Origin of the sequence: Streptomyces sp. NPDC020731 (assembly GCF_044334705.1) — a bacterium.
Taxonomy (GTDB): domain Bacteria; phylum Actinomycetota; class Actinomycetes; order Streptomycetales; family Streptomycetaceae; genus Streptomyces.
Genome location: NZ_JBIRTN010000018.1, coordinates 1 through 113,107, shown reverse-complemented (window position 1 = coordinate 113,107; position 113,107 = coordinate 1). Strand labels below are relative to the sequence as shown.

100 protein-coding genes, 3 pseudogenes and 1 riboswitch are annotated in these 113,107 nt (G+C 71.5%); of the genes and pseudogenes, 65 read left to right on the top strand and 38 right to left on the bottom strand.

The features are described from left to right. Nucleotides 1–27 precede the first annotated feature (27 nt). Nucleotides 28–1,245: a trypsin-like serine peptidase gene (locus ACH4VX_RS26330; protein WP_398370610.1), complete on the bottom strand. Its 1,218-nt coding sequence runs from the start codon at nucleotides 1,243–1,245 to the stop codon at nucleotides 28–30. Between the two features lie 494 nt (nucleotides 1,246–1,739). Here ACH4VX_RS26330 and ACH4VX_RS26325 point away from each other — a divergent pair, with 494 nt between their 5' ends. From ACH4VX_RS26325 to ACH4VX_RS26315, 3 genes are all read left to right on the top strand, one after another. After that, on the top strand, nucleotides 1,740–3,638 hold the full coding sequence (locus ACH4VX_RS26325) for an IucA/IucC family protein (protein WP_398370725.1): 1,899 nt from the start codon (nucleotides 1,740–1,742) through the stop codon (nucleotides 3,636–3,638). Continuing rightward, the gene (locus ACH4VX_RS26320; protein WP_398370723.1) at nucleotides 3,533–4,204 is read left to right on the top strand and encodes a GNAT family N-acetyltransferase; all 672 of its coding nucleotides are present in this window, start codon (nucleotides 3,533–3,535) and stop codon (nucleotides 4,202–4,204) included. Before ACH4VX_RS26325 ends, ACH4VX_RS26320 begins: the two co-directional genes overlap by 106 nt. A gap of 148 nt (nucleotides 4,205–4,352) precedes the next feature. After that, a complete protein-coding gene (locus tag ACH4VX_RS26315) occupies nucleotides 4,353–6,326 on the top strand; it encodes an ATP-dependent DNA helicase (RefSeq protein ID WP_398370608.1) in 1,974 nt (657 codons plus the stop codon). Between the two features lie 170 nt (nucleotides 6,327–6,496). Here ACH4VX_RS26315 and lexA read toward each other — a convergent pair whose 3' ends face one another. Further along, nucleotides 6,497–7,276 carry a transcriptional repressor LexA gene (lexA, locus tag ACH4VX_RS26310; RefSeq protein WP_030227721.1) on the bottom strand — a complete coding sequence of 260 codons (780 nt, stop codon included), beginning with the start codon at nucleotides 7,274–7,276 and terminating at the stop codon, nucleotides 6,497–6,499. 528 nt (nucleotides 7,277–7,804) lie between these two features. Between lexA and nrdR the strand changes: the two genes are divergently transcribed. After that, complete coding sequence (nrdR, locus tag ACH4VX_RS26305; protein WP_398370606.1) at nucleotides 7,805–8,362, top strand: transcriptional regulator NrdR; 558 nt, start codon at nucleotides 7,805–7,807, stop codon at nucleotides 8,360–8,362. A gap of 165 nt (nucleotides 8,363–8,527) precedes the next feature. Beyond that, nucleotides 8,528–11,428, top strand: a complete 2,901-nt coding sequence (locus ACH4VX_RS26300; protein WP_398370604.1) for a vitamin B12-dependent ribonucleotide reductase — start codon at nucleotides 8,528–8,530, stop codon at nucleotides 11,426–11,428. Between the two features lie 88 nt (nucleotides 11,429–11,516). Here the strand turns inward: ACH4VX_RS26300 and ACH4VX_RS26295 are convergent, their stop codons facing one another. Next, nucleotides 11,517–12,050 (bottom strand): TerD family protein, encoded by a 534-nt coding sequence (locus ACH4VX_RS26295; RefSeq protein WP_398370602.1) that lies wholly within the window; start codon nucleotides 12,048–12,050, stop codon nucleotides 11,517–11,519. Nucleotides 12,051–12,207: 157 nt separating this feature from the next. Between ACH4VX_RS26295 and ACH4VX_RS26290 the strand changes: the two genes are divergently transcribed. The 3 genes from ACH4VX_RS26290 to ACH4VX_RS26280 all read left to right on the top strand — a co-directional run bounded on the left by ACH4VX_RS26290 (nucleotide 12,208) and on the right by ACH4VX_RS26280 (nucleotide 14,531). Next, the gene (locus ACH4VX_RS26290; RefSeq protein ID WP_398370601.1) at nucleotides 12,208–12,813 is read left to right on the top strand and encodes a YdbC family protein; all 606 of its coding nucleotides are present in this window, start codon (nucleotides 12,208–12,210) and stop codon (nucleotides 12,811–12,813) included. Between the two features lie 118 nt (nucleotides 12,814–12,931). Then, nucleotides 12,932–13,591 (top strand): histidine phosphatase family protein, encoded by a 660-nt coding sequence (locus ACH4VX_RS26285; RefSeq protein WP_398370599.1) that lies wholly within the window; start codon nucleotides 12,932–12,934, stop codon nucleotides 13,589–13,591. A gap of 31 nt (nucleotides 13,592–13,622) precedes the next feature. Beyond that, on the top strand, nucleotides 13,623–14,531 hold the full coding sequence (locus tag ACH4VX_RS26280) for an ADP-ribosylglycohydrolase family protein (protein ID WP_398370597.1): 909 nt from the start codon (nucleotides 13,623–13,625) through the stop codon (nucleotides 14,529–14,531). 306 nt (nucleotides 14,532–14,837) lie between these two features. Here ACH4VX_RS26280 and ACH4VX_RS26275 read toward each other — a convergent pair whose 3' ends face one another. Then, on the bottom strand, nucleotides 14,838–16,385 hold the full coding sequence (locus ACH4VX_RS26275; protein WP_398370596.1) for an MFS transporter: 1,548 nt from the start codon (nucleotides 16,383–16,385) through the stop codon (nucleotides 14,838–14,840). A gap of 183 nt (nucleotides 16,386–16,568) precedes the next feature. Here ACH4VX_RS26275 and ACH4VX_RS26270 point away from each other — a divergent pair, with 183 nt between their 5' ends. From ACH4VX_RS26270 to ACH4VX_RS26260, 3 genes are all read left to right on the top strand, one after another. Further along, nucleotides 16,569–17,192: a TetR/AcrR family transcriptional regulator gene (locus ACH4VX_RS26270; protein WP_398370594.1), complete on the top strand. Its 624-nt coding sequence runs from the start codon at nucleotides 16,569–16,571 to the stop codon at nucleotides 17,190–17,192. A gap of 81 nt (nucleotides 17,193–17,273) precedes the next feature. Next, nucleotides 17,274–17,975, top strand: a complete 702-nt coding sequence (locus tag ACH4VX_RS26265; protein ID WP_398370593.1) for a ribonuclease HII — start codon at nucleotides 17,274–17,276, stop codon at nucleotides 17,973–17,975. 67 nt (nucleotides 17,976–18,042) lie between these two features. After that, nucleotides 18,043–18,642 (top strand): hypothetical protein, encoded by a 600-nt coding sequence (locus tag ACH4VX_RS26260; RefSeq protein ID WP_398370591.1) that lies wholly within the window; start codon nucleotides 18,043–18,045, stop codon nucleotides 18,640–18,642. Between the two features lie 224 nt (nucleotides 18,643–18,866). On the opposite strand, the gene ACH4VX_RS26255 is transcribed toward ACH4VX_RS26260, so the two are convergent. After that, on the bottom strand, nucleotides 18,867–19,481 hold the full coding sequence (locus ACH4VX_RS26255; protein ID WP_398370589.1) for a hypothetical protein: 615 nt from the start codon (nucleotides 19,479–19,481) through the stop codon (nucleotides 18,867–18,869). Between the two features lie 213 nt (nucleotides 19,482–19,694). Then, nucleotides 19,695–21,860 carry a RecQ family ATP-dependent DNA helicase gene (locus ACH4VX_RS26250; protein ID WP_398370587.1) on the bottom strand — a complete coding sequence of 722 codons (2,166 nt, stop codon included), beginning with the start codon at nucleotides 21,858–21,860 and terminating at the stop codon, nucleotides 19,695–19,697. Nucleotides 21,861–22,001: 141 nt separating this feature from the next. Between ACH4VX_RS26250 and ACH4VX_RS26245 the strand changes: the two genes are divergently transcribed. From ACH4VX_RS26245 to ACH4VX_RS26220, 6 genes are all read left to right on the top strand, one after another. Then, nucleotides 22,002–23,633, top strand: coding sequence for a DUF4192 domain-containing protein (locus ACH4VX_RS26245; RefSeq protein ID WP_398370585.1), 1,632 nt, complete (start codon nucleotides 22,002–22,004; stop codon nucleotides 23,631–23,633). A gap of 362 nt (nucleotides 23,634–23,995) precedes the next feature. Further along, a complete protein-coding gene (locus ACH4VX_RS26240) occupies nucleotides 23,996–24,754 on the top strand; it encodes an NUDIX domain-containing protein (protein ID WP_398370584.1) in 759 nt (252 codons plus the stop codon). A gap of 111 nt (nucleotides 24,755–24,865) precedes the next feature. After that, a complete protein-coding gene (locus ACH4VX_RS26235) occupies nucleotides 24,866–26,827 on the top strand; it encodes an ATP-binding cassette domain-containing protein (RefSeq protein WP_398370583.1) in 1,962 nt (653 codons plus the stop codon). A 163-nt stretch (nucleotides 26,828–26,990) separates the two neighbouring features. Then, nucleotides 26,991–27,878: a FadR/GntR family transcriptional regulator gene (locus ACH4VX_RS26230; RefSeq protein WP_398370582.1), complete on the top strand. Its 888-nt coding sequence runs from the start codon at nucleotides 26,991–26,993 to the stop codon at nucleotides 27,876–27,878. Nucleotides 27,879–28,306: 428 nt separating this feature from the next. Continuing rightward, nucleotides 28,307–29,836 carry an RNA polymerase sigma factor gene (locus ACH4VX_RS26225; RefSeq protein ID WP_398370581.1) on the top strand — a complete coding sequence of 510 codons (1,530 nt, stop codon included), beginning with the start codon at nucleotides 28,307–28,309 and terminating at the stop codon, nucleotides 29,834–29,836. Between the two features lie 154 nt (nucleotides 29,837–29,990). After that, a complete protein-coding gene (locus ACH4VX_RS26220) occupies nucleotides 29,991–30,827 on the top strand; it encodes a S1 family peptidase (protein WP_398370580.1) in 837 nt (278 codons plus the stop codon). A gap of 149 nt (nucleotides 30,828–30,976) precedes the next feature. Here ACH4VX_RS26220 and ACH4VX_RS26215 read toward each other — a convergent pair whose 3' ends face one another. Then, entirely contained in the window at nucleotides 30,977–31,207 is a 231-nt protein-coding gene (locus tag ACH4VX_RS26215) for a hypothetical protein (RefSeq protein ID WP_398370579.1), read from the bottom strand. Nucleotides 31,208–31,648: 441 nt separating this feature from the next. Here ACH4VX_RS26215 and ACH4VX_RS26210 point away from each other — a divergent pair, with 441 nt between their 5' ends. From ACH4VX_RS26210 to ACH4VX_RS26200, 3 genes are all read left to right on the top strand, one after another. Next, nucleotides 31,649–33,772: a type IIA DNA topoisomerase subunit B gene (locus ACH4VX_RS26210; RefSeq protein WP_398370578.1), complete on the top strand. Its 2,124-nt coding sequence runs from the start codon at nucleotides 31,649–31,651 to the stop codon at nucleotides 33,770–33,772. A 95-nt stretch (nucleotides 33,773–33,867) separates the two neighbouring features. Then, entirely contained in the window at nucleotides 33,868–34,317 is a 450-nt protein-coding gene (locus ACH4VX_RS26205; protein ID WP_398370577.1) for a DUF485 domain-containing protein, read from the top strand. Next, entirely contained in the window at nucleotides 34,314–35,906 is a 1,593-nt protein-coding gene (locus tag ACH4VX_RS26200; protein ID WP_398370576.1) for a cation acetate symporter, read from the top strand. The genes ACH4VX_RS26205 and ACH4VX_RS26200 overlap by 4 nt, the downstream gene beginning before the upstream one ends. 82 nt (nucleotides 35,907–35,988) lie before the next feature. Here the strand turns inward: ACH4VX_RS26200 and ACH4VX_RS26195 are convergent, their stop codons facing one another. The 3 genes from ACH4VX_RS26195 to ACH4VX_RS26185 all read right to left on the bottom strand — a co-directional run bounded on the left by ACH4VX_RS26195 (nucleotide 35,989) and on the right by ACH4VX_RS26185 (nucleotide 39,359). Next, nucleotides 35,989–36,669, bottom strand: coding sequence for a response regulator (locus tag ACH4VX_RS26195; protein WP_398370575.1), 681 nt, complete (start codon nucleotides 36,667–36,669; stop codon nucleotides 35,989–35,991). Next, nucleotides 36,666–38,339, bottom strand: a complete 1,674-nt coding sequence (locus ACH4VX_RS26190) for an ATP-binding protein (RefSeq protein WP_398370574.1) — start codon at nucleotides 38,337–38,339, stop codon at nucleotides 36,666–36,668. The genes ACH4VX_RS26195 and ACH4VX_RS26190 overlap by 4 nt, the downstream gene beginning before the upstream one ends. A 78-nt stretch (nucleotides 38,340–38,417) precedes the next feature. Beyond that, a complete protein-coding gene (locus ACH4VX_RS26185) occupies nucleotides 38,418–39,359 on the bottom strand; it encodes a sucrase ferredoxin (RefSeq protein ID WP_398370573.1) in 942 nt (313 codons plus the stop codon). Nucleotides 39,360–39,713: 354 nt separating this feature from the next. Between ACH4VX_RS26185 and ACH4VX_RS26180 the strand changes: the two genes are divergently transcribed. Next, nucleotides 39,714–39,953: a hypothetical protein gene (locus tag ACH4VX_RS26180; protein WP_398370572.1), complete on the top strand. Its 240-nt coding sequence runs from the start codon at nucleotides 39,714–39,716 to the stop codon at nucleotides 39,951–39,953. A 58-nt stretch (nucleotides 39,954–40,011) separates the two neighbouring features. Here the strand turns inward: ACH4VX_RS26180 and ACH4VX_RS26175 are convergent, their stop codons facing one another. Then, nucleotides 40,012–40,569 (bottom strand): DUF6082 family protein, encoded by a 558-nt coding sequence (locus ACH4VX_RS26175; RefSeq protein WP_398370571.1) that lies wholly within the window; start codon nucleotides 40,567–40,569, stop codon nucleotides 40,012–40,014. 319 nt (nucleotides 40,570–40,888) lie between these two features. Here ACH4VX_RS26175 and ACH4VX_RS26170 point away from each other — a divergent pair, with 319 nt between their 5' ends. Beyond that, nucleotides 40,889–41,932, top strand: a complete 1,044-nt coding sequence (locus tag ACH4VX_RS26170; RefSeq protein ID WP_398370570.1) for a CobW family GTP-binding protein — start codon at nucleotides 40,889–40,891, stop codon at nucleotides 41,930–41,932. Nucleotides 41,933–42,114: 182 nt separating this feature from the next. Here ACH4VX_RS26170 and ACH4VX_RS26165 read toward each other — a convergent pair whose 3' ends face one another. Beyond that, a complete protein-coding gene (locus ACH4VX_RS26165; RefSeq protein WP_398370569.1) occupies nucleotides 42,115–44,565 on the bottom strand; it encodes a DNA topoisomerase (ATP-hydrolyzing) subunit A in 2,451 nt (816 codons plus the stop codon). 428 nt (nucleotides 44,566–44,993) lie between these two features. On the opposite strand from ACH4VX_RS26165, the gene ACH4VX_RS26160 reads away from it, so the two are divergent. From ACH4VX_RS26160 to ACH4VX_RS26145, 4 genes are all read left to right on the top strand, one after another. After that, nucleotides 44,994–46,367 carry a M16 family metallopeptidase gene (locus ACH4VX_RS26160; RefSeq protein ID WP_398370568.1) on the top strand — a complete coding sequence of 458 codons (1,374 nt, stop codon included), beginning with the start codon at nucleotides 44,994–44,996 and terminating at the stop codon, nucleotides 46,365–46,367. Next, on the top strand, nucleotides 46,364–47,752 hold the full coding sequence (locus ACH4VX_RS26155; RefSeq protein ID WP_398370567.1) for a M16 family metallopeptidase: 1,389 nt from the start codon (nucleotides 46,364–46,366) through the stop codon (nucleotides 47,750–47,752). Before ACH4VX_RS26160 ends, ACH4VX_RS26155 begins: the two co-directional genes overlap by 4 nt. A 199-nt stretch (nucleotides 47,753–47,951) precedes the next feature. Then, a riboswitch (cyclic di-AMP (ydaO/yuaA leader) is annotated at nucleotides 47,952–48,117 on the top strand. Nucleotides 48,118–48,129: 12 nt separating this feature from the next. Then, nucleotides 48,130–48,903 carry a M23 family metallopeptidase gene (locus ACH4VX_RS26150; RefSeq protein WP_398370566.1) on the top strand — a complete coding sequence of 258 codons (774 nt, stop codon included), beginning with the start codon at nucleotides 48,130–48,132 and terminating at the stop codon, nucleotides 48,901–48,903. Nucleotides 48,904–49,083: 180 nt separating this feature from the next. Continuing rightward, nucleotides 49,084–49,779 (top strand): GntR family transcriptional regulator, encoded by a 696-nt coding sequence (locus ACH4VX_RS26145; RefSeq protein ID WP_398370565.1) that lies wholly within the window; start codon nucleotides 49,084–49,086, stop codon nucleotides 49,777–49,779. Between the two features lie 150 nt (nucleotides 49,780–49,929). Here the strand turns inward: ACH4VX_RS26145 and ACH4VX_RS26140 are convergent, their stop codons facing one another. Then, complete coding sequence (locus ACH4VX_RS26140) at nucleotides 49,930–50,211, bottom strand: HPr family phosphocarrier protein (protein ID WP_398370564.1); 282 nt, start codon at nucleotides 50,209–50,211, stop codon at nucleotides 49,930–49,932. A 177-nt stretch (nucleotides 50,212–50,388) separates the two neighbouring features. Here ACH4VX_RS26140 and ACH4VX_RS26135 point away from each other — a divergent pair, with 177 nt between their 5' ends. The 8 genes from ACH4VX_RS26135 to ACH4VX_RS26100 all read left to right on the top strand — a co-directional run bounded on the left by ACH4VX_RS26135 (nucleotide 50,389) and on the right by ACH4VX_RS26100 (nucleotide 61,683). After that, entirely contained in the window at nucleotides 50,389–53,205 is a 2,817-nt protein-coding gene (locus tag ACH4VX_RS26135; protein ID WP_398370563.1) for a GNAT family N-acetyltransferase, read from the top strand. A gap of 41 nt (nucleotides 53,206–53,246) precedes the next feature. Further along, nucleotides 53,247–53,834, top strand: a complete 588-nt coding sequence (locus ACH4VX_RS26130; RefSeq protein ID WP_398370561.1) for a DUF5998 family protein — start codon at nucleotides 53,247–53,249, stop codon at nucleotides 53,832–53,834. 479 nt (nucleotides 53,835–54,313) lie between these two features. Further along, nucleotides 54,314–55,390: an alkaline phosphatase family protein gene (locus ACH4VX_RS26125; RefSeq protein ID WP_398370559.1), complete on the top strand. Its 1,077-nt coding sequence runs from the start codon at nucleotides 54,314–54,316 to the stop codon at nucleotides 55,388–55,390. A gap of 54 nt (nucleotides 55,391–55,444) precedes the next feature. Beyond that, the gene (locus tag ACH4VX_RS26120; protein WP_398370557.1) at nucleotides 55,445–56,095 is read left to right on the top strand and encodes a thymidine kinase; all 651 of its coding nucleotides are present in this window, start codon (nucleotides 55,445–55,447) and stop codon (nucleotides 56,093–56,095) included. 278 nt (nucleotides 56,096–56,373) lie between these two features. After that, entirely contained in the window at nucleotides 56,374–57,510 is a 1,137-nt protein-coding gene (locus ACH4VX_RS26115) for a gala protein (protein WP_398370555.1), read from the top strand. Beyond that, on the top strand, nucleotides 57,507–59,303 hold the full coding sequence (locus tag ACH4VX_RS26110) for an ankyrin repeat domain-containing protein (protein ID WP_398370554.1): 1,797 nt from the start codon (nucleotides 57,507–57,509) through the stop codon (nucleotides 59,301–59,303). Before ACH4VX_RS26115 ends, ACH4VX_RS26110 begins: the two co-directional genes overlap by 4 nt. Then, nucleotides 59,300–60,487 carry an AAA family ATPase gene (locus ACH4VX_RS26105; protein WP_398370552.1) on the top strand — a complete coding sequence of 396 codons (1,188 nt, stop codon included), beginning with the start codon at nucleotides 59,300–59,302 and terminating at the stop codon, nucleotides 60,485–60,487. The genes ACH4VX_RS26110 and ACH4VX_RS26105 overlap by 4 nt, the downstream gene beginning before the upstream one ends. Nucleotides 60,488–60,498: 11 nt before the next feature. Next, nucleotides 60,499–61,683: a VWA-like domain-containing protein gene (locus ACH4VX_RS26100; RefSeq protein WP_398370551.1), complete on the top strand. Its 1,185-nt coding sequence runs from the start codon at nucleotides 60,499–60,501 to the stop codon at nucleotides 61,681–61,683. A 25-nt stretch (nucleotides 61,684–61,708) separates the two neighbouring features. Here ACH4VX_RS26100 and ACH4VX_RS26095 read toward each other — a convergent pair whose 3' ends face one another. Both ACH4VX_RS26095 and ACH4VX_RS26090 read right to left on the bottom strand, forming a co-directional pair. Continuing rightward, a complete protein-coding gene (locus ACH4VX_RS26095) occupies nucleotides 61,709–61,987 on the bottom strand; it encodes an NADPH-dependent F420 reductase (protein ID WP_398370549.1) in 279 nt (92 codons plus the stop codon). Then, a complete protein-coding gene (locus ACH4VX_RS26090) occupies nucleotides 61,966–62,349 on the bottom strand; it encodes an NAD(P)-binding domain-containing protein (protein ID WP_398370547.1) in 384 nt (127 codons plus the stop codon). Before ACH4VX_RS26090 ends, ACH4VX_RS26095 begins: the two co-directional genes overlap by 22 nt. A gap of 201 nt (nucleotides 62,350–62,550) precedes the next feature. Between ACH4VX_RS26090 and ACH4VX_RS26085 the strand changes: the two are divergent. Further along, a pseudogene (locus tag ACH4VX_RS26085) lies at nucleotides 62,551–62,943 on the top strand (GNAT family N-acetyltransferase); the annotation flags it as partial. A gap of 20 nt (nucleotides 62,944–62,963) precedes the next feature. Here the strand turns inward: ACH4VX_RS26085 and ACH4VX_RS26080 are convergent. From ACH4VX_RS26080 to ACH4VX_RS26070, 3 genes are read right to left on the bottom strand one after another with little or no spacing between them, the layout of a single operon-like run. After that, nucleotides 62,964–63,281 (bottom strand): hypothetical protein, encoded by a 318-nt coding sequence (locus ACH4VX_RS26080; RefSeq protein ID WP_398370545.1) that lies wholly within the window; start codon nucleotides 63,279–63,281, stop codon nucleotides 62,964–62,966. Between the two features lie 16 nt (nucleotides 63,282–63,297). Continuing rightward, the gene (locus ACH4VX_RS26075; protein WP_398370543.1) at nucleotides 63,298–63,510 is read right to left on the bottom strand and encodes a DUF397 domain-containing protein; all 213 of its coding nucleotides are present in this window, start codon (nucleotides 63,508–63,510) and stop codon (nucleotides 63,298–63,300) included. After that, the gene (locus tag ACH4VX_RS26070) at nucleotides 63,507–64,454 is read right to left on the bottom strand and encodes a helix-turn-helix domain-containing protein (RefSeq protein ID WP_398370542.1); all 948 of its coding nucleotides are present in this window, start codon (nucleotides 64,452–64,454) and stop codon (nucleotides 63,507–63,509) included. Before ACH4VX_RS26070 ends, ACH4VX_RS26075 begins: the two co-directional genes overlap by 4 nt. Before the next feature lie 149 nt (nucleotides 64,455–64,603). Between ACH4VX_RS26070 and ACH4VX_RS26065 the strand changes: the two genes are divergently transcribed. Together ACH4VX_RS26065 and ACH4VX_RS26060 are read left to right on the top strand one after the other, a co-directional pair. Continuing rightward, nucleotides 64,604–65,206, top strand: coding sequence for an ATP-binding protein (locus tag ACH4VX_RS26065; RefSeq protein ID WP_398370540.1), 603 nt, complete (start codon nucleotides 64,604–64,606; stop codon nucleotides 65,204–65,206). Between the two features lie 387 nt (nucleotides 65,207–65,593). Then, the gene (locus ACH4VX_RS26060; RefSeq protein WP_398370538.1) at nucleotides 65,594–65,860 is read left to right on the top strand and encodes a hypothetical protein; all 267 of its coding nucleotides are present in this window, start codon (nucleotides 65,594–65,596) and stop codon (nucleotides 65,858–65,860) included. Between the two features lie 117 nt (nucleotides 65,861–65,977). Here the strand turns inward: ACH4VX_RS26060 and ACH4VX_RS26055 are convergent, their stop codons facing one another. Beyond that, nucleotides 65,978–66,604 (bottom strand): TetR/AcrR family transcriptional regulator, encoded by a 627-nt coding sequence (locus tag ACH4VX_RS26055; protein ID WP_398370536.1) that lies wholly within the window; start codon nucleotides 66,602–66,604, stop codon nucleotides 65,978–65,980. Between the two features lie 148 nt (nucleotides 66,605–66,752). Here ACH4VX_RS26055 and ACH4VX_RS26050 point away from each other — a divergent pair, with 148 nt between their 5' ends. After that, nucleotides 66,753–67,886: an FAD-dependent oxidoreductase gene (locus tag ACH4VX_RS26050; RefSeq protein WP_398370535.1), complete on the top strand. Its 1,134-nt coding sequence runs from the start codon at nucleotides 66,753–66,755 to the stop codon at nucleotides 67,884–67,886. A gap of 81 nt (nucleotides 67,887–67,967) precedes the next feature. Here ACH4VX_RS26050 and ACH4VX_RS26045 read toward each other — a convergent pair whose 3' ends face one another. Beyond that, the gene (locus ACH4VX_RS26045) at nucleotides 67,968–68,771 is read right to left on the bottom strand and encodes a VOC family protein (protein WP_398370534.1); all 804 of its coding nucleotides are present in this window, start codon (nucleotides 68,769–68,771) and stop codon (nucleotides 67,968–67,970) included. A gap of 184 nt (nucleotides 68,772–68,955) precedes the next feature. On the opposite strand from ACH4VX_RS26045, the gene ACH4VX_RS26040 reads away from it, so the two are divergent. After that, nucleotides 68,956–69,807 carry a sulfurtransferase gene (locus tag ACH4VX_RS26040; RefSeq protein WP_398370532.1) on the top strand — a complete coding sequence of 284 codons (852 nt, stop codon included), beginning with the start codon at nucleotides 68,956–68,958 and terminating at the stop codon, nucleotides 69,805–69,807. 102 nt (nucleotides 69,808–69,909) lie between these two features. On the opposite strand, the gene sepH is transcribed toward ACH4VX_RS26040, so the two are convergent. The 3 genes from sepH to ACH4VX_RS26025 all read right to left on the bottom strand — a co-directional run bounded on the left by sepH (nucleotide 69,910) and on the right by ACH4VX_RS26025 (nucleotide 73,790). Continuing rightward, the gene (gene sepH / locus ACH4VX_RS26035) at nucleotides 69,910–70,959 is read right to left on the bottom strand and encodes a septation protein SepH (RefSeq protein WP_398370531.1); all 1,050 of its coding nucleotides are present in this window, start codon (nucleotides 70,957–70,959) and stop codon (nucleotides 69,910–69,912) included. A 313-nt stretch (nucleotides 70,960–71,272) separates the two neighbouring features. Continuing rightward, a complete protein-coding gene (locus tag ACH4VX_RS26030) occupies nucleotides 71,273–72,592 on the bottom strand; it encodes a D-arabinono-1,4-lactone oxidase (protein WP_398370529.1) in 1,320 nt (439 codons plus the stop codon). Next, the gene (locus ACH4VX_RS26025) at nucleotides 72,552–73,790 is read right to left on the bottom strand and encodes an MFS transporter (RefSeq protein ID WP_398370527.1); all 1,239 of its coding nucleotides are present in this window, start codon (nucleotides 73,788–73,790) and stop codon (nucleotides 72,552–72,554) included. Before ACH4VX_RS26025 ends, ACH4VX_RS26030 begins: the two co-directional genes overlap by 41 nt. Nucleotides 73,791–73,990: 200 nt before the next feature. Between ACH4VX_RS26025 and ACH4VX_RS26020 the strand changes: the two genes are divergently transcribed. Both ACH4VX_RS26020 and ACH4VX_RS26015 read left to right on the top strand, forming a co-directional pair. Further along, on the top strand, nucleotides 73,991–75,118 hold the full coding sequence (locus ACH4VX_RS26020) for a ferrochelatase (protein ID WP_398370526.1): 1,128 nt from the start codon (nucleotides 73,991–73,993) through the stop codon (nucleotides 75,116–75,118). 8 nt (nucleotides 75,119–75,126) lie between these two features. Then, the gene (locus tag ACH4VX_RS26015) at nucleotides 75,127–75,942 is read left to right on the top strand and encodes an inositol monophosphatase family protein (RefSeq protein WP_398370524.1); all 816 of its coding nucleotides are present in this window, start codon (nucleotides 75,127–75,129) and stop codon (nucleotides 75,940–75,942) included. 275 nt (nucleotides 75,943–76,217) lie between these two features. On the opposite strand, the gene ACH4VX_RS26010 is transcribed toward ACH4VX_RS26015, so the two are convergent. Continuing rightward, entirely contained in the window at nucleotides 76,218–76,391 is a 174-nt protein-coding gene (locus ACH4VX_RS26010; RefSeq protein ID WP_167748545.1) for a hypothetical protein, read from the bottom strand. A 426-nt stretch (nucleotides 76,392–76,817) separates the two neighbouring features. Between ACH4VX_RS26010 and ACH4VX_RS26005 the strand changes: the two genes are divergently transcribed. The 4 genes from ACH4VX_RS26005 (at nucleotide 76,818) to ACH4VX_RS25990 (ending at nucleotide 80,369) form a co-directional block, all read left to right on the top strand. Then, the gene (locus ACH4VX_RS26005; protein WP_094216398.1) at nucleotides 76,818–77,471 is read left to right on the top strand and encodes a response regulator transcription factor; all 654 of its coding nucleotides are present in this window, start codon (nucleotides 76,818–76,820) and stop codon (nucleotides 77,469–77,471) included. A 6-nt stretch (nucleotides 77,472–77,477) separates the two neighbouring features. After that, nucleotides 77,478–78,722 (top strand): sensor histidine kinase, encoded by a 1,245-nt coding sequence (locus ACH4VX_RS26000; RefSeq protein ID WP_398370523.1) that lies wholly within the window; start codon nucleotides 77,478–77,480, stop codon nucleotides 78,720–78,722. Nucleotides 78,723–79,114: 392 nt separating this feature from the next. Beyond that, nucleotides 79,115–79,411, top strand: coding sequence for a DUF4193 domain-containing protein (locus tag ACH4VX_RS25995; RefSeq protein WP_003993510.1), 297 nt, complete (start codon nucleotides 79,115–79,117; stop codon nucleotides 79,409–79,411). A gap of 13 nt (nucleotides 79,412–79,424) precedes the next feature. Beyond that, on the top strand, nucleotides 79,425–80,369 hold the full coding sequence (locus ACH4VX_RS25990) for a hypothetical protein (protein WP_398370522.1): 945 nt from the start codon (nucleotides 79,425–79,427) through the stop codon (nucleotides 80,367–80,369). A gap of 42 nt (nucleotides 80,370–80,411) precedes the next feature. Here ACH4VX_RS25990 and ACH4VX_RS25985 read toward each other — a convergent pair whose 3' ends face one another. After that, a complete protein-coding gene (locus ACH4VX_RS25985) occupies nucleotides 80,412–80,882 on the bottom strand; it encodes a DUF3093 domain-containing protein (protein ID WP_398370520.1) in 471 nt (156 codons plus the stop codon). A gap of 58 nt (nucleotides 80,883–80,940) precedes the next feature. Here ACH4VX_RS25985 and ACH4VX_RS25980 point away from each other — a divergent pair, with 58 nt between their 5' ends. The 9 genes from ACH4VX_RS25980 (at nucleotide 80,941) to ACH4VX_RS25940 (ending at nucleotide 89,510) form a co-directional block, all read left to right on the top strand. Further along, nucleotides 80,941–81,525: a PaaI family thioesterase gene (locus ACH4VX_RS25980; protein WP_398370519.1), complete on the top strand. Its 585-nt coding sequence runs from the start codon at nucleotides 80,941–80,943 to the stop codon at nucleotides 81,523–81,525. After that, the gene (gene dut / locus ACH4VX_RS25975) at nucleotides 81,522–82,082 is read left to right on the top strand and encodes a dUTP diphosphatase (RefSeq protein ID WP_398370517.1); all 561 of its coding nucleotides are present in this window, start codon (nucleotides 81,522–81,524) and stop codon (nucleotides 82,080–82,082) included. The genes ACH4VX_RS25980 and dut overlap by 4 nt, the downstream gene beginning before the upstream one ends. Nucleotide 82,083: 1 nt before the next feature. Continuing rightward, nucleotides 82,084–82,830, top strand: a complete 747-nt coding sequence (locus tag ACH4VX_RS25970; protein WP_398370516.1) for a DUF3710 domain-containing protein — start codon at nucleotides 82,084–82,086, stop codon at nucleotides 82,828–82,830. A 156-nt stretch (nucleotides 82,831–82,986) separates the two neighbouring features. Beyond that, on the top strand, nucleotides 82,987–84,204 hold the full coding sequence (locus tag ACH4VX_RS25965; protein WP_398370514.1) for an alginate lyase family protein: 1,218 nt from the start codon (nucleotides 82,987–82,989) through the stop codon (nucleotides 84,202–84,204). 64 nt (nucleotides 84,205–84,268) lie between these two features. Beyond that, entirely contained in the window at nucleotides 84,269–84,961 is a 693-nt protein-coding gene (locus ACH4VX_RS25960) for an ABC transporter ATP-binding protein (RefSeq protein WP_398370512.1), read from the top strand. 53 nt (nucleotides 84,962–85,014) lie between these two features. Next, nucleotides 85,015–87,567 (top strand): ATP-binding protein, encoded by a 2,553-nt coding sequence (locus ACH4VX_RS25955; RefSeq protein WP_398370511.1) that lies wholly within the window; start codon nucleotides 85,015–85,017, stop codon nucleotides 87,565–87,567. Continuing rightward, nucleotides 87,564–88,244: a response regulator gene (locus ACH4VX_RS25950; protein WP_398370509.1), complete on the top strand. Its 681-nt coding sequence runs from the start codon at nucleotides 87,564–87,566 to the stop codon at nucleotides 88,242–88,244. The genes ACH4VX_RS25955 and ACH4VX_RS25950 overlap by 4 nt, the downstream gene beginning before the upstream one ends. A gap of 99 nt (nucleotides 88,245–88,343) precedes the next feature. Next, complete coding sequence (locus tag ACH4VX_RS25945) at nucleotides 88,344–88,742, top strand: OB-fold nucleic acid binding domain-containing protein (RefSeq protein ID WP_073930701.1); 399 nt, start codon at nucleotides 88,344–88,346, stop codon at nucleotides 88,740–88,742. Nucleotides 88,743–88,745: 3 nt separating this feature from the next. Beyond that, entirely contained in the window at nucleotides 88,746–89,510 is a 765-nt protein-coding gene (locus ACH4VX_RS25940) for a DUF3159 domain-containing protein (RefSeq protein WP_398370508.1), read from the top strand. Between the two features lie 76 nt (nucleotides 89,511–89,586). On the opposite strand, the gene ACH4VX_RS25935 is transcribed toward ACH4VX_RS25940, so the two are convergent. Next, the gene (locus tag ACH4VX_RS25935) at nucleotides 89,587–90,255 is read right to left on the bottom strand and encodes a potassium channel family protein (RefSeq protein ID WP_398370506.1); all 669 of its coding nucleotides are present in this window, start codon (nucleotides 90,253–90,255) and stop codon (nucleotides 89,587–89,589) included. Further along, nucleotides 90,255–90,926, bottom strand: coding sequence for a TrkA family potassium uptake protein (locus ACH4VX_RS25930; RefSeq protein ID WP_085572081.1), 672 nt, complete (start codon nucleotides 90,924–90,926; stop codon nucleotides 90,255–90,257). The genes ACH4VX_RS25935 and ACH4VX_RS25930 overlap by 1 nt, the downstream gene beginning before the upstream one ends. A gap of 236 nt (nucleotides 90,927–91,162) precedes the next feature. On the opposite strand from ACH4VX_RS25930, the gene ACH4VX_RS25925 reads away from it, so the two are divergent. The 5 genes and pseudogenes from ACH4VX_RS25925 to ACH4VX_RS25905 all read left to right on the top strand — a co-directional run. Beyond that, nucleotides 91,163–92,089, top strand: a complete 927-nt coding sequence (locus ACH4VX_RS25925) for an adenosine kinase (protein WP_398370504.1) — start codon at nucleotides 91,163–91,165, stop codon at nucleotides 92,087–92,089. A 269-nt stretch (nucleotides 92,090–92,358) separates the two neighbouring features. After that, complete coding sequence (locus tag ACH4VX_RS25920; protein ID WP_398370502.1) at nucleotides 92,359–94,404, top strand: APC family permease; 2,046 nt, start codon at nucleotides 92,359–92,361, stop codon at nucleotides 94,402–94,404. 67 nt (nucleotides 94,405–94,471) lie between these two features. Then, nucleotides 94,472–95,800: a class I SAM-dependent RNA methyltransferase gene (locus ACH4VX_RS25915; protein WP_398370501.1), complete on the top strand. Its 1,329-nt coding sequence runs from the start codon at nucleotides 94,472–94,474 to the stop codon at nucleotides 95,798–95,800. Between the two features lie 406 nt (nucleotides 95,801–96,206). Beyond that, complete coding sequence (locus tag ACH4VX_RS25910; protein WP_398370500.1) at nucleotides 96,207–96,401, top strand: hypothetical protein; 195 nt, start codon at nucleotides 96,207–96,209, stop codon at nucleotides 96,399–96,401. Beyond that, a pseudogene (locus ACH4VX_RS25905) lies at nucleotides 96,398–96,640 on the top strand (type II toxin-antitoxin system death-on-curing family toxin); the annotation flags it as partial. The gene ACH4VX_RS25910 and the pseudogene ACH4VX_RS25905, both read left to right, overlap by 4 nt. Before the next feature lies 1 nt (nucleotide 96,641). Here the strand turns inward: ACH4VX_RS25905 and ACH4VX_RS25900 are convergent. After that, nucleotides 96,642–97,214, bottom strand: coding sequence for an FAD-dependent monooxygenase (locus tag ACH4VX_RS25900; protein ID WP_398370498.1), 573 nt, complete (start codon nucleotides 97,212–97,214; stop codon nucleotides 96,642–96,644). 79 nt (nucleotides 97,215–97,293) lie between these two features. Beyond that, on the bottom strand, nucleotides 97,294–98,172 hold the full coding sequence (locus ACH4VX_RS25895) for an SDR family oxidoreductase (protein WP_398370497.1): 879 nt from the start codon (nucleotides 98,170–98,172) through the stop codon (nucleotides 97,294–97,296). Nucleotides 98,173–98,256: 84 nt separating this feature from the next. Here ACH4VX_RS25895 and ACH4VX_RS25890 point away from each other — a divergent pair, with 84 nt between their 5' ends. Further along, nucleotides 98,257–98,829 (top strand): TetR/AcrR family transcriptional regulator, encoded by a 573-nt coding sequence (locus ACH4VX_RS25890; protein ID WP_398370495.1) that lies wholly within the window; start codon nucleotides 98,257–98,259, stop codon nucleotides 98,827–98,829. A 2-nt stretch (nucleotides 98,830–98,831) separates the two neighbouring features. On the opposite strand, the gene ACH4VX_RS25885 is transcribed toward ACH4VX_RS25890, so the two are convergent. The 3 genes from ACH4VX_RS25885 to ACH4VX_RS25875 form a co-directional block, all read right to left on the bottom strand. After that, nucleotides 98,832–98,987, bottom strand: a complete 156-nt coding sequence (locus ACH4VX_RS25885; protein ID WP_398370494.1) for a hypothetical protein — start codon at nucleotides 98,985–98,987, stop codon at nucleotides 98,832–98,834. Between the two features lie 998 nt (nucleotides 98,988–99,985). Then, nucleotides 99,986–100,921, bottom strand: coding sequence for an MBL fold metallo-hydrolase (locus ACH4VX_RS25880; protein WP_398370492.1), 936 nt, complete (start codon nucleotides 100,919–100,921; stop codon nucleotides 99,986–99,988). An 11-nt stretch (nucleotides 100,922–100,932) separates the two neighbouring features. Further along, nucleotides 100,933–102,258 carry an MFS transporter gene (locus ACH4VX_RS25875; RefSeq protein WP_398370491.1) on the bottom strand — a complete coding sequence of 442 codons (1,326 nt, stop codon included), beginning with the start codon at nucleotides 102,256–102,258 and terminating at the stop codon, nucleotides 100,933–100,935. A 148-nt stretch (nucleotides 102,259–102,406) separates the two neighbouring features. Here ACH4VX_RS25875 and ACH4VX_RS25870 point away from each other — a divergent pair, with 148 nt between their 5' ends. From ACH4VX_RS25870 to ACH4VX_RS25860, 3 genes are all read left to right on the top strand, one after another. Then, nucleotides 102,407–102,613 (top strand): hypothetical protein, encoded by a 207-nt coding sequence (locus ACH4VX_RS25870; protein ID WP_398370489.1) that lies wholly within the window; start codon nucleotides 102,407–102,409, stop codon nucleotides 102,611–102,613. Continuing rightward, complete coding sequence (locus ACH4VX_RS25865) at nucleotides 102,600–103,991, top strand: amidase (RefSeq protein WP_398370487.1); 1,392 nt, start codon at nucleotides 102,600–102,602, stop codon at nucleotides 103,989–103,991. Before ACH4VX_RS25870 ends, ACH4VX_RS25865 begins: the two co-directional genes overlap by 14 nt. A gap of 142 nt (nucleotides 103,992–104,133) precedes the next feature. Continuing rightward, a complete protein-coding gene (locus ACH4VX_RS25860; protein ID WP_398370485.1) occupies nucleotides 104,134–104,763 on the top strand; it encodes a TetR/AcrR family transcriptional regulator in 630 nt (209 codons plus the stop codon). Between the two features lie 310 nt (nucleotides 104,764–105,073). Here the strand turns inward: ACH4VX_RS25860 and ACH4VX_RS25855 are convergent, their stop codons facing one another. From ACH4VX_RS25855 to ACH4VX_RS25830, 6 genes and pseudogenes are all read right to left on the bottom strand, one after another. Beyond that, nucleotides 105,074–105,664 carry a GTP-binding protein gene (locus ACH4VX_RS25855; RefSeq protein ID WP_398370483.1) on the bottom strand — a complete coding sequence of 197 codons (591 nt, stop codon included), beginning with the start codon at nucleotides 105,662–105,664 and terminating at the stop codon, nucleotides 105,074–105,076. Next, entirely contained in the window at nucleotides 105,651–106,022 is a 372-nt protein-coding gene (locus ACH4VX_RS25850) for a DUF742 domain-containing protein (protein ID WP_398370482.1), read from the bottom strand. The genes ACH4VX_RS25855 and ACH4VX_RS25850 overlap by 14 nt, the downstream gene beginning before the upstream one ends. Then, nucleotides 106,022–106,423: a roadblock/LC7 domain-containing protein gene (locus ACH4VX_RS25845; RefSeq protein WP_030826382.1), complete on the bottom strand. Its 402-nt coding sequence runs from the start codon at nucleotides 106,421–106,423 to the stop codon at nucleotides 106,022–106,024. The genes ACH4VX_RS25850 and ACH4VX_RS25845 overlap by 1 nt, the downstream gene beginning before the upstream one ends. After that, nucleotides 106,420–108,621: a nitrate- and nitrite sensing domain-containing protein gene (locus tag ACH4VX_RS25840; RefSeq protein ID WP_398370721.1), complete on the bottom strand. Its 2,202-nt coding sequence runs from the start codon at nucleotides 108,619–108,621 to the stop codon at nucleotides 106,420–106,422. Before ACH4VX_RS25840 ends, ACH4VX_RS25845 begins: the two co-directional genes overlap by 4 nt. Before the next feature lie 424 nt (nucleotides 108,622–109,045). Then, nucleotides 109,046–109,344: pseudogene (locus ACH4VX_RS25835) on the bottom strand (transposase); the annotation flags it as partial. A gap of 238 nt (nucleotides 109,345–109,582) precedes the next feature. Then, nucleotides 109,583–110,038 carry a MarR family winged helix-turn-helix transcriptional regulator gene (locus tag ACH4VX_RS25830; protein WP_398370480.1) on the bottom strand — a complete coding sequence of 152 codons (456 nt, stop codon included), beginning with the start codon at nucleotides 110,036–110,038 and terminating at the stop codon, nucleotides 109,583–109,585. Nucleotides 110,039–110,142: 104 nt separating this feature from the next. Here ACH4VX_RS25830 and ACH4VX_RS25825 point away from each other — a divergent pair, with 104 nt between their 5' ends. Then, nucleotides 110,143–111,174 (top strand): aldo/keto reductase, encoded by a 1,032-nt coding sequence (locus ACH4VX_RS25825; RefSeq protein WP_398370478.1) that lies wholly within the window; start codon nucleotides 110,143–110,145, stop codon nucleotides 111,172–111,174. Nucleotides 111,175–111,477: 303 nt separating this feature from the next. Continuing rightward, nucleotides 111,478–112,599: a Gfo/Idh/MocA family protein gene (locus ACH4VX_RS25820; protein ID WP_398370477.1), complete on the top strand. Its 1,122-nt coding sequence runs from the start codon at nucleotides 111,478–111,480 to the stop codon at nucleotides 112,597–112,599. The last annotated feature ends 508 nt before the right edge of the window (nucleotides 112,600–113,107 follow it).

The following is a 113,107-nucleotide window of genomic DNA, read 5'->3' as shown; positions in this document are numbered from 1 at the left end:
GGCGGCACGCGGGACCGGACACGCCGGTCACCGACCGGCGAACTTCTCGCTGACCGCGTCGTACACGCCCTTGGCCTCGTCGCCCAGTCGCGGGCCGGCCAGCCAGCCCGACGTCACCGGGCCGATGGAGGTGTTGGACACCAGGGCCGGCTTCCCGTCCGAACCCGTCGCGACCCAGCCGCCACCGGACGAACCGGCGGTCATGCTGCACCCGATGCGGTACATCGTCGGGTCCGACGCGCCGAGCGACAGCCGTCCGGGCCGGTCCTGGCAGCGGTGCAGCGTCTCGCCGTCGTACGGCGGGGCGGCCGGGTAACCGATCGCCGTGATCTCCTTCACCTTCGGCACCGCGGGGGCGCCGAAGTCCACCGGCAGCGCCGAACCGACCGTCTCCTCCAGCGACTTGCCGTCGCCACCCTCCTCCGGCGTCACATGGATGACCGCGAAGTCGTACGAGGCGCCGTCACCGCCCGTGGAGCCGCCCTGCTCGATCCACTGGTCCGAGGTCTGCGCCCAGTCACCCCACCAGACGCCGTACGGAGCGGTCTCCTCCTTCGTGGGGTTCTCGAGCTCCTTCGCCGGCTTGCCCGCGTCGTTGTACGACGGCACGAAGGCGATGTTGCGGTACCAGCCGCCCTTCTTGCCCGCGTGCACACAGTGGCCCGCCGTCCACACCATGTTGGACTTGCCCGGGTTGGCCGGGTCCTGCACCACCGTGGCCGAGCAGACCATCGTGCCCTCGGGGGAGTCGAAGAACACCTTGCCCGCCGTGGGGGCGTTGGCGTGGTACGGCGGGGCGATGGCCTCCGCCTGCACCGGTTCCGGAGTCGGGTCCGTCACGCCCTGGTCACCGGAGATGTCGCTCTCGTCGACCCCCTGGTCCGGCTCCTCGGCGTCCCGCATGCGGTCCGGGTCCCACAGGTCCTCGATGATCGGGTTGACGAAGTCGTTGGCCTCGCGCAGCCAGTCGTCCTTGCTCCAGTCCTTCCAGGCGCCGTCCTTCCACTTGTCGAGGTCGATCCCGTGCTCCTTGAGCCGGTCCTTGATGTCGTCCGGGATCTTGAGCTTGCCGTCGTCGGCAGCGGCGGTCGCGGAGGCCTCGGCGCTCGCGTCGGCGTCCCCCGACTCGCAGGCGGTGGCGGTGAGGGCGAGCGCCGAGACGAGTGCGACAGCGGCCAGGACGGGGGAGGTCCGGCGTGTCGGCCCCCCTCGGCGAGCGGTGGACGACGGCCGTATGGATCGCATGATCTGACTCCCCCTGGAATGAACGGATGTGGTGCTTCGGCCGTGGTCCCGCCCCTGACCCGCACGGAGTTCGGGGATGCTCCCAACGGCCTTCGGGAACGGCACCACACACTATGCGCTCGCCGTGGGGGACATCCGACGGAACGGCAACGGTTCGGCTACAAGCCGCCTGACCTGGACGATCGTCCGGGGATGCGCCGATTTGAGGCCGTCGGGCCCCCAGGCGCCGGCCCGGAGGGCCAAGGATCCCGGAGTAACCCGTAACCCGGTGGGCGGTCCGCGGTTGGTAGCGGTGGGGGGTCCGCTGCCCGCACGCGGATGCCCCGTGCCGTGGTTCGGCGGGAGCACGGAGGAGGACGGTGGCGGAATCCAACGATCACGGAGGGACAGGTGGCCGCGGTCCTGGACCGACTCGCCGACGCCCTCCACGCGGCGGCTCGTGACCACCCGCGCGGGAAGCCTCGCGTCTTTGGCCGCCGTCACGCACGGACGGGCTGACGGCACGACCCCCGCCCCCGTCACCGCACCACTTTCGAGGACCCACCTTGCACACGACCCCCACACCGGCCGACCGCACGAGCTCCGTGGTTCCCCACCAGGAGGGAACGCGGCCCCACGGCGAACAACCCGGGAGCACCGGAGCCGACCTCCTGGACCACCCCGACCCGCGCCGGGCGGCCCACGCGGCGGCCCTGGAGAACCTCCTGCGCTGCTGGGTACGCGAAACCGGCCTCCCCGCTCCGGACGGCGACACCCTGCGCCTCCCCCTGCCGGCCGGCGGCACGTCCCTGCTCGTCCCCGTTCTCCACTGGTCCCCGACCGGCTGGCACCGCTTCGGACCTCCCCGCCTGGCCGACGCCCCGGACTCCGCCCCACCGGTCGACGCCGTCCTGCTCGCCGCCCTCCTCGGCAGGGAGAACGCCGGCATCCCGGAACCGGCACGTCCCCCGGTGGGCGACGGCACCGACCTGGTCGCGCGCGTCGCCGACTCCGTACGACGTGTCGCCGCCTTCGTCAGCGGCCGACGGGCGGACCCGGACGACCGTCCCGACCTCTTCCTCGCCGCCGAACAGTCACTCGTCCTCGGCCATCCGCTGCACCCGGACCCGAAGAGCCGCGAGGGCCTCTCCGACGCCGAGGCGCAGCGGTACTCGCCCGAGTCGCGCGGTTCGTTCCCGCTGCACTGGATGGCTGTCGCCCCGTCGTTGCTCGCCACCGACTCCGCCTGGACCGAGCGTGGACGTCCCGTCACCGCGGCCCACCTCACCGCGCGTCTCGCCGGCCCCGGTCTGCCGCTGCCCGACGGCTACGCGGCCCTCCCCGTGCACCCCTGGCAACTGCGCCAGGCCGGCCACCGCCCCGAGGTCGCCGCGCTGCTGGACGCCGGACTGCTCCGCGACCTCGGCGGCCACGGCGCCCCCTGGCACCCCACCTCCTCCGTACGCACCGTCCACCGGACCGGCGCCCCGGCCATGCTCAAGCTGTCGCTGGGCCTGCGCATCACCAACTCCCGCCGGGAGAACCTCCGCAAGGAACTCCACCGGGGGGTCGAGGTCCACCGGCTGCTGCGCACCGGACTGTCCCAGCGGTGGCGGGCCGCGCACCCCGGCTTCGACATCGTCCGGGACCCGGCCTGGATCGCCGTGGACACACCGGCCGGTGACCCCGTGCCCGGACTCGACGCGGTGATCCGGCACAACCCGTTCCAGCCGCACGACGACGTCGCCTGCGTCGCCGGACTGCTCTCGCCGCGGCCCCGCCCCGGCGGCCGTACGGGATCCCGGCTGGCCGAGATCGTCACCCGCCTCGCCGCACGCACGGGACGGCCGTCCGGGGCCGTCGCCGCCGAGTGGTTCCTGCGGTACCTGGAACACGTGGTGCGGCCCGTGCTGTGGCTGGACGGAGAGGCCGGCATCGCCCTCGAGGCGCATCAGCAGAACACCCTGCTTCTGCTGGACGCCGACGGCTGGCCCGCGGGCGGACGCCACCGGGACAACCAGGGCTACTACTTCCGCGCGTCGCGACGCGCGGAACTCGACGCCCGGCTGCCCGGCATCGGTGAGCACAGCGACACCTTCGTCTCCGACGAGGTCACCGACGAACGCTTCGCCTACTACCTGGGCATCAACAACGTCCTCGGTCTCATCGGCGCCTTCGGCTCCCAGCGCCTGGCCGACGAACGGCTGCTGCTCGCCGCCCTCCGCCGGTTCCTCACCGGAGTCTGTGCCGGACCGGCCCGGACGCGCAGCACGCTGCCCGCCCGCCTGCTCGACTCACCCGTCCTGCGCTGCAAGGCGAACCTGCTGACCCGGCTGCACGGCCTCGACGAGCTCGTCGGCCCGGTCGACACCCAGTCCGTCTACGTCACCATCGCCAACCCCCTGCACCCGTGATGTCCGACCACATCGGCGCCTGGGGCCCGGCCCGCACTCCCGCGGGCCTGTTCCGGCTCGTCCCCGTCCGGGTCGAACGAGATCTGCCTCTCCTGGCACGGTGGATGAACGACCCGGCCGTCGCCGTGTTCTGGGAGCTCTCCGGACCGCCGGACGTGACGGCCGACCACCTGCGGGCCCAGCTCGCCGGTGACGGACGCAGCGTTCCGTGCGTCGGCGTCCTGGACGGTACGCCGATGAGCTACTGGGAGGTCTACCGCGCGGACCTCGACCCCCTGGCCCGCCACTACCCGGCCCGACCCCACGACACCGGACTCCATGTCCTCATCGGCGCCGCCGGCGACCGGGGGCGGGGCCTCGGCAGCGTCCTGCTCAGAGCGGTCGCCGACCTCGCCCTCGCCAGGCGGCCCGTCTCGCCGCGCGTCGTCGCGGAACCCGACCTGCGCAACGCCCCCTCCGTCACCGCCTTCCTCAACGCCGGCTTCCACTTCTCGGCCGAGGTCGATCTGCCCACCAAGCGGGCCGCCCTCATGGTCCGGGACCGCTCCCTGCGCCATCTGATGTAGTGCCCCGTCACCGCGCCGTCCCCGGCCGCTTCCGCCCGGCCGCTTCCGCCCGGCCCCTTCCGTCCCCCGAGGAGCCCGTCTTGATCGCGTCTCCAGCCCTCGCAGTGATCGCACGAATGTCAGTGCCGGGTCGTAGGGTGGTCGCGCTATGACGAAGCCCTCACTCCCCGAACTCCTGCACGCCGCCGTCACCGCCGTCGGCGGCACGGAGCGCCCCGGCCAGGTGACCATGGCCGAAGCCGTCGCCGAGGCGATCGACGACGGAGCCCATCTGCTGGTCCAGGCCGGCACCGGCACCGGAAAGTCGCTGGGCTATCTGGTGCCCGCGCTCGCGCAGGGGGAGCGGGTGGTGGTGGCGACGGCCACCCTGGCCCTGCAGCGCCAGCTGGTGGAGCGCGACCTGCCGCGCACGGTGGAGTCACTGCATCCGCTGCTGCGCCGCCGCCCGGAGTTCGCGATGCTCAAGGGCCGCTCCAACTACCTGTGCCTGCACCGGCTGCACGAGGGCGTGCCGCAGGACGAGGAGGAGGGCCTCTTCGACCAGTTCGAGGCGGCCGCGCCCACCAGCAAGCTGGGCCAGGACCTGCTGCGCCTGCGTGACTGGTCCGACGAGACGGAGACCGGCGACCGGGACGACCTCACGCCGGGCGTGTCCGACCGGGCCTGGTCCCAGGTGTCGGTGTCGTCACGGGAGTGCCTGGGCGCCACGAAGTGCGCCTACGGCGCCGAGTGCTTCGCCGAGACGGCCCGCGAGCGCGCCAAGCTGGCCGAGGTGGTCGTCACCAACCACGCCCTGCTCGCGATCGACGCCATCGAGGGCGCGCCGGTGCTCCCGCAGCACGAGGTGCTGATCGTCGACGAGGCCCATGAGCTGGTCTCCCGGGTCACCGGAGTGGCTACGGGGGAGCTCACCCCCGGGCAGGTCAACCGCGCGGTGCGGCGTGCCGCGAAGCTCGTCAACGAGAAGGCCGCCGACCAGCTCCAGACCGCCGCCGAAGGGTTCGAACGGCTGATGGAGCTGGCCCTTCCGGGCCGGCTGGAGGAGATCCCGGAGGACCTCGGATACGCGCTCATGGCGCTGCGCGACGCCTGTCGCACCGTCATCTCCGCCCTCGGCAGCACCCGCGACAAGTCCGTCCAGGACGAGGACGCGGTCCGCAAACAGGCGCTGGCCTCCGTGGAGGGCGTCCACGACGTGGCGGAGCGGATCACGCACGGCTCCGAGTGGGACGTCGTCTGGTACGAGCGCCATGACCGTTTCGGAGCATCCCTGCGCGTCGCGCCCATGTCCGTCTCGGGCCTGCTGCGGGAGAAGCTCTTCACCGACCGTTCCGTGATCCTGACGTCCGCGACGCTGAAGCTGGGCGGCGACTTCAACGGCGTGGGGGCGTCCCTGGGGCTCGGCCCCGAAGGCGCCGAAGGCGATGACCTCCCTCAGTGGAAGGGCGTCGACGTCGGTTCGCCGTTCGACTACCCCAGACAGGGCATCCTCTACGTCGCGAAGCATCTGGCGCGCCCGGCCCGTGACGGGGACCGCGGGGACATGCTGGACGAGCTCACCGAGCTGATCCAGGCGGCGGGCGGCCGCACCCTGGGGCTGTTCTCCTCGATGCGGGCCGCCCAGCTCGCCGCCGAGGAGCTGCGCTCCCGCATCCCGGAGTTCCCGATCCTCCTCCAGGGCGAGGAGACGCTCGGCGAACTGATCAAGAACTTCGCGGCCGACCCGAAGACCTGCCTCTTCGGCACGCTGTCGCTCTGGCAGGGTGTCGACGTACCGGGTCCGAGCTGCCAACTGGTGGTCATGGACAAGATCCCCTTCCCGCGCCCGGACGACCCCTTGATGAGCGCCCGCCAGAAGGCCGTGGAGGAAGCCGGCGGCAACGGCTTCATGGCGGTCGCCGCCACCCACGCGGCACTGCTCATGGCGCAGGGCGCCGGCCGTCTCGTACGGGCCTCGGGTGACCGGGGGGTGGTGGCCGTGCTGGACCAGCGGCTGGCCACCGCCCGGTACGGCAGCTATCTGAAGGCTTCGCTGCCCGACTTCTGGTACACCACGGACCGCAACCAGGTCAGGAAGTCGCTGGCCGCGATCGACGCGAAGGCACGCATTGACGCCCAGTAGACGCTGCGCCACACACCGCAACCGTCGATTGAGCGACCACGACGGTCATCGACCAGGTCCGTGAGAGCGGCGCCGGTTCAGGCGCAAAGGCAGGACCCCGGAACCGGCGCAGGGGTTCCGGGGCCCGGTCAGGGGCGGGGCGGCGGCGTCCGGGCCGCCCCGCGCCGTGCTCAGACGCGCCGCAGAACGGCCACGACCTTGCCCAGAATGGTCGCGTCGTCGCCCGGGATCGGCTCGTAGGCCGCGTTGTGCGGGAGCAACCAGACATGGCCGTCCTCCCGCTTGAAGCGCTTGACGGTCGCCTCGCCGTCGAGCATGGCCGCGACGATGTCCCCGTTCTCGGCGACCGGCTGGCGGCGGACCGTCACCCAGTCGCCGTCACAGATGGCGGCCTCGATCATGGAGTCACCCACGACCTTCAGCACGAACAGCTCACCGTCACCGACGAGCTGCCGGGGCAGGGGGAAGACGTCCTCGACGGACTCCTCGGCGAGGATCGGGCCACCGGCGGCGATACGGCCGACCAGCGGCACGTAGGACGCGGCCGGCTTGCCGGCGGTGTCCGTGGGCTGCACGGAGGCGGCCTGGTCGGAGCCGCGCACCTCGTAGGCGCGTGGGCGGTGCGGGTCGCGGCGCAGGAATCCCTTGCGCTCCAGGGCCATCAGCTGGTGGGCCACGGAGGACGTGCTGGAGAGACCGACCGCCTGGCCGATCTCGCGCATCGACGGCGGGTAGCCGCGGCGCTGCACCGAGTCCCTGATGACCTCGATCACCCGGCGCTGGCGGTCGGTGAGTCCGGAGCTGTCCGCCCGGATGCCGGGAGGTCGGCCCGGCAGGGAACGCTTGTGCCCCTCGGGATTCGTGGCTTCGTTCATCGCATGCACCGGCTCGATCCGGCCCTGGGGGCGGTCCTGGGCAGTGATGGCGGCACTGTCTGCGGTGGTGGTCACGTCGGCCCCTCTCGATGGTCTCCCTGCAGCACAACGGTAGTTGCTTTCGAAAGGTTGCGCCAAACACACGTTCGAGTGAAAAATTGCGAATTTCTGTACGCAATCTCTTGTCGAGGTGTATTGGTCGCCGCGCCCCCTGTCGGACAAACGGGCCAATTGTTGTACTCTTCACCGCCGAGGCGATGACCTCGCGGTCGTGGGCCTCAGTCTGCCATCGGGTGTCCCGTGGCGCGTGAAGCGGCCCTCCCTCTCTTCGGGAGTCGCACGCCCCCTCCCCGCCTCCGGCACGGCATCCCCCGTCGCGAGACCTCCGGCGTGTCCTGCCCGCCCTGACGTGCGCGACACGCGTGCAGGGCGTGGATGTGTGAGCCAATCCCCACATCTAGTGGTTGGATTGCGGCAGCAGCCCAGAAGTTGTGGTCCCCCGGGTCTTCGAGCCCTCCGTGATCGCCTATGCTGGTGCTGCTTCGTGAGGCCCGACAGGCCTCGTGAGGCTATTGAGTCTGCTGTGAGGAGGGTTGGGAGTTCATGCACTGCCCCTTCTGCAGGCACCCCGACAGCCGTGTCGTCGACAGCCGTACGACCGACGACGGCACGTCGATCCGCAGGCGCCGCCAGTGTCCGGACTGCTCCCGTCGTTTCACGACCGTGGAGACGTGTTCGCTCATGGTGGTCAAGCGGTCCGGAGTCACCGAGCCCTTCAGCCGCACCAAGGTCATCAACGGTGTGCGCAAGGCGTGCCAGGGGCGACCCGTCACCGAGGACGCCCTCGCCCAGCTCGGGCAGCGTGTCGAGGAGGCGGTGCGGGCCACCGGAAGCGCCGAGCTGACCACCCACGACGTGGGGCTGGCCATTCTCGGCCCGTTGCAGGAACTCGACCTCGTCGCCTATCTGCGGTTCGCGTCCGTCTACCGGGCGTTCGATTCGCTGGAGGACTTCGAGGCCGCGATCGCGGAACTCAGGCGGGCGGAGCGGTCCGCCGCGGACGACGGGGACGGCGAGGGAGCCGACCCGGGGGGCCAGGAAGACGACAGCGGGTCCGGCGGGACCGCCCAGGCCCCCGAACCCGCTCCCGCCGCCGGCTGACCGGCGGGCCGGCCCGGCACGCCAGATGCGGGGACCGGCCGGGCGCCGGCGACGAGAAGACCTGCTGCGGGCGGACGAGTGGGTGCCCGCAGCATCAGACAGAACACCGTGCCACGGGAACAATCGGGGCACTTCAGGGCGTTTTCGCCCGTACAGGGAGGCGGCATGACAGAGACGGCGAGCGGTCCGGCACGGAGTCCTCGAGCCAAGAGCAACAAGGCCGGAAAGGGACTGCGGGTGGAGCGCATCCACACCACTCCGGGAGTCCACCCGTACGACGAGGTGGCCTGGGAGCGCCGTGACGTCGTCATGACCAACTGGCGCGACGGCTCGGTCAACTTCGAGCAACGCGGCGTCGAGTTCCCCGACTTCTGGTCGGTGAACGCGGTCAACATCGTCACCAGCAAGTACTTCCGGGGCGCCGTGGGCACCCCGCAGCGCGAGACCGGCCTCAGGCAGCTGATCGACCGCATCGTGAGGACGTACCGGAAGGCCGGTGAGGACCACAAGTACTTCGCCTCGCCCGCCGACGCCGAGATCTTCGAGCACGAGCTGGCGTACGCCCTCCTGCACCAGATCTTCAGCTTCAACAGCCCCGTGTGGTTCAACGTGGGCACGCCCCAGCCGCAGCAGGTCTCCGCCTGCTTCATCCTGTCCGTCGACGACTCCATGGAGTCGATCCTCGACTGGTACAAGGAAGAGGGCATGATCTTCAAGGGCGGCTCCGGTGCCGGCCTGAACCTCTCCCGGATCCGCTCCTCCAAGGAACTGCTGTCCTCCGGCGGCAACGCCTCCGGCCCGGTCTCCTTCATGCGCGGAGCCGACGCCTCCGCCGGCACGATCAAGTCCGGTGGTGCCACCCGCCGCGCGGCCAAGATGGTCGTCCTCGACGTGGACCACCCGGACATCGAGGACTTCATCGAGACCAAGGTCAAGGAAGAGGAGAAGATCCGCGTCCTGCGCGACGCGGGCTTCGACATGGACCTGGGCGGCGACGACATCGCCTCCGTCCAGTACCAGAACGCCAACAACTCGGTCCGCGTCAACGACGAGTTCATGCAGGCGGTCGAGCAGGGCGGCAAGTTCGGCCTGCGCGCCCGGATGACCGGCGAGGTCATCGAGGAGGTCGACGCCAAGGCGCTCTTCCGCCGGCTCGCCGAGGCCGCGTGGGCCTGCGCCGACCCGGGCATCCAGTACGACGGTGTCATCAACAACTGGCACACCTGCCCCGAGTCCGGCCGGATCACCGCGTCGAACCCGTGCAGCGAGTACATGCACCTGGACAACACGTCCTGCAACCTGGCCTCGCTGAACCTGATGAAGTTCCTCAAGGACGACAGCCAGGGCAACCAGTCCTTCGAAGCCGACCGCTTCCAGAAGGTCGTCGAGCTGGTCATTACTGCGATGGACATCTCGATCTGCTTCGCGGACTTCCCGACCCAGAAGATCGGCGAGAACACCCGCGCCTTCCGCCAGCTCGGCATCGGCTACGCCAACCTCGGCGCCCTGCTGATGGCGACCGGCCACGCCTACGACTCCGACGGCGGCCGCGCCCTCGCCGGTGCCATCACCTCCCTGATGACGGGCACGGCGTACCGGCGCTCCGCCGAACTCGCCGCGATCGTCGGCCCCTACGACGGCTACGCCCGCAACGCCGACGCCCACAAGCGCGTCATGAAGCAGCACGCCGACGCCAACGGCACCGCCGTACGCATGGACGACCTGGACAGCCCGGTGTGGGCCGCCGCCACCGAGGCCTGGCAGGACGTGGTCCGCCTCGGCGACAGGAACGGCTTCCGCAACGCCCAGGCGTCCGTGCTCGCCCCGACCGGCACCATCGGTCTGGCGATGTCCTGCGACACCACCGGTGTCGAGCCCGACCTGGCGCTGGTGAAGTTCAAGAAGCTGGTCGGCGGCGGCTCGATGCAGATCGTCAACGGCACCGTCCCGCAGGCCCTGCGCCGCCTGGGCTACCAGGAGGAGCAGATCGAGGCGATCGTCGCCCACATCGCCGACCACGGCAATGTGATCGACGCCCCCGGTCTCAAGCAGGAGCACTACGAGGTGTTCGACTGCGCCATGGGCGAGCGCGCCATCTCCCCGATGGGCCACGTCCGCATGATGGCCGCGATCCAGCCGTGGATCTCCGGCGCCATCTCCAAGACGGTCAACATGCCGGAGACGGCGACCGTCGAGGAGGTCGAGGAGATCTACTTCGAGGCCTGGAAGCTCGGCGTCAAGGCGCTCGCGATCTACCGCGACAACTGCAAGGTCGGCCAGCCGCTCTCCGCGAAGACCAAGGAGAAGGAGAAGGCCGAGGTCACCGAGAAGGCCGAGGAGACGATCCGGGCCGCGGTCGAGAAGGTGGTCGAGTACCGCCCGGTCCGCAAGCGCCTCCCGAAGGGCCGTCCCGGCATCACCACCTCCTTCACGGTCGGCGGCGCCGAGGGCTACATGACCGCCAACTCCTACCCGGACGACGGTCTCGGCGAGGTCTTCCTGAAGATGTCGAAGCAGGGTTCGACGCTCGCGGGCATGATGGACGCCTTCTCCATCGCCGTCTCGGTGGGTCTCCAGTACGGCGTGCCGCTGGAGACGTACGTCTCGAAGTTCACCAACATGCGCTTCGAGCCGGCCGGTATGACGGACGACCCGGACGTGCGGATGGCGCAGTCGATCGTCGACTACATCTTCCGCCGCCTGGCGCTGGACTTCCTGCCCTTCGAGACGCGCTCCGCGCTCGGCATCCACTCCGCCGAGGAGCGTCAGCGTCACCTGGAGACCGGTTCGTACGAGCAGTCCATCGACGATGCCGAGGTCGACGTCGAGGGCCTGGCCCAGTCGGCGCCGCGGACCCAGGAGCTGAAGGCGGTCGCCACGCCGAAGGCCGAGGTCGAGGTGGCCGAGCCCGCCCCGAAGCAGGCTCACACCAGCGCCGAGCTGGTCGAGATGCAGCTGGGCATCCAGGCCGACGCTCCGCTGTGCTTCTCCTGCGGTACGAAGATGCAGCGCGCCGGTTCCTGCTACATCTGCGAGGGCTGCGGCTCGACCAGCGGTTGCAGCTGACGCGTCCGGGCGCTGCCCGGGTGTGAAGGAACGACCGAGGGCGGTGGTGCCGGAGTTCCGGCGCCACCGCCCTCGGTGCTCCCGTGGGTCAGGCCCGGCGCGACGTCCCCATCGCACGGGTGAAGGTCGCCGGGTCGCCCTCGAATCCCTGGACACCGGGACGGAACTCCCAGGCGCCCGACCCGTTCCGGACGAACTCCGCGACCGTCGCCGCCGTGGCTCCGAGGACACCGCCGAAGTCGTCCTCGGCCAGCACGGTGTAGCCCTCGCGGATGCGCAGACCGGGGCTGCCCACCCCGGAGAACGTCCGACGCCCCTGGTGCTGCTGTATGACGACGCCGACCACCACGCGCGCGTACCGCCGGTCGAGCCGGTCCAGCTCCAGCGTCATGACCTCGTCGTAGCCGAAGCCCTTGCCGTCCTGGCTGTCCCGGTTGAGCGTGATGGTGCCGTCGGGGGAGCGACTGTCGAAGTGCACGACGTAGGCGGGAGCGCCGTGCGTCTCGCCCGCCGGATAGGGCGCGGCGACGAGATCCAGGTCGGTGGTGGGCTGCCCCGACGGGCTGGGGTCCCACCTCAGCGCGATCTCGACCTTGCGGATGCCCTTGTTGAGGCCGTTCACCAGTCTTCCCCTTCCCCGTGACCGTCCTGCCGGCTCACCCCAACTGCCGGGCGTTCCCGACAGATTGTCCATCCTGCCACGCGCGTGGGGGCGGACGCCGGTAAGCAGTCACTCCGAGGGTGACCGGCGCCACCCTCCCTGGCCTTACGATGGCGCGGTGCTGGTCAAGTGGATTCGCTGCACCGTGGTGGACCGTCGCGGGTTCGAGCGGGGGCAGCGGAAGTGGGCGGGGCTTCTGGGGGAGCCGGGGTTTCGCGGACAGGGCGGAGGCTGGAGCCGGGGGCGGCCGGACATGGCGCACATCTTCTCCTTCTGGGAGAGCCGCGCCTTCTACGACTCGTTCATGGCCCGCTCACACGACCGGCTCGCCTCGGCCCAGTCGGGCACGTTCAAGGACGCCCGGGTCAGGCTCTTCGACCACCGCTTCGACGTGAAGACCGGCTTCGAACCGCGTTTCACGGACGCCGACCTGCTCAGGGTGGCGCTGTGCCGCGTACACGAGGAGCGGTCGGAGCACTTCGTGCTGATGCAGGAGAAGGTCTGGAACCCGGCGATGGCCGGCTCGCCCGGCATGGTCCGGGGACTGTTCGGAGAGGCGCCCGGGCACGAGTTCCTGGTGCTGTCGATGTGGCGGTCGGCCGCCGAGCACGGCAAGTACCGCACCGAACGGGTGGAGCGCCTCGCGCTGAGGGCGCAGACGGAGGCCGACGTCGCGGCCCTCGCGGGGGACATCGTGGAGATGGAACCGGCCTGGACGGTTTGATGTCCGGACGCGGAACGGTGCGCGCCGGCGTGACGTGGGGTGCGGGACCTGTGTGACCTACGCCGTATGGGGCCCGCGCGAGTGCTCGTCCGGCCGTCACTCGATCTAGGGTCTTGGCATGGCACGACCACGGCGCATCGTCCTTGTCCGACACGGCGAATCAACGGGCAATGTTGATGACTCCGTTTATGAGCGCGAACCCGATCACGCCCTGGCCCTGACCGGGCAGGGCAGACTGCAGGCGGAGGAGACGGGTGAGCGGTTGCGGGAACTCTTCGGCCGTGAGCGCGTCAGCGTCTACGTCTCCCCCTACCGCCGCACGCACCAGACGCTGAGCGCCTTCCGGCTCGACCCGGGGCGGATACGCGTGCGCGAGGAGCCGAGGCTGCGCGAGCAGGACTGGGGCAACTGGCAGGAGCGCGAGGACGTGCGACTGCAGAAGGCCTACCGGGACGCCTACGGGCACTTCTTCTACCGGTTCGCCCAGGGGGAGTCCGGAGCCGACGTCTACGACCGGGTCGGCGGCTTCCTGGAGAGCCTGTTCCGCAGCTTCGAGGCCCCGGACCACCCCCCGAACGTCCTGATCGTCACCCACGGGCTGGCCATGCGGCTGTTCTGCATGCGGTGGTTCCACTGGACCGTGGCGGAGTTCGAGTCGCTGTCGAACCCGGGGAACGCCGAGATGCGCATGCTCGTTCTGGGGGAGAACGGCAAGTACACCCTCGACCGGCCCTTCGGACGCTGGCGGAAGCCGGAACCCTACGGGATCACCGGATAGACAGAGGGTCACCGGATAGAGTGGCAGGGCGATGACCGCTGATTCCTCTCCCGCCGGGCGCCTGGACCGCGCCCTGGCCAGCCTGCGCGGCGTGTCCGTGGGGGACGCGCTCGGCTCCCAGTTCTTCGTGCCGGTGAACTACCCGCTGCTCAAGCGCCGCGAACTGCCGCCAGGACCCTGGCAGTGGACGGACGACACGGAGATGGCGTGCTCCGTCGTCTCCGTCCTGGCCACGCACCACCGGATCGACCAGGACGCCCTCGCCCTGTCCTTCGCCACGCACCACGATTTCGACCGGGGCTACGGGCCCGCTGTCAACCGGCTGCTGCGGTTGGTCCGCGAGGGCGGTGACTGGCGGGAACTCGCGGCCACGCTCTTCGACGGGCAGGGGTCGTGGGGCAACGGCGCCGCGATGCGGATCGCGCCGTTGGGCGCCTGGTACGCGGACGACCCGGAACAGGCCACCCATCAGGCCGAGATCTCCGCCTACCCCACACATCAGCATCGTGAGGCCGTGGTCGGTGCCATGGCCGTCGCGGCGGCGGCGGCGCTGGTCGCCTCGCCCGGCGGGCCGCCCGGCTCGGAAGCCCTCCTCGACGGGGTCGTCGCGCTGGTGCCCGCGAGGAGCGCGGTCGGCGCGGGACTGCGCCGGGCCCGGGACATGCTCGACTACGGCGACGCGGCCACCGTCGCGGCCGTGCTCGGCTGCGGACGGCGTACGACGGCGCATGACACCGTGCCCTTCGCGCTCTGGTCGGCGGCCCGGGCTCTGGGCGACTACGAGCGGGCGTTCTGGACGACCGCGCAGGTGGGCGGGGACGTCGACACGACCTGTGCGATCGTGGGCGGCGTGGTCGCCGCCGAGAAGGCGGGGGTACCGCCCGCCGAATGGGCCGACCGGGTCGAGCCCCTGCCGGACTGGATGCGGACCGAGGTCTGAGGGCGGGGACCGGCTGCTCCCTCGGCCCTGAGGGTGAAGTTCAGAACTCTCTGTACATCCCGGGAACTCTCCGTGACCGTCCGTCCGTTGTCGAGACATCCGCTGTGTGAGGCATGAGGCCTGACACGTGTAGATGCGCCTGTCGTGCGGCAGTGGTGTGTGGGAGGAGGGGCCGTGGTGGTGGTCATGAAGGCGTTGCTCGGGGTTCTGCTCGCCCTGACGGGTACGGGCCGGCCCGGCGTTCGCCGGCCGGGTCCGAAGACGTCGGCCGGCGAGCTGCCGGGCCGGACCCGCGGTGTCCCCTTCTCAGCCCACGCCCGGTCCGGCCGAGCCGGACAGTGCCTCCAGGTCGCTCTTGCGGACCCGGATGACGAACCATGCGGTGGCCAGGGCGAGTACGGCCATCGCGGCAGCCGGGACGAAGGCCGTGGAGATGCCCTCGGTGAGCACCTCGTGGCCCCAGGGAGCGGGCAGTTGGTGCGTCTGGGCGAACTCCGCCTTCTGCTCCGCCGTCCCTTCGGCGAGGAAGCCGGGGACCTGCTTCTCCGCCTCGTCCTTGCTGGCCGTGCCGAACACCGTCGTCAGGAGGGCCAGTCCCACCGACCCGCCCACCTGCTGGGTCGCGTTGAGCAGCCCGGACGCGGCGCCGGCCTCGTGCTGGGCCACCCCGGAGACCGCGGTGAGCGTCAGCGTCACGAAGTTCAGTCCCATGCCGAAGCCGAAGACCAGCATGGGGCCGAGGATGCCGCTGACATACGAGCTGTCGGAGCTGATCAGCGTCTGCCAGGCCAGTCCGATCGCGGCGAGCGCCGACCCGACGAGCATGAACGGCTTGGGACCGAACACGGGAAGGAACCGCTGCGACAGACCGGCCCCGAGCGCGATCACGACCGTCACCGGCAGGAAGGCGAGACCGGCCTCGATCGGGGTGTATCCGAGCACGTTCTGCACGAAGAGGACGATGTAGAAGAACATGCCGAACATCGCCGCGGCCAGGCTGAGCATGATCACATATGTGCCCGCGCGGTTGCGGTCGGTGAACATCCGCAGCGGGGTGATCGGCTCCTTGGCCCGGGACTCGATCAGCACGAAGGCCACCAGCAGGACCGCGGCGGCCACGAAGGAGCCGATGGTCAGACCGTCCCGCCAGCCTTCCTCCGCCGCGCGGATGAAGCCGTAGACGAGAGAGGCCATACCGGCCGTCGAGGTCGCCGCGCCCGCTATGTCGAAACGGCCGGTGTGCCGCTCGGACTCGTTGATGTACATCGGTGTGAGGACGACGATCAGCAGGCCGATCGGCACATTGACGAAGAGCACCCACCGCCAGTCGAGCCACTCGGTGAGCATGCCGCCCGCGAGCAGGCCGATGGCGCCGCCGCCCGCGGAGACCGCGGCGAAGATGCCGAAGGCCCGATTGCGTTCGGGTCCTTCCGGGAACGTGGTGGTGATGAGCGCCAGCGAGGTGGGCGAGGCGATGGCGCCGCCCACACCCTGCAGGACGCGCGCGGCCAGCAGCTGCCACGGTTCCTGGGCGAATCCGCCGAGCAGCGAGGCGAAGGTGAACAGCAGGATGCCGGTCATGAAGACACGGCGCCGGCCGAGGATGTCGCCGGCCCGGCCGCCGAGAAGCAGCAGGCCGCCGAAGGTCAGGGTGTAGGCGCTGATCACCCAGGTGAGGTCGGTGGTGCTGAACTCGAGAGCATTCTGGATGTGCGGCAGCGCGATGTTCACAATCGTCGAGTCGAGTACCACCATGAGCTGGCAGGCCGCGATGACGGTGAGCGCGATGCCGGGACGTCCGTCCCGGCGGGCCGCACCTGGCTTCTGGTTCCGGATCAAAGGAGAGGTTGTCACTATGGGTCCCCCACGAGTGCGTCAGTGAACGCTCGCGTTCACTGTTGCGCCAACCGTATGAGTCCCCGACAGTGAACGCAAGCGTTCACTTAATGCGTTGCCACTCGGCGTGTCCCCCTCAGTCGCCGTGCGGCACGCGCTTCATCCCCGAATGTCCGCTTCCTCTGCTCGCTGGAGAGTCAGATGGTTTCTTCGAGCTGGGTGGCCGCCCAGGACCGGACGGCCGCCTCCCGCCGCCGTGGTGCCGTACTGGAACGCGCGATCCTCGATGCCGCCCTGGAGCAGCTCAGTACGGTCGGCTGGAACGGCCTGACGATGGAGGGCGTCGCCGCGGGCGCCCAGACCGGAAAGGCCGCCGTCTACCGGCGCTGGCCGTCCAAGGAGGATCTGGTCGCGGACGCGCTGCGGGCCGGGCTGCCGCAGTTCGACGCCGCACCGGACCTGGGCGGCGTGCGCGAGGACCTGCTGCACCTGTGCCTGCGAGCGCGCGACGCGATGTTCTCCCAACCGGGTTGCGCTCTGCGCTCGGTCATTCACGAATGCGACACGCTCCAGGCCGAGCGCTTCCACGCCGTCATCCTCGACGGGGTCGTGGAACCCACCATCAAGATGCTGCGCGCCGTGATCGAACGTGGAATAGAGCGGGGAGAGGTGCGTGCCGACGCGGCGAACGGATATGTCTTCGACGCCGTTCCGGCGATGATGATGTATCGCTCGAAGATGTGCGGCAGTGAATGGCCGGACGCCGATCTGGAGGAGATGATCGACCAGTTGATGGTTCCGCTGCTGCGGCCGGACGGCTCCTGACCGCGGTTTCGGCGAGCCGCCGGCGCCGCTCGGGGACCGGGGTGTCGCGGGCCGTTGCGGGCGGCGTACGCTAAGGGCGCCATGCCGTACGAACCACCTACTCACACCGTCGAGCGCTCTCTGCGCGCCACGACCGGGGCGAAGATCGTTGCAGGTGTCGACGAGGTGGGGCGCGGCGCGTGGGCCGGCCCTGTCACCGTCTGCGCGGCGATCACCGGACTCCGCCGGCCCCCGGAGGGCCTCACCGACTCCAAGCTCCTCACCGTCAGGCGGCGCACCGAGCTCGCCGGGACACTGCGGAGCTGGGTGACGTCGTACGCCCTGGGGCACGCCTCCCCCGAGGAGATCGACGCCCTGGGGATGACGGCCGCGCTGCGGCTGGCGGCAGGGCGTGCGCTGGGCGAGCTTCCGGTCCGGCCGGACGCGGTGATCCTCGACGGCAAGCACGACTATCTCGGCGCGCCCTGGAAGGTCCGTACGGTCATCAAGGGCGACCAGTCGTGCGTGGCCGTCGCGGCGGCCTCGGTGATCGCCAAGGTTCAGCGCGACAAAATGATGGCCGAACTGGGCGTCGACCATGCAGACTTCGGTTTCGCGGACAACGCCGGGTATCCGTCGCCCGTGCACAAGGCCGCACTGGAGGTTCGGGGACCCACCCCGTACCACCGGTTGTCGTGGGCGTATCTTGATGCGCTGCCCCAGTGGCGGCACCTCAAGAAGGTCCGCAGCTGGACGGAAGGGCGCGTTCCGGAAATCGAGGGTCAGCTCGGCTTCGACTTCTGACGGACCGCTCGCACTCATGTGCCACCCGGCGGCGCGAGCCGTACCAATGTTTGATAAAAATCAGCTCATGCCTCTCATTCCCGAGGAGCCTCAGATTCACGAGAGTGCCCAGGGTCCCCGCATCGCGCCGACCCCCCGCCCCGTACCCGGTCCCCGCCCCGCGGCTCCGTCGCGTCCCGGTCGTCCCGGCCCGCCGCGGCCCGCGCCGCCGGTGCAACGCGCGTCGCGCGACGCGGCCACGCCCGTCCCCCCGGGCCCGCCCGCGCCCGCGGCGGCCACCCCGCAGCTCCAGCTGATCCCGGCCTCGGTCCAGGGGGCGCTCGACGCCGCCGAAGAGGCCGTGGACCTGCTGCTGGACTCGGGCCGCGCCCCCGGCGACGTGCTGGTGATCACCACCGGTGACCCGCACCCGTGGGCCACCCACGAACTGTCCTTCGGTGAAGCCTCCTACTGGGCCCAGCACGACACCGGTGACGACGTCTTCTACGCGGACGCCAAGGTCGCCGAGCGTGCCGGTGCGCGCCCCGTCGTCGTGGTCGCCGTCAACGGAGGCCCGGAATCCGTGGCCGTTTCCGCCCTGTCGGTGGCGCGCGCCCGGGCCGGCGCCCTGCTGATCGTCTGCGGCGACCCGCAGCGCATCAACTCGGTGCTGGGCGCGGGCGTCTGAGCCGGCACCTCGGCGTCCTGCCGGACGCCGAGGTGCCGCGGTCGCGGCGTCCGCACGATCGGGGACTCGGCGTGCCCGGGACCGGAGGGGCCGATGCTCTTGCGCCTCTGCCGCCTCGGTACCGGGCCGGGCCCGGCGTCGTGCGGACGTGCCGTGCCCGTTGTGCGGACCGCCTCCCACGCCACCCTGTGATGCCCGGACACCCGGGCGGCGTCTCCGTGACGTCAGCGTGCCGCCGCGCGGCGCAGAACCTCCGAAGCGGCCCCACCCGTGCGCGGTATCCGGGGCGGTGCCGCGGACGTGGCGAACGGTTCCGGCGCCGAGCCGGCGCTGGGGTGGCGGCCGCCGCGCCCCTCGCCGAGGACCTGCCATCCGTCACGGGTCAGTGTGATGTACGCCCCGCAGCGCAGCCCGTGCAGGGTGCAGGCGTCCCGCAGTCCCCACATCCACGCACCGTCCTCCTCCGTCCAACGCGCGTCGCCGTCACGGCAGTAGAGCAGCACGGCGGTGCGCACCGGGGTGCGGCGGCGCAGGTCGTGCGGGATCACCCGGCGCAACTGGTCCAGCAGCACGTTGCGGAGCAACCAGCCGTCCGCGGAGGTGGTACGCCGGGTGAACGACGCGCTCGCACGCACACGTTCGTCCGGATCGAGCACGGCGACGACCGCGGTCGCCGGTCCGGGACGGTGCCGGACGTGCAGTCCGCTGACGACCTCCCGCGGGCTGCCCAGCAGCGGGATTCCCGCGGCGGCCCACTCCGCAGGTTCGAGCACACGGTTGGCGGAAGCGGCGGACGTCGACAGCGATGCCGCCGAGGACGGAGCGAATCCGAAGGTCACGGTCCTCCCTTCGGCTACGCCCGGACTGCGGGCAGGGTCGGATTCGGGGGAGCGCGCACGCAACAGAGCCCTACCTGATCGGCGGGCGAGCCGTGCGGGTGCGTCCTTCAATTCTTCCTGTCGAACTTGGATGCGGCAACGAGCAATTGAGGCAGCGGCCCGGTATCGGATGTTCTACGGCTAATATCCCCACCCGTTGGGTGGGCCGAACCCTCAACCCTGTACGGCCAGCACCAGCGGCAGCACGCCCTGTGCACCGGCCCGCCGGAGCAGGCGCGCCGCGACCGCGAGGGTCCAGCCCGTCTCCGTGTAGTCGTCCACGAGGAGAACCGGTCCCCGCGCCTCGGCGAGCGCGGCGGCGAGGTCGGCGGGCACGGCCAGCGCCCCGTCGAGGGCCTTGAGGCGCTGGGCGCTGTTGCTCCGCGAGGCGGAGTGCGCCTCACCCGTGTAGGCCACCGCCCCCAGCAGCGGCAGCCGCCCGATCTCCGCGATGCGTGCCCCGAGCGAGTGGACCAGACGGGGCCGGCTGCGGGAGGCGAGGGTGACCACCCCCACCGGCCGGGGCTGGGGGTCCGCCGCCCCCGGAGCCCAGCCGCCGGGCCCCTTGGCCCAGTCGGCCAGTACACCCACCACGGCCCGGGCGACATCGTCGGGCACCGGCCCGTCCGGTGCCTGCGGCGCGAACATCGGACGCAGCCGGTTGCCCCAGCCGATGTCCGACAGACGCCCCAACGCCATACCCCGAGCGGCCTGTTCTCCCGCCGGAATACGCCCCTTGAGGTCCATGCCGATCGCCGGAAGCCCAGTGGGCCACATCCGCCGGGGCTCCACCTCGACGCCCGCCCGGCCGAGATCCACGCGGGCCGCCTCGAGGGCGGTCGAGGAGGCCTCGGGGGTGTACCGCGCGCCCGCGCAGTTGTCGCAGCGTCCGCAGGGCTTGGCGCCCTCGTCGTCCAACTGGCGCTGCAGGAACTCCATCCGGCAGTCCGTGCTCGCCGCGTACTCGCGCATCGCCTGCTGTTCGGTCCTGCGCTGGCGCGCCACCCACGCGTACCGCTCGGCGTCGTACGCCCACGGCCGCCCGGTCGCGATCCAGCCGCCCTTGACCCGCTGCACCGCCCCGTCCACGTCGAGCACCTTGAGCATGGTCTCCAGACGGGAGCGGCGCAGCTCCACCAGCGGCTCGAGGGCCGGCAGCGACACGGGCCGGTCGGAGCGCGCGAGAACGTCGAGCGTACGGCGCACCAGGTCCTCCGAGGGGAAGGCGAGCGACGCGAAGTACTCCCAGATCGCCTCGTCCTCCTTCCCCGGCAGCAGCAGCACCTCGGCATGCCGGACACCGCGCCCGGCGCGGCCCACCTGCTGGTAGTAGGAGATGGGGGAGGACGGTGAGCCGAGATGCACCACGAAGCCCAGGTCGGGTTTGTCGAAGCCCATGCCGAGGGCGGAGGTGGCGACCAGCGCCTTCACCTTGTTGGCGAGCAGATCCTCCTCGGCCTGCTGCCGGTCGGCGTTCTCCGTCCTGCCGGTGTACGAGGCGACGGTGTGCCCGCGCTGCCGCAGGAAGGCGGTGACCTCCTCGGCGGCGGCCACGGTGAGTGTGTAGACGATCCCCGAGCCCGGGAGCTCGTCCAGGTGATCGGCGAGCCAGGCCATCCGGTGCGCGGCGTCCGGCAGGCGCAGCACGCTCAGGCTCAGACTCTCCCGGTCCAGCGGGCCCCGCAGCACCAGCGCGTCCGACGAGCCGCCCGTACCCAGCTGTTCCGCGACATCGGCGGTGACACGGGCGTTGGCGGTGGCGGTGGTGGCGAGGACGGGCACGCCGTCCGGGAGGTCGGTGAGCATGGTGCGCAGTCGGCGGTAGTCCGGGCGGAAGTCGTGCCCCCAGTCGGAGATGCAGTGCGCCTCGTCGACCACCAGGAGCCCGGTAGCGGCGGAGAGCCTGGGCAGCACCTGGTCGCGGAAGTCCGGGTTGTTCAGCCGCTCCGGACTCACCAGCAGCACATCGACGTCGCCCGCGGCGATCTCCGTCTGGACGGAGTCCCATTCCTCGCTGTTGGAGGAGTTGATGGTCCGGGCGCGGATTCCGGCTCTGGCCGCGGCCTCCACCTGGTTGCGCATGAGCGCCAGCAGCGGGGAGACGATCACGGTGGGGCCGCTGCCCCGGGCCCGCAGCAGCGAGGTGGCCACGAAGTAGACCGCGGACTTGCCCCAGCCCGTGCGCTGCACGACCAGGGCCCGGCGCTTGTCGGCGACCAGTGCCTCGATCGCCCGCCACTGGTCCTCGCGCAGCCGGGCCTCGCCCGAGGCGTCCCCGACGAGGCGGGCGAGAACCACGTCGGCGGCCGTACGGAGATCCTCGTTGCTCGTGTGCTCCATGGGTCCATACAACAGGACGCCACTGACATGCGGGCGGGTGCGCGGGATCGGCCCCCGCGGCCCCGAGGTCGGTGACATGTCCCTGGTCGGACTTATCCACAGGGCAAAGCGGAAGGCTGCAATCCGCGAGATCGTCTTCGCATGACGAACCACGGCGAAACCACTGGATCCCCCGAAAACGGTGACATCTCCGGGCGTGACACCGGTCCCCGGGCACCCGGCGGCGACGAGGACCGCGCGCCGCGTCCGCAGGACATCACCTGCACCGCGTACGACAGCCATGGCGACGGACAGCAGGTCACCCTGCGCTCCCCGGCCGAGCTCGCCGATGCCCTGCCCTACCTGCTCGGCTACCGTCCCGAGGACAGCATCGTGCTGGTCGCTCTGCACGACAAGGACGGACGGGGCCGGTTCGGTGGCCGCGCCCGGCTCGGTGTCCCCGCCAACCCCGACGACTGGCCCTCCGCCGCCCGGCAGCTGGCCCACGGCCTGGTGACGGGCAGCGAGCGCCGGGGCGCCCGGCCCGAGCAGATGGTCGTCTTCCTCTGCCACGAACCGGGCCGGGGTGAATCCGGCCGGCAGGTCAAGGAGCGGCTGGGTCCGCTCGCCCGCACACTGCGCCTGGAGTGCGGTGCCCTGGACATCCCGGTGGTGGAGGCCCTGTGCGTCTCGGACGGCCGCTTCTGGTCGTACTGCTGCGACGACGAGGGCTGCTGTCCGTCCGAGGGGACACCGATGGGCCTGCCCGGCACCTCGGTGCTGGCCGCCGCCGCCACCTACGCCGGGCTCCAGGTCCGCGGCACCCTGCGCGAACTGCGCGCCAGGCTCCAGCCGTGGGAGCACCCCGCCGCCCGGGAACAGGAGGCCGCCCTGGACGCCGCCGGCCTGGCACTGATCCCCAGGATCCTCGACGCGGAGGGCCGGCACGAGGTCGCCGAGGAGACACTGAGGCTGGCCGAGCGGATCCTGGACCGTCTCGCCGACGCCCCGTCCGTGCCCGGCATGCTCCCGGCGGACCTGCGGGACGACGAACTGCTCGGGCACGACGAGGCCGCGGCGCTGATCCTCGGCCTGCAGGACCGCACGACCCGCGACCGCGCGGCCGAGTGGATGGAGGACGACCAGTCGGGCCCGGCCCTTCGCCTGTGGCGTGCCCTGGCCCGCCGCTGCGTCGGAGCGTACGGCGAACACGCCGCGGCACCCCTCACCCTCGCCGGATGGGTCGCCTGGTCCACCGGTGACGAACTGGAGGCCCGGGAAGCACTCGCCATGGCCCTGGGCGCCGACCCCGACTACCTCTTCGCCCGGCTTCTGCACCAGGCCTGCAACGAGGGACTCGATCCGGAGTCGGTCCGCCGCTGCCTGCGGTCCGAGCGCGAGGGCCGTGAGCGGGCGACGCCGGATGAGCCGGCGGCCGTGGAGCCGGAGCCGGAGCCGCGGCAGCGGGGCGGCTGCGAGCCGCCGGCCGCCGAACCCGCGGTTCCGGGCCCCGAAGCGGCGCCCTTGCCCCGCCGACGTCGCGCGCGTGCGGCCGGTACCGGCCGCGCTCTCCCACGCCGGGTCCGCACGGAGGGCGGCCGACCGGGACGGCGGGTTCCGCGTCCGCGCACGCCGGTGGCGAGCGCGCACCCCGCGGCGGGTGGCGTGGACGAGAGCGGGACACGTCCCGACGGTGCGCGCCCCGGTACGGCGGGTCCGGGCACGGGGCGTCGCCGCGGTACCTCGCAGCCGGGCGCGCAGGCCGGTCACCAGGGCGGCGACGGGGAGGGGTGAGCGGGCGGCGGAGCCGCGCCCATCGGGCCGGCGCCGGCCTTTGCGGGGGCGGGGCGGGCAGGTGGCAGCCCCGGCCCGGACGGACACGTGGCGACCGGTGCGCAGCGCCCCGTTGGGTGAGCTGGGCCTGACGGGACCGCGCGTCGCGGGCGCCACCTTCGCCGTACGGATCAGCCGGCTCGGTCTCACCCTGGTCGGGGAAGCGGCTGAGGGACTCCGGCTGGGAGTCCGACCTGGCGGGACACGTCCTCACCGGGCGGCGGGGGAGCAGGACGACGGACCCGCCGGACCGAAGTGGATCAGTCGGCGTCACGGCCGGCGAAGGGAGTGTTTATCGTCAGGCAGACGACTATGATCGCCGCATGCCCTACGACCCGTCAGCCTTTCCGCCCTTCGCCGTCACCGTGGACCTGGTCGTGCTGACCGTACGCCGCCATGCCCTGTGCGCGCTGGCGGTACGCCGGGGCGAGGCGCCGTTCCAGGGACGCTGGGCACTCCCCGGCGGTTTTGTGCGGGCCGACGAGGATCTGGCGCAGGCGGCGGCCCGGGAACTGGCCGAGGAGACAGGGCTGCGGGTGCACGACCCCGCCGTCCCCGCCCAGGACAACGGCGCTCACCTGGAACAGCTCGCCACGTACGGCGATCCCGAGCGCGACCCCCGGATGCGGGTCGTCAGCGTCGCCCACCTCGCCCTCGCCCCCGATCTGCCCGCACCCCGGGCGGGCGGTGACGCCAGCAACGCACGCTGGGCGCCCGTCGAGGAGTTGCTGCAGCAGGGTGGTTACGGCCGGGACGGTGAGCCGGTGGCGCCGCTCGCCTTCGACCATGCCCAGATCCTCTCGGACGGGGTGGAACGCGCCCGCTCCAAGATCGAGTACTCGTCGCTGGCGACGGCTTTCTGCCCGTCCGAGTTCACCGTCGGCGAGCTGCGCCGGGTCTACGAGGCGGTCTGGGGCGTGGCGCTCGACCCGCGCAACTTCCACCGCAAGGTGACGGGCACGCCGGGCTTCCTGGTCCCCACCGGCGGCACGACCACCCGGCAGGGCGGTCGCCCCGCCCAGCTCTTCCGGGCCGGAGGAGCCACCCTGCTCAACCCCCCGATGCTGCGCCCCGAGGTCTGACGCGGGACGACCGGACCAGGCCGACGGGCCCGGCGGGGTGGCACCCCTCCCCTCCGCCGACGGGCCGCGAGATGACCGAAAAACCCGATATGGCACGCTATCTTGCATCGGGTGATCCAGGCCACCGGACTGACCAGCAGCCCCCGCAAAGAGCTTCCGCCCGCCGTCGACGACGTCTCCTTCGAGGCGCACGCGGGCCGCGTCACCGCGTTGCTCGGAGCGCCGGGTGCCGGCAAGACGACGGCGCTCCGGCTCATGCTCGAGCTCCAACGCGGCCGTGGCATCACCTACTTCAGGGGCCGCCCGCTGCACCGCATCCCCCATCCCTCCCGCGAGGTCGGCGTGCTGCTCGGCGATGTGCCGGGCCACCCCGCCCGCACCGTCCGCGGGCACCTCCGCATGCTGTGCGCCGCCGCGGGCGTCCCGGTCCGCCGGGCCGACGAAGTCCTGGAGACGGCAGGGCTCGTGAGCCTGCGCGACGAACGCCTGGGCACCCTGTCGCGCGGCATGGACCGCCGCCTGGGGCTGGCCTGCGCACTGCTGCCGGACCCGCACACACTCGTGCTCGACGAGCCCGCGCGCGGGCTCTCCGCTGCTGAGAACCGTTGGCTGTACGGCACGCTCCGGGCGTACACGGCCCAGGGCGGCACGGTGCTGTGCACGACGGCCGACCCGAAGGAGGCCGCGCGGATCGCGGACCACGTGGTCACCCTGGAACGGGGAAGACTGGTCGCCGACCAGGAGGCGGCGGACTTCTCGCGGACCCGGCTGCGTCCCCGCGTCGCCGTCCGCAGCCCGCACGCCGCCCGCCTCTCCGCCCTGCTCGCACAGGAGGCCCGCGCCACCCGGCGGTCCGTGGAGGCCGTGCACGAGGGCGGCAACCGCCTCCGCGTCTACGGCAGTACCTGCGCGGACGTCGGCGAGATCGCGTTCCGGCACGGCATCGTCGTACACCAACTGGCGGACGAGGTCGGGGACATGGGCCCCGGCGCCGGGGCGAGCGAACCGGCGGCGGACGAGAGGGCGACCCCGGCCGGTGCCGCCGTCCGAGACGCCGGGGAACCCGCGCGGCCGGACCCCGGCGCACCCCCGCCCGCGGACGGCACGGCACGCGATCCGGACCACCCCGGCACCCCGGCCGGCGAAGGCTCCCCCGCATCCGTGTCCCCGCCCCGGAAGGCGCCGGACGCGTCCGGCGCCGAAGACGCCCGCCCGGTCCCCGGAGCCCGCTCGCGCCGGGCCGCCCGCACGCGCGACGCCGGTGCCGGTGCCGGGCTTCCCCCTCCCGTCTCCGTCCGTCCCGCCCCCAGGCCCCTTCGCCCGTTGCGCTACGAGATCCGCCGCGCCACGGGTGTCGGCACGGGGTTCCTCGTCGGGGCGGCTGTGCTCGTCGTGTCCGCGCTCACCGCCGTACTGCTGGCGCGGGTCGGGCACACCCCGCAGCCGCGCCTGCTGGCCGCGTGGCCGAGGGAACTGCCGCTGCCGCCCGCGGCACTCGGCGCGGGACTGCTCGGCGCGCTGGCCTTCGGCGACGAGTTCCGCCACCCCGCGCTGGCGGCGGACCGCGGCACCGTGCCCCGGCGGCTGGGGCTGCTGACCGCCAAACTCCTCGTGGCCTCGGTCACCGCGCTGGTGCTGGCCGTCCTGACCGTCGGGTGCGATGCCGAACTGCTCTACCTCGTCTACGGACGGGAGGTCGTCGAGGTTCCCGCCGACTGGCTGCCGCTGAGTGCGGGTTGGCTCGGCCTCGTGACCGGGTGCGCCTGCGCCGGAGTGCTGGCCGCGGGCGTGTTCCGGTCCACCACCGCCGGTCTCGCGGTCGTCGTCGCCGTACCCCTTCTCGTCGTGCCGCTCGTGCACAGGGCGACGGACGGGCCGTCGGCGCGCACCCCGGCCCCGCTCGCGTCACGGCTGCGGGACGGTGTGCCGCTCCGGTGGCCCTTCGGCGGCGAGCGCCATCTGGAGGCGGTGCTGCGCCTGATCGCCCAACCCGTCGGCGGCGCGCTGACGTTGTCGCTGGCGGCGCTGCTGTGCGCGTACCTGCTCACCGGTCTGCGGAGCAGAGTCAGATAGTGACCTTCCGTGAACACGTCGGCCCGTCTCTGCTCGTAACTCCCCGCAAAAAGCCCATTAATTTCCGATAAGGCGTCAATTGCGACGGGGTGAGCGATCACCCTTTCGTGTGCTTTTCACCAAAGACCTCAAGGGAGTTGGAAACGAAGCCGACAAAGGATGCGTGAGTACCCTTGCGCACACCATGATGACCGCCGCCCGCTCCGCAGACTCCGGCCTCGCGAGCCCGGGCGAACTCGACCGCTACCCCTACGTCGAGGCCCCCGCCGTCGACCGCGTCGGGGCCTCTGCCTGGGACGGCGCGGATCCGGAGCTGGGCCGTGTGGGCCGGCGGACCACGGGCAGCCGCGGCCGCGGGCTGCACGGCCAACTCGTCCAGCAGTTGGGTCAGATGATCGTTTCCGGGGACCTCGGCGCCGACCGCCCGCTGGTGCCGGAGGAGATCGGCCAGCGCTTCGAGGTCTCCCGCACCGTCGTCCGCGAGTCGCTCCGCGTCCTGGAGGCCAAGGGCCTGGTCAGCGCCCGACCGAACGTCGGCACGCGCGTGCGCCCCGTCAGCGACTGGAACCTCCTCGACCCGGACATCATCGAGTGGCGGGCCTTCGGGCCACAGCGCGACAGCCAGCGCCGTGAGCTCAGCGAGCTGCGCTGGACGATCGAGCCGCTCGCCGCCTGCCTGGCGGCCGGCCACGGACGGGAGGACGTCCAGCAGCGGCTGACCGACATGGTCGAGATCATGGGCCACGCCATGGGGCAGGGGGACGCCCTGACCTTCGCCCGCGCCGACGCCGAGTTCCACTCCCTGCTCATCCAGATCGCCGGCAACCGGATGCTGGAGCACCTCTCCGGGATCGTGTCCGTCGCACTGCAGGTCTCGGGCGGCCCGGTCACGGGCTGTGAGCGGCCGAACGAGGCGTCCCTGGTGCAGCACGGCCGGATCGTCGACGCCCTCGCCGACGGCGACGGCGCGGCGGCCGAGGCGGCCATGCGGCAACTGCTCACGGTCCACCCAGAGGTGGAACGCGTGGTGCCCGCCCCGCGCGAGCACTGACCGCGTTCCGCGGACGGCGCGGTCCGGCCTGCCATCCCCCTCCTGTGGCAGCGCCCCACCGATGAGCCGTCCCCCGTCGGACCCCGCGGGATCGTTGACGATCCCGCGGGGTCCGACGCCCAGAACGGCGTGGCAGACTCGGAGAGGTGGCCTCCTCGCCCCCGAGTGAACGCTTTCATGGTTGTTTGACAGATTTTATGCGCTTGCGGGGTGTGACTCGGGCCACGCGGATCGGGCGTAACGCTCCTGGGAAGAATGCGATGACCTAAGAGGTGACAGCCGCGGAGGGAATACGGACGCCGTTCATGGCGCTGTGCATCTTCCCCGGCCCCCGCCCGCGCCGTCGGCCCATCCCCAAGCCGGCGGTCGGCTCCTGTCCACTGTGGACGGGGCCGGAAGCCGTTTTCCAACGTTCCGAGAGGTTGTTCGTGTCGGCCAGCACATCCCGTACGCTCCCGCCGGAGATCGCCGAGTCCGTCTCTGTCATGGCGCTCATCGAGCGGGGAAAGGCTGAGGGGCAGATCGCCGGCGATGACGTGCGTCGGGCCTTCGAAGCTGACCAGATTCCGGCCACTCAGTGGAAGAACGTACTGCGCAGCCTCAATCAGATCCTCGAGGAAGAGGGTGTGACGCTGATGGTCAGTGCCGCAGAGCCCAAGCGCACCCGCAAGAGCGTCGCAGCGAAGAGTCCCGCCAAGCGCACCGCCACCAAGACGGTCGCCGCCAAGACGGTGACCGCCCGGAAGGCCAGCGCCACCGCGACTCCGGCGGAGTCCGCCGCCGACCCTGCCGTCGAGGAGGAGGCACCCGCCAAGAAGGCGGCTGCCAAGAAGACGACCGCGAAGAAGACGGCCGCCAAGAAGACCACGGCCAAGAAGACGGCCGCCAAGAAGACCACGGCCAAGAAGGACGACGGCGAGCCGGGCGACGACGAGGCCATCGAGGAGACCAAGGCCGCGGAGGAGCCCGAGGGCGCCGAGAACGCCGGTTTCGTGCTCTCCGACGAGGACGAGGACGACGCGCCCGCCCAGCAGGTCGCCGCCGCCGGTGCCACCGCCGACCCGGTCAAGGACTACCTCAAGCAGATCGGCAAGGTCCCCCTGCTCAACGCCGAGCAGGAGGTCGAGCTCGCCAAGCGCATCGAGGCGGGTCTGTTCGCCGAGGACAAGCTGGCCAACTCCGACAAGCTGGCGCCCAAGCTCAAGCGCGAGCTGGAGATCATCGCCGAGGACGGCCGCCGCGCCAAGAACCACCTCCTGGAGGCCAACCTCCGCCTGGTGGTCTCCCTGGCCAAGCGCTACACCGGCCGCGGCATGCTCTTCCTGGACCTCATCCAGGAGGGCAACCTCGGTCTGATCCGCGCGGTGGAGAAGTTCGACTACACCAAGGGCTACAAGTTCTCCACGTACGCCACCTGGTGGATCCGTCAGGCGATCACCCGCGCGATGGCCGACCAGGCGCGCACCATCCGTATCCCGGTGCACATGGTCGAGGTCATCAACAAGCTCGCGCGCGTGCAGCGCCAGATGCTCCAGGACCTGGGCCGCGAGCCCACCCCGGAGGAGCTGGCCAAGGAACTCGACATGACCCCGGAGAAGGTCATCGAGGTCCAGAAGTACGGCCGCGAGCCCATCTCCCTGCACACCCCGCTGGGCGAGGACGGCGACAGCGAGTTCGGTGACCTCATCGAGGACTCCGAGGCGGTCGTCCCGGCCGACGCGGTCAGCTTCACGCTGCTGCAGGAGCAGCTGCACTCCGTCCTGGACACCCTGTCCGAGCGCGAGGCGGGCGTCGTCTCCATGCGCTTCGGTCTCACCGACGGTCAGCCGAAGACCCTCGACGAGATCGGCAAGGTGTACGGCGTCACGCGCGAGCGCATCCGCCAGATCGAGTCCAAGACCATGTCGAAGCTGCGCCACCCGTCGCGCTCCCAGGTGCTGCGCGACTACCTGGACTAGGTCCGCCCGCCACGACGCACCGTCGTGTGCCGGCCTGTGTCAGGCCCGGTTCCCGTTCCCGGGAGCCGGGCCTTCGCGTTGCCGCGAGGGTGCGGGCACGGGTGGGGGCCGTCACTGTGGGTGCCTAGGGATCACCCCAGTGTGAGGAGCGTGCATGCGACGTCGTCTTGCCCGGGTCCTGGCCCGGCCGCTGGCCCTCGCGGCCGCCGCGACCGTCATACCGTTGGCCTCGGCCGTTCCGGCGGCCGCCGACAGCATCGTCGTCGGCGGCTTCCCCGTCGATGTCTCGGAGGGTCCGTGGACAGTGGCGCTGTCCAGCCGTGACCGGTTCGGAGGTACGCGAGCGGGACAGTTCTGCGGGGGTGTGGCGGTCGGCCGGACCACCGTGCTCACCGCGGCCCACTGCATGGACGAGGAGGTGCTGGGGGCGTCCCCGGAGCGCGTGGGCGATCTCCGGGTGATCACGGGGCGTACGGAACTGCTCTCGGAACGCGGTCGGGAGATCGCCGTACGCGACACCTGGGTGAACCCGGGCTACGACGGCGTCACCAACTCCGGCGACTTCGCCGTGCTCAGTCTGGCCGAGCCGCTGCCCTCGAGCTCGGTCATAGCCATGGCCGGGACCGGTGACCCCGCGTACCGGTCGGGCACCGCGGCCATGGTTTACGGGTGGGGGGACACCACGGGTTCCGGTTCCTACGCCGGCAGCCTGCACGCGGCGCGCGTGCGGGTGCAGCCCGACGCGCTGTGCGAGGAGGCGTATCCGGGTGGCTCCGTGGGGACCTACCGCGCCGAGACGATGCTGTGCGCGGGAGAGGTGCAGGGGGGCCGGGACGCCTGCCAGGGGGACAGCGGAGGGCCGCTGGTGGCCCAGGGACGGCTGATAGGCCTCGTGTCCTGGGGGACGGGGTGCGGCTGGGCGGGCAGTCCCGGGGTGTACACGCGTGTCTCCGACATCCTGCGGGCCCTCGGGTGGCCTGGCAAGGGCTGAGAGCCCGCGGAAGGGCCCCAGCGGGCCGCCGAGCAGCCCCTGGCGCGTGCGGGCATGAGACGGGCGGCCGCCTCCGAGATGGAGGCAGCCGCCCGCTCACCGGCCTGTGCCGGGCTGCTCGTCGTCGGACGCGAGGTGTCGGCGCTCTGTCAGTGCTCCTCTTCGGAAGCGGTCGCCGGAGGGGTGGTGAGCCGCTCCGTCTCGTCCTGTATCTCAGCGGCGATCTTCTTGAGTTCCGGCTCGAACTTGCGGCCGTGGTGGGCGCAGAAGAGCAGTTCTCCGCCGCTCAGCAGGACGACGCGCAGGTATGCCTGGGCACCGCAGCGGTCGCAGCGATCGGCGGCCGTCAGTGGGCTCGCGGGGGTCAGAACAGTAGTCACGTCGCCTCTTCTCTAGCTCGACGAGCTGTCGTACCAGGGTCAACATCCAACCAGCCCCAAAACGTTCCCGCTCGTGGCTTCTCCTCGAAAAAATCTTTCCGAGGTGGGTGGCTGTTGCCGGTTGGCGGCGAATGTGCCGTAGTGCGTGTCTGATGTGTCGTACGGATTCGCGGTCGTATCGGTGGTCGGCCCTCCCGGCTGGCTTGCCGGTTGTTCATGAGGACGTGCCCGGAGCCTAAATGGTTCATGCCTCGAAGGGAACGTGATGTGTGCTTCACTCCATCGAGGGATCGAACAAGCATGCGACCCTCGACTAGGGTGGACGCAAGTGAGGGTGGCGTTACAACGGCTCTACCAGGCCTCGGTACCCTCTCACCGGTGACTGAAGCCGCGCCCTTACCCAAAAGGGCCGCATCTGAAATTCAGCGAGGAGCGAACCGCGTGACCGCCGAGACGTCCGTGCCGTCCACAGCGCTGCTGGCAGGAGCAGACCGGGACGGTTCCAACTACACCGCGCGGCACCTGCTCGTCCTCGAAGGACTCGAGGCCGTGCGGAAGCGCCCCGGAATGTACATCGGGTCGACCGACAGCCGCGGTCTGATGCACTGCCTCTGGGAGATCATCGACAACTCCGTGGACGAGGCCCTCGGAGGCTACTGCGACCACATCGACGTGGTCCTCCACGACGACGGCTCGGTGGAGGTCCGGGACAACGGCCGGGGCATCCCGGTCGACGTCGAGCCCAAGACCGGCCTCTCCGGCGTCGAGGTCGTCATGACCAAGCTGCACGCCGGCGGCAAGTTCGGCGGCGGATCGTACGCCGCCTCCGGCGGTCTGCACGGCGTCGGCGCCTCCGTCGTCAACGCGCTGTCCGCGCGGCTGGACGTCGAGGTGGACCGGGGCGGGAACACCCATGCGATCAGCTTCCGGCGCGGTGTCCCCGGAGCCTTCGCCGCCGTGGGTCCGGACGCGAAGTTCGAGGCCGGGAGCGGGCTGCGCAGGGCCAAGAAGATCCCGAAGACCCGCACCGGCACACGTGTGCGTTACTGGGCCGACCGCCAGATCTTCCTCAAGGACGCCAAGCTCGCCCTGGACACGCTGCACCAGCGCGCCCGCCAGACCGCGTTCCTGGTCCCCGGCCTGACCATCGTCGTCCGCGACGAGTACGGGCTGGGCGACGGTGGCAGCAAGGGTGAGGAGTCGTTCCGCTTCGACGGCGGCATCAGCGAGTTCTGCGAGTTCCTGGCCTCCGACCGGCCCGTCTGCGACACCCTCCGCTTCACCGGACAGGGCACCTTCAAGGAGACCGTCCCGGTCCTCGACGAGCACGGTCAGATGACGCCCACCGAGGTCACCCGCGAGCTCGGTGTCGACGTCGCGATGCGCTGGGGGACCGGTTACGACACGACCCTCAGGTCGTTCGTCAACATCATCGCCACCCCCAAGGGCGGCACCCATGTCGCAGGCTTCGAGCAGGCCGTCGCCAAGACGATGAACGAGGTGCTGCGGGCCAAGAAGATGCTGCGCGTGGCCGAGGACGACATCGTCAAGGACGACGCCCTCGAGGGCCTCACCGCGGTGGTCACGGTCCGCCTCGCCGAGCCGCAGTTCGAGGGCCAGACCAAGGAGGTCCTCGGCACCTCGGCGGCCCGCCGCATCGTGAACAACGTGATCGCCAGGGAACTCAAGGCGTTCCTGACCTCCACCAGGCGTGACGACGCCCAGCAGGCCCGCGTCGTCATGGAGAAGGCCGTCGCCGCGGCCCGGACCCGCATCGCGGCCCGTCAGCACAAGGACGCCCAGCGCCGCAAGACGGCCCTGGAGACCTCCTCGCTGCCCGCCAAGCTCGCCGACTGCCGCAGTGACGACGTCGACCGCAGCGAGCTGTTCATCGTCGAGGGGGACTCCGCGCTCGGCACGGCCAAGCTCGCCCGGAACTCCGAGTTCCAGGCGCTCCTGCCGATCCGCGGAAAGATCCTCAACGTCCAGAAGTCGTCCGTGACGGACATGCTGAAGAACGCCGAGTGCGGTGCGATCATCCAGGTCATAGGAGCCGGCTCGGGCCGGACCTTCGACATCGACACGGCTCGCTACGGCAAGATCATCATGATGACCGACGCCGATGTCGACGGCTCCCACATCCGCACCCTGCTGCTGACCCTGTTCCACCGCTACATGCGGCCCATGGTCGAGGCGGGCCGGGTGTTCGCCGCGGTGCCGCCGCTGCACCGCATCGAGCTGATCCAGCCCAAGAAGGGCCAGGACAAGTACGTCTACACGTACTCGGACCGGGAACTGCGCGACAAGATCATGGAGTTCCAGAGCAAGAACATCCGCTACAAGGACTCGATCCAGCGCTACAAGGGCCTCGGCGAGATGGACGCCGACCAGCTGGCCGAGACCACCATGGACCCGCGTCACCGCACCCTGCGCCGGATCAACCTCACCGACCTGGAGGCCGCCGAGCAGGTCTTCGACCTCCTCATGGGCAACGACGTCGCCCCGCGCAAGGAGTTCATCTCCAGCTCCGCGGCGACCCTGGACCGCTCACGCATCGACGCCTAGCGGGCGCGCCGGGCGCGCACGGTCCAGTCACCTGATGGGGTGAAGCGGAACGGGAAGAAGAGTCGGGGATCTTCCCGTTCTGTCCATCCTTGGGCATGCAGCGAAGCAACTCGGTGGACGTGAGGTACGACGATCCCTGGTACGACGCCCTCGCCTCGGGCTGGGGCGAGTCGGCCGGCCCGGCGGAGGCGGCGGCGCCGGCCCGCCGCGCGGACGGGGCCGACGTCTACCTCGAAGTACAGCGCAGCGCGGCCTTCCAGGAGGTGCGCAGCCGGTACCGGCGGTTCGTGGTGCCGGCGGTCGCCACCTTCCTCACCTGGTACGTGGCGTACGTCGTGACCGCCACGACCGCGCCGGGACTGATGGCACGGCCCGTCGCGGGCGCCGTGAACCTGGGCATGCTCGCCGGGCTCGGCCAGTTCCTGACCACCTTCCTGCTCACCTGGGCCTACGTCCGCCATGCCCGGCTGCGCCGGGACCGGGCGGCGCTGGAACTGCGCTGGGACGCCCAGGAACTGGCGCGCGGGAGAGGCGGGGCGGCATGACGGGCGATCACCGGATGCCGGCGCTGCTGCTGTTCGGCGTGTTCGTCGCGGTGACCCTGGGCATCACGACCTGGGTGAGCCGCCACCGGCAGGGTTCGGCGGAGGAGTTCTACGCGGGCGGCCGGCTCTTCTCTCCGATGCAAAATGGTTTTGCCATCGCGGGCGACTACATGTCGGCCGCGTCCTTCCTCGGCATCTCCGGACTCATCGCGCTCGTCGGCTACGACGGGATGCTCTACTCGGTGGGCTTCCTGGTGGCCTGGCTGGTGGTCCTGTTCCTGGTCGCGGAACTGGTGCGCAACTGCGGTCGGTTCACGCTCGCCGACGTGGTCGCCGCGCGCATGCGGGAGCGGCCGGTGCGGATCGCGGCGGGAACCTCGTCGGTCACCGTGTCCGTTCTGTATCTGGTGGCGCAGATGGTGGGCGCGGGCAGTCTGGTCGCGCTGCTGCTCGGGGGCACGGGCGAGGCGGCCCGGGCCTGGACCGTCGTCGGCGTCGGCGTGCTCATGGTGATCTACGTGTCGTTGGGAGGGATGCGGGCCACCACCTGGATCCAGATCGTCAAGGCGGTCCTGCTGCTCGGCGGCACCATCGCGCTGACCTTCCTCGTCCTGCTGCGGTTCCACGGCGACTTCAACCGGCTGCTCCTCACCGCGGCCGAACGCAGCGGTCACGGTGCGGCGTTCCTGGCCCCCGGGCTCGCCTACGGCGGGGACTGGACCGCGCGGTTCGACTTCATCAGCCTGGGTCTCGCGCTGGTGCTCGGCACGGCGGGGCTGCCGCACATCCTGTCCCGCTTCTACACCGTCCCCACCGCGCGAGCGGCACGGCGGTCGGTCGTCTGGGCGATCGGCCTCATCGGCGGTTTCTACCTGATGACGATCGTGCTCGGCTTCGGCGCCGCCGCCCTCGTCGGACCGGACGCCGTGCGCGCCTCGAACACGTCCGGGAACACGGCGGTGCCGCTGCTGGCGCTCGACCTGGGCGGCGGCGCCGGCTCCACGGGCGGCACGGTCCTGTTCGCGATCGTCGCCGCGGTCGCCTTCGCCACGATCCTCGCCGTGGTCGCCGGGATCACGCTCGCCTCCTCGGCGTCCGTCGCGCACGACCTGTACGCCTCCCTGCGACGCCGGCGCGGGAAGCCGCGCAGCGAGGTGGCGGTGGCCCGGGTCGCCGCGGTCGGCGTCGGCCTGGTCGCGATCGGCCTCGGCCTGCTGGCCCGCGATCTCAACGTCGCGTTCCTGGTGGGCCTCGCCTTCGCCGTGGCCGCGTCCGCGAACCTGCCCGTGCTGCTGTACTCGCTGTTCTGGCGCGGCTTCACCACACGCGGTGCCGTGTGGGCCGTGTACGGAGGTCTGATCCCGGCCGTGGTGCTGGTGCTGCTGTCCCCCGTGGTGTCGGGCAGCCCCGCATCCCTCTTCCCGGGCGCGGACTTCCAGCTCTTCCCGCTGCAGAACCCCGGTCTGGTCTCCATCCCGCTGGGCTTCCTCGCGGGCTGGCTCGGCACGCTCACCTCGCCCGAGGTTCCCGACGAGGCCAAGCACGCGGAGACCGAGGTGCGCTCACTGACCGGAGCGGGAGCGGTGTAGAGCGCCCGGCGGAGACGGACGGCGCCGCCATCCGCAAGGGGAAAGGGCACGGTTCTTTCCCCCGCCCCCACGGGCCGTGCCCTCAGGCGCGGGTCGCCCACACATAACGGTGCTCCGGGCGGCCCGCGTCGCCGTACTTCAGGGTCAGCGTGGCCCGTCCCGTGCGCTCCAGGAGCTTCAGATAGCGCTGGGCGGTCTGGCGGCTCACCCCCGTGCGTTCGGCGATCTCCTGGGCCGACAGCGGGCCGTCGGCGTTCATCAGGGACTGCCGTACCAGTTCGGCGGTGGTGGGGGAGTGCCCCTTGGGCAGCTGGGGCTCGGACGACGCCGACAGCGCGCCGAAGATGCGGTCCACCTCCGCCTGCTCCGCCTCACCGCCGCCGTCGAGGGTGCGGCGCAGCTCCGCGTACGCCTCCAGTTTGGCGCGCAGCCCGGCGAAGGCGAACGGCTTGACCAGGTACTGCAGGGCGCCCTGGCGCATCGCCGCCTGCACCGTGGACACGTCACGGGCCGCCGTCACCATGATCACGTCGGTCTGGTGCCCGCGCCGGCGCATCTCCTGCACCACCTCGAGCCCCGTCTCGTCGGGCAGATAGTGGTCCAGGAGGACGAGATCCAGCCGGGGCAGCGCCTCCAGCCGGTCGAGCGCCTCGGCCGCGCTGTGCGCCTGACCGGCGACATGGAAGCCGGGCACCTTCTCGACGTATGCGGCGTTGACCCGCGCGACCCGGACGTCGTCGTCCACCACCAGGACCTCGATCACCGCGACTCCTCCTCGGCGCTCACCGGGCCGGCCGCCCCGGCGAGAGCGGGTTCCGCGCCCGGCTCGGTCAGGGCCTCGGGCAGCACGACGGTGAACTCCGCGCCCCCGCCGTGCGCCTCGCCCACGTTCGCGCTGCCCCCCTGCCGCTCGGCGAGCCTGCGCACCAGCGGCAGCCCGATGCCCCGCTCGCGGTGGGCCGGCGGCTCCTTGGTGGACCAGCCCTCGCTGAAGATCAACTCGCGGTGCTCCGGCGGAATTCCGGGCCCGGTGTCGCGTACCACGAGCACCGCCGTACGCCCCTCGGCGCGCAGTTCGACCTCCACGCGCGCGTGCGGTGTACCGGCGACGGCGTCCAGGGCGTTGTCCACCAGGTTGCCGACGACGGTGACGAGCCCCCTGGGGTCGATCAGCCGGTCCGGCAGTCGGGTCCCGTCCGACACCCACAGCGCCACCCCGCGCTCGGCCGCGACCGTCGCCTTGCCCACCAGCAGTGCCGCGAGCAGAGGGTCCCGGATCTTCTCGGTGACCTGCTCCGACGTGGCCCGGTGATCGCCGACGACCTCGCCGACGAACTCCACCGCGTCCTCGTACATCTCGAGCTCCAGCAGCCCCAGGAGGGTGTGCATGCGGTTCGCGTGTTCGTGGTCCTGGGCGCGCAGCGCGTCGATGAGTCCGCGCGTGGAGTCCAGCTCCCGGCCGAGCCGGTCCAGCTCCGTGCGGTCGCGCAGGGTGGCCACGGCGCCGCCGTCGTCCGTCGGCATCCGGTTGGCGACCAGGACACGCCGGCCGCGGACGGTGAGCAGATCGGTACCGGTCACCCGTCCGGCCAGCACATCGGCGGTGCGTCCCGTGCCGAGCGCCAGGTCGGGGGAGTGGCCGACGGCCTCCTCACCGATCCCCAGCAGGCGCTGCGCCTCGTCGTTCAGCAGGCGGATACGGCCGGCGCGGTCCAGGGCGACGACGCCCTCCCGGATGCCGTGCAGCATCGCCTCACGCTCCGCGAGCAACGCCGCGATGTCGGAGAAGGCCAGGTCGCGGGTCTGCCGCTGCACCCGCCGGGAGATCAGCCAGGCCGCGAGCGCGCCCACGGCCAGGGCACCGCCGGCGTACGCGAACAGTCCGGGGATGGCGTGGATCAGCCGGGCCCGGACGCTGTCGTAGGAGATGCCGACGGAGACCGCCCCGACGATCTCGCCGTCGTCGTCACGCAGCGGCACCTTGCCCCGCGCGGAGCGCCCCAGGGTGCCCTCGTCGATCTCCATGACGTCATGTCCGGCCAGCGCCTCACCGGGGTCGGTCGACACCAGGCCGCCGATCCGCTCCGGATCGGTGTGCGACCAGCGCACGCCCCGCACATCCAGCACCACGACGTACTCGGCACCGGTGGCCTTCCGGATCCGTTCGGCCTCCCGCTGCACCGGCCCGTCCGGGGAGGGTGTCGTCCCGCGCAGGTCCCGTACCAGCTGCGGCTGCTGGGCGGTGGTCTGCGCGATCGCGAGCGCGCGGCGCATCGCCTGGTCGTCCAGCTGGTCGCCGAGCGGTGCGAGGAACAGTCCGGTGGCCAGCACCGCGACTCCCGCGGCGATCGCCAGCTGCATCAGCAGGACCTGAGAGAACACCCGCCGCGGCAGGCCGAGGCGCAGGCGGCGTGCGGGGGGAGTGGAGCTCATACCCATGACGGTACGTGGGCGGGCGCGGGGTGCCGCGGGGGTGTGGCGGGGATCTCCTGAGCCCGGGGGAAGGGGTGGTCAGCTCGCCAGCGCGGTCAGGGCCACCTCGCGGACGCCCACGACGTCCATCCGGGCGGGCGAGCCGAGCACCGACCCGCAGCTCTCCGGACGGGGCGGCAGGGACGCGCCCTGGACGATCTCCACCAGCCACCGGCGCCCGTCCACGTGGGCGACGGTCACCTCCCAGCGGGGCGCCGCGCCGTCCGTCCGTACGACGCTCAGGGCCTGCGCGGCGTGCTCGCCCACCGCGCGCCGGACGGCCAGCTCGGCCGCCTGGCCGGGCCGCTCCCAGGCGGAACCTCCCCGGCACCCCTCGACGACGATCCGGCCCTCCCTCGCGCCGTGCAGCACCTCCTTGACGGCGTGTGCCTCGGCCCGCCCGTACGCGTAGCCGTACGGCAGCACGAGCACCGTGGGGGAGAAGCGGTGACCGCCCAGGTGGGTGACCTCCCAGACACCCTCGACCCCGGAGGCGGCGAGTTCGGCGGCCAGGGGCCGCCCGAGGAGGGCGCAGCAGCGGTCGCGTTTGCCGTTGGTGCAGACGAGGGCGAGGGGGTCGCCCTCGTGGGGCCGTCCGCCGAGCGCGGTCGCGAAGGACTCCGGCTCGCCCCTGCCGAGCGCGGCGAAGTCGAGGCCGAGCAGGCGTTCGGGGTCCCTGATGGTGGCGGTGTGCAGCCACACGTCTCCGGGAACGGTGTGGGCCACGTACACCCGACGCGTGGCGGGCATCCGGCAGTCCGCGTGCCGCCCGGGCCGCCGTATGAGCGCGATACGCACCCCGCTGCCCTTCGCGGCGGCCTCCAGGGCGCGGCCCAGCGCGGGGTCGAGGTGGCTGGAGGTGAGCGCCTTGGCGCCCCAGGGGCCGGGCTGCTCCAGCAGCAGCCAGGTCCGCGCGACGGCCGCGGTTCCCGCGACCGGCTCATCGAGCTCGCGGGAGACGTTCGAACACGTGCTACTCACAGAGGTGAGCCTAACCTGACTTGCCCACGAGTGGCTTGTCGGGCCACCCGCACATCGTGGGCCGGCACGTCCGCGGGCGAGCGTGACGTGAGTGACGACAATTGCCCTAAACGTGGCTGATCATCGATTCTTCGCTTACTCGTCACTCTTCCGGAGGATTCCTCGGAGCCCGAGTGTTTTCACGCCTCCGGGTGATAGGAATGCCGCAAGCGCTGCGTCCGTGAGGCGTGACCTGGCGGCGGTCACCTGCGCGCCTCGCTCACCGGGGGCTCAGGTGTGAGAGAGACTGCCCTCGCGCATCGCGCGGCAGCGGGCGCAGGCGCGCTTGTGCCTTGAGACAAAGGAAATTGAACAGTGAGTCAGATCATCCGCCGTCTCGGCGTTGCTCCACGTCACCGAGGCAGCACGAATGGTGGGACGTGTCCCGACATTTTTGAGTTGGCCGACGGAAATTTCGCTGTCATCGGCACTGACATGACTGACTCCCTGGACGCGGACCTTCCCACAGACGCGGCCCGCGCGGACTACGAGCGCATCGTCGTGATCACACGCGAGACCTTGGTCAGGGCGAAGGCCGACATCCCCGACGCGTGACCGGGCTCCTGACGGACCGGGGTCCGGACGCTCCGACGCACCGCCCGGACCCGTGCCGTCAGTTCTCGGTGGGAGGCTCGCCGACCACCCACCACTCGTCGGTCTCCGCCTCCTCCAGCTGCCGGAGCAGGTCGTCGACGAGCAGTCCCATTTCCGCCTCTTCGGTGTTCGCGATGCTCGCCCGCTGCTGCTGGGTGGCGTACCAGTACTCCCTGACGATCGGATTCTGGAAAGTGCCCCGGGCGCGTTGGTAGAACTCGTCCTTGGACAGATTCCCGATGCGGTAATAGAACAGCAGGTTGGTGTACAAGGCGTTGGCGTACAAGTACTGCCGACGCTTCGCGGGAGAAGCGGGCACCTCGAAGATGTCCAGGACCTCGGCGAGCTCGGGGTCGTCGATGGCCTTGCTCAGCAATTCCCAGTGCTGGCGCTGCTGGCTCGCCAGATCGGCGTTGTGCTGAGTGCGTGCCTGCTTCTCCAGGATCTCGAGACGTGCGTGCAGTGACTCGAGCGTGTGGCGCTGGGCCGCCACGGTGACGAGGACGCCCGCCGCCATGCCGAGACCGGCCAGGGCGGCGGCGCCGATTCCCCGTATCCCACTGTTCTGTGTGGCCATGTCAAATACCCCCGATCAGGCCGCCGTCCGCCGGTCGTCGGGTTGCGGGTCGACGGTAGGTAACCGGCGAGCGGTGGGCGGCGCTTGCCGCCTTCCAGGGTGCCGAGCGGCTCTGATCGGCGGGAAGGCGGCCAGGCGGCGCACGGAGGGAAGCGAGGGTCGCACAAACCGGCGCCTTGCCCAACGTCTGCCCCGTGGATGCTGCTAACAATCGTTCACTTCGCCGTCGTTCCGGGTACTCGTATCCTGGAGCGTCAGTCGGTCTTCGGTGCGCACGCCGTGAGCGAGCCGGTGTGCGCACAGGCGTGAGAGGGGTCGTGTGTCGGAGCGGAGCAGCGGGCGGCAGATTCCGGTGGTCGTACTGGCCGGATTTCTCGGCTCGGGGAAGACCACCCTGCTCAACCACCTTCTCCACCGCAGCGGCGGCAGCCGCATCGGTGCCGTCGTCAACGACTTCGGGGCCATCGAGATCGACGCGATGGCCGTCGCCGGGGCGCTCGGGGACTCGACCGTGTCGCTGGGCAACGGGTGCCTGTGCTGTGCCGTGGACAGCAGCGAGCTCGACGTGTACCTCGAGCGGCTGGCCCGCCCCTCCGCCGGGATCGACGTCATCGTCATCGAGGCCAGCGGCCTCGCCGAGCCGCAGGAGCTCGTGCGGATGGTGCTCGCCAGCGAGCATCCGGGCATCGTGTACGGCGGACTCGTCGAGGTCCTGGACGCCGCCGAGTTCGAGGACACCCGGGCCAGGCACCCGGAGATCGACCGGCACCTCGGCCTCGCGGACCTCGTGGTCGTCAACAAGGTGGACCGGGTCACGGACGCCGCGCGTGTACTGACCCTGGTCCGGTCCCTCGTCGACCGTGCGGCCGTGGTGCCCGCCACGCACGGCCGCATCGACCCCGAGTTCCTCTTCGACTGCAGGCCCGGCGAGGAGCGCGTCGGGCAGCTGTCGTTCGACGAACTGCACCACGACGACCACGCCGGACATCTGCATGCCGCGTACGACAGCCTCTCCTTCGTGTCCGAGCGCCCGCTCGATCCACGGCGGCTGATCCGGTTCCTGGACAGCCGGCCCGAAGGGCTCTACCGGATCAAGGGGTACGTCGACTTCGGTCCGTACGACGTCGGCAACCGGTACGCCGTGCATGCCGTGGGGCGGTTCCTGCGGTTCTACCCCGAGGCCTGGCCCGCCGGTGAGGAGCGGCTCACGCAGCTCGTCCTCATCGGGTCGGGCATCGACGCCACCGCCCTCGGCAAGGAGCTGGAGGCGTGCGGGAGCGACGGCGCCCCACACGCCGACGACCACGGCATGTGGGGCGTTCTCCGCTACGTGCAGGGGGCGGCAGAGGATCCGGCGGCCTAGGAGATGTCGTTTGGATCTTGCCGGGGTCGCGGGGTCCGGCACGCCCCTCCGCGGCGTTGTCGTCGGTCCTCGACGCCCCGCGTCGACTCCCTCCTCCGCCTCGCGGCCGCACGCACCGGACCCCGCCCGGCTCGGCTCTGAGGCGCCGTCGCCCGAAGCCGGCCTGATCCAAACGACACCCCCTAGACCGGGCCCGCCACCACCGACACCGTCTTCGGCAGGGACAGGCCCGAGCCGTCGCGGCGCGGGTCGGGCACCGGAAGGTCCACCGCGGTGCCGTTCTTCTGCGCGGCCCGGGCCGGGACCGGGCCCGCCCAGGCCAGGGCCAGGCAGTCCTCGCCCTTCAGGAACCGCTGGCAGCGCACGCCGCCGGTGGCCCGGCCCTTGCGCGGGTACTGGTCGAACGGGGTCAGCTTGGCCGTCGTCTGGACCGAGTCGTCCAGCGTGCCCCGTGAACCCGCGACCGTGAACACCATCGCGTCCGCGGCCGGATCGATCGCCGTGAAGGAGATGACCTTCGCCCCTTCGGTGAGCTTGATGCCGGCCATACCGCCCGCGGGACGGCCCTGCGGCCGGACCTGCGCGGCCGGGTAGCGCAGCAACTGCGCGTCGTCGCTGATGAAGACCAGGTCCTCCTCGCCCGTGCGCAGCTCGACCGCGCCGACGATCCGGTCGCCCTCCTTGAGGGTGATGACCTCCAGTTCCTCCTTGTTGGAGGGATAGTCGGGCACCACGCGCTTGACGACACCCTGCTCCGTGCCGAGCGCCAGGCCGGGCGACGACTCGTCGAGCGTGGTCAGGCACACCACCTGCTCGTCGTCCTCCAGGGACACGAACTCGGCCAGGGGCGCCCCGCCCGAGAGGTTCGGCACCGGCATCGTCTCCGGGAGCTGGGGCAGGTCGACGACGTTCAGCCGGAGCAGACGGCCGGCCGAGGTGACGACGCCGATCTCGCCGCGGGCCGTCGCCGGCACCGCCGAGACGATCACGTCGTGCTTGACCCGCTTGGCGTTGTCGGCGAGCGGCGCGTTGTCCGCCGTACGGGCGAGCAGGCCCGTGGAGGACAGCAGCACCCGGCACGGGTCGTCCGCCACCTGCAGCGGTACGGCGGCGGCCGGGGCACCGGCCGACTCCAGCAGCAGCGTACGGCGGTCGTTGCCGAACTTCTTGGCGACCGCGGCCAGTTCCGCGGAGACCAGCTTGCGCAGCTCCGCGTCCGAGTCGAGGATCCGGGTCAGCTCCTCGATCTCCGCGTTCAGCCGTTCCTTCTCGGCCTCCAGCTCGATCCGGTCGTACTTGGTGAGGCGGCGCAGCGGCGTGTCCAGGATGTACTGGGTCTGGATGTCGCTGAGGGAGAACCGCTCCATCAGGCGCTGCTTGGCCTGCGCGGAGTTCTCGCTGGAACGGATGAGGCGGATGACCTCGTCGATGTCCACCAGGGCCGTGAGCAGGCCCTCGACCAGGTGGAGGCGGTCGCGCCGCTTGCCGCGGCGGAACTCCGAACGCCTGCGCACGACGTTGAAGCGGTGGTCGAGGTAGACCTCCAGGAGTTCCTTGAGGCCCAGGGTGAGCGGCTGGCCGTCCACCAGCGCCACGTTGTTGATGCCGAAGGACTCCTCCATCGGCGTCAGCTTGTACAGCTGCTCCAGGACCGCCTCCGGCACGAAGCCGTTCTTGATCTCGATGACCAGACGCAGACCGTGCTCGCGGTCGGTGAGGTCCTTGACGTCGGCGATGCCCTGGAGCTTCTTCGACCCGACCAGGTCCTTGATCTTGCCGATCACCTTCTCCGGGCCGACCGTGAAGGGCAGCTCGGTGACGACGAGGCCCTTGCGGCGGGCCGTCACGTCCTCCACGGCGACCGTCGCGCGGATCTTGAACGTGCCGCGGCCCGTCTCGTACGCGTCCCGGATGCCGGGCAGGCCGACGATCCGGCCTCCGGTGGGCAGGTCGGGGCCCGGGACGTGCTTCATCAGGGCGTCGAGATCGGCGTTCGGATACCGGATCAGATGACGCGCGGCCGCGACGACCTCGCGCAGGTTGTGCGGCGGCATGTTGGTGGCCATGCCGACGGCGATGCCCGACGCGCCGTTCACCAGGAGGTTCGGGAACGCGGCGGGCAGCGCCACCGGTTCCTGCTCCTGGCCGTCGTAGTTGGGTGTGAAGTCGACCGTGTCCTCGTCGATGGACTCGGTCATCAGGCTGGTGGCCTCGGCCATCCGGCACTCGGTGTACCGCATGGCGGCGGGCGGGTCGTCGTTGCCCAGCGAGCCGAAGTTGCCGTGGCCGTCGACCAGGGGGACGCGCATCGAGAACGGCTGCGCCATGCGGACCAGGGCGTCGTAGATCGACGCGTCGCCGTGGGGGTGCAGCTTGCCCATGACCTCGCCGACGACGCGGGCGCACTTCACGTAGCCGCGCTCGGGCCGCAGGCCCATCTCGTTCATCTGGTAGACGATGCGGCGGTGCACCGGCTTGAGGCCGTCGCGCGCGTCCGGCAGGGCGCGGGAGTAGATGACCGAGTACGCGTACTCGAGGAAGGAGCCCTGCATCTCGTCGACGACGTCGATGTCGAGGATCTTCTCCTCGTACGAGTCGTCGGGCGGCGGGGTCTTCGTGCTGCGGCGGGCCATCGCTGCCGGCTCCTTGCTGAAGCGTTTGGACGGGATCTGACGCGGACCATTGTGGACCGTCGCACTGACAGGCGGGACCAGGACCTGGTTGTGGGGGCCCCGGGGAGGGCAGGGTACGGCGCGTGTGCGGTCCGCTCCCGCACGGGGTTCCCGGTGACCGGGGTGCAGCGGGCCGGGGGCGGGGCACGCGGCCCGGCGCCGACAGGATGCCCGCGCGTCCACCCGTGCCGCCCCGGGGGTACCCCCCAGGCCCTTGAGGCACTGGGAGGAGGAACGACTGCCCGCGGGAGCGGCGGCCCCGCATTCTCGCTCTCGGCGTAGCTCACCCCCGGCGGGAACTTCGCCGGGGCTCCGCACGCTTGCATACAGTGGCAGGACCGGCAGAAACGGCGGTTTCGACGACCGCCTCCACGATCGAAGGGACGTACATGCCCATGGGTCACACGGCCACAGCCCAGGCAGGCTCCGGCGGCCTGACAGCGACCGAGCACCGCCTGGCCAACGGCCTGCGCGTGGTGCTCTCCGAGGACCACCTGACCCCGGTCGCCGCGGTGTGCCTCTGGTACGACGTGGGTTCGCGTCACGAGGTCAAGGGACGTACGGGTCTGGCTCACCTTTTCGAGCACCTCATGTTCCAGGGCTCCGCCCAGGTGAAGGGCAACGGTCACTTCGAGCTGGTCCAGGGCGCCGGCGGCTCCCTCAACGGCACCACCAGCTTCGAGCGCACCAACTACTTCGAGACCATGCCCGCCCACCAGCTGGAGCTCGCCCTCTGGCTGGAGGCCGACCGCATGGGCTCCCTGCTGACCGCCCTGGACGAGGAGTCCATGGAGAACCAGCGGGACGTCGTCAAGAACGAGCGCCGCCAGCGCTACGACAACGTCCCCTACGGCACGGCCTTCGAGAAGCTGACCGCCCTCGCCTACCCGGAGGGCCACCCGTACCACCACACGCCCATCGGCTCGATGGCGGACCTGGACGCGGCCACCCTGGAGGACGCCCGCCGGTTCTTCCGCACGTACTACGCGCCGAACAACGCCGTGCTCTCCGTCGTCGGCGACATCGACCCGGAGCGGACGCTCGCCTGGATCGAGAAGTACTTCGGCTCCATCCCGGGCCACGACGGCAAGCCCGCGCCCCGCGACGGCTCGCTGCCCGAGGTCATCGGCGGGCAGCTGCGCGAGATCGTGGAGGAGGAGGTCCCCGCGCGTGCGCTGATGGCCGCCTACCGGCTGCCCGAGGACGGCACGCGCGCGTGCGACGCCGTCGACCTGGCGCTCACCGTCCTCGGCGGCGGCGAGTCCTCCCGGCTCTACAACCGGCTGGTACGACGCGACCGTACGGCCGTGGCCGCCGGCTTCGGCCTGCTGCGGCTGGCCGGGACGCCCTCCCTGGGCTGGCTGGACGTGAAGACGTCCGGCGACGTGGAGGTGCCGGTCATCGAGGCCGCCATCGACGAGGAGCTCGCCCGGTTCGCCGAGCAGGGCCCCACGGCCGAGGAGATGGAACGCGCGCAGGCCCAGTTGGAGCGCGAGTGGCTCGACCGGCTCGGCACGGTCGCCGGCCGCGCCGACGAACTGTGCCGGTACGCCGTCCTGTTCGGCGACCCGCAGCTCGCCCTGACCGCCGTACAGCGCGTCCTGGAGGTGACGGCGGAGGAGGTGCGGGAGGTCGCCAAGGCCCGCCTGCGCCCCGACAACCGCGCGGTGCTCGTCTACGAGCCGGTCGCCGCCGAGGCGGAGGACACCGAGGAAGCCGCCGCGGCCGCGGGCACCGACGAGAACGAGGAGGCGGCGAAGTGACCGAGCTCGCCACGATGGACTTCCACCCGCAGCCGCAGGCGGGCGACGCCAAGCCCTGGGCCTTCCCGGCCCCCGAGCGCGGCACGCTCGACAACGGCCTGACCGTGCTGCGCTGCCACCGCCCCGGCCAGCAGGTCGTCGCCGTCGAGGTGCTCCTCGACGCGCCCCTGGAGGCCGAGCCGGCCGGTCTCGACGGTGTCGCCACGATCATGGCGCGGGCCTTCTCCGAGGGCACCGACAAGCACTCCGCCGAGGAGTTCGCCGCCGAGCTGGAGCGCTGCGGCGGCACCCTGGACGCGTACGCCGACCACCCCGGCGTCCGCCTCAGCCTGGAGGTCCCGGCCTCGCGGCTCACCAAGGGACTCGGGCTGATCGCCGACGCCCTCAGGGCGCCCGCGTTCGCCGACAGCGAGGTCGAACGGCTGGTCCGCAACCGCCTCGACGAGATCCCGCACGAGCTGGCCAACCCCTCCCGCCGCGCCGCCAAGGAGCTCTCCAAGGAGCTGTTCCCGGCGAGTGCGCGCATGTCGCGTCCGCGCCAGGGCACCGAGGAGACGGTCACCGGCATCGACTCCGCGGCCGTACGCGCCTTCTACGAGAAGCACGTCCGCCCCGCCACGGCCACCGCCGTGGTCGTCGGCGACCTCACCGGCATCGACCTGGACGCGCTGCTCGGCGACACACTGGGCGCCTGGACCGGTTCCCCGGCACAGCCGCGGCCCGTTCCGCCGGTGGTCGCGGACGACACCGGCCGGGTCGTGATCGTGGACCGTCCCGGCGCCGTCCAGACGCAGCTGCTGATCGGCCGTATCGGCCCCGACCGGCACGACCGCGTGTGGCCCGCGCAGGTGCTCGGCACGTACTGCCTGGGCGGCACCCTCACGTCCCGCCTGGACCGTGTGCTGCGCGAGGAGAAGGGCTACACCTACGGCGTACGGTCGTTCGGGCAGGTTCTCAGGTCCGCCCCGGACGGGACCGGCGCGGCGATGCTGGCGATCAGCGGCTCCGTCGACACCCCGAACACCGGCCCCGCCCTCGAGGACCTGTGGACGGTGCTGCGCACGCTCGCAGCGGAGGGCCTCACCGACGACGAACGCGACGTCGCCGTGCAGAACCTCGTGGGTGTGGCGCCGCTCAAGTACGAGACCGCCGCGGCCGTCGCGGGCACCCTGGCCGACCAGGTCGAGCAGCACCTGCCCGACCACTACCAGGCCGACCTGTACCGGCAGTTGGCCGCGACCGGCACCGTGGAGGCCACCGCGGCCGTCGTGAACGCCTTCCCGGTGGACCGTCTGGTGACCGTGCTCGTCGGTGACGCGGCGCAGATCAAGGCGCCCGTCGAGGCCCTCGGGATCGGTGAAGTCACCGTCGTGACGGCCGAGTAGCGGGCCGCGAAGGCCGCGCGCGTGGGGCCCTGGTGACACGGAGGTCACCAGGGCCCTCTTGTGCCCGAATCGGGGCGGAAGTTGCCTGTCTGCCCTGTGGGATGCGCTACAAAAACCGGGATTCGTTTGAGGACGGGGGGACGGCCCGCTTAGCGTCATCCGGGCTGTTCGTCGGGCAGTGCGCCGCATCCGCGGCACCGGACAGTCATCGCCGAGTCCCCGTACGGCGCGAGCCAGGGGAGCCGGGGACCCACCTGTAGTCCCTGGGGTGAATCGGACGCCCGCGCGTGTCGCGAGGGGGCCCGTAGGAGACCTTCCTGCTCCGAACCCGTCAGCTAACCCGGTAGGCGAGAGGGAAGGAAAGGACCAGCCTGTACATGGCGTTCACCCGCGCCCCGGGCAAGCACCGTCGTCCCAGCCGTATGCAGCGCGGCACCGCCCGCGCGGCGGGCGTCGCGGCGCTCACCACCACCGGCGTCGTCGGCTCCCTCGCGGCTCCCGCACTCGCCGCCGAACCCGCTGCCGCACAGACCGGCCTCACGCCCGTCGTCACCCTGGGCGACGCGGTCGCCGACCGGATCGACGCCCAGGCGGCCGCCCAGCACGAGGCCGCCCTGGAGGCGGCCGAGGCCGCCGCGCGGAAGGCCGCCGAGGAGGCCGCGCGCGAGAAGGCCGCCGAGGCGGCGGAGAAGGCCCGCGCGGAGAAGGAGCGCGCCGCGCGGGAGGCCGAGCGCGAGCGCCTCAACACCTTCGTCTCCCCGATCCCCGGCTCGTACGTCTCGACCGGTTACAAGACCGGCGGCGCCGTCTGGTCTTCCGGCAGTCACACCGGCGTCGACTTCCACGCCGCGACCGGCACCCCCGTCCAGTCGGTCGGCATCGGCACCGTCGTCGAGGCCGGCTGGGGCGGCTCGTACGGCAACCAGGTCGTCATCAAGATGAACGACGGCACGTACACCCAGTACGGTCACCTGTCGTCCATCGGCGTCTCGGTGGGCCAGCAGGTCGCCGCCGGGCAGCGGATCGGCCTCTCCGGCGCCACCGGCAACGTCACGGGCGCGCATCTGCACTTCGAGGCCCGCACGACCGCCGAGTACGGCTCCGACCTCGATCCCGTCGCCTACCTCCGCGGACACGGCGTGAACCTCTGACCCGCCCGCTTCCCGGTGCCCCGGCTCCCCGAGCCGGGGCACCGGCGTTTCCGGGGAGCGCTTGTCCAAAAAATACGCATGGATTCCGGTCCGCCGTCGTGAATTCCCGCTGATTGCAATAGAGTCACGGAACACACGTCAATCTTCGACGTTTCACGGGGATTAAGCCGGAGGTCGGTCATGCGTATTCCCGCGCACTCGGTGTGCACGGCGATCCGGGACGACATCGTCGCGGGTGTCTACGAGCGCGGCGGCCGGCTCACCGAGGAAGTCCTCGCCCGCCGTTACGGTGTCTCCCGCGTCCCCGTCCGGGAGGCGTTGCGCACGCTGGAGGCCGAGGGGTTCGTGGTGACCCGGCGGCACGCGGGCGCGTGCGTCGCGGAACCCACCGAGCAGGAGGCCGCCGACCTGCTGGAGATGCGCATGCTCCTCGAGCCGCTCGGCGCCTCCCGCGCGGCCCAGCGCCGCACCGAGGCCCATCTGAAGGTGCTGCGCGGCCTGGTCCGGCTGGGGCAGGAACGCGCCCGCCAGGGCAGCAGTGACGACCTGCGGTCCCTGAGCGGGTGGTTCCACGAGACGCTCGCCCAGGCCACCGGCAGCCCGGCACTGACCTCGACGCTGACCCAGCTGCGGCACAAGATCGCCTGGATGTACGCCGCCGAGGGGCCGTCCGACCCGGTGGAGTACTGGGCGGAGCACGGCGTGATCGTGGACGCCGTGGCGCGCGGCGACGGCGACCGCGCGCGGTCCGTCACGGCGCTGCACACCGAGCGCGCGAGTGCCGGGCACCGCCTGCGTTTCGCCTCCGGCGCCGGCCGCGCGGACCGTGTGAGGAACTCGCAACATGCCGTAAACATGCCGAGTCTTCGGCATTAACACGGGTGCCGTATACAAAGAGGGAGCATTTCTCGGGGGGTATTCCTGCTGCCCGTGAAAGGGAAAAGAGAAAGGCCCGCCCGGTGGTCCGGGCGGGCCTTTCGGTTGCGGTGCGTGCCAGTGAAGAGGCATTTCCGCAACCGTGCATGCTCAGACGGTCTCGGGGAGCTCCTCGAGGCCCTCGGAGACCAGCTTCGCCAGACGGTCCAGGGCGGCGTCCGCGCCCTCGACGTCGGACGCGAGGACGATCTCCTCGCCGCCCTGGGCGCCCAGGCCCAGAACAGCCAGCATGGAGGCCGCGTTGACGGGGTTGCCCCCGGCCTTGGCGATCGTCACCGGGACGCCTGCGGCCGTGGCGGCTCGGACGAAGATGGAGGCGGGGCGGGCGTGGAGACCCTCGGCCCAGCCGACGTTGACGCGGCGCTCAGCCATGTGTTGCTGCCCTTCGCTGTTCAGGGTTGTCTAGACCAGTTTCCCACATCGTGAAGCGTGCCCGGAGCGGCATCCGCTCCCGCTCCCGGCGGCAGCCGGACCGCGGCCTCGGTCCGGCTGTCGTCCACCACAGACTGCCTCGCGCCGTTGTCGTACGCGAGCCGTACTCTGGGGCCCATGCAGACCTCGTCGGACCGGCACGAGTATCCCGCCCACTGGGAGGCCGACGTGGTGCTGCGCGACGGTGGTACCGCGCGCATCCGCCCCATCACCGTTGATGACGCCGAGCGCCTGGTCAGCTTCTACGAGCAGGTGTCGGACGAGTCGAAGTACTACCGCTTCTTCGCGCCCTACCCTCGTCTGTCCGCCAAGGACGTCCACCGCTTCACGCACCACGACTTCGTGGACCGGGTGGGACTCGCGGCCACCGTGGGCGGCGAGTTCATCGCCACCGTACGCTACGACCGGATCGGCGCCGACGGGACGCCCGCGTCGGCCCCGGCCGACGAGGCCGAGGTCGCCTTCCTCGTGCAGGACGCCCACCAGGGCCGGGGTGTCGCCTCAGCCCTCCTCGAACACATCGGTGCCGTCGCGCGGGAGCGCGGCATCCGCCGGTTCGCGGCCGAGGTGCTGCCCGCCAACAACAAGATGATCAAGGTGTTCACCGACGCCGGGTACACCCAGAAGCGCAGCTTCGAGGACGGCGTCGTCCGCCTGGAGTTCGACCTCGAACCCACCGACCGTTCCATGGCCGTGCAGTACGCGCGCGAACAGCGCGCCGAGGCACGCTCGGTGCAGCGGCTGCTCGCCCCCGGCTCGGTGGCCGTCGTCGGCGCCGGCCGCGCACCCGGCGGCGTGGGCCGCAGCATCCTCGACAACCTCCGGGACACCGGGTTCACCGGCCGGCTCTACGCCGTGAACAAGGCCCTGGGGGAGGGGGAGGAGGAACTCGGCGGGGTGGCCGCGTTCCGCTCGGTGCGGGACATCGACGGGCCCGTCGACCTCGCGGTCGTCGCGGTGCCCGCCGAGCGGGTCCCCGAGACCGTCACCGAGTGCGGCGAGCACGGCGTGCAGGGCCTCGTCGTCGTCTCCGCCGGTTACGCCGAGTCCGGCCCCGACGGCCGCGACCGCCAGCGCGCCCTCGTACGGCAGGCGCGCGCGTACGGCATGCGGATCATCGGCCCGAACGCCTTCGGCGTCATCAACACCTCCCCGGACGTACGGCTGAACGCCTCGCTCGCCCCGGAGATGCCCCGTCCGGGCCGGATCGGACTGTTCGCCCAGTCCGGCGCCATCGGCATCGCCCTGCTGTCCCGTCTGCACCGGCGCGGCGGCGGCGTCACCGGCGTCACCGGCGTGTCCACCTTCGTCTCGTCCGGCAACCGGGCCGACGTCTCCGGCAACGACGTCCTGCAGTACTGGTACGAGGACCCCGACACCGACGTCGCCCTGATGTACCTGGAGTCCATCGGCAACCCCCGCAAGTTCACCCGCCTCGCCCGCCGGACCGCGGCGGCGAAGCCGCTGGTCGTGGTCCAGGGCGCCCGCCATGGAGCGGGGCCCCGGGGGCACGCCGTACGGGCGACCCGGCTGCCCCACGCGACGGTGTCCGCACTGCTGCGGCAGGCCGGGGTGATCCGCGTGGACACCATCACCGAACTGGTCGACGCGGGCCTGCTGCTCGCCCGCCAGCCCCTGCCGGCCGGACCCCGGGTGGCCATCCTCGGCAACTCCGAGTCCCTGGGCCTGCTCACCTACGACGCCTGCCTCGCCGAAGGACTGCGTCCGCATCCCCCGCTGGACCTCACCGCCGCCGCCTCGGCGGCGGACTTCCACGCCGCGCTGTCCCGCGCGCTGGCCGACGACACGAGCGACGCGGTCGTCGTGACCGCGATCCCGGCGGTGGGGGAGGGCTCGGTCGGCGACGCGGCCCTGGCACAGGCCCTGCGCTCGGCCTCCGCCGCGACCCCGTCCAAGCCCGTCCTGGTGGTCCACGTGGAACTCGGTGGCCTCGCAGCGGCCCTGTCCGCCGCCACCAGCACGGCCCCGCAGGCCCCGACGCCGGCGGCGCCGGCACCACGGCCCCAGGTGGACACCGCTTCCGTGACGGCCCCGCCGGTCCCCGAGGGCGCTCACCTCATCCCCGCCTACCCCGCTTCCGAGCGTGCCGTCCGGGCGCTCGCGCAGGCCGTCGCGTACGCGCAGTGGCGGCGGGAGGCCGCCGAGCCCGGGAAGGTGCCCGGGTACGAGGACATCGACGAGCGGGGCGCGGCCGCGCTCATCGGCGGACTGCTCGCGCGCGGGCAGGGGCTCACCCTGGGCACCGCCGAGACCTGCGACCTGCTCGGCATGTACGGCGTCCATGTGCACCGGGCCCTGCCCGCCCCGGACCCCGACGCCGCCGCCGAGGCCGCGCGCATCCTCGGCCACCCCGTGGCCCTCAAGGCGACCGCCCCCTATCTGAGGCACCGAGCCGACCTGGGCGGCGTCCGTCTGGACCTGGCCGACGAGGAGCAACTACGTCGGGCGTACGCCGAGTTGACGGAGCTGTTCGGCACCCCGGAGGAGCTGCGCCCCGTGGTGCAGCGGATGGCCCCGCGCGGTGTCGACACCGTCGTACGTGCGGTCATCGACCCCGCCGCCGGAGCCGTACTGTCCTTCGGGCTCGCCGGGCCCCCCTCCCAACTGCTCGGGGACATGGCACACCGGCTGATCCCGGTCACCGACCGGGACGCGACCTCGCTGGTGCGATCGATCCGGACCGCCCCGCTCCTGTTCGGCTGGCGCGGCTCGGCACCGGTCGACACCCCCGCGCTGGAGGAGCTGATGCTGAGGGTGTCGCGGCTGGTCGACGATCACCCGGAGGTCGTCGCGGTCACCCTGGAACCGGTGGTCGTCGCCCCGCGCGGCGTGAGCGTCCTGGGCGCGTCCGTACGCCTCGCCCCGCCGCCCGCCCGTGACGACCTCGGCCCGCGGACCCTCCCCGCCTACTGAGCGGTGACTCGCAGTCGGTGGCCCCCCGTAGGATGGGCGTCATGGCCAAGACCAGTACGACGACCCAGGGGCTGCGGACGGCGATCGAGCGCAGCGGCTACTACCCGGCTCTCGTGGCCGAGGCGGTGGAGGCCGCCGTGGGCGGCGAGCCCGTCCGGTCGTACCTGGTCCACCAGGAGACGACGTTCGACCAGAACGAGGTGCGGCGGCATGTCACCGTGCTCGTCCTCACCGGCAACCGCTTCATCGTCAGCCACACCGACGAGCAGGCCGCGGACACCACCTCCCCGACGCCGTACGCCACCACGTCCACGGAGTCGGTCAAGCTCGGCCGGATCTCGTCGATCGTGGTCAGCCGGGTGGTCGCCAACCCGGAGTCGTACAAGCCGGGCACGCTGCCGCGCGAGATCGTGCTCACCATCGGCTGGGGCGCGGTCTCCCGCATCGACCTGGAGCCGGCCGCCTGCGGCGACCCCAACTGCGAGGCCGACCACGGCTACACGGGCAGCTCCACGGCCGACGACCTGAGTCTGCGCGTCAGCGAGGCCGGTGACGGACCGGAGACGGTACGCCAGGCGCTCACCTTCGCGCAGGCCCTGTCCGAGGCGACCGCGGACCAGACACGCTGATGGCACAGCCCACACCCGGCGCGCGCCGCGCACCGGGCGCCCAGTCCGCGTCCGGCGCCCAGCCTGCGTCGGGTGCCCAGCCCGCGCCCGGTGTGCAGCCTGCGTCGGGTGCCCAGCCCGCCTCCGGTGTGCAGCCTGCGCCCGGCGCGCGGCCGGCATCGGGCGTGCGGCCCGGCTCAGACGCGCGGTCCACCCCTGGCGCCCAGCCCGTATCCGGTGCGCGGCCAGGGCCCCGCCCGCGGGCCCCCCACCCCGCGCCGCCCGCCCGCACCGCGCAGTCCACAGCCACGGCGCGGCCGACACCTCCCGCGCAGTCCACGTCCCCCGCGCGGCTCACACCCCCCGCCCGGCCCACGCCACCCCCGCACCCCACTGCCTGGGACGACGCGCACCCGCGACCCCTCGCCCCCGGCTCCGCGCCCCTGCCCGAATACGGCACCGGTTCGCTCGCCGACCTGCTGCCCACGCTCGCCGCCGGTATGGCCGTCCCCGGCATGACCGCCGCGATCCCCGAACTGACCCCCGCCGACCGGAACTGCGTGTTCCTGATCGACGGGCTGGGCTGGGAGCAGCTGAAGGCGCACCCCGGGGAAGCCCCCTTCATGACGTCCCTGCTGGCCGCCTCGCGCGGCGGCACCGGCCGTCCGATCACCGCCGGATACCCGGCGACGACCGCCACCTCCCTGGCCTCCGTCGGCACCGGTCTGCCGCCGGGGGCGCACGGCCTGCCGGGTTACACCGTGCGCAACCCGGACACCGGCGAGCTGATGAACCAGCTGCGCTGGCAGCCCTGGACCCCGCCCCGCCCCTGGCAGCCGTACCCCACCGTCTTCGAGCTGGCCCACCGGGCGGGCGTGCACGCGGCCCAGGTCTCCTCACCGACCTTCGCGAACACCCCGCTGACCAAGGTCGCGCTCAGCGGCGGCACCTTCCTCGGGCGGCTCTCCGGGGAGGAGCGCATGGACACCGCGGCCGAGCAGCTCGCCGCCGCCGACCGTGCCCTGGTCTACACGTACTACGCCGAGGTCGACGGCGCGGGCCACCGCTTCGGTGTCGACTCCGACACCTGGCGCGGCCAGCTCATGTACGTCGACCGCCTGGTCCAGCGCCTGGCCGAACAGCTCCCCCCGCGCAGCGCGCTCTACGTCACCGCCGACCACGGCATGATCGACGTCCCCTTCGACGAGGACCACCGCATCGACTTCGACGAGGACTGGGAGCTGAAGGCCGGCGTCGCCCTGCTCGGCGGTGAGGGCCGCGCCCGGCACGTCTACGCCGTACCGGGCGCCGCCAACGACGTGCTGACCTGCTGGCGCGAGGTGCTCGGCGAGCAGTTCTGGGTGGCCTCGCGCGACGAGGCGATCGAGGCGGGCTGGTTCGGACCGGCGGTCGACGAGCGCGTGTACCACCGGATCGGCGACGTGGTCGCCGCCGCGCGGGACGACGTCCTGCTGATCGCCTCCGAGCGGGAGCCCAGGGAGTCGGCGATGGTCGGCAACCACGGTTCGATGACCCCTGCCGAGCAGCTGGTCCCCCTGCTCGAAGTACGCTCCTGAGTCTCCGCCCGCACACCCCGCCCCGACCTCTTGCCGAAAGGTGCCCGACCTGCCATGCCCGAGCTGGTGTTCTTCTCCGGAACGATGGACTGCGGGAAGTCGACACTGGCTCTCCAGATCGAGCACAACCGTTCGGCACGCGGCCTGACCGGCATGATCTTCACCCGCAACGACCGGGCCGGCGAGGGCAAGCTGTCCTCCCGCCTGGGCCTGGTCACGGACGCGGTGGAGGTCGGCGACGGCGCGGACCTGTACGCGTACCTCGTCGACCACCTCTCGCAGGGCCGGCGCGCGGACTATGTGATCGCCGACGAGGCACAGTTCCTGGCACCGGAGCAGATCGACCAGCTCGCGCGCGTGGTGGACGACCTGGAACTCGACGTGTACGCCTTCGGCATCACGACGGACTTCCGCTCCAAGCTGTTCCCCGGCTCCCAGCGGCTGGTCGAGCTGGCCGACCGGGTCGAGGTGCTCCAGGTCGAGGCCCTGTGCTGGTGCGGCGCCCGCGCCACGCACAACGCCCGCACGGTCGGCGGGGTCATGGTCGTCGAGGGCGCCCAGGTGGTCGTCGGCGACGTCACCGGCTCCGCGGACGAGGTCGGTTACGAGGTCCTGTGCCGCCGTCACCACCGCCGCCGCATGACGGCCGCGACGGCCCACGCGGCAGCACTGTCGCCCGACGTGCTGCCCGTCTCCTCCGCCTGACGCGCCAGCGTCGCCCCGCGCACAGGTGGCGCACGGAAGGCCTCGGTCAAACAAATGATCGACAACGCGGCCGATCCCGCTATGATCTTCCACGGCAAGGCTGTAGCGCAGAGGTCGTCGCGCCCTAGCATCAAGCTGGAGGACGTCGGTTCGAATCCGACCGGCCTTGCCGCCCTTGTCGTGGAGGAACGTCGATAGGCGTCGGTCCGTCCTGGGCGGGCGGAGGGCGATGCCGCCCTCGGCGGGCCGGGCACCGGCGATGGACCGGTGGAGTGGTGATGACGCAGCCGACACCCATGCGCTGCCCGGCGATCGAGCACCCGGACATCCCGATCAGTGACCCTGTCGGCCTGGACCCGCTGCTGGCCCGGCTGAGGTCGGACCGGGCGGTCGGGACCGACGAGACGTTCCCGCTCGGCACCGTGCGCGCGGACGGCCGTGTCGACCTGTGCAAGCAGGGCCTCGGAGCGGCCGGCGCCGCCCGGCTGATGCCCGTCGCCGCCGCCTCACCGCACGCCCGGCACGTCCTGCTCGGCACCAACGCCATCGGCGACGAAGGGGCGTCGACTCTCGCCCGCGCGCTCGTCGGCGGCCACGGCCTGCACACGCTCTACCTCGGCTGCAACCGCATCGGCCCGGAAGGCGTCGTCGCGCTCGCCGACGCGCTCTCCGCGGACGACACCGTCCGCGCCCTGTGGCTCAAGCGCAACCCGGTGGGCGACGACGGCGTGGTGGCGCTCGCCGCGATGCTCCGCCGCAACACCACGCTGCGCACCCTCGACCTGGTCAACACCGGGGTCACCACCGAGGGCCTGCGCGCCCTGCTCGACGCCCTCACCGGCCGCCCGCGCCCGGTGGAACGCCTCTTCCTCGGCGGGAACGGCCTGACCGCCGACGCCGCCGGCCTGCTGGCGGCACTGATCCGGGAGGCGGGCGTGCGTGAGCTGTACCTGCCCGCCAACCACCTCGGCGACGAAGGCGCCGCCGTCCTCGCGGCAGCCGCCGCCGACTCCGGACGGCCGGTGCGCCTCGGGCTGGGCGGCAACGGTATCGGTCCCGCCGGCGCTTGCGCCCTCGCCGACGCCCTGGGCGCCATCGAGACGCTCGACCTGGGACGGCCGATGTCGGAGCGGAGCCTCGGCGCCCCCGCCAACGCCACCGGCGACGAAGGCGCCCGCGCCCTGGCCGCCGCCCTCGCGGGCAGCCCACTGCGCCGACTGGAGCTGTGCCACACCGGGCTCACCGGGCGGGGCGCGAAGTCCCTGCTGGCGGCCGTGCCGGACGACTCACCACTGGAGTACGTCGGTCTGGGGCCGGGACTGCCCCGGAAGGTGAAGCGGTCCTTCACCCGACGTCTGCGGCCCATGGCCGGGGCCCACCCCGACCTACGCGCGATAGGAAGTGTCTACCGGTGAGCCGCCGCCCCGAACCCCCTTGCTTCTCCCCGGAGGAGGCGGCGAGCCGGCGGCGGATCCGCCGCTACGCGGTGCCCCGGCGGATGATCGAGCGCGCGACCGAACGCCGTACGGCAGGTGACTGGCGGGGCGCGTGCGCGGCGGCCGGCGTGGACGTCGACATCGACCTGCCGGAGGTCGCCGAGCACTGCGGCGGCGACGTCGCCGTGGCGCTGGAGGACGATCTGCTCCACCTGGCCCCGGACCTGGTGCGCTGGCACCTGCCCCGGGTACTGGGCGGATGGACCACCCTCGACACCGACCGGACCGTGGTCCTCGCCCGCTACCGGCCGGTGCGGGCGGGCGAAGGCCCCCGCTCCACGCCGTACCTGCACCTCACCACGCCCGCGATGCTGGAGGGCCCGCAGCGGATCACCCTGCGTTTCCGGACGATCGCGGACGAGGAGACCGCCGGCGTCTTCGGACGCCCGACCGAGGACTGGCGGTACGCCCGGCACCTGTGGGACGCACGCCGCACCGCCGAACTGCGCGAGCGGTGCGGCGGGACCGACCGGCCCCCCTTCTTCCACCCCGACGGCCGCCCACGCCGTACGGACGAACTGCCCACGGCCGATCCCGGCCCCGCCGACGCGGCGACCCGGGCCGAGTGGGTCACCCTGCTGCACCAGAAGGGCGAGGTCGAGGCGGCCTTCGCCGCCGCCGGGATCGAACTCGACCTGACACCCCCGACCGGCCCCGGCTGGTACCGGGCCGATCCGGCGGTGCTCCTCGGCAGGATCGCGTTCGACCACACCCGCCTGGAACGGGAGGTCCGCCGGCTGACGGACGAGGGCGTCGGGGACCGCTTCCTCGCCGCCGGCGACTGGCGCACCTGCGTCCTGCTGGAGCCGACGGCCCCCGGCGGTCGCACCGCTCTCCGGGCGAGGGCCGTCGGCCGCGAGGAGGCCAAGGGCGTACCCTTCCTGGCCGAAGCGCTCTGGCGCCGGCTCCCCGACCTCGACCTGATGCGCGTCGGCGGGGTCGAACCGGAACACCTGCATCCGCTGGTCCGCGAGGCGCTGTTCCCCGACCTCCGGGGCGCCGACGGGCCCGGCGGCCCGCCGGGCCCCGCCGTCCCCGAACCCGTCCGGGTGCGCTGCCGCGGTGAATGGCACGAGGTGGGCTTTCGCGCGGGCGGTCTGCTCCGCATGCCGCACAGCGACGAGGAGCAGCGGCGCGAGCGGGCCCTGCGCGCGTTCGGCGGCGCCGTCGCCGGGTGCTTCGCCGTCGAGCAGACCTGGGCGTCCGGCAGCGGCCGGCTGCCCAGGGCACTGCGAGCCCAGCGCCAGGACCTGTTCCTGCGAGCCCAGCACGGCGACACCCACGGCGTGCTCCACCTCCTGGACGCCGGCGTGGATCCCCGGGTCCGCGACGCCTCCGGACGCTCACTGCTCCACGTACTGCATCTCCTCGACCACGAACCGCTCCTGCCCCGGCTGCTCGCGGCGGGGCTCGACCTGGAGGCCCGGGACCAGCGGGACCGTACTCCGCTGTTCGTGGCGGTCAACGACGGCGGTTCCAGGGCCCTGGTGGAAGCCCTCCTCGCCGCCGGCGCCCGGACCGACGCGGTCGACCAGTCGGAGCTTTCGCTTGCCCACCTCGTCCGCCGGTACAAGCGGTCCGACCTGATCTTCCTGCGGCGGCGGGTGCGGGAGGAACATCCGGGCGCGGGCGGCGACTGGTGGGAGGACTGGATGGACCAGTACGAGAGATACCGCGAGGACCAGTACGACGGCGAGGACGTGCCCTTTTGAACACCGACCCCGGCCTGCTGGCCGCCGCCGACGACCTCGTCGGCAGGCTGCGCACGCACCGCACCGAACCCGCCGCCAACCCCCAACTGGAGGCGCTCGCCCTGGCCGTGACGGCCAACCAGCCCGTCCTCCTGTGGGGCGAACCCGGCATCGGCAAGTCCGCGGGCCTGGAGCAGCTCGCCGCCGGACTCGGCCTCCCGCTGGAGACGGTCATCGCCAGCGTGCACGAGCCGTCGGACTTCGCGGGACTGCCGATCGTCGGGGACGACCCGGCCACCACCGGCGTGCCGATGGCCCCGCCCGACTGGGCGGTCCGGCTCACCCGCGCCGGCCAGGGCCTGCTCTTCTTCGACGAACTGTCCTCCGCGCCCCCGGCCGTGCAGGCGGCGCTGCTGCGGGTCGTCCTCGAACGCCGGGTCGGCAGCCTCGTCCTGCCCGACGCGGTGCGCATCGTCGCCGCCGCCAACCCGCCGTCGAGCGCCGCCGACGGCTGGCACCTCAGCCCGCCGCTCGCCAACCGCTTCGTCCACCTCGACTGGACCCACGACCCGGCCACGGTCGCGCGCGGCATGGCCGGCACCTGGCCGGAGGTGGCCGTTCCCGCGGTCGATCCGGCCAAGGTGCCCGGTGCCGTCGCGCGGGCCCGCGGCGCCGTCTCCGGTTTCCTCACGGCCCGCCCGGGACTGGTCCACCACATCCCCGCCGACGCCGAGAGCCGGGGCCGCTCATGGCCGTCCCCGCGCACCTGGGAGATGGCGCTGCGGCTGCTCGCCACGGGATATGCGACCGGCGCCGGCCGCGAGGCCACGGCCGCCGCGCTCACCGGTGCCGTCGGGGACGGCGCGGGCATCGAACTGCTGTCGTACCTGGAACACCTCGATCTGCCCGACCCCGAGCGGGTCCTCGCCGACCCCGACGCGTTCGCCCTGCCCGAGCGCGGCGACCGCCAACTCGCCTTCCTCATCGCGGTCGTCGCCGCCATCCAGAGCGACCTCACCCGGCCCCGCTGGGAGGCCGGCTGGACGGTCCTGGCCAAGGCCGTGGACGCGGGCGTACCGGACGTGGCCGCCCGGGCCGCCACCGACCTCGCGTCGATGCGCCGGCTCGACTGGCCCGTACCCCCCGGCATCGACGGCTTCCTGGACCTGCTGCAGATGTCCGGGGCCCTGCCCGGCGGCCGCTGAGGCACACGGGCATGACGAAACCCGGCAGCGGCCTGGACACGACCAAACTGCTCGCGGCCCGCTACCGCGCGGCGAACGACCGCCCGTATCTGGCGTCGGCCCTGTACGCCCTCACCGTCGTGCCGAGCCACGAGGTGCCGACCATGGGCGTGGACCGCCACTGGCGCTGCTACGTGTCGCCCGCCTTCGTCGACGCGACCCCCGTGGAGGAACTCGCGGGCGTCTGGATCCACGAGGCGGCGCACCTGCTGCGCGACCACCACGGCCGCGCCGGCCGGCTTCCCGCCGCCGACCAGCGCGACCGGTACCGCGTCAACGTCGCCCAGGACTGCGAGATCAACGACGACCTCCTCACCGACGGCCTGCGCCTGCCCGCCGGACGCGTCGAGCCCCGCCTCTACGGCCTGCCCGAAGGCCAGTTGTTCGAGACGTACCTGCCCCAACTGCCCCCGCACGTACAAGAACACGACTGCGGCTCGGGCGCCCACGGCCGTCCCGCGCCCTGGGACCTCCCCGGAACCGCCGGCCCCGCCGCCCTCGGTGACGTCGAGGCCCAGGCACTGCGCCGGCACACCGCCGAGGCGATGCGCGCCCACCACCGTTCCCGAGGCACCCTGCCCGCGGGCTGGCAGCGCTGGGCCGAGGAACTCCTGGAACCCACGGTGGACTGGCGGCAGGCGCTGTCCGGCGCGGTCCGGGAAGCCGCCGCGTGGGCCGCCGGAGCCGTCGACTACACCTACCGCCGCCCGTCGCGCCGTACCCCGGCGCTGCGCGGCGTCGTCCTGCCCAGCCTGCGCCGCCCGCTGCCCCGGGTGGCCGTCGTCGTCGACACCTCGGGCTCGATGGGCGACGCGGAACTCGCGGCCGCCCTGGGGGAGGTCACGGGCGTCCTGCGCGAGGTCGGCGTGCGCGGCAACCGCGTCACCGTCCTCGCCTGCGACGCCGACGTGCACGCCGTGTCCCGGGTGACGGCCACCGAGCAGGTCACCCTCGGCGGCGGAGGCGGCACGGACATGCGCGTCGGCATCGAAGCGGCCCTCGCGGCCCGAGACCGCCCCACGATCGTCATCGTCCTCACCGACGGCTTCACCCCCTGGCCGGACGAGGTCCCGTCCTGCCGCCTCATCGCGGCCCTGATCGGCCCCGACGCGCCACAGCCCCCGCACTGGGTGGAGACGGTACGGGTCACCGCCTGACGGCCGTCGCGGACGACGCGGGTGGTCAGGGCAGGATCGTGACGGCGCTCGACCATTTCAGGCCAAGCCGTTCCTGCGACGCCATGTGCAGGAACTGGAAGCCCTCCAGCTCACGTGCCCGGCGCAGCGGCCCCACGTCCAGAGGGCGCAGCCCCGCGGAGGAGACGAGCTCGGAGACGGTCGTCCTGGCGCCCTCGTCGTCCCCCGCGATGAAGACATCCAGCGGCCGGCCTCCCACCTCGCCGGTGGCGAGCGGTCCGGCGAAGGTGGTGTTGAAGGCCTTCACCACGTGGGCCCCGGGCACGGCGGCGGCGATCTGCTCGGCAGCCGAGGTGCCGGGCTCACGACGAGCGAGTCGAAGGTGGAGAAGTCCACGGGGTTGGAGATGTCGACGACGACCTTCCCCGCCAGCGCGCCGGACCACGCGGCGGCCACGTCACGCCCGGCCGGATAGGGCACGGCAAGCACCACGATGTCGGCGTCGGCCACCGCGCCCTCGTCCACCGATGCGACGTCCGCCCCGGAGACATCCTGGCTCAGCGCCGTGGCCAGGTCGTCCGCCTTGGCCCGCGTACGGTCGTACAGGCGGAGGGAGTGTCCGCCCGCCAGCGTCCGGGTACCGATGCCACGAGCCATGTTCCCGGCACCGGCGATGGTGACGATCATGCGTTGCTCCGTACGTCGTGGGCGGCCCGGCGAGGACCGTGCGCGGTTCACGCCGCTCGCGTGCCTCTTCACCGTGACACCGCCGGGCGGCCTCTGCCACCGCTGTCGGGAGGGAGGGGAGGACGACTCCCGCAACGGCCCGGAACGGACCCGGTCCGCGATCCCTGATCGTTCCCGAGCCCGCTGGGTAGGTTGACCGGCATGACTGAGCTCGGTCCCGTCGCCTGGCCACCGGCCCCGATCAGGACCGAGAGGCTGGTGCTCCGTGAGCCCGGGGCCCGGGACCGTGCGGCGGTCATCGAGCTGCTGGCCTCGCCGGAGGTGGGCACCTACCTCGGTGGCCCTCGACCGCGTGATGAGCTCGAGCGCGAGACACCCGGGACGCCCAGCCGGCGCCCCGGCCGTTTCGTCGTCGATCTCGGCGGAGCGATGATCGGCCGGATCACGCTCTGCAGGAACACGGGACACCTTCGTCAGGCTGCCGGGAAGGCCGAGCTCGGCTACCTGTTCCTGCCACGGGCGTGGGGACACGGGTACGCCGCCGGGGCGTGTGCGGCCGCGCTCGACTGGTTCGCCGGCGCGCTTCCCGGCGAATTTGGAGAATCGGCTCCGGTTCAGTCGCCGAGAGTGAACGCGAGTCCACCCGACCGTAGTTCGTCCTCGGTTTGAGCGAGCCCGCCGCGGCGGGAGACCTCGACCGTGTAGAACTTCGAACCCGGCGTGATGTCGTTGACCGTGGAGGGGAACTCGCAGCCCAGCTCCGTTTTCTGGCCGAGGCCCAGACTGTCCTTGGTGACGAGGGTCCCGGCAGCGTCGGTGACGCTGACCTGGGCGCCGAAGTCGATGCCGGAGTGACCGTCCGTTCCGGTACAACGGGGACGACGCTGCCTCCAGGTAGGGAACCGTCCGCTGACGGGAACTGGCCAAGGCACTTTGAGTGTACGAGCGTCAGACCCGTTCCGACGAGGTCAACTCGACGAGGCCTGCCCATGCCTCACGCGAGACGGTGAGTACGGGGCCGGCCTCAGCCTTCGAGTCCCGGACGTGCACGACTGCCGTGGTGGCTGCTACCTCTACACAATCGCCGCCCTCGGTTCCGCTGTAGCTGCTCTTGAACCAGGCCAGGCCGGAGGCGACGGTCGAGGACTCAGCGTTGGTCATAGTGATCCCAGCACCCCTTCGATGAGCTCCAGTGACTCTCGCGGACTGAGAGCCTGTGATCGGATAATCCCATAGCGGGCGGCGGCCAGAACCCCTTGCTCCGGGTCAGTCTGTAGAGAGCCGATTCCTTGTGCCTCGGCGTACACGAACTTCTTGCCGTCCTTCCGAGTCACAACGGTGAACGGTCCGTTCACGCCGGCGTTGTCCTCGCGGTCGACCGGCATGACCTGGATCTCGACGTTGCACCTCTGCCCGATCAGCAGCAGATGCTCCAACTGCCCGCGCAGCACGGACTTGCCCCCGTAAGGGCGTCGCAGGATCGCTTCGTCGAGTACGAAGCTCAGGAGCGGGGCGGGCCGACGATCGAAGATGTCCCGCCGGGCCAGCCGTGCTGCCACCCGCTGCTCGATGGTTTCCTCATCCAGGGGAGGCCGTCTCATGGCGAGCAGCGCCCTCATGTACTCCTCAGTTTGAAGCAACCCCTTGACCACCAAGGTGTCGTAGGCGACCAGCTCAACGGCCTCCTTCTCCAAGGCCGCCATCCCCTGAAAGAACACCGGATACTGAGCCCGCTCCACCTGCTCCTTCCACAGGCACAGCAGTCCACCCGCTCCCAGCACCTCATCCGCCCGCTCGATCGCCCGGGGCGTCGGAATCCTTCGTCCCTGCTCGAACGACGCGATGGTGGACGCCGAGTACCCGAGCCGCCGCCCGAACTCCTCGCGCTCCAGCCCCTCCCGCACCCGCAGCGTCTTCATGGTCTGCCCGAACGCGACCACGACGCCCCGCCCCGAATCGCCCTCCGGCCGCTGCCCGGCCCCGTCGTCGTTCTCCCACCCGTCCCCGAGACTCACGACCGCCGCTCCCACGCCGCCGCCGTCGCTGTTCTCACGCTCCCCGGGAACCGCCTCGGCCCCGGCCTCCGCACCCGTGCGCTCCGCCATGTCCACCACCGCCTCTTTCGCTCAACGCCCCCGCAAGGAACGCCGTCACGGCGCGCAGCTCCGACACGCGCGTACAACACGGGTACAGCCGCCCTCTGTCGCTGCGTCACCACTGGTCACGCTATGCGACCGACGGGACCGTGAAGGGCGTGACGACGAAACCCATCAACCCCACCGGCATCACCCAACCCACCACTCCCCGGACCCCCTTGAAGGCACCCTCGCCACCGGCCCCCGCCTTCGAGATGCGCTTCACCTCCACACCGCGCGGAGCCCGTCTCGCCCGCCGCCTCGTGGCCGTCCGCCTGGACGCGTGGGGCATCCCGTACGGCACCGACCCGCACGACGCGATCGTGCTGATCGTCGCTGAGCTCACCGCGAACGCCGTGAGCCACGGCCACGTCCCCGGCCGGGACTTTCACCTCCGCCTCCACGCGACCCCCGACGGCCGCGCCGTGCGCGTCGAGGTCACCGACACCCGCACCGAACGCCACCCCCGCCGCCCCACCGCCCCGGAGGAGACCGACGGCACCGACGAGACCGGCCGCGGACTGCTCCTCGTGACGCAGCTCGCGACCCGCTGGGACTGGCACCCGCGCCCGGACGGCCCGGGCAAGACCGTCTGGGCGGAGTGCACTCTTCCGACTCTCCGCGGAGGCGCGTGCCCACCGGGCCGCGACCCGACCGCGAGGGAACAGGTTGCTCTGGACGCCGAACTGGACCGGCGGCTCGGTGAGGCGGGCGCGCGGTGAGCGAATAGCCTCATGTCGGGGAGCCGCTGGGACTCTCAGCGCGGCGGCTCGGGCCCCTTCGGCGCACCAGGGCTTCGGCGTCCAGGTGTCCATGATCAAGGGGAAGTTTCAAACCAGGCATTGCCCTCAAAGGTCGTCGATCCGAACCAGGCGACGCCCTCGAAAATCGCCGCTCCGAACCAGGCAACGCTCTTGAAAACCGTTGACCTGAACCCGGCATCGCTCCGGAAGGTTGTCGACTCGAACCGTGCACTGCCCTGGAAGGTCGCAGATCCGAACTCGCCGTCACCTTGGAAGGTCGTCGACTCGAACCGGGCGTCACCAAGGAGGGGATGCCCGGTGACGGGGTCGTGGAGGGCATGGAGGAGGGCGTCGAGAAGGGGCTCGGTGAAGGGAGTGCCGCGGTGGTCGATGTCGGCGCCGGGCGTCAGTCCGGCGAGACACGCCGGCCTCCGCGCAGGCGCGGCGCGGCTCCTGGAAGTCGGCCGCACCCTGCCGAGCAAGGCCGACCGTCTCTACCTCGTGCTCTCCGAACCGCCTGCCGAACCGTGGTCCGCCGGCTCCATCCGTGACGTCTTCACGGTCGAGGTCATCTGGCGCACCACTGACGGCTGGGAGGGCGGCGAAGCCGGTACGGCCCTGGGGACGGGCTGAGGGGGACGGTGCCGCCCGGCCTGAACGGCCGGCAGGGCAGTGCCCGGCCTCAGTCGATGAGGGCGGGGCCCGCCCCGGCCGCCCGGATCGCGGGCCGTCACGCCGCGACGCGCCCGCTCACGCCCCGCTCCGGGCGACTGCGCTCCAGCCCTGTTCCAGGAGGTCGAAGGCCCGGTCGACGACCTCGCGGGGGGTGTCGTGGGGGTAGGCCGCGCGGGGGGCTTCGAGGGCGAAGTGGGCCAGGGCGGTGCAGGCGGGGTCATCCGCGGGGAGGCCGCTCTCCTCGGCGATGACCCGGGCGAGCGCCGTAGCGTGGCGCAGCCACATCTTCTGGGCGTAGTCGCGCAGCGCGGGGGTGCCGGCCACCAGGCCGGCGAAGGCGGTGAAGCGGGCGTCGCTGTCGGCGGAGACCAGCCGGGTGGTCAGGGCGTGTTCACGCAGCGCGGCGGGGATCGACCGGCCCTCGGGGCGCTCGCGGACGGCCGCGAGCAGGTGGGTCTCCTGGTCGGCGTCCTCGTCGAAGACGAGGGCCTCCTTGACCGGGAAGTGCTTGAACAGGGTGGTGGTGGAGACGTCGGCGGCGTCCGCGATCTCGCGGATGCCGACCTCGTCGTACCCGCGCTCCAGGAACAGGCGCAGCGCGGCGTCGGCGATGGCCTGGCGGGTGGCGGCCTTCTTGCGTTCGCGGCGCCCGATGGGTGCGGGGGAGGGATCTGTCGCAGTGTCGGTCGTCGTTCTCGGCATGCCGACATCCTATCTCCTTGGTTGACCCACTTCAAAAGTTGAATTGTTGCACTTATTGAGTTGGTGTGTTTTTCTGGGGCGGTGGCTGCGAGGCACTGCCCGGCCCCTCTCTCCCCCTCGGGACCGCACCGAACGAACGGAGCACACCATGAACACCACCCCCACACCCCGCATCGCCGTCATCGGCGCCGGCCCCGGCGGCCTGACCTGCGCCCGCATCCTTCAGCAGCACGGCATCACCGTCACCGTCCACGACCGCGACGCCGGCCCCGACGCCCGCGACCAGGGCGGCACCCTCGACCTGCACGCCGACGACGGCCAGATCGCCCTGCGCGAAGCCGGTCTCCTGGAGGAGTTCTTCCGGCTGGCCCGTCCCGAGGGGCAGGAGATGCGCCAGCTGGACCCGGCCGGCACGGTCCTCTTCCACCACGTTCCCGAGCAGGACGAGCGGTTCAAGCCGGAAATCGACCGCGGCCAACTGCGCGACCTGCTGCTCGGCTCGCTCCGGCCCGGCACCGTGTGCTGGAACCACACCCTGCGTTCCGTCGGTGGCCCCGCCGAAGGCCCCCGGCAGCTGCACTTCACCGACGGCACCACCGTCGAGGCAGACCTCGTCATCGGCGCCGACGGCGCCTGGTCCAAGGTCCGCCACGCCGTCTCCCGGGCCACCCCCCGGTACAGCGGCGTGAGCTTCCTGGAAGCCTGGTTCCACGACGTCACGACCCGGCACCCCGACATCGCCGAGCTCGTCGGCCGGGGCAGCGCCGCCGCGGCCGACGGTGACCGCGGCCTGTTCGCCCAGCGCAACAGCGGCGACCACATCCGCGTCTACCTCATCCAGCGCGTCCCGGCCGACTGGATCACCGCCGGCGGCCTCACCCCCCAGGACACCGACGGCATCCGCGCCCGCCTCCTGGAGCGCTACCGCGACTGGTCACCCCGCCTGCGCCGGCTGATCACCGACAACGACGGCCACTACGTCGACCGCCCGATCCACGCCCTCCCGGTCCCGCACACCTGGGAGCACAACCCCACGGTGACCCTGCTCGGTGACGCCGCCCACCTCATGCCCCCGCTCGGCGTCGGCGTCAACCTCGCCATGCTGGACGCCTGCGAACTCGCCCTCGCCCTCGCCCGCCACGACACCGTCGGCGAAGCCGTCCGCGCCTACGAGAAGACCATGCTTCCCCGTTCCACGGAGATGGCCCGGCTCCTCGACGGCGCCGCCACCGAGCTGCTCTCCACCGAGCTGCCCGACTTCGCCACCGTCGACAACCACTGACGCCCCGGGGCGGGCCGAGGGGCAACCGGCTCCCCGTCACTCCCGCCCGAAGACGCTGTACGTCGTCAAGCGGACCGCGCGTCAGCGCCGGTTCTGCAGCAGCGCGAACCGTGCGCCCTCCGGGTCCGTCACCAGGGCGGCCCTGCCGTGGTCCCCGTCGTGGGCCGGTGCGAGGATCCGGCCGCCCAGGCGGCGGACCCGGGCCGCCGCTTCGTCGGTGTCCCGCACGGTGAAGTACGTCGTCCAGTGCGGGCCCCGGTCCCGGGGGAGGGCGTCGCCCGCGCCGTGGATTCCGGCCACCGGGCGGCCGTTCAGGTGCAGGGTGACGTGGTCGACGTCGGTGGAGACGCCCGGCTCCTCGGCGTGACCGAACACGGTCTCGTAGAACTTGGCGGTACGGGTCGACTCGAAGGTCGTCAGCTCGTTCCAGGCGGGCGTGCCGGGGACGCCGGTGACGGCGGTGCCCGGGCTCGAGGCCGCCTGCCAGATGCCGAAGACGGCACCGCCCGGGTCGGAGCCGATCGCCAGCCGGCCGGCGTCGGCGGCGTCCAGCGGGCCCACCCCGATGGTGCCGCCGCACGACCGCACCACGTCCGCCGTCAGGTCCACGTCGTCCGAGGCGAAGTAGGGCGTCCAGGCGATCGGCAGATCGCGGTCCGGCGACAGCACACCGATGCCGGCCACCTCACGCCCGTCGAGCAGGGCACGCACGTACGGGCCGAGTTGCTGGGGGCCGGGGCGGAACTCCCAGCCGAACAGCGCCCCGTAGAACTCCTCGGTCGCGTCCAGGCCGTGCACCATCAGGCTCACCCAGCAGGGTGTGCCGGGTGTGTGCCGAGCGGGTACCTCGCCGTTCGGGCGGGCGTTCCCCCGTGCGTCGGTCATGTCGTCGCTCTCTTCTCGGCCGCGTGTGCCGGCCGTTGTCCTCTCGTGTCCCGGCGGATCGTTCCCGCGCCGCTGCCGACACAGTATGTGCCCGATCCCGTACGCCTCGTGACCAGTCCTGTCCGGCCGAGCAGAGTAACCGGATGCGGACGACTCGGCCACCCCGTGCGCGAGGATGGGGGCCATGAACGCCATCATCTCCGCACCCGAACTCGCGGGCGCGCTCGCGGGCGCCGGCCCGCCGGTGCTGCTCGACGTCCGCTGGCAGCTCAGCACGGCCAAGGCGACCGGTGAGCCGCCGTTCGACGGACGGGCCGCGTACGAGGCAGGGCATCTTCCCGGCGCCGTCTTCGTCGACCTCGACGAGGAGCTGGCGTCCGCGCCGGGCGGGCACGGGCGCCATCCGCTGCCGGACCTCGCGGTGTTCGGCGCCGCGATGCGGCGGGCGGGCGTGTCCTTCGGGACGCCGGTGGTCGTGTACGACGGGGGCATGGGCTGGGGTGCCGCCCGCGCGTGGTGGCTGCTGCGCTGGACGGGCCACCCGGACGTGCGGGTCCTCGACGGCGGGCTGCCGTCCTGGGAGGGGCCGTTGGAGACGTCGGTGCCGCAGCCGGCCGAGGGCGACTTCGTACCGGAGCCGGGGGCGGCCGGGCTGCTCGACGCCGACGGTGCGGCGGCGCTGGCGCGTTCGGGGGTGCTGCTGGACGCCCGCGCGGGGGAGCGGTACCGGGGTGAGGTGGAGCCGATCGACCGGGTGGGCGGGCACATCCCGGGCGCGGTCTCGGCGCCCACGACGGAGAACGTCGGCGCCGACGGCCGTTTCCTGCCCGCCGGGGAACTGGTCGCCCGCTTCAAGGAACTGGGCGTGTCGCGGAGTTCGCCGGTCGGCGTGTACTGCGGCTCGGGTGTCTCCGGCGCGCACGAGGTGCTGGCGCTGGCGGTCGCGGGTGTCCCGGCGGCCCTGTACGTCGGTTCCTGGTCGGAGTGGTCGTCCGATCCCGGGCGGCCGGTCGCGGTGGGGCCGGATCCGCAGTAGACAGCGTTCCGCAGCGCGTAAGGGGCGCCCACCCATGGTGAGCGCCCCTTACGTGTCGGTCTCTCCCGTCAACCGGCCGTGCCGGCGGACCGTCCGAACGGGCTACTCCTGCTTCTTCCGCCGCGTCCCGAACACGATCTCGTCCCAGCTCGGCACCGCCGCGCGGCGGCCCGGACGGACGCCGTCCGCCTCGGCCTGACGGTCGGTCGAGCCGATGAGCCGGTCCCGGTGGCTGGTGACGGCACGCGGCATGAGGACATCCGCGTACGCGGACCCGGCCGAGGCCGCGGGGGCCGGTGGCTCCTCCGCCTCGGGCTCGGAGTCCGGCTCCTCGGGAGCGGTCTCGGGCGCGCGCTCCGGGACCACCAGGTCGCCCCGGAAGCTCGGCACCGCCTCCAGCAGGCTGGTCAGCGAGTCCCGTTCACCCGATGCCGTGGCCGTCAGGGACTCCTCGTCGGGCTCGGACGCCTGCGCGGGCAGACTCGGCCGCTCGCGGTCGCCGGGACGGTCGAGCGGGCGGTCCCGCGGCAGCCGGGCGATGCGCGGCACGAAGGGGAAGCTGGGCTCGGGCGAGGCGAGGTCGTCGGACTCGCCGATCAGCGAGCGCGCCTCGTCGTCGACGGCCTGGACGAGCCGCCGCGGCGGGTCGTACGTCCAGCTCGCCGAGTGCGGCTCGCCCGCGACCAGGTAGACCAGCAGTACTTCCCAGGTGCCGTCGTCGCGGCGCCAGGAGTCCCACTGGACGGTGTCCTTGTCGGCGCCGCGCAGCAGCAGTCGCTCCTGTACCGCCTCGCCGAGCGGGGGACCGGAGTTCTCACCGGGCCTGCGGACCGGGGTCTTGCGGGCGCGCTCGGCCATGAACGCGCGCTCGGCGAGGACGGGGCCCTCGAAGCGGCGTACGCGGTCCACGGGGATGCCGGCCATCTGCGCGACCTCTTCCGCGGTCGCGCCGGCTCTTATACGCGCCTGGATGTCGCGGGGGCGGAGATGGCTCTCCACCTCGATCTCGATCTGGCCGAGGCGGGGACGGTCGCCGCGCACGGCGGCACGGAGCCGTTCGTCGATCGGAAGCGTGTACTCCGTGCTGTCCGCAGCCTTCAGCACCAGCCGTGTGCCGTCATTCGAGACGGCCACGACACGCAGTTCCGGCATGGGGACCTCCCGGGTGGTGCCTGCCGACGTCACGTGCGTCGCTGCTTCCGCTAGTCGAGTGTGGCCTGCCCGGGTGCAGCCTGCCACAACCTTGCCGAGTTGCCCGGCGTGTCGGGCGCGGGCCCTGGATCGCCGTTATGGCACGGTTACTTATTCGCAACGCTAAGTGACCAACTGCCTCACCCTGTGCAACTAGTCCCCTCCCGGCGGTCCTCAAGGTCCCGAGCACCCTGACGGGAGACCGGACCCAGGGCTCGCAACAGTACTCCATTTGGGCCACCTGCGTGGATTGGCACGCCGCGCAACGAATCCTCTACGACCCCAGGACCCTCCGCAAGTAGTCGTTCCGGAACCGGCGTTCCGGGTCGAGCCGGTCCCGGAGCGCCGTGAACTCCTCGAAGCGCGGATACACCCGCGAGAGGTATTCGGCGTCGCGCGTGTTGATCTTCCCCCAGTGGGGTCGCCCCTCGTGCGCGGTGAAGATGCGCTCGGCCGCGGTGAAATACCCCTGATAGGGGGTGCCCTTGAACATGTGGACGGCGATGTAGGCGCTGTCCCGGCCGGACGCGGTGGACAGCGTGATGTCGTCGGCCGGCGCGGTGCGCACCTCCACGGGGAAGCTGACCCGCAGCGGCGAGCGGTCGACCATCGCCTTCAGCTCCCGCAGCGTCTCCACCAGGGCCTCGCGCGGGACGGCGTACTCCATCTCCACGAAGCGCACCCGGCGCGGCGAGGTGAACACCTTGTACGGGATGTCGGTGTACGTCCGCGCGGACAGCGCCTTGCTGGAGATCCGTGCGATGGCCGGAATGCTCGCGGGGACCGCGCGGCCGACCCAGTTGGCCGCCTGGAAGACCCCGTTGGAGAGGAACTCGTCCTCGAACCAGCCCTTGGGCTGCGGTACCGGCCGCTCCGGGCCCGCGCTGCGGTTGTTGCGCTTGGTGTTGGTGCTGCCGGTGTGCGGGAACCAGTAGAACTCGAAGTGCTCGTTCTCGGCGTGAAGTTGGTCGAACTCGGCGCAGACCCGGTCGAAGGGCATCGGCTCCTCGCGGGCCGTGAGCAGGAAGACCGGCTCCACGGCGAAGGTGATCGCGGTGACGATGCCGAGGGCACCGAGCCCGATCCGGGCGGCCGCGAAGACGTCCGGGTTCTCCTCCGCGGAGCAGCTGAGCACCGAACCGTCGGCGGTGACCAGCTCCAGGCCCCGGACCTGGGCGGCGATGGAGGCCGAGTCGCGGCCCGTGCCGTGGGTGCCGGTGCTGATGGCCCCGGAGACCGTCTGTTCCATGATGTCGCCCATGTTGGTCAGCGACAGACCCTCCCGCGCGAGGGCCACGTTCAGTCTCCTGAGCGGGGTGCCGGCCTCCACCGTGACCGTGCCGGCCGCGCGGTCGATGTGCCGTATGCCCGTCAGCAGCCGGGGGCGGATCAGCAGGCCGTCGGTGGCGGCTATGGAGGTGAAGGAGTGCCCGGTGCCGACCGCCTTCACCGGCATGTCGTCCTCGGCGGCCCGGCGCACGGCCGCGGCCAGCTCCTCGACGGAGGCGGGCGCGGTCTCCCGCGCGGGACGCGCCGACACGTTGCCGCCCCAGTTACGCCATGTGCCGTTCCTCGCGCTCGCTGTGCTGCCCAACGGAGCCTCCCCGACCCGGAACCGGCCGCTTGAGCCGGCGGTACCCGAGGAAACCGACCGCGACCGCGACGGCCCCGGCCACCGCCGGAACCCCGTACCCGGCACGCGCCCCGGCCGCGTCGATCACCCAGCCGGCCACGGAGGAGCCGGTGGCGATCCCGACCGCCAGCCCGGTGCTCACCCAGGTCATGCCCTCGGTGAGCTGCGTGCGTGGTACGTGCTCTTCGATGAGGGACATCGTCGTGATCATCGTCGGAGCGATGGACAGACCCGCAACGAACAGCGCCACGGCCAGAAACGGCAGGTTCCCGACCAGTAGGAGTGGGATCATACTCACGGCCATGGCGCACACGCCCAGCAGCCAACGGCGTTCCGGCGCCCCCGCGAAGTGCAGCAGCCCGAACACGACGCCGGCCACGCAGGAGCCCAGCGCGTACACGGCGAGCACCGCACTCGCGGCGGCCTTGTGCCCCTGCTCCTCGGCGAAGGCCACGGTGACCACGTCCACGGCACCGAAGATCGCACCCGTCGCCACGAACGTGGCGACCAGGACCTGGAGGCCCGCGGCGCGCAGCGCCGTGCCGCCGCCCTGGTGTTCGCGCGGGTGCGGCTCGGGCTCGGTGGCGCGTTGCGCGGTCAGCCAGAAGACACCGGCAGCCAGGAAGCAGGCCGCGAGCAGCGGTCCGGCCTCAGGGAACCAGGCCGTGGACAGCCCGATGGAGATGATCGGCCCGAAGATGAAGCACATCTCGTCCACCACGGACTCGAACGAGTACGCGATGTGCAGCTTCGGGGTGCCCCGGTACAGGGCGGCCCAACGGGCCCGGATCATCGAGCCGACGCTCGGCACGCAGCCGATGCCGGCGCACGCGACGAACAGCACCCAGTCCGGCCAGCCGTAGTGCGCGGCGAACAGCAGCACCGCCGCCGCGGTGAGCGAGACCAGCGTCGCGGGGCGCAGCACCCGCCGTTGCCCGTACTGGTCCACCAGGCGCGAGACCTGGGGGCCCGCCACGGCGGCGGCCAGCGCGATGGTCGCCGACAGCGCGCCGGCCAGCCCGTACCGCCCGGTGAGCTGGGAGATCATCGTCACCACGCCGATGCCCATCATGGACAGCGGCATCCGGCCGAGGAACCCCGCGGCGGAGAATGCCCTGCTGCCGGGGGCGGCGAACAGGGCGCGATAGGGGCTGGGCACGGGGTCTCCGAAGGTTTCCGAGGTGCGACCGCGTCTCAGTAAGGTGCGACCGCAGTCGATACAGCTTACTGGCGCGTTCACCCGTATGCATGAGCGATGACGGCGGCCGGAGCGGCGGCGACCGCGGCCCGCCGGCGACGCGCGGCCGGTGACGCCCCCGCCGTGTCCCGGCCGTCGGTCACGGGTGGCAGGATCGGGACATGCCTGACGTGCTCGATGCCAGCCCTTACGACGCCCTGCTCCTGCTCTCTTTCGGTGGTCCCGAAGGCCCGGACGACGTGGTCCCGTTCCTGGAGAACGTGACGCGCGGGCGCGGCATCCCCAAGGAACGCCTCAAGGAGGTCGGGCAGCACTACTTCCTCTTCGACGGGGTCAGCCCCATCAACGACCAGAACCGCGCCCTGCTGGACGTACTGCGCAAGGACTTCGCCGACCACGGCCTGGACCTGCCGGTCCACTGGGGCAACCGCAACTGGGCGCCCTACCTCACCGACACCCTGCGCGAGATGGTCCAGGGCGGCCGCCGCCGCATCCTCGTCCTGGCCACCAGCGCCTACGCCTCGTACTCGGGCTGCCGCCAGTACCGCGAGAACCTCGCCGACGCCCTCGCGACCCTGGAGCAGGAGGGGCTGGAGCTGCCGAAGATCGACAAGCTGCGGCACTACTTCAACCACCCCGGCTTCGTCGAGCCCATGATCGACGGCGTCGTGCGGTCCCTCGCCGACCTACCCGAGGACGTCCGGGACGGCGCGCACATCGCCTTCTGCACCCACTCGATCCCCACCTCCGCCGCCGACACCTCCGGCCCGGCCGAGGAGCACGGCGACGGCGGCGCGTACGTCCGGCAGCACCTGGACGTGGCCCGGCTGATCGCCGACGCCGTCCGCGAACGCACCGGCGTCGACCACCCCTGGCAGCTCGTCTACCAGTCCCGCTCCGGCGCCCCGCACATCCCCTGGCTGGAGCCCGACATCTGCGACCACCTCGAGGAGCGGCACGCGGCCGGGGTCCCGGCCGTGGTCATGGCGCCCATCGGCTTCGTCTCCGACCACATGGAGGTCATCTACGACCTCGACACCGAGGCCACCGCCAAGGCGGGGGAGCTGGGCCTGCCGGTGCGCCGCTCGGCGACCGTCGGCGCCGACCCGCGGTTCGCCGCCGCGATCCGTGAGCTGATCGTGGAACGCGCCGTCGCCGAACGCGGGCAGGACGTCGCGCCGTGCGCCCTGGGCGCGCTCGGCGCGAGCCACGACCTCTGCCCGGTGGGCTGCTGCCCGGCCCGCGCCCCGCGCCCCGCCGCCGCGGGTGCCGACAGCCCCTACGCATGAGGAGCGCCGTGACCGACCCCCTGCACGCGGAACTGCTGGAGCTCGCCCGGGAGGCGGCCCGCCGCGCGGGCGAGCTGCTGCGGGACGGCCGCCCGGCCGACCTCGCGGTCGCCGCGACCAAGTCCAGCCCGATCGACGTCGTCACCGAGATGGACATCGCGGCCGAGAAGCTGATCACCACGCTGATCGCCGAGCGCCGCCCGGAGGACGGCTTCCTCGGCGAGGAGGGCGCCTCCACCGAGGGCAGCAGCGGCATCCGCTGGGTGATCGACCCGCTCGACGGCACGGTCAACTATCTGTACGGCCTGCCCACCTGGGCCGTCTCCATCGCCGCCGAGCAGGACGGCGAGACCGTGGCCGGGGCGGTCGCGGCCCCCATGCGCGATGAGGCGTACCACGCGGTACGCGGGGGCGGCGCCTGGGTCACCGGTGCCCGGTCGGGCGAGCGGCGGCTGACCTGCCGTCCCTCGCCGCCCCTGGAACAGGCCCTGGTGTCGACCGGCTTCAACTACGTCGCCGAGGTCCGCACCCACCAGGCAGACGTGGCGCAGCGGCTGATCCCCCTGCTGCGGGACATCCGGCGCGGGGGCTCGGCCGCGATCGACCTGTGCGACCTCGCCGCGGGGCGCCTCGACGGCTACTACGAGCGCGGGCTGCACCCCTGGGACCTGGCGGCCGGCGACCTGATCGCCCGCGAGGCGGGCGCGCGGACCGGCGGCCGCCCCGGAGACCGCCCGTCCTGGGACCTCACGGTCGCGGCGACCCCGGGCGTCTTCGAGCCCCTCCAGCGACTTCTGGAGGACTACGGCGCCTGGCACGACTAGGGGTGTCGTTTGGATCAGGCCGGCTTCGGGCGACGGCGACTCACAGCCGAGCCGGGCGGGGTCCGGTGCGTGCGGCCGCGAGGCGGAGGAGGGAGTCGACGCGGGGCGTCGAGGACCGACGACAACGCCGCGGAGGTGCGTGCCGGACCCCGCGACCCCGGCAAGATCCAAACGACATCTCCCAGGGGCCCCACCGACCACCGGGCCCGCGTGAACGAACAGAACGAACGGGCCCCGGCGCTGGATTCGCCGGGACCCGTTCTGGTGCGAGCCGGTCAGACGCTGTACGCGCCGACCTCCACGCCGTGCTCGGCGGCGAGGCGGCGCAGGTCGTCGAGTTCGCCCTGTTCCACGTCGACGAGGAAGTCGTCGCCGTCGTCGCGGGCCCGCGACAGGTCGGACTCGGTCGCCTTTATACGCTGCAGAAGTCCTGCGGTGAATGCGTCCATGCTGCGCCCCCTCGTCCTGGGTCGGTGGGTCGGTGGCACGGGGGTGTGCCGTTCGGAAGGGACGATCACGTCCGGAGCGGATGCCCAGCGCCGCTCGGCCGGGCGGCGACGGTGCCGGACATCCACGCCCACTCTGCGGAAGCGGACTGATGCGTACCGCACGGTGGTGCGGTACGTGCAGAGCGTGATCGCGGGATGTAAAAACCGTCCTCCCCAAGCTCTCTTCCGGGGAAACCTAACCGTGCGGGAAATTCTCGTATTCCCACCCCGTTCGCCCGGACGTTCCCCCGTCCCCTCACCCGCCTTACAGCCGACTTATGGCCGAAAAGGGCAGGATGGAGGTCAACACACCCACCCGTACCCCTGCCCGGGTGCGCCCTGAGGCGCTGTCCGGTCAAGGGCGGGACCCGAGGAAGGACAAGCGACGTGCGCGTACTCGTCGTCGAGGACGAGCAACTGCTCGCCGATGCGGTGGCCACCGGACTGCGCCGGGAGGCCATGGCCGTCGACGTCGTGTACGACGGTGCGGCCGCCCTGGAGCGCATCGGCGTCAACGACTACGACGTGGTCGTCCTCGACCGCGACCTCCCGCTCGTGCACGGCGACGACGTCTGCCGCAGGGTCGTCGAGCTCGGCATGCCCACGCGCGTGCTGATGCTCACGGCGTCCGGCGACGTCAGCGACCGTGTCGAGGGCCTGGAGATCGGCGCCGACGACTACCTGCCCAAGCCCTTCGCGTTCAGCGAGCTCATCGCGCGTGTGCGGGCCCTCGGGCGGCGTACGAGCGTGCCGCTGCCGCCCGTCCTGGAGCGCGCCGGGATCAAGCTCGACCCCAACCGCCGCGAGGTCTTCCGCGACGGCAAGGAGGTGCAGCTCGCGCCGAAGGAGTTCGCCGTCCTGGAGGTGCTCATGCGCAGCGAGGGTGCGGTCGTCTCCGCGGAACAGCTGCTGGAGAAGGCCTGGGACGAGAACACGGACCCGTTCACCAACGTGGTGCGGGTGACCGTGATGACCCTGCGCCGCAAGCTGGGGGAGCCGCCGGTCATCGTGACCGTGCCCGGCTCCGGATACCGGATCTGATGACCGATGGCCGCCACACCCGCGCCCCCCACGGCGCCCCCCAAGCCCACCTGGGACCCGAGGAAGGGCGACCCGCCCTTCCCGTGGCTGCGTCCCACCATCCGCATACGCCTCACGCTGCTGTACGGCGGCATGTTCCTGATCGCCGGGATCCTGCTGCTGTCGATCATCTATCTGCTGGCAGCCCAGGCACTCCATGACGGCGGCGGCGGCCAGTCCTTCCAGGTGACCGGCAGCAACATCGACATCACCAGCGAGACCTGTCCGCAGCTGGACAGCGCGACCACCAACGGCCAGCTCAACGACATGCTCAAGCAGTGCAACGCCGTCCAGCGGCAGCACGCGCTGGACGATCTGCTCAGCCGCTCCCTGGGGGCCCTGCTCGGTCTCGCGATCATCGCCTTCGCCTTCGGCTACGCCATGGCCGGCCGGGTCCTGTCGCCGCTGGGCCGGATCACCCGCACCGCCCGCGCGGTGGCCGGCTCGGACCTGTCCCGCCGGATCGAGCTGGACGGCCCGGACGACGAGCTGAAGGAGCTGGCCGACACCTTCGACGACATGCTGGAGCGGCTCCAGCGGGCGTTCACCGCCCAGCAGCGCTTCGTGGGCAACGCCTCGCACGAGCTGCGCACCCCGCTGGCCATCAACCGCACCCTGCTGGAGGTGCACCTCTCCGACCCCGGCGCGCCGGTGGAGCTGCAGCAGCTGGGCAAGACGCTGCTGTCCACCAACGAACGCAGCGAACAGCTCGTGGAGGGCCTGCTGCTGCTCGCCCGCAGCGACAACCAGATCGTCGAGCGCAAACCCGTGGACCTCGCCGAGGTCGCCACCCAGGCCATCGACCAGGTGCACGGCGAGGCGGAGGCGAAGGGCGTGGAGATCCGCGGCGCACGCCGGCCCGCGGTCGTCCAGGGCAACGGTGTGCTGCTGGAGCGGATCGCGCTGAACCTGGTGCAGAACGCCGTGCGGTACAACGTGCCCGAGGAGGGCTGGGTCGAGGTCACCACCGAGGTGGAGCACGGACAGGCGGTCCTGGTGGTGTCGAACACGGGCCCGGTGGTACCGGCGTACGAGATCGACAATCTCTTCGAGCCGTTCCGGCGGCTGCGCACCGAGCGCACGGGCAGCGACAAGGGCGTCGGGCTCGGTCTGTCCATCGTGCGGTCGGTCGCCCGGGCGCACGGCGGACACATTTACGCACAACCGCGCGAGGGGGGTGGGCTCGTGATGCGTGTCACCCTGCGGATCTGAGATGATGCCGCGGACACAACGGGGTGTTCGCTTTGAGCGGAATTTTCGGGGCGCCTCTCCGGTGATCCCGTGTGTGATCGATCACAGGGGCGATTCCCGGGCTGTCCACTCTCCGTGATCATGTATCCCCGCGAAAGTCGGGAAAGTCCCGGTTTTCAGGGGGCCTGATCACGGGAAGTACACGGTGAGGCGCCTTTGAAGTGCGGCATTCGGACCGTGTACGGTCCCCCTCGCCATCCAAGCCGATCACTCGCGAGGAGTTCGGTTGGGTGTCGATTGAGTAACAGACCTTGATGTGAGGCAAAATCTCCGCCTCAGGTCGGGCACAAGTCCGGCCTCTCACGCGTTACGTGCGCTGGAGACACCGCATACACCCAGAGGGGGAGAGTGACATGGCAACCGACTACGACACTCCACGCAAGACCGACGACGACGTCGACTCGGACAGCCTCGAAGAACTGAAGGCCCGGCGGAACGACAAGTCGGCCTCGGCCGTGGACGTCGACGAGTTCGAGGCCGCCGAGGGCCTGGAACTGCCCGGAGCGGACCTCTCGAACGAGGAGCTGGCCGTCCGGGTCCTGCCCAAGCAGCAGGACGAGTTCACCTGCATGAGCTGCTTCCTGGTCCACCACCGCAGCCAGCTGGCCCGCGAGAAGAACGGCCAGCCGATCTGCCGCGACTGCGACTGAGGCGGGGTCGGCCGTGACTGGCTCGACCCCTCCGCGGAAGCGCCGCTTCTTCACGAGGGGAGCGGACCAAGGGGCCCTGGAGGGCCCGCAGCACGACACGCGTGACCAAGAGCGGGGCTCAACCGGTACCGGGGCGGCCTCGCTCGAAGCGGCAGCCGGTCGGGGTGACCTCCCGGCATCCCCGGAGGTCACCGCGCCGGTGGCGCACCGGCGGGCCGCCGTGATCCGTGAGAAGGCGCTGGAAGGCGCCCGCAAGGGCGGTGCCCGCGCCCGCGCGGGGCTGGCGCATCTCGCGGACCGGATCATCGAGATCGCCCCGCGGGTGCCCGTACGCGACCTCGGGACGCTGCGCCGGCAGTTCCCCGGCCTCGGCCCCGAGGAACTCGCGGACAGGCTCGTGGCGGGCGCCGCGAAGGCCACGGCGACGGTCGGGGCCGGAGTGGGCGCGGCGGCCATGATGCCCGTACCGCCCGCGATGCCGACGGAGCTGGCCGCCGAGATCACCGGGGTCGCCGCGATCGAACTGAAGCTGATCGCCGAACTCCACGAGGTCTACGGCGTACGGCCGGCCGGCACCCTCGGCCGGCGCAGCACCGTGTACCTCAACTCCTGGTCGGAGGAGCGCGGGGTCGAGGCGACCAAGCCCTCGACCGTGAGCGCGGCGCTGAACAGCCGCATGAAGCGCGAACTGCGCCAGCGGATCATGAAGCGCACGGTCCGCAACCTGCCGAACCTGATGCCGTTCCTGGTGGGAGCCGCCGTGGGCGCCGCCATGAACCGCAGGGACACCAGAAAGCTCGCCGCGCGCATCCGGGACGACCTGCGCAGAATCCAGGTGCCCTGGGACGCGCTGCCCGCCCTCCCCGCCCTGGACCGCCCCGAGGACGCCCTCCCCGAGGACGCCCTCAAGGAGCTCGGTGGCCACCACGGGAAGGACGACGGGCGTCAGGCCCCGTGAGCCCTCCGGGTGACACCCCGCCCGCGTGTTCCTCGTACCGCCCTACACGGCGCCGGCGGCGTCCTTCGCCGCCCGCAGCGCCTGCGCCAGCCGTTCCGGCTCGCGCGTCGACAGGAAGACGTAGGGAGTCGGGTCCGCCGGGTCGGTGATGTCCACGCGCAGCGCGCCGGGGATGTACGCCCGCAGCAGCATGAAGCAGCGCGGGTCGGCCTTGTGGGTGCGCCAGGCCCGGGCCTCGTCGGCGTCCAGGATCTCCGCCTCGCCCAGCGCCGACACCGGGATCTTCGCCTCGCCCGCGATCAGGTGGCCGCCCACGACCCGGATGCGCACCGAGCCGTACGAACTGGCCACGACCGCCGCCGCGGCGGTGCCGCCGGCCAGGCCGCCGAGCATCGGCAGCGTGCCGAACGGCAGCAGGATCAGCGCCAGGGAGACCCCCACCAGGAAGGAGATCAGCCACCAGGAGCGGGGGGCGGTGAGGCGTTCTTCGTACGGGGAGGCGGAGAGCTGCATGAATCCAAGCTTGGCACGGTGTCGGGCCGGGACTCACGCGCGGGTAAGGTCTGCGCCTGTGAGTGGTATTTCCGCAGCTCTTCAGCCCCCGGCCGACGCCGTGCGACCGGTGCGCCATCCGGACGCCCCCGCACCCGGCGAACTCCTGGGCGCGCACTACGGCCAGTGTTTCGGCTGTGGCGGCGAACAGCCCCACGGGCTGCACCTCGAGGCCCGCGCGGGCGAAGGCGTGTCGATCACCGCCGAGTTCACCGTGCAGCCCGCCCACCAGGGCGCCCCCGGACTCGCGCACGGCGGGGTGCTCGCCACCGCCCTGGACGAGACGCTCGGCTCGCTCAACTGGCTGCTGCGCACCATCGCGGTGACCGGCAGGCTGGAGACCGACTTCGTCCGGCCCGTGCCGGTCGGCACCGTGCTGCGCCTGGAGGCCGAGGTGACGGCGGTGGCCGGACGGAAGATCTACTGCACCGCCACCGGACGCATCGGTGGCCCCGACGGGCCGGTCGCGGTCCGCGCCGACGCCCTGTTCATCGAGGTCAAGGTCGACCACTTCGTCGACCACGGCCGCCAGGAGGAGATCCGGGCCGCCATGGACGACCCCGACCAGGTCCGCCGCGCCCGCGCCTTCGAGGTGAACCCGTGAGCGAGCCCCGTCCCGGCGCGCTCGAGGTACTGATCAGGCGCGTCGACCCCGACGTGCCGCTTCCGGCGTACGAGCACCCGGGGGACGCGGGGGCCGATCTGCGGACCACCGAGGCCCGCGAACTGGCTCCCGGTGAGCGGGCCGTACTGCCGACGGGGGTGTCTGTCGCGCTGCCCGAGGGGTACGCGGCCTTCGTGCACCCGCGATCCGGTCTTGCCGCCCGCTGCGGCGTCGCCCTGGTGAATGCCCCGGGGACGGTTGATGCCGGGTACCGTGGGGAGATCAAGGTGATCGTGGTGAATCTCGACCCGCGCGAGACCGTGCGGTTCGAGCGCTTCGACCGGATTGCCCAACTGGTCGTCCAGCAGGTCGAGAGGGTCCGCTTCGTGTCGGTCGCGGAGCTTCCCCCCTCGGCCCGGGCCGAGGGGGGCTTCGGGTCCACCGGCGGCCACGCCGCGGTGGAAGGTAAGAGCGGCACAAGCGTTCAGGCCGCCACGGGCGGTACAGCGGGTGGGAATCGATACGCTTCGGTCGTATCCGACCGGGAAGGACAGTGACGTGTTCGGACGTCGCAAGAAGAAGGATGCCGCCGACGGTGCGGCCGGCGAGGCCGAGCAGGTCGTCGACGCTGAGGCGGGCGAGGAGGCCGGGCGGCTGAGGCTCGAGCCGGCGCCGCGGCCCGACGGGCCCTGGGACGACACCGAGGTCAGCGAGCCCGGCGAGGGCCGGGTCGATCTGGGCGGCCTGTTCGTGCCCGGTGTCGACGGCATGGAGCTGCGGGTGGAGGTCGCGGGCGACGCGATCGTCGCGGCCACCGTCGTACTGCGGGACAGCGCCATCCAGCTGCAGGGCTTCGCCGCGCCCAAGCGGGAGGGCATCTGGGGCGAGGTACGCGAGGAGATCGCGTCCGGCATCACCCAGCAGGGCGGCATCATCGACGAGGTCGAGGGCCCGCTGGGCTGGGAGCTGCGGGCCCAGGTGCCGGTGCAGCTGCCGGACGGCACCGGAGGCTTCCAGGTCGTGCGGTTCGTCGGTGTGGACGGCCCCCGCTGGTTCCTGCGCGGGGTGATCTCGGGCCAGGGCGCGGTGCAGCCGGGGGCCGCCGGGCTCCTCGAGCAGATCTTCCGGGACACGGTCGTGGTGCGCGGTGAGGGCCCGATGGCTCCGCGCGACCCGATCGTCCTGAAGCTGCCGAACGACGCGCAGATGGTCCCCGAGAACGTGCAGCAGCAGGAGGAGGGCTCCCGCTTCGCCGGCGGCATGGGTCAGCTCCAGCGCGGACCGGAGATCACCGAGGTGCGCTAGTCGGCCGGTCGCAGGGCCGCATTCCCACGCGGGGGTGCGGCCCTTTCCCGTGCGTGGACCCTTGACGCGGTATTGGTCTGGACCTACCGTCTCGGCCCATCCGGGCGTTCAAGAAGACGCTCATCGTTCATGTACGAGAACGGATGGACCCCCCACATGTCCTCTGCATCTCCCCACCACCGCCGCGGAGCCCGCGCCGTACTGTTCGCACTCCTGACCACGGCGCTGGTCGGCACCCTCGTACTCCGCCCCGGCGCCGAGCGAGCCGCCGCCGCCCCCGCCCCCGCCACCTTCGTCCACCCCGGAGTCACCGTCTCCCGGAGCCAGCTGGACTTCACGCGGAGCAGGGTCGACGCCGGCGCCCAGCCCTGGAAGGGCGCCTTCGACCGGATGGCGGCGAGCAAGTACGCCGACCTGAACCGCACCCCCAAGCCCCGCGCGGTGGTCGAGTGCGGCTCGTACTCCAACCCGGACCTCGGCTGCACCGACGAGCGCGAGGACGCGATCGCCGCCTACACCCACGCGCTCGCCTGGTACATCACCCGCGACGAGCGCCACGCGCGCAAGTCCATCGAGCTGATGGACGCCTGGTCCGCCGTGATCCGGGACCACACCAACAGCAACGCGCCCCTGCAGACCGGCTGGGCCGGCTCCTCCTGGCCCAGGGCCGCGGAGATCATCAAGCACACGTACACCGGCGGCTGGGACAACTCCACCCGCTTCGCCACCATGCTCCGGAACGTCTACCTGCCCGAGATCATCAACGGCTCGAACTCCAACGGCAACTGGGAGCTGACGATGATGGAGGCCGCCGTCGGCATCTCCGTCTTCCTGGAGGACCGCGCCTCCTACGACAGGGCCATGGCCACGTTCCGCACCCGCACCGCCGCCTACGTCTACCTCGAATCCGACGGCGCCCTGCCGAGGACCGTGCCGAGCCAGAACCTCGACACCCGCGAGAAGGTCGTCAAGTACTGGCAGAACCAGCCGACGTTCGTCACCGGCCTCACCCAGGAGACCTGCCGCGACCTCACCCACACCGGCTACGGCATCTCCTCCATCTCGCACGTCGCCGAGACCAGCCGCATCCAGGGCCAGGACCTGTACGGCACCGACGTCGGCGAGCGGCTGCGGCACGCCCTCGGCTTCCAGGCCACGTACGAGCAGGGCGCGGCCGTCCCGGCCTGGCTGTGCGGCGGCTCCCTGCACCTGGGCCTCGGCCCGGTCACCGAGGTCGGCCACAACGCCCTGCACCACCGCCTCGGCTTCGCCATGACCAACACCCAGGCGCTGACCGAGCGCACCCGCCCGTCCGGCAGCAACAACCTCTTCGTCGCCTGGGAGACCCTCACCCACGGGGACAACCCGGCCTGAGGCGTTGATCGACCGGGCGTCGGGCGGGGATACTGGCGCCCGGTTCACGGGGGAGGGCGGTCGGATGAGTCGGGTGGGCACCGAGACCATGGTGCGCGTCGAGGACGTGCACAAGTCGTACGGCACCGGAGCCGCCGCCGTCCACGCGCTGCGCGGTGTCTCCTTCGACGTCCCGCGCGGCGAGCTGGTCGCCCTCAAGGGCCGCTCCGGATCCGGCAAGACCACACTCCTGAACATCGTCGGCGGCCTCGACACCCCCGACCGGGGGCGGGTCGCCGTCGACGGACGCGACCTCGCCGGCCTCGACGAGAACGGGCTGCTCGCGCTGCGCCGGGACCACGTCGGCTTCGTCTTCCAGTCCTTCGGCCTCATCCCCATCCTCACCGCCGCCGAGAACGTCGGCGTCCCGCTGCGGCTGCGCCGGGCCGACCCGGGCGAGCGCGAGGAGCGCGTCGAACTGCTGCTGTCCCTGGTCGGCCTCGCCGACCACGCCGCCCAGCGGCCCGGCGAACTGTCCGGCGGCCAGCAGCAGCGGGTCGCCATCGCCCGCGCCCTCGCCAACAGCCCCTCCCTCCTCATCGCCGACGAGCCGACCGGCCAGCTGGACGCGGAGACCGGGCACGCCGTGATGGAGCTGCTGCGCGCGGTCGTCCGCAGCGAGCACGTCACCGCGCTCGTCGCCACCCACGACACCACCCTCCTCGACCTCGCCGACCGGGTCCTGGAGCTGAGCGACGGCGGGATCGTCGAGCACTGACCCCCGCCGGGCCCCGCGTTCGGCCGGGCGGCACGGCGGAAGACAATGGGGCCATGGGACGCGGCAACCTTCGGATCCACCTCGGTGCGGCACCGGGCGTCGGCAAGACGTACGCGATGCTCTCCGAGGCCCACCGCCGTGCCGGACGCGGCACCGACTGCGTGGTGGCCTTCGCCGAACCGCACGGCCGGCCGCGCACCGAGGCCCTGCTGCACGGACTGGAACAGATCCCGCACCGGGACATCGAGTACCGCGGGGCCGTGCTGACGGAGATGGACCTCGACGCCGTCCTCGCCCGCCGCCCCAAGGTGGCCCTCGTCGACGAACTCGCCCACACCAACGTCCCCGGCTCGCGCAACGCCAAGCGCTGGCAGGACGTGGAGGAACTGCTCGCGGCCGGGATCGACGTCCTGACCACGGTCAACATCCAGCACCTGGAGTCGCTGGGCGACGTCGTGGAGTCGATCACCGGCGTACGGGAGCGGGAGACCGTACCGGACGAGGTGGTGCGGCGGGCGGACCAGACCGAGCTGGTCGACATGACGCCCGAGGCGCTGCGCCGCCGCATGGCGCACGGCAACATCCACCAGCCGGACGAGGTCGACGCCGCCCTGTCCAACTACTTCCGCCCCGGCAACCTCACCGCGCTGAGGGAGCTGGCGCTGCTGTGGGTGGCCGACCGGGTCGACGCCCACCTCCAGCGCTACCGCAGCGAGCACGAGGTCTCGGCGATATGGGGCTCCCGCGAGCGGATCGTCGTCGGCCTGACCGGCGGTCCCGAGGGCCGCACCCTGCTCCGGCGGGGCGCGCGGCTGGCGGAGAAGGGCGCCGGCGGTGAGCTGCTCGCCGTCTACATCTCCCGCAGCGACGGGCTCACCGCGGCCTCGCCCGGGGAACTGGTCGAGCAGCGCACCCTGGTGGAGGACCTGGGCGGCACCTTCCACCACGTCGTCGGCGACGACATACCGGCCGACCTGCTCGCCTTCGCGCGCGGGGCCAACGCCACCCAGCTGGTGCTCGGCTCCTCGCGCCGCCCGACCTGGCAGTACGTCTTCGGACCCGGCGTCGGCGCGACCGTCGCCCGGGACTCGGGACCCGACCTGGACGTGCACATCGTCACCCACGAGGAGGTCGCCAAGGGCCGCGGGCTGCCCGGAGCCCGGGGCGCACGGCTCGGGCGCTCCCGGCTGGCCTGGGGCTGGGCGGTCGGGGTGGCCGGCCCGGCGGCGGTGGCGGCGCTGCTCAGCGCCGTGGACCTGGGACTCGCCAACGACATGCTGCTGTTCCTGGCCCTGACGGTGGCGGCGGCCCTGCTCGGCGGGCTCTGGCCGGCGCTGGCCTCCGCGGCGGTCGGCTCGCTGCTGCTGAACTACTTCTACACCCCGCCCCTGCACCGCTGGACCGTCTCCGACCCGAAGAACATCACCGCCATCGTGATCTTCGTCGCGGTGGGCGCGGCGGTGGCGTCCGTGGTCGACCTCGCGGCCCGGCGCACCCACCAGGCGGCCCGCCTGCGCGCCGAGTCGGAGATCCTGTCCTTCCTCGCCGGCAACGTCCTGCGCGGGGAGACCGGCCTGGAGGACCTGCTGGAGCGGGTCCGGGAGACCTTCGGCATGGAGTCCGCCGCGCTCCTCGAACGCGCGGGCGACGTCGAGCCGTGGACCTGCGCCGGCCGGGCAGGGCGCGGACGCCCGGTCGAGCGGCCCGAGGACGCGGACGTGGAGGTGCCGGTCGGCGACCACATGGCGCTGGCGCTGACCGGCCGGGTGCCGCCCGCCGGGGACCGCAGGGTCCTGGCCGCCTTCGCCGCGCAGGCCGCCGTCGTCCTGGACCGCCGCCGGCTGCGCGAGCAGGCCGGCCGGGCCCTCGCCCTCGCCGAGGGCAACCGCATCCGCACCGCCCTGCTGGCCGCCGTCAGTCACGACCTGCGCACCCCGCTGGCCGGGATCAAGGCCGCCGTCTCCTCGCTGCGCTCCGAGGACGTCGAGTGGTCCCCCGAGGACCGGGCCGAGCTGCTGGAGGGCATCGAGGACGGCGCCGACCGCCTGGACCACCTGGTGGGCAACCTGCTGGACATGTCCCGGCTGCACACCGGCACGGTCACCCCCCTGATCCGGGGGATCGACCTGGACGAGGTGGTGCCGATGGCGCTCGGCGGGGTGCCCGAGGGCAGCGTCGCCCTGGACGTCCCCGAGGCCCTGCCCATGGTCGCCGTGGACCCGGGGCTGCTGGAGCGGGCGATGGCCAACGTGATCGAGAACGCCGTCAAGTACAGTCCCCCCGGCCTGCCCGTCCTGGTCGCCGCCAGCGCCCTCGCCGACCGGGTCGAGGTGCGGGTGGTGGACCGCGGCCCCGGCGTCCCCGACGAGGCCAAGGACCGCATCTTCGAACCCTTCCAGCGGCACGGTGACGCCCCGCGCGGGGCCGGTGTCGGTCTCGGACTGGCGGTCGCCCGGGGCTTCGCCGAGGCCATGGGCGGCACCCTGAACGCCGAGGACACCCCCGGCGGCGGCCTCACGATGGCGCTCACCCTGCGTGCCGCGGAAGCCCCGGCCGTCACAGAAGAAGCCGCGACGGCCGCAGAACCCGAAAGGCAGTCCTCATGACCCGTGTGCTGGTGGTCGACGACGACCCGGCCATCGTGCGCGCCCTCGTGATCAACTTCAGGGCCCGCTCGTACGAGGTCGACTCCGCCCACGACGGCGCCGGCGCCCTCCGTACGGCCGCCGCCCGCCATCCCGACGTCGTCGTCCTCGACCTCGGCCTGCCCGACATGGACGGCGTCGAGGTGATCAGGGGGCTGCGCGGCTGGACCCGGGTGCCGATCCTGGTGCTGTCCGCCCGGCACGCCTCCGAGGAGAAGGTCCAGGCGCTGGACGCGGGGGCCGACGACTACGTCACCAAGCCCTTCGGCATGGACGAACTGCTGGCCCGGCTGCGGGCCGCCGTACGCCGCGCGGAGCCCGCCGGCGACGGGGGCGACGTGGTGGTGGAGACCGCCGGGTTCACCGTCGACCTGGCCGCGAAGAAGGTCAACCGCGGCGGCAAGGACGTACGGCTGACCCCCACCGAATGGCATCTGCTGGAGGTGCTGGTGCGCGGCGGCGGCCGGCTGGTGGCGCAGAAGCAGCTGCTGCGGGAGGTGTGGGGGCCGTCGTACGGCACGGAGACGAACTACCTGCGCGTGTACATGGCGCAGCTGCGGCGGAAGCTGGAGGCGGATCCGTCACATCCGAAGCACCTCATCACCGAGCCGGGCATGGGCTACCGCTTCGAGAAGTGAAGGTCAGCCGCGTCACCGCGACGTCGGCCGGGTCATGCCCGTTCGGACCGGGGCAGCAGGGGGTACGTAACCGTCAGTGCACCCCGGTACGCTTCAGATATGAGTGCTGTTCCTCGATCCGAGAAGCCGGCAGGCCGGTTCCGGCGCATGCTCGACCGGCTCTCCTCGTCTCAGGAGGACCTGGAGTCCGAGGAGCTGCGTGAGGACGCCGAGACGGCCGGCTGTACGCGGATAGGCGACTGCCGTGACCGGCAGATCGTCACGGTTACTGGTACCTTGCGCACGGTCACGCTGCGGCCGCGCGCGGGGGTTCCGGCCCTGGAGGCCGAGCTGTTCGACGGCTCCGCCGCGCTCGACGTGGTGTGGCTCGGCAGGCGCTCCATCGTGGGGATAGAGCCGGGGCGCAAGCTGATCGCATCGGGCCGGATCTCGATGAGCCGGGGCCGCCGGGTGCTGTTCAATCCGAAATACGAACTGAGACCCCTCGGACGGGAGTAGCCGGTGACGTCACTCGACAAGCCGACAACCGAAGACACATCCGCGGACGACGCCCGGGCGGTGACCGAAGCCGCCCTCTTCGAGGCGTTCGGCGGGGTGCGGGGCATGGTCGAGACGGTGCTCCCCGGGCTGCTCTTCGTCAGCATCTACACGATCAACAAGGACCTGCACATGTCGGCGATCGCGGCGCTCGCCGTGTCGCTGGTGATGGTCGTGGTCCGGCTGGCCCGTAAGGACACCGTCAAGCACGCCTTCAGCGGCGTCTTCGGTGTCGCCTTCGGTGTGGTCTTCGCGATGATGACCGGCAACGCCAAGGACTTCTACCTGCCGGGCATGCTGTACACGCTGGGCCTGGCCCTGGCGTACATCGTCACGGCGGTGGCGGGCGTCCCGCTGATCGGTCTGATGCTGGGCCCCGTCTTCAAGGAGAACCTCTCCTGGCGCACCCGCAACCCCGGCCGGAAGAAGGCGTACACCAAGGCCAGTTGGGCGTGGGGGCTGATCCTGCTCGGGAAGAGCGCGATCCTGTTCCCGCTGTACTGGTGGGCGGACACGACCCAGCTGGGCTGGGTGCTGATCGCGCTGAAGATCCCGCCGTTCCTGCTCGCCGTCTACCTGACGTGGGTCTTCCTGGCGAAGGCGCCGCCGCCGATCGACGTCTTCGCCGAGATGGAGGCGGAGGAGCGCGCGGAAGAGGAGCGCAAGGCCGCCGCCGCGCAGGAGAACGGCGAGACGACGACGGCCGGCCGTCACCGCCGCGAGCCGTAGTCCGTACTTCCGTACATCCGTACGGAAGTGGGGCGCCCGGAGTTTTCCGGGCGCCCCCTTTTTTTACGACTCCTTCTTACGCCTCCTTGCGGACCGAGAGCAGGTCCTCCAGCTGTTCCTCACGCGACTGGGCGGCCACGAAGAGGAGTTCGTCGCCGGCCTCCAGGGAGTCCTCCCGGGTCGGCGTCAGAACGCGCGTGCCGCGGATGATGGTGACCAGCGAGGTGTCCTGCGGCCACTGGACGTCCCCGACCTGCGTGCCGGCCAGGGCCGACTCCTCCGGCAGGGTCAGCTCGACCAGGTTGGCGTCGCCGTGGCTGAAGCGCAGCAACCGGACCAGGTCGCCGACGCTGACCGCCTCCTCCACCAGGGCCGACATCAGGCGTGGGGTGGAGACGGCGACGTCCACGCCCCAGGACTCGTTGAAGAGCCACTCGTTCTTCGGGTTGTTCACCCGGGCGACGACGCGCGGGACGCCGTACTCGGTCTTGGCGAGCAGCGAGACGACCAGGTTGACCTTGTCGTCGCCGGTCGCGGCGATGACGACGTTGCAGCGCTGGAGCGCCGCCTCGTCCAGGGAGGTGATCTCACAGGCGTCGGCGAGCAGCCACTCCGCCTGCGGCACGCGTTCGACCGAGATGGCGGTCGGCGCCTTGTCGATCAGCAGGACCTCGTGACCGTTCTCCAGCAGTTCGCCCGCGATCGAGCGGCCGACGGCGCCGGCTCCGGCAATGGCGACCCTCATCAGTGACCGCCCTCCTCTTCGGGACCCTTGGCGAACGCCGCCTCGACGCGGTCGATCTCATCGGTGCGCATCATCACATGCACCAGGTCCCCCTCCTGCAGCACCGTCTGCGAGCTGGGCAGGATCGCCTCGCCGAGCCGGGTCAGGAAGGCCACGCGCACGCCGGTCTCGTCCTGCAGCCTGCTGATCCTGTGCCCCACCCAGGCCGTGGAGGTGTGCACCTCGGCGAGCTGGACCCCGCCGGTGGGGTCGCGCCACAGCGGCTCGGCGCCCGAGGGGAGCAGCCGGCGCAGCATCTGGTCGGCCGTCCAGCGCACGGTCGCCACGGTGGGGATGCCCAGGCGCTGGTAGACCTCCGCGCGGCGGGGGTCGTAGATGCGGGCGGCGACGTTCTCGATGCCGAACATCTCCCGGGCCACCCGCGCGGCGATGATGTTGGAGTTGTCGCCGCTGGAGACGGCGGCGAAGGCGCCCGCCTCCTCGATGCCCGCCTCGCGCAGGGTGTCCTGGTCGAAACCGACCCCGGTGACCCGACGGCCGCCGAACGAGGAGCCCAGCCGGCGGAAGGCGGTGGGGTCCTGGTCGATCACGGCGACCGTGTGTCCCTGTTCCTCCAGGGTCTGGGCCAGGTCGGAACCCACCCTTCCGCAGCCCATGATGACAATATGCATCGCGTCACACCGCGCTTCCTGCAGGCCGTTCGACCTTCATGACCTTCGTGCTCATGTCTCTCTTTCGGCTCGCCAGGCAAACATCGCGGCCTGAGTGCGGGCCGCCAGGCAACATCATGCCGGGGTATCGCGGTCCCGACGCCCTCCGGGGCCCGGCCGTCGCGTTCGCGTGCCGGGTCCAACGTATCCGCATCACCCGGGCACGACCGAGGCCCGGGGCAAGGAGAGAACCAGCCATGAGTGCCGAGATCGACGTCCTCGTCCTGGGCGGCGCGGGCGTGGACACGATCGTGCACGTGCCCGAGCTGCCCGTGCCGCTCGCCGACAGCCACATGATCCGGCCGGGCATCGTCACCCGCGCGGGACAGAGCGGTGACTTCGTCGCCCTCGGCACCAGCGCCCTCGGCCTGCGCACCCACCACCTCGACCTGATCGGCGACGACCACGAGGGCGACCTCGTCCGCGCCCTGCACCGGGACCACGGCATCGCGCTCACCGCCGTACCGCAGCCGTACGGCACCAAGCGCGCGGTCAATCTGGTCGGCCCCGACGGCCGGAGGCTCTCCCTGTACGACGCGACCCGCTGGGCCGAGACGGACCGGCTGCCCGAGAAGACGGTGCGCGAGCTGGCCGCCGTCAGCCGGCACGCCCACGTCGTCATCACCCAGCCCTGCGCCGACGCCCTGCCCGTGCTGCGCGAGGCGGGCGTGACGATCTCGACCGACCTGCACGACTGGGACGGCGTCAACCCGTACCACGAACCCTTCGCCCTCGCCGCGGACCTCGTCTTCCTCTCCGCCGCCGCCCTGACCGACCCGGAGCCCGTCATGCGCCGGATCGCCGCGCGGGGCCGGGCCGAGGCCGTCGTCGCCACCGCGGGCGCCGAGGGCGCGTACCTGCTGGCCGACGACGAGCTGACCCACGTCCCCGCGGCCGAGCCCCCGGCACCGGTCGTCGACTCCAACGGGGCCGGCGACGCCTTCGCGGCCGCCTTCCTGCACGGCCGGCTCGGCGGCGAACCCGCCCTTCACTGCGCCCGACTCGGGGCGGTGGCGGGAGCGTACGCCTGCACGGTGCCGTCCACGCGGGTGGCCGCCATCGGACGGGAGGCCCTGCTCGCCGGAGTCACCGGGTGCGTACCCGGGACGGTCAGCGGCGCGTGATGCTGCGCACGCTCGCCAGCGTGAGGAGGCCGAGGCCGACGAGGGCGGCCGCGGCGCCGATCAGTTCCGGGGTCGGGTGCATGGGACCTCCACGGGGCGTGGCGACTGTGGCAGGGCTCAGTCATATAGGCATGCAACTCCCGCGACCTGCGCAATCCGCACCCTGACCAGCCGGTGATTTCACCCGGAGAGCAGAGGCCGTATGGATGCCGTATGGATGTGGGGTGGTGGTTGGGCGGCCCCCGTCCGAAGGCTTACGATCCACTGCTGTGTCCAAATTGACCGACGTGCCCAAACGGATCCTGATCGGGCGCGCACTGCGCAGTGACCGGCTGGGTGAAACGCTCCTGCCGAAGCGCGTCGCACTGCCCGTCTTCGCCTCCGACCCGCTCTCCTCCGTGGCGTACGCCCCCGGCGAGGTGCTGCTGGTCCTGTCGATCGCGGGCCTGTCGGCGTACCACTTCAGCCCCTGGATCGCCGTCGCGGTCGTCGTGCTGATGTTCACCGTGGTCGCCTCCTACCGGCAGAACGTGCACGCCTACCCCAGCGGCGGCGGCGACTACGAGGTGGCCACCACCAACCTCGGCCCCAGGGCCGGCCTGACCGTCGCCAGCGCCCTGCTCGTCGACTACGTCCTCACCGTCGCCGTGTCGATCTCCTCCGGGATCGAGAACCTGGGCTCGGCGGTCCCGTTCGTCGTCGAGAACAAGGTGGCCTGCGCGATCGGCGTGATCGTGCTGCTGACGCTGATGAACCTGCGCGGGGTGAAGGAGTCGGGCACGCTCTTCGCGATCCCCACGTACGTCTTCGTCGCGGGCGTCTTCACGATGATCGCGTGGGGGGCGTTCCGCGGGGTCGTGCTCGGCGACGAGATGCGGGCGCCGACCGCGGACTACGAGATCAAACCCGAACACCCGGGCCTCGCCGGCTTCGCCCTGGTCTTCCTGCTCCTGCGCGCCTTCTCCTCCGGCTGTGCCGCGCTCACCGGTGTCGAGGCGATCTCCAACGGCGTACCGGCCTTCCGCAAGCCCAAGTCGCGCAACGCGGCGACCACGCTCGCCATGATGGGCCTGCTCGCCGTCACCATGTTCTGCGGCATCATCGCGCTGGCCGCCGCCACCGACGTCCGGATGGCCGAGAACCCCGCCAAGGACCTGATCCACGACGGCGCCCCGCTCGGCGCGGACTACGTCCAGGACCCGGTGATCTCCCAGGTCGCCGAGGCCGTCTTCGGCCACGGCAGCCTCCTGTTCATGATCCTCGCCGCCGCCACCGCACTGGTGCTGTTCCTCGCCGCGAACACCGCCTACAACGGCTTCCCGCTGCTCGGCTCGATCCTCGCCCAGGACCGCTACCTCCCCCGCCAGCTGCACACGCGCGGCGACCGCCTCGCCTTCTCCAACGGCATCGTGCTGCTCGCGGGCGCCGCCGTACTGCTGGTGTGGATCTACGGCGCCGACTCCACGCGGCTGATCCAGCTCTACATCGTCGGCGTGTTCGTGTCCTTCACGCTCAGCCAGATCGGCATGGTCCGCCACTGGAACCGGCTGCTGGCCACGGAGAAGGACCAGGCCGAGCGCCGCCACATGGTCCGCTCCCGGGCCATCAACACCTTCGGCGCCTTCTTCACCGGCCTGGTCCTGGTCGTGGTGCTCCTCACCAAGTTCACCCACGGCGCCTGGGTCGCGCTGCTGGGCATGTGCATCTTCTACGCGACGATGACGGCGATCCGTAAGCACTACGACCGCGTCGCCGAGGAGATCGCCGCCCCGGAGACCCCCGGCGACGACATGGTGCGGCCCTCCCGCGTCCACTCGGTCGTCCTGATCTCCAAGATCCACCGCCCCGCGCTGCGCGCGCTCGCCTACGCCAAGCTGATGCGCTCCGACACCCTGGAGGCGCTCAGCGTCAACGTGGACCCGGCCGAGACCAAGGCGCTGCGCACGGAGTGGGAGCGGCGCGGCATCGACGTACCGCTGAAGGTGCTCGACTCGCCGTACCGGGAGGTCACGCGTCCGGTCATCGACTACGTCAAGAGCCTGCGCAAGGAGTCCCCGCGCGACGTGGTCTCCGTGATCATCCCCGAGTACGTCGTCGGCCACTGGTACGAGCACCTGCTGCACAACCAGAGCGCGCTGCGGCTCAAGGGCCGGCTGCTGTTCACGCCGGGCGTGATGGTGACCTCGGTGCCGTATCAGCTGGAATCCTCCGAAGCGGCCAAGAAGCGGGCCCGGAAGCGGCAGGACTGGGTCGCGCCCGGCTCGGTGCGCCGCGGTCCGGCCGAGCGGGCGAAGGACTCCTCCACGCACACGTAGACTGGTGGGCTGTTGTCCCGGGCCTTGAGGGGCCCGCCCGCTCTCGATGTTGTGGAGTCACCCCGCCATGCAGGCAGAACCGAGGAAATCGCTGGTGGGGGAGGAGTACGAGGTCGAGGTCGGCCCCGTCGCCCACGGCGGCCACTGCATCGCCCGTACGTCCGAGGGCCAGGTCCTCTTCGTCCGGCACGCCCTGCCCGGCGAACGGGTCGTCGCGCAGGTCACGGAAGGCGAGGAGGGGGCCCGCTTCCTCCGCGCGGACGCGGTGCGGGTGCTGGACGCCTCCAAGGACCGGATCGACGCCCCCTGCCCCTTCGCCGGCCCCGGCCGCTGCGGCGGCTGCGACTGGCAGCACGCCAAGCCGGGCGCCCAGCGGCGCCTGAAGGGCGAGGTCGTCGCCGAGCAGCTCCAGCGGCTCGCCGGGCTCACCCCCGAGGAGGCCGGCTGGGACGGCACGGTGATGCCGGCCGAGGGCGACAAGGTCCCCGCCGGCCAGGTCCCGGCGTGGCGCACACGCGTGCAGTACGCCGTCACGGCCGACGGCCGCGCGGGACTGCGCCGGCACCGCTCGCACGAGGTCGAGCCGATCGACCACTGCATGATCGCCGCGGAGGGCGTCAGCGAGCTGGGTATCGAGAAGCGGGACTGGACGGGCATGGACTCCGTCGAGGCGATCGCCGCGACGGGCTCCCAGGACCGCCAGGTCATCCTGACCCCCAAGCCGGGCGCCCGCCTCCCCCTGGTCGAACTCGACCGCCCGGTCTCGGTCATGCGCGTCGACGAGCGCTCCGGCCAGATCCACCGCGTCCACGGCCGACCCTTCGTCCGCGAACGTGCCGACGGCCGCACCCACCGGGTCGGCAGCGGCGGTTTCTGGCAGGTCCACCCGCAGGCCGCGGACACCCTGGTCACCGCGGTCATGCAGGGCCTGCTGCCCCGCAAGGGCGACATGGCCCTCGACCTGTACTGCGGCGTCGGCCTCTTCGCGGGCGCCCTGGCCGACCGGGTCGGCGAGGAGGGCGCGGTCCTCGGCATCGAGTCCGGCAAGCGAGCGGTGGAGGACGCCCGCCACAACCTCGAGGTGTTCCCCCGCGTCCGCATCGAACAGGGCAAGGTCGAGTCCGTCCTGCCGCGCACGGGGATCACGGAGGTCGACCTGGTCGTCCTCGACCCGCCCCGCGCGGGCGCCGGCCGGAAGACGGTGGAACACCTGTCGTCCCTGGGTGCCCGGAGGATCGCTTACGTGGCCTGCGACCCGGCGGCGCTGGCGCGGGACCTGGGGTACTTCCGGGACGGGGGGTACCGGGTGCGGACTCTGCGGGTGTTCGACCTGTTCCCGATGACGCATCATGTGGAGTGCGTGGCGATTCTGGAGCCGGCTAAGAAGACTGCCTGACCTGCGGTTATGCGGATCGGGTGGGTCACCGACCTGTTTCCCTCCTTGCAGCGGGTCGAGCGGATGACTCGCTCCTCGTAGCCTCCTGACCTGCTAATTCATGAGGGAGGCGCCTACGCCGGGGGCGCCTTCAAGGGCTCGTTCGGAGATGCTTGACGCTCACATGACGCTCGAATCGGGAGTCTCAACCTCACGGACCTCTCCGGCATGGGGCCGTGCGTACCGGGCCCTCGGCACGAGGATGAGGAACTCCTCCCGGCGGCGGCGCGAGCTGCCATCCCGGTCCCCGGCTCCCTGCAACCCAGTGCATGGCAGTCCAAGCGGCAGAGCGTGGCGTCGTGATCCGAGGCCCTAAGTGGCTGGTATCACCTCGCCGCCCAGATACCAGTCAGGTGTCATTTGCTGTATGGCGATGACGCTCCGACTCCCCGACGACCTCGACGCGAAGCTCACCGGGCGTGCTCGTCGCGAGCGCCGAAGCAAGCAGGAACTCGCCATTGAGGCCATCAGGGACGCCCAGAATCGGGCCGAGCCGAAGGTCGATGACGTCCTGGCCGAACTCATGGACAGCGATGCGGAGATCCTGGACTACCTGAAGTGACCGAGGTCCGCTACATCCAGATCGACGAGATCTTGGCCATCGCCCGCGCGGTCAACGGTACCGAGCACAGCGTGCGTGACATAGGGCTTTTGGTGTCAGCGATCGGACGGCCCCGGACCGACGTGTTCGGGGCCGAGCCGTATCCCACGCTGCACGAGAAGGGGGTGGCACTGCTGCACTCGGTTGCCCGAGATCACGCGCTGATCGATGGCAACAAGCGCACTGCCTGGCTCGCCATGCTCACCAGCGCGTCTCCCCGGCGAAATACTTCGCCGCCTTCCGCAGGATCTCGCGCTCTTCCTCCAGCTCACGGACCCTCTTCCGCAGAGCGGCGTTCCCCGTCTCCAACGGCGTCGGCGGCTCCGCCGGCACCTCCGCCCGGCGCCCCCGCGGCCGGCTCGCACCGGCCGCCCGGACCCAGCTCCGCAGCGTCTCGGGATTGATCCCCAGATCGGGGCAACCTGCCCGATCGTCGCCTCGGGCCGCGCCCGGTACGGCGCGACCGCGTCCCCCTTGAACTGCGGCGGATAGTGCTTCGTGACCACGAGACGTCCGTCCGCCGTAGAGGTATGCCTCCAGCGGCCGGGGTGCCTCGGTGTCCCCGGTGATGCGCTGGTACAGGCCGCGGTGGTCGAGCAGCCTCACGACCTGTCCTACGATGCCGCCCGCCTTGGGTTCCCGGGCGCGCTCGTGCGCGCTGTCGACCACCAGGGGCCGCACGCCGGACAGGTGCAGTTCGGCGGCCAGCATCAGACCGACCGGGCCTGCTCCCACGATCACCACGTCGGGGTCTTCGGTGACGAACTCATTCACCAGTGCTGCTCATGTCTGTTGGCGCATGTGCCGGTTCCGGCCGTGCGCGTGAGAATGAAATCAGTGCCATCGGCGGCGGTCAGCGGAAGTAGTGGCCGGCCTCCAGGTCGGCCAGGAGTCCGGGCTCGCGGGGGAACCAGCCCAGCAGGTCCTGCGTGTAGGCGCTCGACGCCGGCTGGTCGACGGCGAGGAGGCCGCCGAGGAAGCCGAGGGTCTCGGCGGGCAGCGACGCGCTGGGCAGACCGAGGTGCCTGCCGATGGCCTGGGCGACGGCCAGGATGGGTACGCCTTCGTCGCCGACCGCGTGCAGGACCGATCCGGCGGGGGCGTCCTCCAGCCCGGCGCGGAACAGCCGGGCCGCGTCGAGCACGTGCACGGCAGGCCAGCGTTGCGACCCGTCGCCGACGTAGCCGGCAACGCCGTCCCTGCGCGCGATGGCGACGAGCTGGGCGATGAAACCGGCGTCGCCCTCGCCGTGCACGGACCGGGGCAGCCGCACCACGCAGGACCGGACGCCGTGCCGGGCGAGGTCGAGCACGGCGCGGGCGTTCGCCACGCGCACCGCGGCGGGACCGTCCCCGGCGGAGTCACTGCGCTCGGTGGCGAGAACGCCGGGTTCCGCCGGGGTTCCCGACGCCACCACCAGGGGCTTTCCCGAACCGGCCAGCGCCGCCCCCAGTGCCCCGAGCACTTCCCCCTCCTCCTTCACCGACTGTTCGAACCGGGAGAAGTCGTGGTCGAACGCCAGGTGGATGACGCCGTCGACGCCGCGGGTCAGTGCGGTCACGGCGTCGAGGTCCGCCACGTCGCCGAGGACCGGCTCTCCCCCGGCCGCCGCTACGGCACGCGCCGAGGAGTCCGACCGGACGAGGCCGACGACCTGGTGTCCGGCGGCGAGGAGTTCGCGCAGGACGGGGGAACCGATCCAGCCGGAGGCGCCGGTGACGAAAACTCGCATGAGTCGCTCTTTTCCAGTGATGGGACTTGGTCCCGTCAACGTAGCACGGTGACGGGACCAAGTCCCATCGTCTATCCTGGGCGCATGAGCCGCTGGGAGCCGCAAGCGCGGGAACGACTTGTTCGCGCCGCCGTGGAACTGTTCGACGAGCACGGCTACGACAGCACCACCGTCGTGCAGATCGCCCAGCGGGCCGGCCTGACCAAAAGCACCTTCTTCAGGCACTTCCCGGACAAGAGAGAAGTGCTCTTCGCCGGCCAGGACGTGCTGTGCGAGCTGCTGGCCGGCGGGATCGACGCCGCGCCCGACGAGGCGACGCCGCTGAGCGCCGTCGCGGCCGGCCTGGAAGCGGTGGCGGGCAACTTCACCCCCGAGCTGCGCGCGATCGGCCCCGCCCTGCGCGCCGTCGTCGAGAGCAACAGCGACCTGCGGGAGCGGGAGGCACTCAAGCACCACTCCTTCGCCGACGCCATGACGCTGGCGCTGCGCCGGCGCGGCATCGCCGACCCGGCGGCCGGGCTAGCCGCCTGGCTGGGCGTCCTCGCCTTCACCGACGCCTACGCGTGCTGGGTCGATCCCGCGTGCGATCAGGAACTGACCGCACTGCTCCGCCTGAAACTCCGCGAATTGCACGCGGCCATTTCCTCCCTCGACTGAACTCACCCGCGCGGGGAGAGCCTGATCCACGGCTCGCCGTGCTTCTTGATGATCGCGACCCCGCCCGCCGTGTCCTTGACCAGCGCCCGCTCGAAGCGGTCCAGCGAGGTGCGAAGCCGGTCTTGCAGGACGGCGATGAACCCGCTTTCGTCCAGCATGTCCCAGCAGCGAGTCGAGCACCTGGCCCAGGTCGTGCTGAGGCTCGGGCTCATTGCGGTGAAGGACGCGATCCGGGCGTTCCTGCGCGACGAATTGCCGCGTCGGCGGCAACCACGCCCCCAACGCCATTCGCCTCGGCCTCGCCTCCACCTACCCGGACGTCCTGTCACAGGCGCTCGGCACGCTCGCCGCCGTCTGCCGGTCCGTCCCGGAGGACTTCGTCACCGATTGATGCCTGCCGGAGTGGCGAGTCTGTCTTCTTCATCTGCGGCCGAGAAGCAGAACGACGATGACTGAGCTGCCGACCACATTCCTGAGGGGCCGGGATCATCGCCATGGGTACCGGGTCCGCGCCGGCTCTTTCCACACGGACGACGCAGCCGCCGACGTGCACCCGCCGGGCCCGATCCCGCCAGATGGATCAGTGGGGGGCCTGTCACTCCTCGACGTTCTGACCGGGTCCGGGCATGCAACAGCAGGGACTGTGTCCGAGGTGGCGCGGGGCGCGGCACGCTCAGGGCACCGTGACACCGACTGGCGAACCGGTCACCGTTGATGCCGTAGGCATGGGCGCTGTCCCGGCTGCGACGGATGTAGGAATCGTGCAGCCTCCATGACGCTCGTTTGACGCTCTGGGTGCCGACAGGTGGAGCCACGAGCACCAGCTGTTGACGCTCGAATGACGCTCGATTCGTGAGACTGAAGCAGGGCCGCGTTGCTGGGCCGGCGATGGGCGAGTGGGGCCGGCGGGTTGCCCTCGTTCGCGACGCGTCGGCGTGACTGTCGCCCACGAGGGACAGCCGACAGCCGGCTTACGCAAAGGGCGCAAGCCGGTGATCGGTCATGACGTCGTCCGGCCCCGTCGGTGACGACGGAGCGCATGCCGGAGGAGTCTCACAGCCGCTCCCGGGCCGTCCGGTCGCGGACGCCCAGGACGTCACCCGCACGGACTCGGTGCGACTCGGTGCGCGGCACGTCCCGGGTGCTCCGATCCGCTTCAGCCACCGATGGGCGTTACCGCTGAGGGAGCCGGGACCAGTCGGTACCCGCCGTCCTCGCGTAGCACGTGTCCGGCGGTCGGCGGCGGGAAGTGGCTCCCGAGCAGGAGAGTTGACGTACCGGCCAGTGAGCCGAGCACCTGGTTCCGGGTCCTGGCCGCGAGTTCGGGAGCGACGTCCACACAGCTGCAGAGCTCCGGATGCGCCATCTGGACCGGGTGGTGGATGCTGTCACCGGTGACCAATGCGGTCTCGCCACGGCTGCTCAGTTCCACCGCTACCTGTCCCGGTGTGTGGCCGGGGGTGGGCAGCAGACGGATGCCCGGCGCGACGTCCGTGCCCTCGTCCGCGACATCGACGAGGTCGAACAGACCTGCTTCCCTGACGGGATGGACCGAGTCCCGGAACATCTGCCGACGCGCCTCCTCCATGTCGACACCCGCCCAGTAGTCCCACTCGGTGCGTGAGGTGAGATAGCGCGCGTTCGGGAAGGTGGGCACCCAGGCGTCGCCCTCGGCACGCGTGTTCCACCCCACGTGATCGGCGTGGAGGTGGGTCAGGACCACGAGGTCAACGTTCTCCGGCGCGAAGCCCGCCGCCCGTAGCCGTGCTTCGTAGTCGCTGTTCAGGTTGTGCCAGGCGGGGTTGGCGCGCCGCTTCCCGTTTCCGATGCCGGTGTCCACCAGCACCCGCATGCCGTCCACCTCGACGGCGAAGCTGTGACTCGCCAGGCGCAGGACGCCTTGTTCGTCGGCGAATTCGGGGCTCAGCCAGGGAGTCCGGCTCACGAGGTCGGTGGTTGCCCCGGGCAGCAGCCACGGACCGGTCCGGGCGGGCAGGACCACTTCGTCGATGCGTCGTACGGTGTGGTTGCCCACCGTCCAGGAAGAGGCGGGGGGAGTGATGGACTTGGTCGTTTGCGATGAGGTGAACACGGCGATTTTCCTTACCTGTTATGGGGCGCGAGGACGGAGATGCCTGGAGCGGGTGTGTCGGGTGAGGCGGATGTGTAGTTGCTCGTTGCCGGGCGGGAGTGGGTGTCCGGGGACGGTGCCCGGCGTCGACTGCGCAGCGACGCGGTCAGCGTCGCGACTGCGACGGTCGCCAGTACGGCTACGCAGCCGGTATAGGCCAGTGCTGCCGCACGCAGCCCGAAACCGGCGGTGAGGGCGCCGGCGCCGATGGCGGGCAGACTCATCGCCAGGTAGCTGAGTACGTGGTAGGAGGCGAGCGTGCCGCCCTTCTCCCGGGCCGGGACCGAGTCGACGACCGCGCGCAGCGCACCCTGGGAGACGGCTCCGAAGCCGAACCCGGCCAGCGCCGCCCCGGCGAAGAGAAGCACGGGGCCGGCGAGATGGAGGGCACCCAGGGTCAGGACGGCCGCCGGGATCACCGCGCAGCTCCCGAGAAGAGCGGAGACGTCGGCACGCATCCCGCGCGTGAAGTACACCGTCGGGGCGGCGACGGCCGTCAGCGTGAAGAAGACCGTGCCGCCGGCGTATTCGGGTCCGTCAGGGAAGACGAGCCGTGTGAAGCCCGGTCCCAGGGACGAGTAGAAGCCGCCGAGTGCCCAGACGGCGACGACGCCGGCGCCGTTGAGCAGGAGAGCGCGGACGGCCGCCGACGGCAGCGCCAGGTGAGGCCGCGTGGAGCGCAGTGCTCCGGGACGGCGGCGGACGGTCTCGGACGTCGAGACGAGGGCGACGGCCTGCGCGGCGAACACGACGATCAGGGCCGCGTACACCGTGATCGTCGGAACGGGGGCGAAGCGCACCATGAGGGTGGCTGCCAGGACGCCGGCCGCCATGCCCGTCACCGGCGCGATGCTGTTGGCCAGAGCGGGGCGACCCGGCCGGGCGGGGTCTTCCAGGTCGAGGAGAGCCGCACCTGCTGCGCTGGTCGCCGCGCCGGTCGCGATGCCCTGCAGCACGCGGGCGCCGATCAGGGTGGTCAGGCCGCCGGCCGTCGCGAACAGCGCCATGGAGGCGACCTGGACCGCGAGCGCGCCCAGAAGCACGGGGCGGCGTCCGACATGGTCGGAAAGGGTTCCGGTCGTCAGCAGTGCGATCAGGAGCGCCAGAGCGTAGGCGCTGAAGACCACGGTGATGTCGAGGGATGACAACTGCCACTGAGCCTGGTAGCGGGGGTACAGCGGGGTCGGCGCGCTGGATGCGGCGAGCAGCGCGATCAGGATCGAGGCGTGCAAGGCGAACGGCAGGCGTCCGGATGGGGAGGTGCGGGGAGGCGCGAGGCCCGCGGGGACGCTCTGCATGAGGGTCCTTCCCGTGCTAAAAGCGATTGGTTTGCTTTAAGGCACCGTAGGTCCTACGCTCGCCTAAAGCAAACAATTCGCTTTTGCGGTGGTCGGAGGTCCTGTACGGGCCCCGGCCCGTCGCGCCGCACAGATGCGGAAGGAAGCCATGACCGGCGAACTCACCCCCCAAGAGGCAGCCCGAGGGGCGCTGCGGGCGGGCCTCCCCCTCGGGGACGGCCGACACGAAGGAGTGGCCATGACGGCCAACCACATCCACTCCGTGATCAGCACGTTGCGCGAGCTCGATTTCGGCGAGACCCCTCCCGCGTCCTCCTACCGAGCCGGATGGGGGAACGCCGATGCGACCGTTTGAGCTGTCGCTGACCGAAGCCTCCCGTGCGGTGCGCGCACGGGAGCTGTCCCCCGTCGAACTCACCGAATCGGTGCTCGCCCGTATTGCCGCCGTCGAAGGACGGCTGGGCGCCTACGTCACCGTCGCCGCCGACGCGGCCCTGGCCGCAGCGGTCCGCGCCGAACGGGAGATCTCCGGAAGCGGACCGCGCGGGCCGCTGCACGGGATCCCCATGGCGCTCAAGGATCTGATCGACGCGGAGGGGATGCCCACCACGGCGAGCTCGCACGTCCGGGCAGGGCACGTGGCGGAACGCGACAGCCGGGTGGCCGAACGGCTCGGCGCCGCCGGGGCCGTCCTCCTGGGCAAGACGCACACGCACGAGTTCGCCTACGGCCTGACCACGCCGCAGACGAACAACGCCTGGGACCACAGCCGGATCGCGGGCGGGTCGAGCGGCGGCTCGGCGGTAGCTGTCGCCGCCGGCGGGGCGACGTTCGCCATGGGCACGGACACGGGCGGTTCCATCCGGGTCCCCGCGGCCCTGAACGGCGTGGTGGGCCTCAAGCCGACCTACGGCCTGGTCCCACGCACAGGCGTGACCTCGCTGTCCTGGTCCCTGGACCACGTGGGCCCTCTCACCCGCACCGTCCAGGACGTCGCGCTGGTGCTGTCGGCGATCGCCGGCCACGACCCGCGCGACCCGGTGAGCGTGTCCGGCCCGATGCTGGACCGCTTCCCGGGAGGCGGCCTGCGAGGACTGAAGGTCGGCGTACCGCGGAACCACTACTTCGACCGGGTCACGCCCGAGGTCGAGGAGTCCGTACGCGGCGCGATCGAGCGGCTGGCGGAGCTGGGGGCGGAGCTCGTCGACGTCGAGATCCCGATGGCGCGTTACGTCCAGGCCGTTCAGTGGGGGCTGATGGTTCCCGAGGCCACCGCCTACCACGAGCGGTCGCTGCGGGCCACCCCCGACCTGTACGCGGCGGACGTTCGCATCCTGCTGGAGGCCGGCGAACTCACCTCTGCGGGCGACTACCTCCGCGCCCAGCGGGCCCGCACCATGATGCGGGACGCCTGGGCTCGCATGTTCGACGGAATCGACGTCCTCGCCGCGCCGACGGTGCCGATGACCGCCGCCGAGGCGGGGCAGGAAACCGTCGAGTGGGCCGACGGCACGACCGAGGCCGTGTCGGACAGCTACGTCCGCCTCTGTGCCCCAGCCAACATCACCGGCGTTCCGGCCCTCACCCTGCCGGTCGGTCACGACCGCGCCGGACTGCCGATCGGCATGCAGCTGATGGCGCGCCCCTTCCACGACGCGACGGTGCTCCGCGTGGGCCGGGTCTACGAGGAGTCGGTGGCCGGCGCGGGGCGGCTTGCTCCCCTCACTGCCTGAGGGAACGCGGACGTCCCAGCCGGCAGGCGGTCGCGTCGCCGCAGGGGCGTCCGACGTGCTCGGGCGCCCGGATGCGCGGCCCCGCGGGTCACCGATGCCGGCCACCGCCTAGAAGCAACAAAATCGCATTAAGGTGGATCGCATGAGTCCCAGGCCCATGGTTCGCCCCGGCGGGCGCAGCGCACGCGTACAGGAGTCCGTTCATGCGGCGGTACGGGAACTCGTAGGGGAGGTGGGCCGCGACGCGCTCACGGTCCCGATGGTGGCCGCTCGGGCGGGCGTGACCCCCTCCACGATCTACCGTCGTTGGGGCGACCTGCAGGAACTCCTGTCCGACGTGGCCGTCGAACGACTGCGCCCGGAAACGGATCCGGCCGATCTCGGAAGCCTGCGGGCCGATCTCGACGCGTGGGCGGAACAGTTCCTCGACGAGATGGCCTCGCCGCCCGGGCGCGCCTACATCCGGGACGCCCTGCTCGGCGACCCCGACGGAACCCATGCCGGTCAGTGTTCGGCGTATGCCGCGGAGCAGATCGACGTCATGCTGGCCCGTGCGGTGCAGCGGGGGGAGCCGGTGCCCGAGACGGAACTGCTGATCGACCGTGTTGTGGCGCCGATCATGTACCGCATCCTCTTCCGCCCTGGCCGACTGGACGCCGCATACGCGCGCGAGCTCGTGACGAACGCCATGTACGCCCAGCAGACCGAGGCCGGCGCTCGCCCCACCCAGGCCGCCGCCCCTCGGCGCTCGAAGGAGAAACCCGACAACTGACCACTTCGCTCATCGGGCGACCCGGCCACTGGGCCGTGGAGGCCAAGCGGCCGGCTGTACTGGCAGGGGTCCTCAGAGCTGTGCTTCCCATCTGCCGGATCAATCATGCCCGGCTTCAGGGCCGCTACGAAAACCGGCTCAGCTCAGTCCGGGCCGTGCCGCGAGAGGCGTTCCTCGACGACGGCTGGTTCGAGTACGAGGACGATGGCTGATACCGGCCGGCATTCCTCGACGGCCGACGCGGCGGCGGCCTGGACCGGGTCCACGGTCGCGGTCGTGAACCTCCACGCCACCACGTGGCAGGCCGAAGTCAGCCGGTCGCCGCGACCCCGGCTTTGGCGATGAGCATGTCCAGAAGCGAGAGCAGCGCACCGCGCGCGTCGTCACGGGAGCGGGCATCGAGCAAGTGGATGGGTGTGTTCGGGTCACGCAGATGCAGCGCCGCCCTGATCTCCTCGGCGGTGTAGGGCTGTTCGCCGTGGAAACAGTTCGCGGCGACCACGAACGGAAGCCCTCGGTTCTCGAAGAAGTCGACGGCCGGGAAACTGCGGTCGAGGCGTCGTGTGTCGACAAGGACAATCGCCCCGAGCGCTCCGTTCAGCAGGTCGTCCCACATGAACCAGAAGCGCTCCTGGCCAGGTGTGCCGAACAGGTAGAGCACGACCTGTGCGTCGGTGAGGGTGATGCGGCCGAAGTCCATCGCGACGGTGGTAACCGCCTTGGACTCGATGCCGTCGAGGTCATCGACGCCGACGCCCGCGCTCGTCAGCCGCTCCTCGGTGCGCAACGGCTCGATCTCGGAGACCGTCTCGATCAGGGTCGTCTTGCCGACGCCGAATCCCCCAGCGATGAGGATTTTGACGGGGTCCGCTTCCTGTGCAGGGGTGTCATATCCAGGCAAGGTTGTCCCTGATTCTCATGAGCAGGTGGACATTGGTGGTCTCGGCCCCTTCCAGGGGTGGCCGGTGCTCGATCAGCCCCCGATCCGCGAGTTCGCCGAGAAGAAGCGTCATGGGAGTGAGGCGGATGTGCATGCGCGCCGCGATCTCGGCGACCGCCAGGCCGCCCGGAGGCGAGCACATCGCGAGGATGGCCTGCCACTCGCTGGGCAGGCCGCCGTGGCCGTCCGCGACGGCCACCGCCGTGATCGTGGTGTCCATGGTGAGCGCGGTGTGCGCAGCCGCCGTACGTCCATCGGTCAGCGCGTACAGCCGCGTCCGGCGGTGGCCTCCCTCTCCCGGCCTGGGCTCGTCCGCCATTACGACGGCTGCGCCTGGCCGCGATCAGGCGTGCTCAGCCACTCACCGAGCGCCTGGGCGGTGCGCACGGCTTCACCGCCCAGCTCCCCCAGCCGCGCCTTGCGGGAGGTCACCACGATGAGCGTGCTGCCCTCCCCGCACCCGACGATGCAGAGATAGCAGTCGTCCATCTCGACCAGCTGGCGGATCACCCGGCCGCCGTCGACCTCCCTGGATATCGCCTTCATCGTGGAAGCGATGCCGGAGGACGCGGCGGCTATGCGCTCCGCCTGGTCCCGTTCCAGCTCGTACGAGCTGAGCTTGATCCCGTCGTTGGACAGGAGCACGGCTCCCTGGATGCCGGCGATCCTGCTCAGGTTGTTGTCCAGGACGCTGTAGATCATGTCGTTCGTTGTCGTCATGGCTGATCCTGTCGGAGTTCTTCTTCCACTGTCTGAGTCCCGTGTTCGTAGTCCGCCCAGGCGTCGGCCACTTCTTCGGGTGTCGCCGCATCCTGATGGACGCCGGTCTCCGGTGCGTGCGGCGCGCGGAGCTGCTCGGCGATATGGGCCTGTGGGATCCGCTCGGGGAGGGCCGGCTTCGCGTCACCGTTCCGTGTCGGGGAAGGAACCGACGGCTTGCTCTCCACCGGCCGCTCGGGCAAGCGCTCCGGCGTCCTACGGCCGGCCGACCCGGTCTTCGCGTGCAGGACCAGCTCGGGCTTGCGTGCGTCGAACGGGCCCGGTGCCGGGGCGGGCATCGCCGCCGCGCGCGGCGCTTCCTTTCCCGCCCGGACCGGTTCGGTCGGCACAAGGAGTTCCTTGGGGAGGATCACCACGGCCGACGTCCCCCCGTATACCGAGCGGCGCAGCGTCACTGTGGCCCCGAGCTGTTCGGCGATGTGGCCGACCACGAAGAGTCCGAGCCGGTGCGCGTTCTCCGCCAGGACGGAATACGGCGGGGCCGAGTGCAGACGCCCGTTCATCTCCTCGTAGGTTGCGGCGGTCACCCGAGGCCCGCGGTCCTCGATGTCGACCAACAGCCCGTCCGTCACCAGTTCGGCACGGATGACCACCTTCGACTGCGGCGGGGAGAACCGGGTGGCGTTGTCCAGGAGTTCTGCCAGGAGGTGGCTGATCTCGCTGATCACCCGCGGTGCCACGCTGATCTCGTCCAGGGCCTGGCGCTCGATCCGCCGGAAGTCCTCGACTTCCGCGGCGGCTTCGCGCAGCAGGTCGGCGACGCGCATGGGCTCGGTGTGCGGATCGGGGATCTCCCCACCTGCCAGGATGAGCAGGTTCTCGATCTGCCGCCGCATACCCACCGTCAACTGGTCGGATCGCATCAACCGGGCGAGAAGCTCCTCGTCGTGCCCGAAGGCGTCCTGCAGTTCGTCGGTGAGGGCCAACTGGCGGCTGACCAGGTTTCCGGTGCGCGAGGCGATGCCCGCGGCGAACATACCGAAACCCTGACGCTCGGCCGCGAGCCGCGCATGCCCGTCGACGGATACGGAGACGACCCGGGCGAACGCGTCGCTGATACGTCCGACCTCGTCCCGGTCTCCGCTCACCGAGGGCAGCGCATCGTCGTCGACGGGCTGCCCGCGCTGGAGCCGGGCAACGACATCTGGCAGCGTGTCCTCGGCAATGGCCACCGTACGTTCGTGCAGACCGCGCAGGCGGCGGAGCACGGAGCGCGTGGTGAGCACGATGACGGCCGCGACGGCAAAGACGGCTGCGCCGTTTCCGGCGATCAGCCAGATGACCTCGTTCTCCAACTGCGTGGCCTTGGCGTCGGCGTGCACGAGCAGTGCTCGCCCCTGTTTCGCGTTGAGCGCGGCAAGGCGCGACCCGAACTCGTCGTACGCGGCCTGCCAGGCGTCAGCTTCCTTGGGCAGCTCGATGCCGGACGCGGTGTTCCGGTGGTCGGAGATGACCACGTCCTCGATACGGACCTTCGTCTTCCAGCCGTCCGAGGCGAAGACCTGGTCGTAGGCCGCTTTGTCCTCGGCCGTCAGATACGGCGCGACCCACTCGTCGTACTGGTACCGCTGGGATCCGACGGAGTTGACGAATTCGGCGAACCCGGAAGGGCTCAGACGCCTGGACGGCCCGGCCATGGCGAGGATGGTGGTCTCGCGTGCCACCATCTCGGACACCGTGAACACCGTGACGACCAGGCCGCTCTCCTGGATGAGCTCGGCGTCTTCCGCATGGCTGAACTCGTTCTGGTACACCCGGATGATGCGGTCGACGAGGTCGGAGTAGTAGCCGATCGTCCGATCCGCGTCCCCGCTGCGGGCGTCCGCGCGCTCGCGGAACGCGGCCAGATCCGCGAGGCTGCGCTTCAACTCCGCGACGTAATGATCGTCCTCGCGCCCGGTCGCCGCCAGAGCTCCGTCCGCCGCCCGGCGGAACTCGTCCGCGGCCCGGTCCGTGGCCGCGCGCTGCTCGCGCAGCTCTTTCTCGGACACGGAACCGCTCGCCCACCGTGTGGCGGTCATCGTCCGCTCAGCCTGCAGTTCGACCATCAGCCTGGTCAGGGGCACATCGGTCCGTTCACCGACTGCCACATCAGCGCGTAGTTGCTTTGACTGGTGTATCAGCGGCTGTGCGGTCATGGCCACTTGGGCACTCATCGCCAGAATGGGGACGATCGCCAGCCAAATGAGCAGCGTACGCAGGCGCAGAGTACGCCGCCGACGAGTCGCCGGCTGCCCTTGTGTGCCTTCGGGTTCTATGGGAGACATCAATCCTCGGAGAGCGGGGAAACAGGGGGGACGGCCCGACCGCCGAGACCGGACGCGGTCCTGGGTTCAGGACCGGGGGAAGTCCGGTTCGGCTTTGACGCGACGTGATGTACCGATCATAACCAGCCACGCCGGAGAAACGGAGAGATGACTTCCGTTTGTCGCATGTGGTAAAGGCGACGAAGCACTGCACATCGGGCGTTGACGTTCACCTGACGCCTGGGCGCAGGCGTGCTCGTGCAGACAGGGCAACCCGCTCTCCCGGCCGCACGTCTTGGACCGACCGGCAAATGGGTCACTTGAGGCGTCGGGTGAGGGGCCGACCATCCGAGCGGTAGAGCGGCTCGTCGATCGGCGGATGAGCATGCGGAGCGTGACGAGAGCGGCGGCGAGGCGGAGGTGGAAGTCCACGGCCTCGCCGCTCTTCCCGGTGCGGCGCCGGAGCTTGCGGTGGTCGTTCATCCACGAGTGGGTGCGCTCTATCACCCAGCGCTTGCCGGCCTGGATCGGGGCCGGCACGCCCTTGCGGGCGATCTCGGCCGTGAACCCCAGCCGGGCTGCCCATACACGGAACTTGGTGCTGTCGTAGCCGCGCGGTCGGCCCGGGCGGTCGTGTCCGTGGCGGCCCGGCCGGCGCGGCAGTGGAGATCGGTCACGTGGCCGGCGGCGACCCGGACCCCAAGTGGTTCAAGGGCGCTGGGCTCATGGAAGCAGCGGGCCACGTCCTGCGCGTACGCGCAGGACGTGTACCAGGTCGAGCAGAGGAGGCAGGACCATCTGGCCGGGGCCGGTGATCGTGCCCGTGCGGTTTGTCGGCTTCGTGGTCCGGCGGCTACAGCCGGCGGAGAACGGAGTTCAGTGTTTCGATCTCCTGCGCGGAGAGCTTGTCGGTGAAGTGGCGGCGCACCGCGGCGTCCAGGCCGGGGTGCACGGCGGTGACGGCCTGGCGTCCGGCGTCGGTGAGGGTGACGATGACACCGTCGGCGCGTTCGCGGGTGACGAGCTGACGCTTGCTCATACGGGTGAGCTGGTGGGAGACGCGGGTACGGTCCCAGCCGAGCGACGCGGCGAGCTCGCTCTGGCGCAGGGACCCCCCGCCCTTGTTCAGGGCGGCGAGGATCGTCAGGTCCGGCTCGGAGAGGCCCGCCGCCTCGGCGGCGTCCGCGATCACACGGGTTCGGACGATCTCGTGGGCGCGCTTGAAGGCGGACCAGAGGGCGACGGGATCCAGTGCGGCCTCGGTCGGTGCCTCGTCCGGCTCGGGAGCCCCGGCGTCCGGTGTTGACATGTCAACGCATCCTTTCTAGTGTTGAGATGTCAACGCTAGCAGGCGCCTGCCGCTTCGTCGGCCCCTGACGGCCGCGCTCATCACTCCACCCCGCAGAAGGATTCATGCGAACCCGAACCCTTGGAACCGGCGGCTTACACGTCGCCCCTCTCGCGTTGGGCTGCGCCGGTATGTCCGACCGCACCGCGCCCGCCGACGAGGCCGATGCCATCGCCACGATCCACGCGGCCCTCGCGGCCGGCGTCACCCTCCTCGACACCGCCGACTTCTACGGCATGGGTCACAACGAGGACCTCATCCGCCGCGCACTCCGCGACAGCGATCGCGAAAAGGCGCTCCTGAGCGTCAAGTTCGGCGGCCTGCGCGACCCCGACGGGAACTTCGTCGGCATCGAGGGCCGTCCCGCCCACGTGAAGAACGCACTCGCCTACTCGCTGCGCCGCCTCGACACCGACCACATCGACATCTACCGCCCCTCCCGGCTCGCCCCCGACACCCCGATCGAGGACACGATCGGCGCGATCTCCGAACTGGTCCAGGCCGGACACGTACGCCACATCGGACTCTCCGAGGTAGGGCCGGAGACCATCCGCCGTGCCCACGCCGTGCACCCGATCTGCGACGTACAGATCGAATACTCCCTGTTCAGCCGCGACCCCGAGACCAACGGCATTCTGGACACCTGCCGCGAGCTGGGTATCGGCGTCACCGCTTACGGGGTCCTCGCGCACGGTCTGCTCACCGGCACCTACCGACAACCCGCCGGAGGTGACCCACGCACCCACTGGTTGCCCCGCTTCCACCCCGACAACCTCGCCACGAACCTCACCCTGGTCGACCGGCTGCGACCGCTCGCCGACGCACGCGGCATCAGCGTCGCGCAGCTCGCCACCGCCTGGGTCATCGCCCGGGGCCGCGAGCGCGGCACCATCGTGGCCGTCCTGGGCGCCCGCCGACCGCACCGCATCGAGGAGGCTCTGGCGGCGGCCGACGTCACCCTGACCGAGGCCGACCTCGGCAGGATGGACGAGGCCGTCCCGGCCGGCGCGGTGGCCGGAACCCGTTACGCCGCACCCCTCATGGCTTTGCTGGACAGCGAGCGCGGTCCGAAGCCATCTGCACGCACGGGGAATTGACCGCCGACGGCCAGGCCGGCTTCAGGCATCGGGCCTTCCGGCGACACGGTCTCCGTCAGCGTGTTCGGTGAGCCGGACCGGAAGTTCCGCGGCACCCACCACAGCACCGTGTCCTGCACGTCCGTCCACGGCATCACCCGCTGACCCCCGCACCCACCGGGCGTGAATCTCCCACACCGGCGCCTGCTCGACACGCGACCCCACCTCTCATGAACCGGGCACGTGAAGGGTCGCTTCCGTATCCGCTCCATGGCCACTGCGAGTGACGTCCGTGCCATTCACACGAAGAACAGGTGACGAATCATGAACACATCCGAGTCACTGCTTGCCGAGCTGGCCCAAGCCGGGAAGCCGATCGGAGTAGGGATCATAGGGCTCGGGGCGCACGGTGGCTGGGCCGAGCGCTCTCACCTGCCCGCCCTGCGCGCCGTCCCGGGTTATGAGCTGAGGGCCCTGAGCGCGAGTTCGAAACAATCGGCGGAGCGCTCCGGACAGAAGCACGGTGTGTCCAGAACCTTCGGGACGGCTGCCGAACTGGTGGCCTGCGACGAGGTGGACCTGGTGGTCGTGGCGGTGAAGGTGCCGCACCACCGGGAACTGGTGCGGACGGCGCTGGGCGCCGGCAAGAGCGTGCTGTGCGAGTGGCCGCTGGGCAACGGGCTCGCGGAGGCCGAGGACATGGCGCGGTTGGCGCGCGGTCGCGCCGTGCCGACCGTCGTCGGACTCCAGGCGCGGTCGCACCCGGCGCTCGCCTACGCACGGCATCTCGTGGCCGACGGCTACGTGGGGGAGGTGCTGTCCACGACGGTGGTCGGCTCCGGCGGCGCTTGGGGCGCCACCGTCGGTCCCGGCGATCACTATGTGCTCGACGCCGCGAACGGCGCGACACTGCTGACGATTCCCTTCGGCCACGCTCTCGACGGACTCGCGTCGGTCCTGGGAGAGCCCGAGGAACTGCGGATCCAACTGGTGTCGAGGCGTACGTCGGCCGTGGACGCCGAGAGCGGACAGCCCGTGCCGATGACCGCCGCGGACCAGGTGGTGGCCTCGGGACGGCTGCCGGGCGGAGCGGTGGCCACCTTCCACTACCGCGGAGGCATGTCCCGAGGAACCAACTCCCGCTGGGAGATCAACGGCACCGAGGGCGACCTCGTCCTCACCGCCCCGATCGGCCACCCCCAGCTCAGCCCGCTCACCCTGGAGGGCGGCCGCGGAACGTCCACCGCACTCGCTCCCATGACGGTGCCGGAATCGTATGTCCGCGTCCCGCGACTGGAACCCCGAACCGACGCGCCCGCTTACGCAGTTGCCCACGCCTACCGGCAGTTCCTGGAGGACCTGCGGGAGGGCACGTCTCGCGTACCCGATTTCGCCCACGGCGTCGCCCGGCACCGCAGCATCGCATCCGTCATTGCGGCAGCGTGACCGGATGCGTGGGTCTCGGTCGGATGGGCCGAGCCGGTGATGAACAGTTCCCGCAGGTCGGTGCGTCCGGGTTAACTGCACTCGACGGCTGTCGGGTAGTTGGTTCGATGACGCTCGTTTGACGCTCCGGCTCCCGGATGGCCGACGCGAAGAGCTGAAACGCGCCTCTGACCAGGCATTTTGCTTGCTACGGTGCCGGCTGACGTCTTTTCGATGACGTCGTACGTGGAGTGCGTGGCGATCCTTGAGCCTGCGGGGAAGGGTCGCTGACCTGCGGTTTCGTCGGTGCGCAGGGGGTTTTCACCTGTTTCGGCGTCTGCAACAGGTGAAGACTCGCGCAACCGCCTGACCTGGAGTTCTGTGCTGGAGCGACCGGTGGGGGTCTGTACGGTGATCGGTGTAACTCCCGAGCGGGAAGCGGAAGTTGATGACCGACGTGAGTGTCACCGAGACCGAGGGTCGGGCAGAGGAGCCGGCGGCGGGTGTGGATGACGAGCTGGTCGCCCAA

Excerpts from the sequence above, each read along its gene's own strand:
- ACH4VX_RS26330 (WP_398370610.1), bottom strand. The coding sequence starts at position 1,245 with ATGCGATCCATACGGCCGTCGTCCACCGCTCGCCGAGGGGGGCCGACA.
- ACH4VX_RS26315 (WP_398370608.1), top strand. The coding sequence starts at position 4,353 with ATGACGAAGCCCTCACTCCCCGAACTCCTGCACGCCGCCGTCACCGCC.
- nrdR (WP_398370606.1), top strand. The coding sequence starts at position 7,805 with ATGCACTGCCCCTTCTGCAGGCACCCCGACAGCCGTGTCGTCGACAGC.
- ACH4VX_RS26300 (WP_398370604.1), top strand. The coding sequence starts at position 8,528 with ATGACAGAGACGGCGAGCGGTCCGGCACGGAGTCCTCGAGCCAAGAGC.
- ACH4VX_RS26285 (WP_398370599.1), top strand. The coding sequence starts at position 12,932 with ATGGCACGACCACGGCGCATCGTCCTTGTCCGACACGGCGAATCAACG.
- ACH4VX_RS26280 (WP_398370597.1), top strand. The coding sequence starts at position 13,623 with ATGACCGCTGATTCCTCTCCCGCCGGGCGCCTGGACCGCGCCCTGGCC.
- ACH4VX_RS26270 (WP_398370594.1), top strand. The coding sequence starts at position 16,569 with ATGGTTTCTTCGAGCTGGGTGGCCGCCCAGGACCGGACGGCCGCCTCC.
- ACH4VX_RS26265 (WP_398370593.1), top strand. The coding sequence starts at position 17,274 with ATGCCGTACGAACCACCTACTCACACCGTCGAGCGCTCTCTGCGCGCC.
- ACH4VX_RS26260 (WP_398370591.1), top strand. The coding sequence starts at position 18,043 with ATGCCTCTCATTCCCGAGGAGCCTCAGATTCACGAGAGTGCCCAGGGT.
- ACH4VX_RS26250 (WP_398370587.1), bottom strand. The coding sequence starts at position 21,860 with ATGGAGCACACGAGCAACGAGGATCTCCGTACGGCCGCCGACGTGGTT.
- ACH4VX_RS26245 (WP_398370585.1), top strand. The coding sequence starts at position 22,002 with ATGACGAACCACGGCGAAACCACTGGATCCCCCGAAAACGGTGACATC.
- ACH4VX_RS26240 (WP_398370584.1), top strand. The coding sequence starts at position 23,996 with ATGCCCTACGACCCGTCAGCCTTTCCGCCCTTCGCCGTCACCGTGGAC.
- ACH4VX_RS26220 (WP_398370580.1), top strand. The coding sequence starts at position 29,991 with ATGCGACGTCGTCTTGCCCGGGTCCTGGCCCGGCCGCTGGCCCTCGCG.
- ACH4VX_RS26205 (WP_398370577.1), top strand. The coding sequence starts at position 33,868 with ATGCAGCGAAGCAACTCGGTGGACGTGAGGTACGACGATCCCTGGTAC.
- ACH4VX_RS26200 (WP_398370576.1), top strand. The coding sequence starts at position 34,314 with ATGACGGGCGATCACCGGATGCCGGCGCTGCTGCTGTTCGGCGTGTTC.
- ACH4VX_RS26190 (WP_398370574.1), bottom strand. The coding sequence starts at position 38,339 with ATGAGCTCCACTCCCCCCGCACGCCGCCTGCGCCTCGGCCTGCCGCGG.
- ACH4VX_RS26175 (WP_398370571.1), bottom strand. The coding sequence starts at position 40,569 with ATGGCCACACAGAACAGTGGGATACGGGGAATCGGCGCCGCCGCCCTG.
- ACH4VX_RS26165 (WP_398370569.1), bottom strand. The coding sequence starts at position 44,565 with ATGGCCCGCCGCAGCACGAAGACCCCGCCGCCCGACGACTCGTACGAG.
- ACH4VX_RS26160 (WP_398370568.1), top strand. The coding sequence starts at position 44,994 with ATGCCCATGGGTCACACGGCCACAGCCCAGGCAGGCTCCGGCGGCCTG.
- ACH4VX_RS26150 (WP_398370566.1), top strand. The coding sequence starts at position 48,130 with ATGGCGTTCACCCGCGCCCCGGGCAAGCACCGTCGTCCCAGCCGTATG.
- ACH4VX_RS26145 (WP_398370565.1), top strand. The coding sequence starts at position 49,084 with ATGCGTATTCCCGCGCACTCGGTGTGCACGGCGATCCGGGACGACATC.
- ACH4VX_RS26140 (WP_398370564.1), bottom strand. The coding sequence starts at position 50,211 with ATGGCTGAGCGCCGCGTCAACGTCGGCTGGGCCGAGGGTCTCCACGCC.
- ACH4VX_RS26135 (WP_398370563.1), top strand. The coding sequence starts at position 50,389 with ATGCAGACCTCGTCGGACCGGCACGAGTATCCCGCCCACTGGGAGGCC.
- ACH4VX_RS26130 (WP_398370561.1), top strand. The coding sequence starts at position 53,247 with ATGGCCAAGACCAGTACGACGACCCAGGGGCTGCGGACGGCGATCGAG.
- ACH4VX_RS26125 (WP_398370559.1), top strand. The coding sequence starts at position 54,314 with ATGGCCGTCCCCGGCATGACCGCCGCGATCCCCGAACTGACCCCCGCC.
- ACH4VX_RS26120 (WP_398370557.1), top strand. The coding sequence starts at position 55,445 with ATGCCCGAGCTGGTGTTCTTCTCCGGAACGATGGACTGCGGGAAGTCG.
- ACH4VX_RS26115 (WP_398370555.1), top strand. The coding sequence starts at position 56,374 with ATGACGCAGCCGACACCCATGCGCTGCCCGGCGATCGAGCACCCGGAC.
- ACH4VX_RS26100 (WP_398370551.1), top strand. The coding sequence starts at position 60,499 with ATGACGAAACCCGGCAGCGGCCTGGACACGACCAAACTGCTCGCGGCC.
- ACH4VX_RS26090 (WP_398370547.1), bottom strand. The coding sequence starts at position 62,349 with ATGATCGTCACCATCGCCGGTGCCGGGAACATGGCTCGTGGCATCGGT.
- ACH4VX_RS26075 (WP_398370543.1), bottom strand. The coding sequence starts at position 63,510 with ATGACCAACGCTGAGTCCTCGACCGTCGCCTCCGGCCTGGCCTGGTTC.
- ACH4VX_RS26070 (WP_398370542.1), bottom strand. The coding sequence starts at position 64,454 with ATGGCGGAGCGCACGGGTGCGGAGGCCGGGGCCGAGGCGGTTCCCGGG.
- ACH4VX_RS26055 (WP_398370536.1), bottom strand. The coding sequence starts at position 66,604 with ATGCCGAGAACGACGACCGACACTGCGACAGATCCCTCCCCCGCACCC.
- ACH4VX_RS26050 (WP_398370535.1), top strand. The coding sequence starts at position 66,753 with ATGAACACCACCCCCACACCCCGCATCGCCGTCATCGGCGCCGGCCCC.
- ACH4VX_RS26045 (WP_398370534.1), bottom strand. The coding sequence starts at position 68,771 with ATGACCGACGCACGGGGGAACGCCCGCCCGAACGGCGAGGTACCCGCT.
- ACH4VX_RS26040 (WP_398370532.1), top strand. The coding sequence starts at position 68,956 with ATGAACGCCATCATCTCCGCACCCGAACTCGCGGGCGCGCTCGCGGGC.
- sepH (WP_398370531.1), bottom strand. The coding sequence starts at position 70,959 with ATGCCGGAACTGCGTGTCGTGGCCGTCTCGAATGACGGCACACGGCTG.
- ACH4VX_RS26020 (WP_398370526.1), top strand. The coding sequence starts at position 73,991 with ATGCCTGACGTGCTCGATGCCAGCCCTTACGACGCCCTGCTCCTGCTC.
- ACH4VX_RS26010 (WP_167748545.1), bottom strand. The coding sequence starts at position 76,391 with ATGGACGCATTCACCGCAGGACTTCTGCAGCGTATAAAGGCGACCGAG.
- ACH4VX_RS26000 (WP_398370523.1), top strand. The coding sequence starts at position 77,478 with ATGGCCGCCACACCCGCGCCCCCCACGGCGCCCCCCAAGCCCACCTGG.
- ACH4VX_RS25995 (WP_003993510.1), top strand. The coding sequence starts at position 79,115 with ATGGCAACCGACTACGACACTCCACGCAAGACCGACGACGACGTCGAC.
- ACH4VX_RS25985 (WP_398370520.1), bottom strand. The coding sequence starts at position 80,882 with ATGCAGCTCTCCGCCTCCCCGTACGAAGAACGCCTCACCGCCCCCCGC.
- ACH4VX_RS25965 (WP_398370514.1), top strand. The coding sequence starts at position 82,987 with ATGTCCTCTGCATCTCCCCACCACCGCCGCGGAGCCCGCGCCGTACTG.
- ACH4VX_RS25960 (WP_398370512.1), top strand. The coding sequence starts at position 84,269 with ATGAGTCGGGTGGGCACCGAGACCATGGTGCGCGTCGAGGACGTGCAC.
- ACH4VX_RS25955 (WP_398370511.1), top strand. The coding sequence starts at position 85,015 with ATGGGACGCGGCAACCTTCGGATCCACCTCGGTGCGGCACCGGGCGTC.
- ACH4VX_RS25950 (WP_398370509.1), top strand. The coding sequence starts at position 87,564 with ATGACCCGTGTGCTGGTGGTCGACGACGACCCGGCCATCGTGCGCGCC.
- ACH4VX_RS25945 (WP_073930701.1), top strand. The coding sequence starts at position 88,344 with ATGAGTGCTGTTCCTCGATCCGAGAAGCCGGCAGGCCGGTTCCGGCGC.
- ACH4VX_RS25935 (WP_398370506.1), bottom strand. The coding sequence starts at position 90,255 with ATGAGGGTCGCCATTGCCGGAGCCGGCGCCGTCGGCCGCTCGATCGCG.
- ACH4VX_RS25930 (WP_085572081.1), bottom strand. The coding sequence starts at position 90,926 with ATGCATATTGTCATCATGGGCTGCGGAAGGGTGGGTTCCGACCTGGCC.
- ACH4VX_RS25925 (WP_398370504.1), top strand. The coding sequence starts at position 91,163 with ATGAGTGCCGAGATCGACGTCCTCGTCCTGGGCGGCGCGGGCGTGGAC.
- ACH4VX_RS25915 (WP_398370501.1), top strand. The coding sequence starts at position 94,472 with ATGCAGGCAGAACCGAGGAAATCGCTGGTGGGGGAGGAGTACGAGGTC.
- ACH4VX_RS25910 (WP_398370500.1), top strand. The coding sequence starts at position 96,207 with ATGGCGATGACGCTCCGACTCCCCGACGACCTCGACGCGAAGCTCACC.
- ACH4VX_RS25895 (WP_398370497.1), bottom strand. The coding sequence starts at position 98,172 with ATGCGAGTTTTCGTCACCGGCGCCTCCGGCTGGATCGGTTCCCCCGTC.
- ACH4VX_RS25890 (WP_398370495.1), top strand. The coding sequence starts at position 98,257 with ATGAGCCGCTGGGAGCCGCAAGCGCGGGAACGACTTGTTCGCGCCGCC.
- ACH4VX_RS25885 (WP_398370494.1), bottom strand. The coding sequence starts at position 98,987 with ATGCTGGACGAAAGCGGGTTCATCGCCGTCCTGCAAGACCGGCTTCGC.
- ACH4VX_RS25875 (WP_398370491.1), bottom strand. The coding sequence starts at position 102,258 with ATGCAGAGCGTCCCCGCGGGCCTCGCGCCTCCCCGCACCTCCCCATCC.
- ACH4VX_RS25870 (WP_398370489.1), top strand. The coding sequence starts at position 102,407 with ATGACCGGCGAACTCACCCCCCAAGAGGCAGCCCGAGGGGCGCTGCGG.
- ACH4VX_RS25865 (WP_398370487.1), top strand. The coding sequence starts at position 102,600 with ATGCGACCGTTTGAGCTGTCGCTGACCGAAGCCTCCCGTGCGGTGCGC.
- ACH4VX_RS25860 (WP_398370485.1), top strand. The coding sequence starts at position 104,134 with ATGAGTCCCAGGCCCATGGTTCGCCCCGGCGGGCGCAGCGCACGCGTA.
- ACH4VX_RS25850 (WP_398370482.1), bottom strand. The coding sequence starts at position 106,022 with ATGGCGGACGAGCCCAGGCCGGGAGAGGGAGGCCACCGCCGGACGCGG.
- ACH4VX_RS25845 (WP_030826382.1), bottom strand. The coding sequence starts at position 106,423 with ATGACGACAACGAACGACATGATCTACAGCGTCCTGGACAACAACCTG.
- ACH4VX_RS25840 (WP_398370721.1), bottom strand. The coding sequence starts at position 108,621 with ATGACCGCACAGCCGCTGATACACCAGTCAAAGCAACTACGCGCTGAT.
- ACH4VX_RS25830 (WP_398370480.1), bottom strand. The coding sequence starts at position 110,038 with ATGTCAACACCGGACGCCGGGGCTCCCGAGCCGGACGAGGCACCGACC.
- ACH4VX_RS25825 (WP_398370478.1), top strand. The coding sequence starts at position 110,143 with ATGCGAACCCGAACCCTTGGAACCGGCGGCTTACACGTCGCCCCTCTC.
- ACH4VX_RS25820 (WP_398370477.1), top strand. The coding sequence starts at position 111,478 with ATGAACACATCCGAGTCACTGCTTGCCGAGCTGGCCCAAGCCGGGAAG.